Annotated in this window: 109 protein-coding genes, 1 tRNA gene and 1 riboswitch (1 of these 111 only partly in view); of the genes, 53 read left to right on the forward strand and 57 right to left on the reverse strand. The window is 66.8% G+C overall.

Going from position 1 to position 108,875, the window contains the following annotated elements; translation table 11 throughout:
• Positions 1–914 carry the 5' portion of an alpha/beta fold hydrolase gene (locus tag QH168_RS07815; RefSeq protein WP_280233841.1) on the reverse strand. The gene continues 100 nt to the left of window position 1, outside the view, so only the first 914 of its 1,014 coding nucleotides appear in the window; its start codon is at positions 912–914; its stop codon lies off the left edge, out of view.
• Positions 915–1,146: 232 nt separating this feature from the next.
• On the opposite strand from QH168_RS07815, the gene QH168_RS07820 reads away from it, so the two are divergent.
• Positions 1,147–1,746 carry a helix-turn-helix domain-containing protein gene (locus QH168_RS07820; RefSeq protein WP_280233842.1) on the forward strand — a complete coding sequence of 200 codons (600 nt, stop codon included), beginning with the start codon at positions 1,147–1,149 and terminating at the stop codon, positions 1,744–1,746.
• 115 nt (positions 1,747–1,861) lie between these two features.
• On the opposite strand, the gene QH168_RS07825 is transcribed toward QH168_RS07820, so the two are convergent.
• Together QH168_RS07825 and QH168_RS07830 are read right to left on the reverse strand one after the other, a co-directional pair.
• Positions 1,862–2,215, reverse strand: coding sequence for a hypothetical protein (locus QH168_RS07825; protein WP_280233843.1), 354 nt, complete (start codon positions 2,213–2,215; stop codon positions 1,862–1,864).
• A gap of 202 nt (positions 2,216–2,417) precedes the next feature.
• Entirely contained in the window at positions 2,418–2,783 is a 366-nt protein-coding gene (locus QH168_RS07830; protein ID WP_280233844.1) for a hypothetical protein, read from the reverse strand.
• Between the two features lie 303 nt (positions 2,784–3,086).
• Here QH168_RS07830 and QH168_RS07835 point away from each other — a divergent pair, with 303 nt between their 5' ends.
• The 3 genes from QH168_RS07835 (at position 3,087) to QH168_RS07845 (ending at position 5,006) form a co-directional block, all read left to right on the forward strand.
• The gene (locus tag QH168_RS07835) at positions 3,087–3,953 is read left to right on the forward strand and encodes a DUF5753 domain-containing protein (RefSeq protein WP_280233845.1); all 867 of its coding nucleotides are present in this window, start codon (positions 3,087–3,089) and stop codon (positions 3,951–3,953) included.
• 5 nt (positions 3,954–3,958) lie between these two features.
• On the forward strand, positions 3,959–4,300 hold the full coding sequence (locus QH168_RS07840; RefSeq protein ID WP_280233846.1) for a DUF397 domain-containing protein: 342 nt from the start codon (positions 3,959–3,961) through the stop codon (positions 4,298–4,300).
• Positions 4,301–4,520: 220 nt separating this feature from the next.
• On the forward strand, positions 4,521–5,006 hold the full coding sequence (locus QH168_RS07845) for a hypothetical protein (protein ID WP_280233847.1): 486 nt from the start codon (positions 4,521–4,523) through the stop codon (positions 5,004–5,006).
• A gap of 308 nt (positions 5,007–5,314) precedes the next feature.
• Here the strand turns inward: QH168_RS07845 and QH168_RS07850 are convergent, their stop codons facing one another.
• From QH168_RS07850 to gnd, 5 genes are all read right to left on the reverse strand, one after another.
• The gene (locus QH168_RS07850; RefSeq protein ID WP_280233848.1) at positions 5,315–5,806 is read right to left on the reverse strand and encodes a GbsR/MarR family transcriptional regulator; all 492 of its coding nucleotides are present in this window, start codon (positions 5,804–5,806) and stop codon (positions 5,315–5,317) included.
• A 74-nt stretch (positions 5,807–5,880) separates the two neighbouring features.
• The gene (locus QH168_RS07855; protein ID WP_280233849.1) at positions 5,881–6,645 is read right to left on the reverse strand and encodes an ABC transporter permease subunit; all 765 of its coding nucleotides are present in this window, start codon (positions 6,643–6,645) and stop codon (positions 5,881–5,883) included.
• A gap of 34 nt (positions 6,646–6,679) precedes the next feature.
• Positions 6,680–7,567 carry an ABC transporter ATP-binding protein gene (locus QH168_RS07860; protein WP_280233850.1) on the reverse strand — a complete coding sequence of 296 codons (888 nt, stop codon included), beginning with the start codon at positions 7,565–7,567 and terminating at the stop codon, positions 6,680–6,682.
• A gap of 196 nt (positions 7,568–7,763) precedes the next feature.
• Positions 7,764–8,417, reverse strand: coding sequence for a hypothetical protein (locus tag QH168_RS07865; RefSeq protein ID WP_280233851.1), 654 nt, complete (start codon positions 8,415–8,417; stop codon positions 7,764–7,766).
• A gap of 184 nt (positions 8,418–8,601) precedes the next feature.
• Entirely contained in the window at positions 8,602–9,627 is a 1,026-nt protein-coding gene (gene gnd, locus QH168_RS07870; protein ID WP_280233852.1) for a phosphogluconate dehydrogenase (NAD(+)-dependent, decarboxylating), read from the reverse strand.
• Positions 9,628–9,942: 315 nt separating this feature from the next.
• Between gnd and QH168_RS07875 the strand changes: the two genes are divergently transcribed.
• Positions 9,943–12,519: a VanW family protein gene (locus QH168_RS07875; RefSeq protein WP_280233853.1), complete on the forward strand. Its 2,577-nt coding sequence runs from the start codon at positions 9,943–9,945 to the stop codon at positions 12,517–12,519.
• A gap of 18 nt (positions 12,520–12,537) precedes the next feature.
• Here the strand turns inward: QH168_RS07875 and QH168_RS07880 are convergent, their stop codons facing one another.
• From QH168_RS07880 to QH168_RS07890, 3 genes are all read right to left on the reverse strand, one after another.
• On the reverse strand, positions 12,538–13,272 hold the full coding sequence (locus QH168_RS07880; protein WP_280233854.1) for a helix-turn-helix domain-containing protein: 735 nt from the start codon (positions 13,270–13,272) through the stop codon (positions 12,538–12,540).
• Between the two features lie 321 nt (positions 13,273–13,593).
• Positions 13,594–14,685 carry a DUF4185 domain-containing protein gene (locus QH168_RS07885; protein ID WP_280233855.1) on the reverse strand — a complete coding sequence of 364 codons (1,092 nt, stop codon included), beginning with the start codon at positions 14,683–14,685 and terminating at the stop codon, positions 13,594–13,596.
• A 159-nt stretch (positions 14,686–14,844) separates the two neighbouring features.
• Positions 14,845–16,680, reverse strand: coding sequence for an acyl-CoA dehydrogenase (locus QH168_RS07890; protein ID WP_280233856.1), 1,836 nt, complete (start codon positions 16,678–16,680; stop codon positions 14,845–14,847).
• Between the two features lie 231 nt (positions 16,681–16,911).
• Here QH168_RS07890 and QH168_RS07895 point away from each other — a divergent pair, with 231 nt between their 5' ends.
• On the forward strand, positions 16,912–17,511 hold the full coding sequence (locus QH168_RS07895) for an alpha/beta hydrolase family protein (RefSeq protein WP_280233857.1): 600 nt from the start codon (positions 16,912–16,914) through the stop codon (positions 17,509–17,511).
• A 58-nt stretch (positions 17,512–17,569) separates the two neighbouring features.
• Here the strand turns inward: QH168_RS07895 and QH168_RS07900 are convergent, their stop codons facing one another.
• The 4 genes from QH168_RS07900 to QH168_RS07915 form a co-directional block, all read right to left on the reverse strand.
• Positions 17,570–18,256 (reverse strand): class I SAM-dependent methyltransferase, encoded by a 687-nt coding sequence (locus tag QH168_RS07900; RefSeq protein ID WP_280233858.1) that lies wholly within the window; start codon positions 18,254–18,256, stop codon positions 17,570–17,572.
• Between the two features lie 267 nt (positions 18,257–18,523).
• The gene (locus tag QH168_RS07905; protein ID WP_280233859.1) at positions 18,524–19,750 is read right to left on the reverse strand and encodes an erythromycin esterase family protein; all 1,227 of its coding nucleotides are present in this window, start codon (positions 19,748–19,750) and stop codon (positions 18,524–18,526) included.
• Positions 19,751–19,902: 152 nt separating this feature from the next.
• On the reverse strand, positions 19,903–21,006 hold the full coding sequence (locus QH168_RS07910; protein ID WP_280233860.1) for a DUF4185 domain-containing protein: 1,104 nt from the start codon (positions 21,004–21,006) through the stop codon (positions 19,903–19,905).
• A gap of 160 nt (positions 21,007–21,166) precedes the next feature.
• Positions 21,167–21,928, reverse strand: a complete 762-nt coding sequence (locus tag QH168_RS07915; RefSeq protein ID WP_280233861.1) for a crotonase/enoyl-CoA hydratase family protein — start codon at positions 21,926–21,928, stop codon at positions 21,167–21,169.
• 189 nt (positions 21,929–22,117) lie between these two features.
• Here QH168_RS07915 and QH168_RS07920 point away from each other — a divergent pair, with 189 nt between their 5' ends.
• Complete coding sequence (locus tag QH168_RS07920; protein ID WP_280233862.1) at positions 22,118–22,882, forward strand: crotonase/enoyl-CoA hydratase family protein; 765 nt, start codon at positions 22,118–22,120, stop codon at positions 22,880–22,882.
• A gap of 195 nt (positions 22,883–23,077) precedes the next feature.
• Here QH168_RS07920 and QH168_RS07925 read toward each other — a convergent pair whose 3' ends face one another.
• The gene (locus tag QH168_RS07925; RefSeq protein WP_280233863.1) at positions 23,078–23,884 is read right to left on the reverse strand and encodes an alpha/beta fold hydrolase; all 807 of its coding nucleotides are present in this window, start codon (positions 23,882–23,884) and stop codon (positions 23,078–23,080) included.
• Positions 23,885–24,348: 464 nt separating this feature from the next.
• Here QH168_RS07925 and QH168_RS07930 point away from each other — a divergent pair, with 464 nt between their 5' ends.
• The 3 genes from QH168_RS07930 to QH168_RS07940 all read left to right on the forward strand — a co-directional run bounded on the left by QH168_RS07930 (position 24,349) and on the right by QH168_RS07940 (position 27,487).
• On the forward strand, positions 24,349–24,681 hold the full coding sequence (locus QH168_RS07930; protein WP_280233864.1) for a hypothetical protein: 333 nt from the start codon (positions 24,349–24,351) through the stop codon (positions 24,679–24,681).
• A 149-nt stretch (positions 24,682–24,830) separates the two neighbouring features.
• The gene (locus QH168_RS07935; protein WP_280233865.1) at positions 24,831–26,051 is read left to right on the forward strand and encodes an acyl-CoA dehydrogenase family protein; all 1,221 of its coding nucleotides are present in this window, start codon (positions 24,831–24,833) and stop codon (positions 26,049–26,051) included.
• Complete coding sequence (locus QH168_RS07940) at positions 26,048–27,487, forward strand: LLM class flavin-dependent oxidoreductase (protein WP_280233867.1); 1,440 nt, start codon at positions 26,048–26,050, stop codon at positions 27,485–27,487. The genes QH168_RS07935 and QH168_RS07940 overlap by 4 nt, the downstream gene beginning before the upstream one ends.
• 50 nt (positions 27,488–27,537) lie before the next feature.
• Here QH168_RS07940 and QH168_RS07945 read toward each other — a convergent pair whose 3' ends face one another.
• Entirely contained in the window at positions 27,538–28,020 is a 483-nt protein-coding gene (locus QH168_RS07945) for a GAF domain-containing protein (protein WP_280233868.1), read from the reverse strand.
• Positions 28,021–28,116: 96 nt separating this feature from the next.
• Between QH168_RS07945 and QH168_RS07950 the strand changes: the two genes are divergently transcribed.
• The 8 genes from QH168_RS07950 to QH168_RS07985 all read left to right on the forward strand — a co-directional run bounded on the left by QH168_RS07950 (position 28,117) and on the right by QH168_RS07985 (position 35,946).
• Entirely contained in the window at positions 28,117–29,502 is a 1,386-nt protein-coding gene (locus QH168_RS07950) for a styrene monooxygenase/indole monooxygenase family protein (protein ID WP_280233869.1), read from the forward strand.
• Positions 29,503–29,629: 127 nt separating this feature from the next.
• On the forward strand, positions 29,630–30,745 hold the full coding sequence (sfnG, locus tag QH168_RS07955) for a dimethylsulfone monooxygenase SfnG (protein ID WP_280233870.1): 1,116 nt from the start codon (positions 29,630–29,632) through the stop codon (positions 30,743–30,745).
• On the forward strand, positions 30,742–32,235 hold the full coding sequence (locus tag QH168_RS07960) for an acyl-CoA dehydrogenase family protein (protein ID WP_280233871.1): 1,494 nt from the start codon (positions 30,742–30,744) through the stop codon (positions 32,233–32,235). The genes sfnG and QH168_RS07960 overlap by 4 nt, the downstream gene beginning before the upstream one ends.
• 20 nt (positions 32,236–32,255) lie before the next feature.
• On the forward strand, positions 32,256–32,771 hold the full coding sequence (locus QH168_RS07965) for an NADPH-dependent FMN reductase (protein ID WP_280233872.1): 516 nt from the start codon (positions 32,256–32,258) through the stop codon (positions 32,769–32,771).
• Positions 32,764–33,261, forward strand: a complete 498-nt coding sequence (locus tag QH168_RS07970; protein WP_280233873.1) for a flavin reductase family protein — start codon at positions 32,764–32,766, stop codon at positions 33,259–33,261. The genes QH168_RS07965 and QH168_RS07970 overlap by 8 nt, the downstream gene beginning before the upstream one ends.
• A gap of 170 nt (positions 33,262–33,431) precedes the next feature.
• Positions 33,432–33,755 (forward strand): hypothetical protein, encoded by a 324-nt coding sequence (locus QH168_RS07975; protein WP_280233874.1) that lies wholly within the window; start codon positions 33,432–33,434, stop codon positions 33,753–33,755.
• Complete coding sequence (locus QH168_RS07980; protein WP_280233875.1) at positions 33,752–34,966, forward strand: hypothetical protein; 1,215 nt, start codon at positions 33,752–33,754, stop codon at positions 34,964–34,966. The genes QH168_RS07975 and QH168_RS07980 overlap by 4 nt, the downstream gene beginning before the upstream one ends.
• Positions 34,963–35,946, forward strand: a complete 984-nt coding sequence (locus QH168_RS07985; RefSeq protein ID WP_280233876.1) for a hypothetical protein — start codon at positions 34,963–34,965, stop codon at positions 35,944–35,946. Before QH168_RS07980 ends, QH168_RS07985 begins: the two co-directional genes overlap by 4 nt.
• 11 nt (positions 35,947–35,957) lie before the next feature.
• Here QH168_RS07985 and QH168_RS07990 read toward each other — a convergent pair whose 3' ends face one another.
• The 4 genes from QH168_RS07990 to QH168_RS08005 form a co-directional block, all read right to left on the reverse strand.
• Positions 35,958–36,662, reverse strand: coding sequence for an alpha/beta hydrolase (locus QH168_RS07990; protein ID WP_280233877.1), 705 nt, complete (start codon positions 36,660–36,662; stop codon positions 35,958–35,960).
• 189 nt (positions 36,663–36,851) lie between these two features.
• A complete protein-coding gene (locus QH168_RS07995) occupies positions 36,852–37,226 on the reverse strand; it encodes a type II toxin-antitoxin system RelE family toxin (RefSeq protein ID WP_280233878.1) in 375 nt (124 codons plus the stop codon).
• A 1-nt stretch (position 37,227) separates the two neighbouring features.
• Entirely contained in the window at positions 37,228–37,521 is a 294-nt protein-coding gene (locus QH168_RS08000; RefSeq protein WP_280233879.1) for a type II toxin-antitoxin system Phd/YefM family antitoxin, read from the reverse strand.
• A 582-nt stretch (positions 37,522–38,103) separates the two neighbouring features.
• Positions 38,104–38,177: transfer RNA gene (locus QH168_RS08005), tRNA-Gly, on the reverse strand.
• Between the two features lie 290 nt (positions 38,178–38,467).
• On the opposite strand from QH168_RS08005, the gene QH168_RS08010 reads away from it, so the two are divergent.
• From QH168_RS08010 to QH168_RS08020, 3 genes are all read left to right on the forward strand, one after another.
• Positions 38,468–39,037, forward strand: coding sequence for a TetR/AcrR family transcriptional regulator (locus QH168_RS08010; RefSeq protein ID WP_280233880.1), 570 nt, complete (start codon positions 38,468–38,470; stop codon positions 39,035–39,037).
• Positions 39,034–39,612 carry a hypothetical protein gene (locus QH168_RS08015; RefSeq protein WP_280233881.1) on the forward strand — a complete coding sequence of 193 codons (579 nt, stop codon included), beginning with the start codon at positions 39,034–39,036 and terminating at the stop codon, positions 39,610–39,612. The genes QH168_RS08010 and QH168_RS08015 overlap by 4 nt, the downstream gene beginning before the upstream one ends.
• 80 nt (positions 39,613–39,692) lie before the next feature.
• Positions 39,693–41,123, forward strand: a complete 1,431-nt coding sequence (locus tag QH168_RS08020) for an amidase (RefSeq protein ID WP_280233882.1) — start codon at positions 39,693–39,695, stop codon at positions 41,121–41,123.
• Positions 41,124–41,157: 34 nt separating this feature from the next.
• On the opposite strand, the gene QH168_RS08025 is transcribed toward QH168_RS08020, so the two are convergent.
• Complete coding sequence (locus QH168_RS08025; protein ID WP_280233883.1) at positions 41,158–41,538, reverse strand: VOC family protein; 381 nt, start codon at positions 41,536–41,538, stop codon at positions 41,158–41,160.
• A gap of 75 nt (positions 41,539–41,613) precedes the next feature.
• On the opposite strand from QH168_RS08025, the gene dcd reads away from it, so the two are divergent.
• Entirely contained in the window at positions 41,614–42,201 is a 588-nt protein-coding gene (dcd, locus tag QH168_RS08030) for a dCTP deaminase (protein ID WP_280233884.1), read from the forward strand.
• A 167-nt stretch (positions 42,202–42,368) separates the two neighbouring features.
• On the opposite strand, the gene QH168_RS08035 is transcribed toward dcd, so the two are convergent.
• Positions 42,369–42,812, reverse strand: a complete 444-nt coding sequence (locus QH168_RS08035) for a hypothetical protein (protein WP_280233885.1) — start codon at positions 42,810–42,812, stop codon at positions 42,369–42,371.
• A gap of 219 nt (positions 42,813–43,031) precedes the next feature.
• On the opposite strand from QH168_RS08035, the gene QH168_RS08040 reads away from it, so the two are divergent.
• On the forward strand, positions 43,032–44,402 hold the full coding sequence (locus QH168_RS08040; RefSeq protein WP_280233886.1) for a helix-turn-helix domain-containing protein: 1,371 nt from the start codon (positions 43,032–43,034) through the stop codon (positions 44,400–44,402).
• A 6-nt stretch (positions 44,403–44,408) separates the two neighbouring features.
• Here the strand turns inward: QH168_RS08040 and QH168_RS08045 are convergent, their stop codons facing one another.
• Positions 44,409–45,839: a serine/threonine-protein kinase gene (locus tag QH168_RS08045; RefSeq protein ID WP_280233887.1), complete on the reverse strand. Its 1,431-nt coding sequence runs from the start codon at positions 45,837–45,839 to the stop codon at positions 44,409–44,411.
• 97 nt (positions 45,840–45,936) lie between these two features.
• Here QH168_RS08045 and QH168_RS08050 point away from each other — a divergent pair, with 97 nt between their 5' ends.
• Both QH168_RS08050 and QH168_RS08055 read left to right on the forward strand, forming a co-directional pair.
• The gene (locus tag QH168_RS08050) at positions 45,937–47,181 is read left to right on the forward strand and encodes a pyridoxal phosphate-dependent aminotransferase (RefSeq protein ID WP_280233888.1); all 1,245 of its coding nucleotides are present in this window, start codon (positions 45,937–45,939) and stop codon (positions 47,179–47,181) included.
• A 559-nt stretch (positions 47,182–47,740) separates the two neighbouring features.
• Positions 47,741–49,015, forward strand: a complete 1,275-nt coding sequence (locus QH168_RS08055) for a YibE/F family protein (protein WP_280233889.1) — start codon at positions 47,741–47,743, stop codon at positions 49,013–49,015.
• A 159-nt stretch (positions 49,016–49,174) separates the two neighbouring features.
• On the opposite strand, the gene QH168_RS08060 is transcribed toward QH168_RS08055, so the two are convergent.
• The 3 genes from QH168_RS08060 to QH168_RS08070 form a co-directional block, all read right to left on the reverse strand.
• Entirely contained in the window at positions 49,175–50,500 is a 1,326-nt protein-coding gene (locus QH168_RS08060; protein ID WP_280233890.1) for an Hsp70 family protein, read from the reverse strand.
• 147 nt (positions 50,501–50,647) lie between these two features.
• A complete protein-coding gene (locus QH168_RS08065; RefSeq protein ID WP_280233891.1) occupies positions 50,648–51,970 on the reverse strand; it encodes a UDP-glucose dehydrogenase family protein in 1,323 nt (440 codons plus the stop codon).
• A gap of 265 nt (positions 51,971–52,235) precedes the next feature.
• A complete protein-coding gene (locus QH168_RS08070; RefSeq protein WP_280233892.1) occupies positions 52,236–53,051 on the reverse strand; it encodes an aminotransferase class IV family protein in 816 nt (271 codons plus the stop codon).
• Positions 53,052–53,112: 61 nt separating this feature from the next.
• Between QH168_RS08070 and QH168_RS08075 the strand changes: the two genes are divergently transcribed.
• A complete protein-coding gene (locus QH168_RS08075; protein WP_280233893.1) occupies positions 53,113–53,454 on the forward strand; it encodes a MerR family transcriptional regulator in 342 nt (113 codons plus the stop codon).
• Between the two features lie 43 nt (positions 53,455–53,497).
• Positions 53,498–54,028 carry a YdcF family protein gene (locus QH168_RS08080; RefSeq protein WP_280233894.1) on the forward strand — a complete coding sequence of 177 codons (531 nt, stop codon included), beginning with the start codon at positions 53,498–53,500 and terminating at the stop codon, positions 54,026–54,028.
• 51 nt (positions 54,029–54,079) lie between these two features.
• Here QH168_RS08080 and QH168_RS08085 read toward each other — a convergent pair whose 3' ends face one another.
• Both QH168_RS08085 and QH168_RS08090 read right to left on the reverse strand, forming a co-directional pair.
• Positions 54,080–55,228, reverse strand: a complete 1,149-nt coding sequence (locus QH168_RS08085) for an acyl-CoA dehydrogenase family protein (protein WP_280233895.1) — start codon at positions 55,226–55,228, stop codon at positions 54,080–54,082.
• On the reverse strand, positions 55,228–56,457 hold the full coding sequence (locus tag QH168_RS08090) for an acyl-CoA dehydrogenase family protein (protein ID WP_280233896.1): 1,230 nt from the start codon (positions 56,455–56,457) through the stop codon (positions 55,228–55,230). The genes QH168_RS08085 and QH168_RS08090 overlap by 1 nt, the downstream gene beginning before the upstream one ends.
• Before the next feature lie 123 nt (positions 56,458–56,580).
• Here QH168_RS08090 and QH168_RS08095 point away from each other — a divergent pair, with 123 nt between their 5' ends.
• Positions 56,581–56,868 (forward strand): hypothetical protein, encoded by a 288-nt coding sequence (locus QH168_RS08095; RefSeq protein ID WP_280233897.1) that lies wholly within the window; start codon positions 56,581–56,583, stop codon positions 56,866–56,868.
• Between the two features lie 93 nt (positions 56,869–56,961).
• On the opposite strand, the gene QH168_RS08100 is transcribed toward QH168_RS08095, so the two are convergent.
• Positions 56,962–60,246, reverse strand: coding sequence for a (Fe-S)-binding protein (locus tag QH168_RS08100; RefSeq protein ID WP_280233898.1), 3,285 nt, complete (start codon positions 60,244–60,246; stop codon positions 56,962–56,964).
• 460 nt (positions 60,247–60,706) lie between these two features.
• Between QH168_RS08100 and QH168_RS08105 the strand changes: the two genes are divergently transcribed.
• Positions 60,707–61,450 carry a hypothetical protein gene (locus QH168_RS08105; protein ID WP_280233899.1) on the forward strand — a complete coding sequence of 248 codons (744 nt, stop codon included), beginning with the start codon at positions 60,707–60,709 and terminating at the stop codon, positions 61,448–61,450.
• Positions 61,451–61,882: 432 nt separating this feature from the next.
• Here QH168_RS08105 and QH168_RS08110 read toward each other — a convergent pair whose 3' ends face one another.
• The 4 genes from QH168_RS08110 to QH168_RS08125 form a co-directional block, all read right to left on the reverse strand.
• Complete coding sequence (locus tag QH168_RS08110) at positions 61,883–63,157, reverse strand: S1 family peptidase (RefSeq protein ID WP_280233900.1); 1,275 nt, start codon at positions 63,155–63,157, stop codon at positions 61,883–61,885.
• A 357-nt stretch (positions 63,158–63,514) separates the two neighbouring features.
• Positions 63,515–64,687 (reverse strand): M20 family metallopeptidase, encoded by a 1,173-nt coding sequence (locus QH168_RS08115; RefSeq protein WP_348537575.1) that lies wholly within the window; start codon positions 64,685–64,687, stop codon positions 63,515–63,517.
• Positions 64,684–65,856 (reverse strand): M20 family metallopeptidase, encoded by a 1,173-nt coding sequence (locus QH168_RS08120; protein WP_280233952.1) that lies wholly within the window; start codon positions 65,854–65,856, stop codon positions 64,684–64,686. The genes QH168_RS08115 and QH168_RS08120 overlap by 4 nt, the downstream gene beginning before the upstream one ends.
• A gap of 204 nt (positions 65,857–66,060) precedes the next feature.
• Positions 66,061–66,765: an enoyl-CoA hydratase-related protein gene (locus tag QH168_RS08125; RefSeq protein ID WP_280233901.1), complete on the reverse strand. Its 705-nt coding sequence runs from the start codon at positions 66,763–66,765 to the stop codon at positions 66,061–66,063.
• 117 nt (positions 66,766–66,882) lie between these two features.
• On the opposite strand from QH168_RS08125, the gene QH168_RS08130 reads away from it, so the two are divergent.
• Genes QH168_RS08130 through QH168_RS08140 form a run of 3 tightly spaced genes read left to right on the forward strand, consistent with a single transcriptional unit; the run spans position 66,883 to position 69,380 of the window.
• On the forward strand, positions 66,883–67,662 hold the full coding sequence (locus QH168_RS08130) for a purine-nucleoside phosphorylase (RefSeq protein WP_280233902.1): 780 nt from the start codon (positions 66,883–66,885) through the stop codon (positions 67,660–67,662).
• Positions 67,663–69,171, forward strand: coding sequence for a phospho-sugar mutase (locus QH168_RS08135; RefSeq protein ID WP_280233903.1), 1,509 nt, complete (start codon positions 67,663–67,665; stop codon positions 69,169–69,171). It abuts the gene before it with no gap.
• Positions 69,168–69,380, forward strand: a complete 213-nt coding sequence (locus QH168_RS08140; protein ID WP_280233904.1) for a hypothetical protein — start codon at positions 69,168–69,170, stop codon at positions 69,378–69,380. The genes QH168_RS08135 and QH168_RS08140 overlap by 4 nt, the downstream gene beginning before the upstream one ends.
• Positions 69,381–69,395: 15 nt before the next feature.
• Here the strand turns inward: QH168_RS08140 and upp are convergent, their stop codons facing one another.
• A complete protein-coding gene (gene upp / locus QH168_RS08145) occupies positions 69,396–70,019 on the reverse strand; it encodes a uracil phosphoribosyltransferase (protein ID WP_280233905.1) in 624 nt (207 codons plus the stop codon).
• Between the two features lie 145 nt (positions 70,020–70,164).
• On the opposite strand from upp, the gene QH168_RS08150 reads away from it, so the two are divergent.
• The 5 genes from QH168_RS08150 (at position 70,165) to QH168_RS08170 (ending at position 73,662) form a co-directional block, all read left to right on the forward strand.
• Complete coding sequence (locus QH168_RS08150) at positions 70,165–70,482, forward strand: type VII secretion target (RefSeq protein WP_280233906.1); 318 nt, start codon at positions 70,165–70,167, stop codon at positions 70,480–70,482.
• A gap of 4 nt (positions 70,483–70,486) precedes the next feature.
• A complete protein-coding gene (locus QH168_RS08155) occupies positions 70,487–71,608 on the forward strand; it encodes an NlpC/P60 family protein (protein ID WP_280233907.1) in 1,122 nt (373 codons plus the stop codon).
• Positions 71,605–71,955 (forward strand): hypothetical protein, encoded by a 351-nt coding sequence (locus QH168_RS08160; protein WP_280233908.1) that lies wholly within the window; start codon positions 71,605–71,607, stop codon positions 71,953–71,955. The genes QH168_RS08155 and QH168_RS08160 overlap by 4 nt, the downstream gene beginning before the upstream one ends.
• Positions 71,956–72,025: 70 nt before the next feature.
• Positions 72,026–72,373 carry a YbaB/EbfC family nucleoid-associated protein gene (locus QH168_RS08165; protein WP_280233909.1) on the forward strand — a complete coding sequence of 116 codons (348 nt, stop codon included), beginning with the start codon at positions 72,026–72,028 and terminating at the stop codon, positions 72,371–72,373.
• Between the two features lie 26 nt (positions 72,374–72,399).
• Positions 72,400–73,662 (forward strand): primosomal protein, encoded by a 1,263-nt coding sequence (locus tag QH168_RS08170; RefSeq protein ID WP_280233910.1) that lies wholly within the window; start codon positions 72,400–72,402, stop codon positions 73,660–73,662.
• Between the two features lie 22 nt (positions 73,663–73,684).
• Here the strand turns inward: QH168_RS08170 and QH168_RS08175 are convergent, their stop codons facing one another.
• The 4 genes from QH168_RS08175 to QH168_RS08190 all read right to left on the reverse strand — a co-directional run bounded on the left by QH168_RS08175 (position 73,685) and on the right by QH168_RS08190 (position 77,575).
• Complete coding sequence (locus tag QH168_RS08175) at positions 73,685–74,413, reverse strand: hypothetical protein (protein ID WP_280233911.1); 729 nt, start codon at positions 74,411–74,413, stop codon at positions 73,685–73,687.
• Positions 74,414–74,525: 112 nt separating this feature from the next.
• Entirely contained in the window at positions 74,526–75,623 is a 1,098-nt protein-coding gene (locus QH168_RS08180; RefSeq protein WP_280233912.1) for an adenosine deaminase, read from the reverse strand.
• Between the two features lie 198 nt (positions 75,624–75,821).
• Complete coding sequence (locus QH168_RS08185) at positions 75,822–77,123, reverse strand: thymidine phosphorylase (RefSeq protein WP_280233913.1); 1,302 nt, start codon at positions 77,121–77,123, stop codon at positions 75,822–75,824.
• Between the two features lie 44 nt (positions 77,124–77,167).
• Positions 77,168–77,575, reverse strand: a complete 408-nt coding sequence (locus QH168_RS08190) for a cytidine deaminase (protein ID WP_280233914.1) — start codon at positions 77,573–77,575, stop codon at positions 77,168–77,170.
• Positions 77,576–77,887: 312 nt separating this feature from the next.
• Between QH168_RS08190 and sdhC the strand changes: the two genes are divergently transcribed.
• The 6 genes from sdhC (at position 77,888) to QH168_RS08220 (ending at position 82,298) form a co-directional block, all read left to right on the forward strand.
• On the forward strand, positions 77,888–78,286 hold the full coding sequence (gene sdhC, locus QH168_RS08195; protein ID WP_163827200.1) for a succinate dehydrogenase, cytochrome b556 subunit: 399 nt from the start codon (positions 77,888–77,890) through the stop codon (positions 78,284–78,286).
• 5 nt (positions 78,287–78,291) lie between these two features.
• Positions 78,292–78,723, forward strand: a complete 432-nt coding sequence (locus QH168_RS08200) for a succinate dehydrogenase hydrophobic membrane anchor subunit (RefSeq protein WP_280233915.1) — start codon at positions 78,292–78,294, stop codon at positions 78,721–78,723.
• 16 nt (positions 78,724–78,739) lie between these two features.
• Positions 78,740–80,506, forward strand: coding sequence for a succinate dehydrogenase flavoprotein subunit (gene sdhA, locus QH168_RS08205; RefSeq protein ID WP_280233916.1), 1,767 nt, complete (start codon positions 78,740–78,742; stop codon positions 80,504–80,506).
• Positions 80,506–81,279, forward strand: a complete 774-nt coding sequence (locus QH168_RS08210) for a succinate dehydrogenase iron-sulfur subunit (RefSeq protein WP_280233917.1) — start codon at positions 80,506–80,508, stop codon at positions 81,277–81,279. Before sdhA ends, QH168_RS08210 begins: the two co-directional genes overlap by 1 nt.
• Positions 81,280–81,459: 180 nt before the next feature.
• Positions 81,460–81,876 carry a prevent-host-death protein gene (locus QH168_RS08215; protein ID WP_280233918.1) on the forward strand — a complete coding sequence of 139 codons (417 nt, stop codon included), beginning with the start codon at positions 81,460–81,462 and terminating at the stop codon, positions 81,874–81,876.
• Positions 81,873–82,298: a cytotoxic translational repressor of toxin-antitoxin stability system gene (locus QH168_RS08220; protein WP_280233919.1), complete on the forward strand. Its 426-nt coding sequence runs from the start codon at positions 81,873–81,875 to the stop codon at positions 82,296–82,298. Before QH168_RS08215 ends, QH168_RS08220 begins: the two co-directional genes overlap by 4 nt.
• A gap of 237 nt (positions 82,299–82,535) precedes the next feature.
• On the opposite strand, the gene QH168_RS08225 is transcribed toward QH168_RS08220, so the two are convergent.
• Positions 82,536–83,678 (reverse strand): Fic family protein, encoded by a 1,143-nt coding sequence (locus QH168_RS08225; RefSeq protein ID WP_280233920.1) that lies wholly within the window; start codon positions 83,676–83,678, stop codon positions 82,536–82,538.
• 110 nt (positions 83,679–83,788) lie between these two features.
• On the opposite strand from QH168_RS08225, the gene QH168_RS08230 reads away from it, so the two are divergent.
• From QH168_RS08230 to QH168_RS08240, 3 genes are read left to right on the forward strand one after another with little or no spacing between them, the layout of a single operon-like run.
• Positions 83,789–84,733, forward strand: coding sequence for a metal ABC transporter substrate-binding protein (locus tag QH168_RS08230; protein ID WP_348537576.1), 945 nt, complete (start codon positions 83,789–83,791; stop codon positions 84,731–84,733).
• The gene (locus QH168_RS08235; protein ID WP_280233921.1) at positions 84,730–85,467 is read left to right on the forward strand and encodes a metal ABC transporter ATP-binding protein; all 738 of its coding nucleotides are present in this window, start codon (positions 84,730–84,732) and stop codon (positions 85,465–85,467) included. Before QH168_RS08230 ends, QH168_RS08235 begins: the two co-directional genes overlap by 4 nt.
• 5 nt (positions 85,468–85,472) lie before the next feature.
• Positions 85,473–86,351, forward strand: coding sequence for a metal ABC transporter permease (locus QH168_RS08240; RefSeq protein WP_280233922.1), 879 nt, complete (start codon positions 85,473–85,475; stop codon positions 86,349–86,351).
• Here QH168_RS08240 and QH168_RS08245 read toward each other — a convergent pair.
• Both QH168_RS08245 and QH168_RS08250 read right to left on the reverse strand, forming a co-directional pair.
• Positions 86,348–87,022 carry a JAB domain-containing protein gene (locus QH168_RS08245; RefSeq protein WP_280233923.1) on the reverse strand — a complete coding sequence of 225 codons (675 nt, stop codon included), beginning with the start codon at positions 87,020–87,022 and terminating at the stop codon, positions 86,348–86,350. The genes QH168_RS08240 and QH168_RS08245 overlap by 4 nt on opposite strands.
• Before the next feature lie 155 nt (positions 87,023–87,177).
• Entirely contained in the window at positions 87,178–87,372 is a 195-nt protein-coding gene (locus QH168_RS08250) for a type II toxin-antitoxin system VapB family antitoxin (RefSeq protein ID WP_280233924.1), read from the reverse strand.
• A gap of 191 nt (positions 87,373–87,563) precedes the next feature.
• On the opposite strand from QH168_RS08250, the gene QH168_RS08255 reads away from it, so the two are divergent.
• Together QH168_RS08255 and QH168_RS08260 are read left to right on the forward strand one after the other, a co-directional pair.
• Positions 87,564–88,448, forward strand: a complete 885-nt coding sequence (locus tag QH168_RS08255; RefSeq protein ID WP_280233925.1) for a phenylalanine 4-monooxygenase — start codon at positions 87,564–87,566, stop codon at positions 88,446–88,448.
• Positions 88,449–88,495: 47 nt separating this feature from the next.
• Positions 88,496–89,785, forward strand: a complete 1,290-nt coding sequence (locus tag QH168_RS08260; RefSeq protein WP_280233926.1) for a D-alanyl-D-alanine carboxypeptidase family protein — start codon at positions 88,496–88,498, stop codon at positions 89,783–89,785.
• Positions 89,786–89,818: 33 nt separating this feature from the next.
• Here the strand turns inward: QH168_RS08260 and yhjD are convergent, their stop codons facing one another.
• Positions 89,819–90,841, reverse strand: coding sequence for an inner membrane protein YhjD (gene yhjD / locus QH168_RS08265; protein ID WP_280233927.1), 1,023 nt, complete (start codon positions 90,839–90,841; stop codon positions 89,819–89,821).
• Positions 90,842–90,883: 42 nt separating this feature from the next.
• Entirely contained in the window at positions 90,884–91,921 is a 1,038-nt protein-coding gene (trpS, locus tag QH168_RS08270; protein ID WP_280233928.1) for a tryptophan--tRNA ligase, read from the reverse strand.
• Between the two features lie 132 nt (positions 91,922–92,053).
• Between trpS and QH168_RS08275 the strand changes: the two genes are divergently transcribed.
• Positions 92,054–92,737 carry a TetR/AcrR family transcriptional regulator gene (locus QH168_RS08275; protein WP_280233929.1) on the forward strand — a complete coding sequence of 228 codons (684 nt, stop codon included), beginning with the start codon at positions 92,054–92,056 and terminating at the stop codon, positions 92,735–92,737.
• Here QH168_RS08275 and QH168_RS08280 read toward each other — a convergent pair.
• From QH168_RS08280 to QH168_RS08290, 3 genes are read right to left on the reverse strand one after another with little or no spacing between them, the layout of a single operon-like run.
• The gene (locus tag QH168_RS08280) at positions 92,726–93,202 is read right to left on the reverse strand and encodes a barstar family protein (protein ID WP_280233930.1); all 477 of its coding nucleotides are present in this window, start codon (positions 93,200–93,202) and stop codon (positions 92,726–92,728) included. The genes QH168_RS08275 and QH168_RS08280 overlap by 12 nt on opposite strands.
• Positions 93,202–93,696, reverse strand: coding sequence for a ribonuclease domain-containing protein (locus QH168_RS08285; RefSeq protein ID WP_280233931.1), 495 nt, complete (start codon positions 93,694–93,696; stop codon positions 93,202–93,204). The genes QH168_RS08280 and QH168_RS08285 overlap by 1 nt, the downstream gene beginning before the upstream one ends.
• A gap of 54 nt (positions 93,697–93,750) precedes the next feature.
• Positions 93,751–94,533: an exodeoxyribonuclease III gene (locus QH168_RS08290; protein WP_280233932.1), complete on the reverse strand. Its 783-nt coding sequence runs from the start codon at positions 94,531–94,533 to the stop codon at positions 93,751–93,753.
• A gap of 61 nt (positions 94,534–94,594) precedes the next feature.
• Between QH168_RS08290 and QH168_RS08295 the strand changes: the two genes are divergently transcribed.
• Complete coding sequence (locus tag QH168_RS08295; protein WP_280233933.1) at positions 94,595–95,455, forward strand: alpha/beta fold hydrolase; 861 nt, start codon at positions 94,595–94,597, stop codon at positions 95,453–95,455.
• A gap of 68 nt (positions 95,456–95,523) precedes the next feature.
• On the opposite strand, the gene QH168_RS08300 is transcribed toward QH168_RS08295, so the two are convergent.
• The gene (locus QH168_RS08300) at positions 95,524–96,744 is read right to left on the reverse strand and encodes a serine hydrolase (RefSeq protein ID WP_280233934.1); all 1,221 of its coding nucleotides are present in this window, start codon (positions 96,742–96,744) and stop codon (positions 95,524–95,526) included.
• A gap of 230 nt (positions 96,745–96,974) precedes the next feature.
• Positions 96,975–97,445, reverse strand: a complete 471-nt coding sequence (locus tag QH168_RS08305; RefSeq protein WP_280233955.1) for a hypothetical protein — start codon at positions 97,443–97,445, stop codon at positions 96,975–96,977.
• A gap of 133 nt (positions 97,446–97,578) precedes the next feature.
• Here QH168_RS08305 and QH168_RS08310 point away from each other — a divergent pair, with 133 nt between their 5' ends.
• Complete coding sequence (locus QH168_RS08310; RefSeq protein WP_348537577.1) at positions 97,579–98,043, forward strand: HAD family acid phosphatase; 465 nt, start codon at positions 97,579–97,581, stop codon at positions 98,041–98,043.
• Positions 98,044–98,325: 282 nt separating this feature from the next.
• On the opposite strand, the gene QH168_RS08315 is transcribed toward QH168_RS08310, so the two are convergent.
• The 7 genes from QH168_RS08315 to QH168_RS08345 form a co-directional block, all read right to left on the reverse strand.
• Positions 98,326–99,582, reverse strand: coding sequence for an acyl-CoA dehydrogenase family protein (locus QH168_RS08315; protein WP_280233935.1), 1,257 nt, complete (start codon positions 99,580–99,582; stop codon positions 98,326–98,328).
• A 28-nt stretch (positions 99,583–99,610) separates the two neighbouring features.
• Positions 99,611–100,480: an SDR family oxidoreductase gene (locus QH168_RS08320; RefSeq protein ID WP_280233936.1), complete on the reverse strand. Its 870-nt coding sequence runs from the start codon at positions 100,478–100,480 to the stop codon at positions 99,611–99,613.
• A gap of 74 nt (positions 100,481–100,554) precedes the next feature.
• Positions 100,555–101,430 carry a MaoC/PaaZ C-terminal domain-containing protein gene (locus QH168_RS08325; protein ID WP_280233937.1) on the reverse strand — a complete coding sequence of 292 codons (876 nt, stop codon included), beginning with the start codon at positions 101,428–101,430 and terminating at the stop codon, positions 100,555–100,557.
• Positions 101,431–101,442: 12 nt separating this feature from the next.
• Positions 101,443–101,877 carry a type II toxin-antitoxin system Rv0910 family toxin gene (locus QH168_RS08330; protein WP_280233938.1) on the reverse strand — a complete coding sequence of 145 codons (435 nt, stop codon included), beginning with the start codon at positions 101,875–101,877 and terminating at the stop codon, positions 101,443–101,445.
• A 33-nt stretch (positions 101,878–101,910) separates the two neighbouring features.
• Positions 101,911–103,116, reverse strand: a complete 1,206-nt coding sequence (locus QH168_RS08335) for a lipid-transfer protein (RefSeq protein ID WP_280233939.1) — start codon at positions 103,114–103,116, stop codon at positions 101,911–101,913.
• Positions 103,117–103,544: 428 nt separating this feature from the next.
• On the reverse strand, positions 103,545–104,192 hold the full coding sequence (locus QH168_RS08340) for a TetR/AcrR family transcriptional regulator (protein ID WP_280233940.1): 648 nt from the start codon (positions 104,190–104,192) through the stop codon (positions 103,545–103,547).
• Positions 104,193–104,228: 36 nt separating this feature from the next.
• Entirely contained in the window at positions 104,229–105,236 is a 1,008-nt protein-coding gene (locus QH168_RS08345) for a helix-turn-helix domain-containing protein (RefSeq protein ID WP_280233941.1), read from the reverse strand.
• Positions 105,237–105,302: 66 nt separating this feature from the next.
• On the opposite strand from QH168_RS08345, the gene QH168_RS08350 reads away from it, so the two are divergent.
• On the forward strand, positions 105,303–106,259 hold the full coding sequence (locus QH168_RS08350; protein WP_280233942.1) for an NAD(P)-dependent oxidoreductase: 957 nt from the start codon (positions 105,303–105,305) through the stop codon (positions 106,257–106,259).
• Positions 106,260–106,403: 144 nt separating this feature from the next.
• On the opposite strand, the gene QH168_RS08355 is transcribed toward QH168_RS08350, so the two are convergent.
• A complete protein-coding gene (locus QH168_RS08355; RefSeq protein ID WP_280233943.1) occupies positions 106,404–107,621 on the reverse strand; it encodes an NADP-dependent isocitrate dehydrogenase in 1,218 nt (405 codons plus the stop codon).
• Positions 107,622–107,912: 291 nt separating this feature from the next.
• Positions 107,913–108,023, forward strand: a riboswitch (SAM riboswitch).
• A gap of 87 nt (positions 108,024–108,110) precedes the next feature.
• Here QH168_RS08355 and QH168_RS08360 point away from each other — a divergent pair.
• Positions 108,111–108,875 (forward strand): PLP-dependent transferase (locus tag QH168_RS08360; protein ID WP_280233944.1); only part of this gene is annotated, 765 nt, incomplete at its 3' end.

Raw genomic sequence — 108,875 nt, forward strand, 5'->3', positions numbered from 1 at the left:
TTGGTCATGCGCGGGCCCGCGGTGGCACGAACCGCTTCGATCTGTCCCTGCGCGGCCATGAGTAGGGCCGGGACCTGCGTCGGCGGGGCGGACACGGTGTCGCGCACATCCTGGTCCAAAGCGCGATACAGCCCGAAACCTCCGGTCAGTGCCTCGGGTCGGCTGTAGGTTCGTGCGTACTCGTCGATCTCGGCGTCGGTGAACGGTGAACGATCCGAGCTGCCGCCGAACGCTGTACCCCCATAGGAGACCCGGGGATAGAACAGCGCGAGATACTCGCGGACGTCGTCGCCGACGATCGCCTCCGGGACCTGCCGCTGGGAGTGGAAGGCGATGTGCCAGCTCATGGATCGGTAGGTGGACGCGTCGATGCCGGGGCCGGGCAGCGGCAGATCGAGGTAGGCGAGGCGGGCGGTATCGGCGGGGAATTGCGCGGCGTACTGGAACGCCACCGCCGCGCCGAAATCGTGCCCCACGACATTGGCGTCGCGTATCCCGAGCCGATCGGCGATCAGTGTGTGCACATACCGTGCCAGGGTCGCCTTGTCGTATCCGGTGGGGGAGCCGGTGCTGTCACCCAGTCCGGGCAGGTCGATGGCGTAGACGGTGTGGTGCTCGGCGAGCGCGGGCATGATCTCCCACCAGCCGTACCAGGTTTGCGGCCAGCCGTGGATCAGCACCACCGGTGTGCCGCTGCCGCCGGTCACATAGTGCATCCGCACGCCGTCGACGTCGGCGAATTCGTGCCGGAAGGTGCCGTCGAACCTCGGATCGCCCTGCGTGGCGGCGGCGTACGGTGGCGTGTTCTCGGCGGTCGGCGTCGAGCAGGCCGCGGAGCCGATCGTGAGCAGGAGGGTGAGGGCGACGGTCGCGGCCGTGCGGGCGGATCGGTGTGCTGACCGTTGGAGTGTCATGACCATGAATTCCTGTCCTGGAGAAGGGATCAGCGTCCGATGGATGCGGCGTCGGGTTGCGTTGCCGGTGTGGCATCCGGTCGCATCGCGCAGGTGGATGAGCGCAGCCGATGCGTAGTGCGACGCGTTCGCGGCCTGGACCACTGGCCGTGCCTGCTATCGGACGTGTTCCAGTCTTTCCGGGTACACCATGATCTGGCACGAAATCTTGCGGTTTCGGCAAGATGGAACCGTGGACGAAACAGACGATGTGCTCGACGCGGTCGGCCCGCGACTGCGCGCGTTGCGCCGCGAACGCGGCTTCACCCTCGCCGACCTGGCTGCGAAAACCGGGGTTTCGGAAAGCACCCTGTCCCGGCTCGAAAGCGGCCTGCGCCGCCCGAGTCTGGAACTGCTGCTACCCCTATCACGCACCTACGACGTCCCGCTCGACGACCTCGTCGGCGCCCCACGCACCGGCGACCCCCGCATCCACCTCAAGCCGATCCGCCGCTCCGGGATGGTGTTCATCCCGCTCACCCGGCGCCCCGGCGGCGTGCAAGCGTTCAAGATGATCATCCCCGCCCGCCCGCACCCACAGGAGCCCACACCGAAGACCCACGAAGGCTTCGAATGGCTCTACGTCCTCAACGGCCACCTCCGCCTCCTCCTCGGCGACCGCGACCTCACCCTGCCTCCCGGCGAAGCCGCCGAATTCGACACCTCCATCCCGCACTGGCTCGGCACCGCCGACGGCGAGGTAGTGGAATTGCTCATCCTGTTCGGCCTGCAAGGAGTACGCGCGCACGTACGGCCCGGAACCCAGCGGTCATCTCCCGACCAGGGCATATGACGAACTCGGGTCAGTTGATCCCGTCGTCCAGCTCATCCCACGACACCGATACGTCGAACGGGACCAGGGTTTCGATGGCCATCCCACCTCGGGTGCGGCCTACTGGTGTCCCGCCTCATATGAGCCGCCAGCTCGCCTGCGGCTGCACAGAGGTCCACCGGCGGGCGTAGGTCTCGTACGGCTGGGTGGTGATGATGTCGGCGGCTGGTAGGACGAGGTCGAAGGCGCCCGTGTCGAGGTGGGTGAGGGCGGGGAGGATGACCGCTTCGGCGCGGTGGGTGTAGATCAGCGCGAGGAGATGTTCGGTGCGGTGGGTGGTGGCGGCGGTGTGGTCGAGCACGTCGGCGATCAGGGTGTAGCCGAGTCTGGTTGCGCGGGAGGCGATCTGGGCGCGGTCGAAGGCGGCGGACGCGCCGGACAGATCGCTGCGCAGATAGCCGACCGCTGGGGCCGGGTCGTCGTCGTTCATATCGTCAGTGCTCCAGGTAGAGGCGTTCGCACGGCAGTCGCGTCAAACCAGTTGTGTCGCCGGGGATGATCTCGGCCGGTTCGTTGTGACGGGCGCGCCACTCGCGCAAGAAGGCGGACGCGGCGCAGGCGCGGGCCGCGAAGTCGAATCGCGCCGTGCAGGACGATGCTCAGGTGGACGTCGGGTTCATCGGGCCGTGGAGTCATGGAACGGGCCGATCGGCATCGCGTTCGAGCATTCGCAGATCGATCGTCCGCGCGGGCAGACAATTGCTGAGAACGCTGATGACCACCGCCCCCGATGGCCGGAACGGGTCACGCGGAGGCTCGACCCAATAACGCAGCGCCAGTGGCGGATCCGCGGGCGACGGCAACCCGATCCGACAACCGGTGCGATGCACCGAGATGTGCGCCCGGAACAACTGCCCGAACAGCGCGGGCGAATCCGGGATATCGGCCTTCACCAGGAAGGTCCAGGTCCGCGACCGGGGATGCGAGACGATCGGGCCGAGTGAGAGCTGCCGCCTCTGCAACTCGTCCCGGACCGCCTGCCCCAGCGTGGCGCCCATGCTGATACCCCACACGGACCCCGCCGTCACCGTGATCCGCCCACTCGGCGGATGCACAACGGCCGGTAGGCCACACGTGCGGCGATAGAAATTGCACCTGGTGAGGGGTATGTCGTCGAACGCTGGTTGCTCCATGGGCCTGCTTCCCCTGTCGTATCGGCCGAGCTGAGAACCACTGGTGACACTGACAGAAGGATATACAACTTAAGTTAAGGCATCAAGCAAATGGGAGATGTTGGACTTTGGTCGTTCGCTTTGTCGGGTACTGTGATCGTGACTCAACCGAATGGGCAAAGGATCGGGATGGCACCCAACTCACCGACTGTGGCCAGCTGGGAACTGATGCTCCGAATTCGTGAGCAGGCCAAGGCATCCGGCGTGAAGGCCGGTGTGATTCACAAGGCGCTCGACATCAGTGCTGCCTACTGGTCGCAGGTGTCCAATGCGCGCGGAGTGCTCACCGATGACAAGCTGAGGCATCTGGTCGAGCTACTCGAGTTCGAATCCGACGAGCGGGACGAACTCTTCACGCTGAGGACGCTTGCGAAGGGGCGGGGGTGGTGGGCTGAGTATTCGGCACTCTTCGACGCCGACCTGATGCGGTTCTACGGCCTGGAGGCCGGTGCCCAGAGCATCAGAAGCTTTGAAAGCGGAGTGATTCCCGGTCTTCTCCAGTCGGAGGACTACATTCGGGCGTTGATGTCGGCGATCGTCGCGACAGGGCGTCCCACCGAAGCCGAGCAGCGTGTGCGGGCGCGACTGCATCGTCAGCGCCGACTCGACGACGATGATCCGCTTCGGTTGTCGGTAGTCGTCGGCGAGGCAGCGCTGATGCAGCAGGTCGGCGGCCCGGATGTATTGCGAGAGCAGCTACGGCATTTGCTGGCGCTGGTCGACAAATATCCAGACACGCTCGACTTACGTGTGATCCCCTTCGATGCGAAGGGCTCGACCGCGGGGCTCAACGCGGCGACGTTCCACCTCCTGGATTTCGCCAGCGTCCGATTGCCGACAATCGGCTGGATCGAAACCGCGATCTATGGCGAGATCGCCGACGACCCCAAGCGAGTGGATGCGCTCGAGTACCTATACAACCAGGTCAAAGCCGCTGCGCTGGACCAGAGCGAATCATCGCGGCTGATCGACAGGACGGCCAGTCGGATAAAGTAGCGACCGTGTCGAGCACAGGTTGGTACAAGTCCACGTTCAGCGGCAGCGACAAAACATGCGTCGAGGTCGCCCACCGGACCACCACCGTGCTCATCCGCGACAGCAAATACACCGGCCCCACCTCCACCCAGCCGATTATCGAGGTCCCCACCACCCACTGGCGCCAACTCCTGGACCTCGCCCTGGCCCACACCCCGGGCACCCTCCCCGGCATCCTCACCCTCACCGTCGACCCCGACTGCCACGCCACCCTCACCACCCCCTCGGGCACCGAACTCACCTACACCCCCGCCGAATGGGACGCCTTCACCAAAGGCATCGCCGACGGCCAATTCGACTTCTCCTGAATTTGTCTGCTCGGCCGAATTGCGTTCGGACGGCCGCGTTCGTAGTCCCGCAGTCGACCATCGGGTCCGAACCAGATCGGCAGCTTCACGGAGCGGCGGGAGGGGATCGAGGCCGAAGCTCGGCGGCATGGTGTTGCTGGATGCTGGATCGGTGCACCGCCGCGTCCAGCTGCGTGCGCAGCGTGGTCGGCCGTTCGGTGAGCGGGTCGCGTGGGCGGCGTTGGCGCTGCTTTCCGGGCGTCGGGCCGATTGGATCTCGGCTTCGGAGCTGACCCGGCTCACCCACCGGCTCCGACGATCGGACGCCACCGACGTCGCGCTCCTGACCCGGCGTCGTGCGGTGGTCCACCGTATGAGCGGCTGGACGAATCGAGGCGACATCGGCGGATACTTGGTGGCGAGCGGGGTGAGTGCGCTGCGCCGGGGCGAAACCGCCGCAAGATTCGAGCTGGGATCGGCTGGCGCCATCGTCGCCGACGGTTATGTCCTCACTGCCGACTTCGCTTCACTGACTGCTGAATTCGGGCTGGTAGACAATGCGGACGAAGGGGACATTATCGTGCGAACGGTGACGATCCCGGACGCTTTCGCCGCGGGTGATACACCAATCGCCGCCGTGGCCGCCGACCTGATGGATTCCCTCGACACCCGCGAGCGCAGTGCGGGTACGCGAGTGCTGCAACAGCTGCTCGATGAGTTCCGGTAGCGAGGGCCGCCCGTCAGGATTTCGACCGAGGGCGCGGCGAGTCGACCCGCTTTGTACACATCCGCCTGCGTGATCCGGCGCAGTCCTTCCAGGGACCTCATTCGTTGGCGCCCAGCGAAAGTCCCAGGACGTCGGCAACCGTGGCTACGGTCGAGATGCTGGTGGATCCGGTGCCGCATGAATGGGCAATATTCTGCCGGTCAGCCCCCGGTTTGGCTCGGTAGGGGCCAGCTTGGCGCTCGATCGGCAGGATTCTGCCGCTTCCTGAATTCTGGGCGGGCCGAATGACAAGTGCATTCCCGCATCCCTCACCCCTCCCGATGCTCCGCGTACCACCGATCGATCAACGCCGGAAGCTCTTTCCCCATCCACACGAAGAACTCGTGCATATCTCGCACCCGCGTCGCCTCCGCACTGTCGGGGTCGGTGAAGAGGGCGAGGCCGCGGGCTGTCATGGCGGTGAGGTCTTCGTATTGGGTGGACTGCTGGCGGGTGAGTTCGGGGAGGACGCCTGAGCGTAGGACGTAGTAATCCTTGCGGTCGCCCGGTTTGGAGACCTTGTCGACCCAGCGCATGGTGGTGAGGTTCTTGAGGGCATTGGAGATGGAGCCCTTGGATGCCTGCAATGCTTCGGCGATCTGGGCGAAGGTCTGTTCGGGGGGTGTGCAGACCATCAGCCAGCCCATGGCGCGGCCGGTCATGCGGACCAGGCCCATGCGTTCGAGTACGAGCGCGAAATCCTCGACGAAGGCCAATTGCTCCGGGGTCGGGGCCGCCGGGTCGTGTTCGGAGCTGGTCATCGGTCGAGTATCCCTTTCGGCTGGAGGAACAGAAAAACGGGGCGAGCCGCCACGGCCCGCCCCGTGCGCGGAGTTCACACCGCGAGGTCCCGACGGTCGAAGCTCACCACCGCGAGCACCAGCGCCGCCGCCGCGGCCGCGGCGAGCACCGCCAGATGCATCCCATTCCAGCCGTTGACCAGCGGAGAATCACCGTTGGCGTAGTAGAACGGCGAGAGCTTGCGCAACCAGTCGCCGCCGAGATTGTTGGCCAGGTATCCACCCACCGCGAGCAGCGCCGCCACACCGAGGGCCAGCGATCGCTTCCCGGTCGCCGCGCCCACCAGCAGTGCCACCGTCCCGGTGAGCAGTGCGAGCAGGCCGAGTCCGGCGCTGGCAGCGATGATATTTCCGGTCTCCACGTCGAGTTTGCCCGCGTTCGCGCCCGCGATCACGCTCACCGTGAGCACCGCGGTCACGATCGCGATCTGCGTGGCGAGTGCGGCGAACCGCTGAAGCAGCAGACTGTTTCGGCTGATCGGCTGCGCGAGAAGCAGGTCAAGTGTCCCGTTCTCCTCCTGCGTCGCCGATCTGGTGGCGATGGTGACCGCGAAGATCAACATCAGCAGCAGACCCATCAGCGAATACACCGTGGAATTGAGAAAGCCGGTGCCGCTGGCGAAATCGCTCAATCCCATCGCGTCGTACATGCTGTTCTGCTGGATATCGAGCGAGCCCTGCTCTTTGAGCGATTCATAGGAGGGCAGGTAGAGCGTCGGGACGACGGCCAAACCGGCCGACCAGCCGATCAGTCCGCGCCGCTGGTCTTTGAGCGTCTGGGTGAAAACCGTGCGCTTCATGGCGAATTCTCCTGTGTGGAAAGCGAAGTGATGGTCAGCGGCCGTAGAGGGCGAAGAAGATCTGTTCCAGGTCGGGCTCATTGGACAGCACACTGACCAGCTGATACTTGGCGGCGACCTTGAACAGCGCGTCCACTTCACCCTCGGTGGTGCAGCGCACGGTCGCGCCGTCGATGGTCAGATCGTGCACACCGGGCAGGCGGGCGAAATCGTCGGCGAAGATCTCCTCACCGAATGTCAGTTCGACCGAACGCGGTGAGCGCCTGCGCAGATCCTCCACGTTCTCGGTGCCGAGCAGTTTCCCGGCGCGCATGATCACGGCGCGGTCGGCGGTCTGCTGCACCTCGGTGAGGATGTGCGAGGACATGAACACCGTCTGCCCGTTGTTCTTGGCTTCGGTCACCAGATCGAGGAAACGCTGCTGGAGCAGCGGGTCGAGGCCGGAGGTGGGTTCGTCCAGGATCAGCAGGTCGGGCTTGTGCATGAACGCGGCGATGATGCCGACCTTCTGCTTGTTGCCCTTCGACATCGAGCCGACCTTCTTGGACAGATCGAGGTCGAGCAGTTCGGCCAGTTCCGCGATTCGCCGCTGCGGTACGTCGCCGCGCTGGTCGGCGAGAAAGGTCAGCAGATCGCGCGCCGAGTCGCGCCCTTCGATCGCCAGCTCACCGGGCAGATAGCCGATCCGCTGACGCAGTTCGGCGCCACCGGATCGTGGGTCCGTCCCGAGCACCTCGACGTAGCCCGAGGTGGGTCGGATCAGGTCGAGCAGGATTCGGATGGTGGTGGACTTGCCGGCTCCGTTGGGGCCGAGAAAGCCGAACACCTCGCCCGCATAAACCTCCAGCTCGAGATCGGTGAGCGCGATGTGCTTGCCGTAGTGCTTGGTGAGGCCCTCGGTGCGGATGGCGGCGGTGGTCATGGTGCTCCTTGCAGAGGATTCCGATAGCCGTTCAGCCCTGCGCGTTTCGCAAGGATTGATATGTTCAGTAAAGACTGAACACAAAGAACATGTCAACACTTCGTGCGAGCTTTCGCTCACCGACTACCGTGATCTGCCGTCTACCTGCGGCTGTGTGCTGACGCCACCGGATCGCCGAGCTGGCGGCGGTCGGGAATCAGGCGTGCACGGGGGTCGACGGCGCGGGGCCGAGCGTGCCGTGCAGATTCGCGATCACCGTCCGGCCGAGGGCGTTGTTGCCCACACCGCCGATCACCGCGCCGATACCGGCCGGAATCACCTTGCCGAACATGAGCACACCGCGTTTCACCAGGTACTGCACCAGGAAACGCTTCATGGGCGAGTCGTCCATGCGGTTGAGGCCGGGAATCCAGTTGCCGAGCGCGTCCGCCCACTTACCGGCCGCATGACCGGCGGTCTGCCCGAGCGCTTTGGTCCCGGCCTGACCGAGTACCACCGCCGACACCAGGCGACCGTCCAGCACTTCGTCGGGCGTCATCTCGTAGACCGCCGCCGCCCCGGTGGTCAATACGCTCGACGCTTCCAGGAACACCAGCGTGTCGGCGCCCGTCGCGAACAGCGCCACCACCGTCCCTACGCCGGGAACCGCCGCACTCAACCCGACGCTCACCCCGCTCACGGTCACCGCGATCAGATAGTGCCGCTCCAGCCGCCCCACGATCTGCTCGGCCGACTCCTCCGGATGACGCCCCCGCACCCACTCCGCATACTTCGCCACCACCGGCGCCTGCGCATACGCGGCCCGATCCAACGCCGACACCACACCCTTGTCGAGGAATTCCCGCAGCATAGAACCAGCCTCCTAGCCTTCCGCCGCAGCACAGCGGACGTCGGTACCCAGAGTCGACACGTGCCCCGCGCCGATCGTCACGCCCCCGAGCCGATGACCTCCATCACCCACCCCACCGGTCGCGCCGAATATAGCCGACCACACCGGTGCCGATAGGTAGACGCGCAGTTCAGAAAGGGGATCCCTACGGCAGCTCGTTGTGGCCGCCGAAGGCTTTGCGCATGGCGGAGAGCATCTTGTCGGCGTAGTGCGATTCGCCGCGTGAGGAGAAGCGCTGGAACAGGGCGGCGGCGAGGACGGGGACGGGGACGCCGATGTCGATGGCGGCGTCGACGGTCCAGCGACCTTCGCCGGAATCGGAGACGCGGCCGTCGAAGGAGTCGAGGTTCGGGTCGGCGTACAGGGCGCTCGCGGTGAGGTCGAGCAACCAGGAGGCGACCACCGAACCGCGCCGCCACACCTCGGTCACTTCGGGGATGTCGATGTCGTATCGGTAGTACTCGGGGTGCTCGAGCGGAGTCTGTTCGGCCGAATGCTCGGCGTCGTGGCGTTCGGCGCCGTAATCGGCCTTGTGCAGGATGTTGAGGCCCTCGGCGTAGGCGGCCATGGCGCCGTATTCGATGCCGTTGTGCACCATCTTCACGAAATGCCCCGCACCCGCCGGACCGCAGTGCAGGTAGCCCTGTTCGGCGGGGGATGGCTCGCCGGTGCGGCCGGGGGTGCGCGGTGCGGCATCCACACCGGGGGCGATGGAACGCAGCAGCGGCTCCAGGTACGCCACCTGGTCGGCTTCGCCGCCGATCATCAGGCAGAAGCCGCGGTCCAGGCCGAATACGCCGCCCGAGGTGCCGATATCGAGGTAGTGGATGCCTTTGGGGGTCAGCCGCGCGGCGCGCTGGATGTCCTCGTGATAGCGGCTGTTGCCGCCGTCGATGATGATGTCACCGGCTTCGAGCAGTTCGGCGACCTCATCGATCACCGCGCCCGTCGCACCGGCCGGGATCATCACCCACACCACGCGCGGGGTTTCCAGCTTGGCGATGAACTCGGGCAGCTCGGTGGTGCCGGAGAACGAGTCGCCCAGTTCGGCGCCGAGTTCATCGATCAGCGCGGCGTGACGTTCGTACCCGACGGCGGTGTGCCCATCTCTGACGATCCGGCGCACGAGATTGGCGCCCATCCTGCCGAGGCCGATCATTCCCAGCTGCATGCCATCCATCTCCTCGTTCGTCGTCAGCCCTGGTCGAGCACGATTGTCCCGCGCCGGGAGAAAAAGATGTCGTAAGGCGGTGTAACGCGATGAGTGCGGCGCCGATAGACAGATCGGCTCCGTGTAGTTGCCAGACCCCCGACCCGGCAACTGCACGGAGCCTTTTGGTGTGCGAACCGCAACTTTGCCCGTTGTTTGCCGGGTTACCGTCCGGTGTGATCTGCGCGGCACTGACGCGGGTGACGCCGACCGTTATCGTTGGGCGGAGCGCGCACCGCGCGAGAACCATGCAACCCGATGTGGGGAGGACGATTCGTGACCGGCGAGTCGAACACCGGACGCGGCGACAGACCCGAGCCCGCCCGCCGCGCACAGCCCACCAACAGCGGGCTGCGCCAGTTCCTCGAATCGGCCCGAGCCCAGCAGCAGCAACAGCGCCGCGAGGCAGCGCAGGCTCAGCAGCCGCACGAGACTCAGCAGTCACTCGGGGACCATCGGCCTCCGCAGCACCAGGATTCACCGGATGCCACCGGACTAAACCATGCGACGCCTCCTCCCCCCGACAACCCGCGGGCAGGCAATGACAACCCCCGAATAGGCAGTGCGCCGTCGCCCCAGGATTACGCGACGCAGCGCCTACCCGTTCCACCGAATCATGCCGCTCCGTCGACCGAACCGCTGCGCGAAACGGCCCGCGCCGCGACCCCGAACGAGCCGCACGGCCACGACATCGGTGATCTGGACGATCCACAGCCGACCACCCGGTTCGCGCCGATCACCGGCGACCGTCCGCCCCACTCCGCCCCGCCGCCCGAATCGGACGCACAGGCCCCGCTGCGCGGTCTCGCATCGGCCGGTCCCGATCCCGTACGCACACAACACATCCGCGTCCCGAACGGATCAGCGGACGCCGATGGGCAGCAGCACGATCTGTTCACCGCGGCGGCGCCTTCATCCACGAACAACCCACAGTCCACGCTGCGGTTCGCGCCGGACGCCGCCCAGAACACCCAACGGATGGCCCTGACTCCGGCAGAACAGGATTCGTTGCGACATCAGGGTGCCGAGCCCACGCGTCCGACGCAGAGCGCGCCCGATTCGTTCGGTTCCGAGCCCACCGGTGCGCCCCGACCACCTGCTCCGCGCGGGCCGGGTGAGCGTCGCCCGATCTCGCGCTCATCGGAGGAGCCGAAGAAGGGCCACGAGTTCCGCCAGGTCCTCCGATCGCCGAAGGCGCGCAAGATCGGTATTGCCGCCGGTGCGGTGCTCGGGCTCGGACTGCTGGGGTATGTGGCCGATCTGGCGATGTCGTCGGGTGAGGTGCCGCGTGGTGTGGTGGTCGCCGGTGTCGATATCGGTGGCATGGACAAAGCGGCTGCCGATGCGCGGCTGCGCGCGGAACTGGACGGTCGCGCCGACCGGGAGATTCCGGTCACGATCGGCGATGTGCAGACCACCCTTGTGCCGGGCGATGCCGGGCTCGGCGTCGACTGGGACGGCACCTGGGATCGGATCGGCGGCCAGCCGCTCAACCCGATCACCCGTCTGACCTCGCTGTTCGGCACCGAAACCGTCGAGGTGGACAGTGCCGTGGACGAACAGGCGCTCGGCGCCACCCTCGACGAACTCCGGGTGCACGACCGCCCGACCGTCGAGGGCGCCATCGTCTTCGAGAACGCGCAGCCGGTCGCGGTGGCCCCGGTGCCCGGCCGCGTGCTCGATGTGGCGGCGGCGCGCGGCGTGCTGGTCGACGACTGGGTCGCGGGTACGTCGATGAACCTGCCGGTGGTGCCCGCGCCGGTCGCAGTGCGTCAGGACGCCATCGATCAGGCGCTGCACCAGATCGCCCAGCCCGCGGTGTCGGGCCCGGTGGTGTTCGACGGTAAGGGCGGCAAGGCCGTCCTCGCGCCGGAGCAGATCGCCGCGATCGTGTCCTTCGCGCCGGACGGCAACGGCGGCCTCACCCCGCGTATTGATCAGAAGGTCGCCACCGACCTGCTGGCGCCGCAGCTGAAGGAGTCGGAGGTCGAACCGAAGGACGCGACCTTCACGCTGACCGGCAGCAAGCCCACCGTGGTGCCGTCGGTGGTCGGCGACAAGATCAACTGGCCCAAGACGCTCGAACCGCTGTCGACGCTGCTGGCTGCCTCGGGACCGCAGCGCACCGCCGCCGCGGTGTACGAGCGGGTCGAGCCGAAGCTGACGACCGCGGCCGCCGACGCCCTCGGAATCGTCGAGCCCATGGGCGAATTCACCACCGGCGGATTCAGCGGCCCATCCGGCGTGAATATCCGCACCGTGGCCAGGAAGGTCGACGGCGCCGTGGTGAAACCCGGAGACACCTTCTCGCTCAACGAGTTCACCGGCCCGCGTGGTACCGCGGAGGGGTATGTCGAATCCGGCATCATCGATCACGGCCGCCCGAGCACCGCGGTCGGCGGTGGTATCAGCCAGTTCGCGACCACCCTCTACAACGCCGCGTATTTCGCCGGACTCGAGGACGCCGGCCATACCGAGCACAGCTATTACATCTCGCGATATCCGGCCGCGCGGGAGGCCACCGTATTCGACGGTGCGATCGACCTCAGCTTCCGCAACAACACGCCGAACGGCATCTACATCGAGGCCAGCGCCAACGGTTCCCAAGTGACAGTGCGTATCTGGGGCACCAAGACCGTCGAGGTGGAATCCATCACCGGCGAGCGCACGAAGCCGACGGAACCGAAAACCATCACCCTGCCCAAGGGCGACGAGTGCATCGCCACCGAGGGCGCCGACGGATTCACCGTCAGCGACACCAGGGTGATCACCGATATCGCTACCGGTAGAGAGGTTTCGCGCACGACGCGGACCGTGAAATACGATCCGATCCCCATCGTCAAATGTGAGTAGCGGGCCCGGTGCGAGACCTCAGCGTCTCGCACCGGGAACCAGCCGGTACAGCAACCACGGCCGCAACGGGAATTCCGGTGCGTAGATGCGCGCGATCAGCCCGCGTGGACGTCGGTTGACCGGGTCGAGCACCAACACACGATCGCGATGCAGTTCCTCCGGGCGCAGTGTGGCGGCCCACATCTGCTCCCATTCAGGTGCGTTGCCGCAGCTGTCGATGATTTCGGCTATCCGTTTGTCGTCGGCGAGCCCCGGCGCCAGCACCCGGAATGCGTTGACCAGTAGCCGTGCCTCACCGGCCCATTCGGGCAGTACGGTTTTCGCGACCGGATTCAGGAACATCCATTCCAGGATGTTGGTTCCGGCGTCGACGCCGGGAAACCAGCGTTGATACGCGGAATTGGCGGCGACGATATCGAAGGTCGGCAGCAATTGGAAACAGGCCGGATGGGTCAGGCTGTGCAGATCGGCCAGGTCGTCGGGCGTCGGACTGTCCGGTACCGCGCCGAGCCCGGCGGGCAGGAAATCGGGGCGGGTCAGGCTGCTGATATGCCCGCGCAACCACACCGGAACCTGCAAGGCGTCGAAAAGCTGCGACAGGGTGTCCGAACCGGGTTGGCGGGCGCCGCTTTCCACCTCCTCGGCCACTACCCGTGAAATCCGGGCCCGGGCGGCCAGTTCGGCGCAGGTCATCCCCAGTGAATTCCGGCGTTCCCGAACGTATTCACCGATTGTGTAGCGCCTTTCGCCCATGTTCCCTCACCGATTCGCCTGAAACCACGAAAATCCGGCCCGGCCGACCATGCTGGAATACGGTCGACCGCGCCGGATGTCTACATTGCGCATACCCCGGTACCGAGAAGGCAAACGATAGGCGCCGATCCCCACCCCGGCGATTGCCTACAGCGAGTCGTCGCTCATTCGTTACCCTCGCCTTCGAATTCATTGGTGCGGAAGGCAATCGGTATCGCGGCCGAGTATCGCATATGCGGCCGGGCGCGGAAGAAGCGGCCGACGCCGAGCCGACCGCCGTCGTGATGGATCAGCGGCGGGCGTATGCCGCGGGCACGCGCACTACAGCGGCGTGCGCATCAGGATGACGTTGTACTGGTTGTGCACGGTGAGCAGGAAGTACAGGTCACTGCCGGTTTGGTACGGGTAGATCATCGGGGCGTAGGCGGTGGGCAGCGCCGCGGCTTCGATGAGGGTGCGTGGCGGGCTCCACGGGCCCTCGGGCGCGGGTGCGGTGCGCAGCACCACGGAATTGGCCGGGTCGGTGGTGAGCATGACGAATTGGCCGAGATGGTCGCTCCACCGCACCGACAGTTCGGCGACACCGCCCACGATCGGGGCGGCGGCCTTGGCGTCGTTCGGTTTCCAGCCTTTGCCGTCCCAGTATTCGTAGGCGTCGAGGTTGGCGATATCGGGTTCTCGGACGCGTGAGATGTATCCGGCGTGGTCGCGTCCGGCCGGAGTTCCGTATTTGTAGACGTAGCCGCCGCTGTTGACGAAGGCGTTCTGCTGGAAGCGTTCGAAACCGTCCACATTCGCCCGGCGGGTGGTGGGCAGCTGGGCCCAGGTCTGGCCGCCGTCACCGGAGACGGCGAGGGTGGAGAAGTTCGTCTCCCACTTACCGTGATCGCCCCAGTGCCGCACCGACATCATGCTCATGTACTGCACACCGCCGACGGAGGTGCCCGCGGTGGGGATGAGGCTGATCTCGATACCGGGGATCTTCGGGCTCGGCAGCGGATTCGGGACCACGCTGTCGAAGATGATGCCCTTCGACGGGTCGGTGGAGTGGCTGCGGAACAGCACATTGCTGGTCCAGGCCCACACACTGCCCGCGAGCAGATTCGGCACGCCGAGCCCGGCGCTGTCGCCGAAGGCGGTGATCATGCCGCCGCGACCGTCGTCCCACATGATGCCCAGATCGGTACCGAGCACATTGGCGTTCTGTGTCTGATTCGGGCTGTCCATTCCGGTGACCTGGAAGACCGCCTGTGTTGGCCCCGCCAGCGCGGGCAGCCCACGCGGTTGACCGTTGAGGCCCGGAATCGGATTGACGTTGTTCGGATCGGCAATGGCCGGTCCGGCGAGAACCATCGAACACACCGCACCCACCGCCCCGGCGCGAGCAAGCGCAGCCAACGATCGGTTCAGCATCACGTTTCCTCCTGGCGGTTCTACCGGTTCCGAGCGCTAGCAGAACCCTATCCGGGACGGCGGACACCTGCCACGCGGAGCCTCCTGCCCGACACGTAAAAGAGCGGCCCGGAAATCCCGGACCGCTCTCTTACTTTGCTTTGTGCCTGACTTGCCGGCTCAGAAGGCGGCTTCGTCCAGTTCCATGATGTCGTTGTCCAGGTTGGCCAGCACCGCGCGGGTGGAGGTCAGCTCCGGCAGGACGTTGCGGGCGAAGAACTGCGCGACCGCGACCTTGCCGGTGTAGAAGGACTGGTCGGCGCCGGTGACGCCTTCGTCCAGCTTGGCGCCCGCGACCTCGGCGTGGCGCAGCAGCTGCCAGCCGATGAGCAGATCGCCGACGGCGAGCAGGAAGCGCACCGAACCGAGGCCGACCTTGTACAGCTCCGACGGCTGCTCCTGGGCGCCCATCAGGTGTCCGGTCAGCGTGGCGGCCATGGCCTGCACATCCTCGAGCGCGGTGGCCAGCAGCTTGCGCTCGGCCTTCAGGCGGCCGTTGCCCGCCTCCGAGTCGATGAACTTCTGGATCTGACCGGCCACGTGCGCCAGGGCGACGCCGCGGTCGCGGGCGATCTTGCGGAAGAAGAAGTCCTGCGCCTGGATGGCGGTGGTGCCCTCGTAGAGCGAGTCGATCTTGGCGTCGCGGATGTACTGCTCGATCGGGTAGTCCTGGAGGAAGCCGGAGCCGCCGAAGGTCTGCAACGATTCGGTCAGGTACTGGTAGGCACGCTCGGAACCGACACCCTTGACGATCGGCAGCAGCAGATCGTTGACGCGGAAGGCGGTGTCCTTGTCGGCGCCCGACACCAGGTTGGCGATGTCGTCGTTCTGGTGCGCCGCGGTGTAGAGGTAGATGGCGCGCAGACCCTCGGCGTAGGCCTTCTGGAGGGCCAGTGAGCGACGCACGTCCGGGTGATGGGTGATGGTGACGCGCGGTGCGGTCTTATCGGTCATCTGGGTCAGGTCGGCGCCCTGCACCCGCTGCTTGGCGTAGTCGAGCGCGTTCAGGTAACCGGTGGACAGGGTGGCGATGGCCTTGGTGCCCACCATCATGCGCGCGTTCTCGATAACGTCGAACATCTGCGCGATGCCGTTGTGCACCTCGCCGACCAGCCAGCCCTTGGCGGGCACACCGTGGCCGCCGAAGGTGACCTCACAGGTGGCCGAGACCTTGATGCCCATCTTGTGCTCGACGTTGGTGACGAAGACACCGTTGCGGTCGCCGAGGGTTTCGGTCTCGAAGTCGAAGTGCCACTTCGGCACGTAGAACAGCGACAGGCCCTTGGTGCCAGGTCCTGCGCCCTCGGGGCGGGCCAGCACCAGGTGCATGATGTTCTCGAACAGGTCGTCGGAGTCACCGGAGGTGATGAAGCGCTTGACGCCCTCGATGTGCCAGGAGCCGTCCTCCTGCTTGACGGCCTTGGTGCGGCCCGCGCCGACGTCGGAGCCCGCGTCGGGCTCGGTCAGCACCATGGTGGCGCCCCAGTTGCGCTCGGCGATGATCTGAGCCCACTTCTTCTGCTCATCGGTGCCGTTGTTGTAGAAGACCTGCGCGAAGCCAGCGCCCGCCGCGTACATCTGCGCGGGCGGGTTGGCGCCGAGGATCATCTCGCCGAGGGCCCAGCCGACGACGCTCGGGGCGCCGAGGCCGCCCAGCTCCTCGCGGACGGGAACCTTGGACCAACCGGCGTCCTCGAGGGCGCGGTAGGACTTCTTGAACGATTCGGGGAGGGTGACGGTGTGGGTCTCCGGGTCGAAGACGGGCGGGTTGCGGTCGCCGTCGACGAAGGAGTCGGCCAGCGGGCCTTCGGCAAGGCGCCGGACCTCGTTGAGCATTTCCTTCACGGTGTCGGTGTCCAGATCACCGTAGGCGCCGTTGTCCAGCAGCGAACCGATGCCGAGGACCTCGAAGAGGTTGAACTCCAGGTCCCGGACGTTGCTCTTGTAGTGGCCCATGTCTGCTACTCACTCTCCATCGAGTTGGTGCGGTCGGTTGTTTGCCGTTCCCGCCCGTTGTCGCCTCCGGGTAGCCATACCGGTTTTCCGCATGCTACTCGCGGGTAACTTATGCGCCATATTACCGGCCGGTAAGGCGGTCGCAAAGACGAACCCCGCCAATGTGACGCGATGAACACGCCACCGACCTCGGGCCGGATGCTGGCAGCTGACCTGGGGTTACTGTGAGGTGTGCGGATCGAGACGAGTGCCGGGCCCGCCGAGGTGCAGCTGCGACGCCCGCGCGGGGCCGAGTTCCTCCTCCTGCTCACTCACGGTGCCGGTGGTGGCGTGGATACCAAAGACATTATCGCTGTTGGTGATTCGGCTATCGCCAATGGTGGAGCGGTGGGGCTGGTGGTGCAGCCGTATCGGGTAGCCGGTGGGCGGGCGCCCGGCTCGGCGACCAAACAGGACGCTGCCTGGCTCGAGATCGTCGACGCGGTGCGTCGGCGCGTTGGTCGGAAACTGCCGCTGATCCAGGGTGGACGCAGCAACGGGGCGCGGGTGGCGTGCCGCACCGCCGTCGAGGTCGGTGCGCGCGGGGTGATCGCGCTGTCGTTTCCGCTGCATCCGCCGGGTAAACCGGAGAAATCCCGCCGGGACGAGCTGCTGGCCCCCGGTGATATCGAGGTGGTCGTGATCAATGGCGGCAGCGATCCGTTCGGTATCCCCGACCCCGCCGACGCCGCCGAGGTATGCGTCATCCCAGGTCAGCCCCATTCGTTCCGGACCGGCTTCGAGACGATCGCGGAGACGGTGACGCCGTGGTTCGCGCGCTGGAGTAGTTAGCGCCGACACCGGGGGCGCGAACGCTGGTCGCGCCGACGGTCGGTTGCGGCCGCGCTGATCAGGCCGGTTGTTCGGCGCCGGGTGCCAGATCGGCGCGGGTGGCGATGACGAGGGCGTCGATGGCATCGCGGCCCTCGGTCGGCCGATGGATCCGGTCGGCGCCGCGGATCCTGATCTCGGACAGGCCCGCCAGATCGGCGACGATGTCGTCGGGTGTGAACAGGATCCGCGGGTCCTGTGGGCCGCCGTAACCATCGGTGAGATTGGTGCTGTCGTGGCCGAGGACCAGCAGGGTGGCGCCGGGGCTCAGTAGCTCGGCCGCCTGCCGCACCAGCGGACCGCGCTGGGCGGCAGGCAGATGTAGGAACACCATCAGGACCAGTTCGAACGGCCCGGTGATCTCGGCGCTGCCGAAATCGGTGAGATCGGTGCACTGCCAGGTCAGCCGGTCCCGCACCGAACGCGACAGACGGGTCGCGACCGTCCGGCCCTTATCGATGCCGACCTGCGAGAAATCGACCGCGTGCACCCGCCAGCCATGGGTCGCCAGCCACAGCGCGTTGCGCCCCTCACCGCAGGCCAGATCCAGCGCGCGCGGCAGGTCGGGGACCGTGCCGTCCGCGTCCGGATATCGCGGCGTCACCCGATCCAGGCCGAACACATGCTCCACGACGGTGCTGTTCGGCGGTGCGCCCCACACCAATTCACCCTGCGCGTACCGCGCATCCCAATCGGCCGCGTCCATACGACCACCTTATTGGTCGGACGCGACTCCAGGTGTTCGCTTCGCAGCCGGTCGCGCAGCCCGGCTTGCGGGGACCTGTCCGCTCACAGGACCCGGCCACGCTCGACCGACCTTGCCCGCTCATCCGCTCTGTCCATAGGGACATCCGGTTGGCGGCGGCTCTCCATGGTCGCAGCAACCTCGCCCGGTTCGCGGCGAGTCGAGGCGTCCGACCCGCCCGGCATCAGTGCAGCGTCATCGCTCGACCGCGGTCGGGCTCCTCGCCGGTCAGGCGTCGAACTCCGGGAGCCAATCGACCGGCGTCGTTTCCCGGATATGGATCAGGACGTCGAAGGCGGCGGCCAAGGATTCGACCGAGGTGAACGCTTCGGCGTCCTCGGCCGGGTCGTAGATGCCGCTGATGGTGCGGAGCTTCGCCGGTGCGCGCCGCCAGCGGTCGACGGCTTCGGGCACGTCGTCGCGGAGGTCGACGATGAAGGCGGGCAGGTCGACCGCGCCCAAGGCCGCGTCCACCAGGTCGGGGGCCGGGGCGGGCGCGATCGCGGCGCCGAGATCGCCGTGGTGGAAACCGATGGCGACCGAGACGTACCGTGCGCCGAACTCGTTCCTGAGATGGAAGCCCGCGCCGCGGAACCGCACCGGATCGGTCACCCCGAGGTTCGCGTCGGCAGCGGCGGTGTGGCCGATGCCGTCCCAGTAGACGATCTTCGCGCCCGTGCGCCGATGCCGCTCGACGATGGTCGTGGCCGAGCTGCGCTCATCCCTGCCGAAACCGCCCTGTCCGGCGACGCTGTTCTCATGGAACGCGACGATCATCCGCATCCGTTCGGTCACGTCGTCCGGCGTGTCGGACAGCTGATTCAGCACGACCATGGCGTCGCGGGCATGGTCGGCGAACGGCCGTCCGGGGTGAATGCCCTGATGACGCTGCACATGCTCATCGACCCGGTGCGCCGTGCGGATCGGCGTGAGATGGGATTCCAGCTGCTCCAACGCCTCCGGGGCATGACGGCGGACATGCTCGATGACCACGTCGTAGTCGGAGTCCTCGGCGGCGGGCGGGTTCACGCCGAACACCGCGACCGGATCCTCGGGGTGCTCTGCGTTGAAGTCGCGGATCCACTCGAGCGTGGCCACCATTTCGGCGGTCCGCCACGGCCGCCAGGCGTCGGTCAGCGCCGTCGCCGGATCGCCGGTGCCGGTGCGGACGTAATCGTCGAGCCGCGCACCGGAGCGCGCACCGTCCTGGATGGCGAGGGCGCGGAAGCCGTGCTCGCGCACCAGGGCGCGGAACAGGCGTTCGCGCACGCCGTAGGTCTGCCGGGAAAAGCGGGTGGATTCGCCGAGCCCGACCACGGTCGCCTCGGCGAGGTGCTCGGTCAATCGCGCGATATCGGCGGCATCGGCGTCGGATTCGGTCCGTACCGGCTGTGCGCGCGCCCGCAGCCACTCGTGCACGTCGGTGGTGCGGCTGGTCTGGATGTTCGCAGTCATGAGGTCCTCCCGTGTCGATCCCGTGTACTGAACCGACCCTCTTACATCAACCATTGTTGAGGTCAAGTCCAGGTGTGGATTCGGGTGGAGGCCCCGAAAACGCCGATGCCCGCGCACAATCGCGCGGGCATCGGTTGGGCGATCGAACGGATCTACAACTGCGTCCGCATCAACACCACGTTGTACTGGCTGTGCACGGTGGTAAGGAAGTACAGATCGCGTCCGGTCTGGTACGGGAAGATCGCCGGAGCGTAGGCGGTGGGCAGTTCGCGGGTGTCGATCAGCACTTCCGGTGCGCTCCACGGGCCGACCGGCGAGGACGCGCGGCGCATGACCACCGAGTTCCACGGATCGGTGGTGAGCGAGATGAACTGGCCGAGATAGGCGTTGTACATCACCGACAGTTCGCCGACACCGTGCATGATCGGGGCCGCCTTGTTGACATCGCGGTTCCAGCCGCCGCCGTCCCAGTACTCATAGGCGCCGAGATTCTGGATATCGGGTTCGCGCACCCGCGAGATGTAGGCGGCATTGTCGCGTCCGGACGGTGTGCCGTACACGTAGACGAATCCGCCGTCCTTCAGGAAGGCATTCATCTGGAAGTTGGCATTGCCACCTTCGTTCGGGCGCCGGGTGGCGGTGAGATCGGCCCAGGTCTCGCCATTGTCGGCGGAGGCGGCCAGGCCGGAGAAATTGGTCGTCCACTCGCCGGGGGCGTCCCAGGTCTTCACCGACATCGTGCTCATGTACTGCACGCCGCCGACCGAGATGCCCGCCGTCGGGATGCGGCTGATCTCCAGGAACGGGATCTTCGGGCTCGGAATCAGATCGCGCGCCTGGCCGAAGACGTCGCGGACCACACTGTCGAAGAAGATGCCATTGGCCGGATCGGTGGTGTGGCTGCGCACCAGAATATTGCTGCGCCAAGCCCACATACTGCCCGCTAGCAGGTTCGGGAAGCCGAGACCTGCCGTATCGCCGAACGCGGTGAGCATCTCGCCGTGCCCGTTGTCCCACATGATGCCGAGGTCGGTGCCGAGCACGTTGTAGTTCTGGGTGACATTCGGGCTGGCCATGCCGGTCACCTGGAAGACGGCCTTGGTGCGTCCGGGCAGATTGGGCAGGCCGTTGGTGCCGTTGAGCACCGGGATCGGGTTGATGGCGTTTGGGTTTGCCGTGGCCGGGGTAGTCGCGGTGAGAAGCAGGGCCGAGGCGCCCGCGATCGCGGTCATCAGAATGGACGCGGTTCTGCTCACGTGTCGAGCCTCCGGGGTCGCGCCGAAACGGGCCTCGATCCACGGCATGCACGTGTGTGTCGTGCGCCACATTTCGGCTGGCTGGCAAATCGTCGGAAATGCTAGCAGTGAAATCCCGGAAATTGGGGGGTTGCGTCCGCGACCGGCCGATCCTCCAAATCTATTCCGGTGTTTTTCCACCCGATCCCAATGCGCGCCGCACGATCAGCGGCAACTGTGCGGCACGTTCGAGCGCGAACGCGCGGCGCGGCGGGGCGTGCCAGGCGCGGTCGACGAGTCGCTTCGCGGTGGCGACGGCCCGTGGCGGCCGGGCCGCGATGCGATCGGCGAGCTTCCCAGCGTCGGCCATCGGATCGGCGCTCACCTCGGTGATCAGACCGATGCGATCGGCGTAGGCGGCGTCGACGGTATCGGCGGTCATGGCGAGCAGCAGCGCCTGGTCGGCGCCGACGAGCTTGGCAAGCGTCGCCGTACCGGTCATATCCGGGATCAGGCCGTGTTCGACCTCCATCACCGAATATTCGGACTCGGGCGTGCCGAAACGGACGTCGGCGGCGAGGGCGAGTTGCAGTCCGCCGCCGTAGCAGCGGCCGTGCACGACCGCGATCACCGGGACCGGCAGCCTGCGCCACACCCAGCATGCTTCTTGAAAGGTGTTGGTGCCGCGCCACGGCCGTGGAATGAAGTTGCGCACGATGGCGAGCGGATCGCCGGTGGCTCCGGCGATATCGAGACCGCTGCTGAAGCTGGGGCCGTTGCCGGACAGGATGACCGCCCGCACATCGCGATGGTCGGCCACGGTGTGCGCGGCCTCGATCAGCCCGTGCAGCATCTCGACGGTCAGCCCGTTGTGTTTGTCCGGCCGGTCCAGCGTGACGTAGGCGCGGTCGCCGTCGAATCGCACCGCGATATATGAACCCATGACCCACATCTTACTCATCGGTAAGATTGGCGGCGGCGGTGTGAACCGCGCGACGGGTGGGCGGTCCGCTGAGTGGAAGTGCTGCCCGAAGTCGGGTCGCGCGGCGCCGGGCTCACCTAGTGTCGATGCCGGTGGTCGTCACCGGACCCGATCGCGACGGCCACGTGCTGCTCATCGAGAGGACATCCCATGACCGATCTGGTGCTGATCGAACGGCGTGACGCGATCACCGTGCTGACCGTGAACCGCCCCGAGGCCCGCAATGCCATCGACCTGGCGACCGCGCAGGCGATCGAAGCGGCCGTCGACGCGTTCGAAGCCGATGTGGCAGCCAGGGTGCTCGTACTCACCGGTGCGGGCGGCACATTCAGCGCCGGCATGGATCTGGTCGCCGCCTCGCGCGGCGAGATGCCGATGACCCCGCATCGCGGCCCACTGGGGATCGCGGCGAAACCTCCGGCGAAGCCGATGATCGCGGCCGTCGAGGGATTCGCGCTGGCGGGCGGATTCGAGTTGGCGCTCTCGGGTGATCTGATCGTCGCCGCCCGCGACGCCCAGTTCGGAATTCCCGAGGTCAAGCGCGGTCTGGTGGCCGCGGGCGGCGGTGTGCTCCGGCTGACCCAGCGCCTGCCGCGCAGTACCGCCGCCGAACTGGCGCTCACCGGCGGCCGGATCAGCGCCGAACGGCTCTATCAACTCGGCCTGGTCAACCGGGTCACCGAACCCGGCGGCGCACTCGATACCGCCCTCGAACTCGCCGCCGAGATCGCGGCCGCGGCACCGCTGGCGGTCGCCGCGAGCAAACGCATCATCGACGAATCGCCCGACTGGAGCGCCGCCGAAGCCTTCGCCAAACAGGGTGAGGTCGCACTGCCAGCGCTGTTCTCCAAGGACGCCGCCGAGGGCGCGCTGGCCTTCGCACAGAAACGCGAGCCGCAGTGGCAGGGGCGCTGACCCACTAACCTCGGGACCGGCCGTCGCCTCGCAGGGGGAGGCGGCGGCCGCTACTCGTCGGGCTGGGCCGCCGTTGGGCCGGTCGTCGGCATCGGTCGGGCTGTGGTTGTCGGGCAGGCCGTGATCGTGGGCGTATGAGAGGCGGTCGGGAGCACCGGATCTGCCACCTGCGTGCCGTGGTCGACAAAACCCCGACTACCGGAGCTGATCCAGCAGCACCTGGGCGCAACTCACGGGGTCGTCGTAGAACGGCGTGTGGCCGCTGCCGGACAAAGTGACGTGCTGTGCGCCGGGGAGGACGGCTCTGGCGCGGCGGGCCTGGGTGGCGTAGGTCAGCAGGATGTCGCGGTTGCCCCAGGCGATGGTGACCGGGATGTCGGTCAAGGCGGTGGGGTCGGGGAGGCGGAAGTCGGTGAAGGAGGCGAGGGCGTCGTCGAAGCCGGGAGCGTCGATGGCGCCGAGTGCGGTGGCGATGGCGATATCGGTGTCCAGCGCCCATGGCTTGCCGACCACCAGGCTCAGGAAAGCGGTGCGGCCCGCGGTGGTGTCGAGCACCTTCGGCAGGGTCGAGCGCAGCAGTCCGCCGATGGCCTTCGACTTGCCCAGCGACTGCTGACACCAGATCCGGCCCGCGGTATCCCAGAAGCCGATCGGCGAGTACGCGGTGACCGAGCGGGCGAGCCCACGTGCGCCGAGTTCGAGTGAGATCCCGCCGCCCATCGAATTGCCCGCGAGATGGGGGCGTTCGATGCCCTCGGCGGCAAGGAAATCGGCGAGCGCATCGGCGAGCGTGGCGACGGTGGTGCGCGGTAGCGGCTCCGATTCGCCGAAACCGGGCAGATCCACCGCGATGACCTCGAAAGATTCGGCGAGCGTCGGGACGATCGGCTCCCAGACCTGCCTGCGGCTGCCGACCCCGTGCACGAGGACCAAGGGTTCGCCCGCGCCGTATCGGTCATGGCGCAGTGCGGTCGACGATCGGTCGTTGCCCGGCGTCGTCATGGTCGAACTCCGATCGTGTCGTCGTGCCTGTTCACGCGGGTACTCGGCAGGCATCGCCGCGGCGTCGGGTGCTGCCGGTGGCCCTCGCAGTGCGAAAGCGCAGGTGCTCAGGCCGATCACATTAACAGCAGGCGACTGCTGTCAGTTGCGGATCAGGGCTGGCGCTGCATGCGGGCAATATCGGCCGGATCTATCGCGGCTGGCTGGCCGAACGAGTGGACGAGGCCGATCCGGAGACTATGGATCGCCTCGACACCGCCTTGCGCGCCGCCATGGATCTCTGAGATCCGCCGCGCGACGGTCGGTGGCCGAACGCTGTGCGATGCACGGAATCCGGCCTTCGGGTTGCGGACCTCACCCCGCTGCGACTACACACGGTGCGTGGATTCGGCCGCGTCGGCGGTGCGGGCCATCGAACCGGCGCCCGCCGCCGATTCGGCAATACCACCTGAGAGAGGAATTCGGTGCGGATCAAGCTCATTGCCACGGCGCTCATCGCCCTGCCGCTGCTGACGGCGTGCGGCGGCAGCGATGCCGAGGCCGCCTCCGTCACGGAGGCAGATCTGTCCAAGTCCATGCAGGACAAGGGCATGCAGGACAAGGCGCTCGCCGATTGCGTGGCGAAGGTCTTTGTCGCCGAGGGCATCTCCCAGGACGGGCTGCGCACGCTGCTCAGCGGCGAACACGATCCGCAGTCCCCGGACGCGGAGAACTTCGGGATGAGCCAGGAAGACGCCGACAAGACCCGCGCGGCGCAGGCGAAGATCGTCACCGAATGCACGAATCTGCCGAGCTGACCGGCTGATCGGGGCGGATCAGATCGCGATGACGATCTCGATCCGCCACGTGGTGACCATAGTCCTCGGCACCGGCAACGCTCGCACGCGTTTCGATCGCGCTGCGTATAACCGGTGCTCAGGGCGGCGGGCTCGGCGATCGTTGGCGGATGACATCCACCGCCGCGACTTCTATTTCCGATGCTGAGCTGGACGCTACCTTCGGGCCTGTATTCGACCGGATCGCCGCGGGCGCGGTCGAGCGGGAGATCGACCGCAGACTGCCGCACGAGGAGATCGGCTGGTTGAAGGCGGCCGGTTTCGGCGCGCTGCGGGCCCCGGTCGAGGCCGGTGGTTTCGGCGTGACGGTCCGGCAGCTGTTCCGGCTGCTCATCGACCTGGCCGCCGCCGAATCCAATCTGCCGCAGGCGCTGCGGGTGCATTTCTCGTTCGTCGAGGATCAGTTGCTCGCCGAACCCGGTCCGACCCGTGACGCCTGGTTGCGTGCAGTCGGTGCGGGCACGCTGGTCGGCAATGCCATCACCGAACCCGGTGTGGGTGCGGTGGACCACTACCGCACCGCGCTGACCCGTGACGGCGACCGCTGGCTGCTCAACGGCGTGAAGTACTACAGCACCGGTTCGCTCTACGCCGATCACATCCTGGTGGCCGCCGATCGTGACGGTGAGCGGGTCGGCGTGCTCGTCGACGCCGAGGCCGAAGGGGTGCGCCAGCACGACGATTGGGACGGTTTCGGGCAGCGGTTGACCGCGAGCGGCACCACGGAGTTCACCGATGTCGTGGTGACCGATGAACGCATCCTCGGGCCGGGCTACGGGGTGGCAGGTCCCACCTACTCGACCTCCTATCTGCAACTCGTCCAGCTGGCGGTGCTCGCGGGTATCGCGCAGCGAGCTGAGCTCGACGCCCGCGCCTGGGTCACCGAACGCACCCGCACCTACACCCATGCCGCCGCCGATCTGCCGCGTGAGGATCCACTGGTACAGCAGGTGATCGGTAAGCTCTCGGCGGCCGCGTTCGGGGCGCGGGCGAGTGTGCTCGCGGTGGCGGATGTGCTCGACGACGTGCTGGCGGCGGGTGCCACCGATGAAAAGGCATTGGCGGCAGCGGAATTGGCGGCCGCGCAGGCGCAGCTCGGCATCATCGACACGGTGCTCACCGCGACCACCCAACTGTTCGAGGTGGGTGGCGCGTCGGTGGTGTCGGAGCGGCTGCGACTGGATCGGCACTGGCGCAATGCCCGCACCATCTCGGTGCACAATCCCGCGATCTTCAAGGCCCGCGCGATCGGTGATCATCTGCTCAACGGCACCGACCTGCCGTTCGCGTGGAGTGCTGGCGCCCGCAGCGGCGGGGCGGTGGCGCGATGAGCAGACGGATCAGGTTCAACGCTTTCGATATGAATTGCGTCGCCCATCAGTCCCCCGGGCTGTGGCGGCATCCCGAGGATCAATCGCACCGCTACAAGGATCTGTCCTACTGGATCGAGCTGGCGAAACTGTTGGAGCGTGGACGTTTCGACGGCATCTTCATCGCCGATGTGCTCGGCACCTACGACGTCTACGGCGGTGACGACACCGCCGCCCTGCGCCAGGGCGCGCAGATCCCGGTGGCCGATCCGCTCCTGCTGGTGTCGGCGATGGCCGCGGCCACCGAACATCTCGGTTTCGGTATCACCACGGGCACCGGTTTCGAGCATCCATATCCCTTCGCGCGCCGGTTGTCCACCCTCGACCACCTCACCCGAGGCAGGCTCGGTTGGAATGTGGTCACCGGCTATCTGCCCTCGGCCGCAAGGAATTTCGGCGCGACCGATCAGCTCGACCACGATGAGCGCTACAACCAGGCCGACGAATACCTCGAGGTGCTGTACAAGCTGTGGGAGGGCTCCTGGGAAGACGATGCGGTGGTCCGCGATCGTGAGCGCGGCATCTACGTCGACCCGGCCAAGGTGCACCACATCGGTCACCGGGGCGAGCATTACACGGTTCCCGGTGTGCATCTGTCGGAGCCGTCACCGCAGCGCACACCTGTCATCTATCAAGCGGGCGCCTCACCGCGGGGAGTGCGGTTCGCGGCGGAGAACGCCGAAGCGATCTTCATCGCTGGTCCGTCGAAAAAGGTGCTCGCGCAGACGGTATCGCGTATCCGAGATGCTCTCGAAGCCGCTGGTCGGGATCGATACGCGGCGCGCGTGTACGCCTTGGCCACCATCATCACCGATGCGACCGACGCTGCCGCACAGCGCAAGCACGAGGAGTACCTGTCCTACGCGAGCGTCGAAGGCGGGCTGGTGTTCATGTCGGGCTGGATGGGGATCGACCTGTCCGGCTACGACCTGGACGACCCGATCGGCGAAGTCCAGAGCAATGCCATCCAATCCGCCGTTGCCGCATTCCAGGAATTCGATGACGACGGCCGCGAATGGACCGTCCGCGATATCGGCCGATGGGCCGGAATCGGGGGTATGGGGCCGGTCTTCGTTGGTTCCGGAGAAACCGTCGCCGACCGTCTACAGGAATGGGTCGTCGATACCGACCTGGACGGATTCAACCTCGCTTACGCGATTACTCCCGGAACATTCGAAGATATTGTGCAGCACGTGGTTCCGGTGCTGACCGAACGTGGCGTCTACGCGACCGAGTATCAGCAGGGAACCTTGCGCAACGCCCTCTTCGGCGCGGGCGACCGCCTCCCCGACGAGCACCGTGGGGCCAGGTACCGCCTCGGCGGTTCGGGGTCGACCGCGCTGCCGGACGAGGTTGTTCGGCGGGTCGCCGACTTCTCCGGCGTGCAGGCGGGATAGTCGGGCTGCCGGTGCCGATGGCGACTCGGCGTCTGTCCGGCGAGACACGCTCAGAGGGTCGCGAGGAAGATCCCGGCGATGGCCTCCAGCCCGAGGCGGTCGATGGTGTCGAACCGTTCGGGCCGGGGGCTGTCGAGATCGAGGACCCCGATCAGCTCCGCGCCGCGGACCAGCGGGACGACGATCTCCGAGCGGGTGTCGGCATCGCAGGCGATATGGCCGGGGAAGGCGTGGACGTCGGGGACGAGCTGGGTTTCACCCGTGGAAGCCGCTGTCCCGCAGACGCCCTTGCCGAGCGCGATTCGGACACAGGCGGGTCTGCCCTGGAATGATCCGACGACCAATTCGTGTCCGTCGAAGAAGTAGAAACCGGCCCAGTTGAGGTCGGACAGGGTGTGGAACAGCAGTGCCGACAGGTTCGCGGCATTGGCGATCCGATCGGATTCGCCCGCGACCAGCGCCTTCGCCTGTTCGGCGAGCTGGCGGTACTGCTCGGTGCGGTCTCCGCTCAGTTCGGTGACGGTGAACGACATGCCGCCATGATATTCGCCCGCGTCATACCGTCTCCCTATTGATTCTGCGTGATCGCAATACTGCCGGGTTGCTCTCGGCAGCAGCAGGATTCACTCATGACAACGCAGAATTCCGTTCCCCGTTCCACCCGTTCGGCCGCGGTGATCGGCGCCGGCCAAACCGGCGTCACTGCGGCATTGGGCCTGCTCGACGCGGGCTTCGACGTCACTATCTACAGCGACCGCGATCAGCGCGCGCTACGCGACGACGTGCCTGCCACCGGTACCGCACTCGAGTTCGGCGAGACCCAGCAGGCCGAGGCCGCACTCGGCCTGGACAGCTACACCGGGCGTGCGCCACGGCACACCGGCCTCAGCGCGCGCATCGTCGGCCCCGAGCGGGCCGAACTCATCGCCTTCGACGGACAGTTCGACGGCTATGTCGGCGTCGCCGTCGACACCAGGCTCAAGGCCGATGAGCGGCTCACCACCTTCCGGGAGCGTGGCGGCGCGTTCCTCGTCGAGCAGGTCACGCCCGAAAGCCTCGACAGCATCGCCGCAGCCAACGACCTCACCCTCGTCGCGACCGGTAAGGGCGGACTGTCGGAGCTGTTCGCCGTCGACGCCGTGCGCAGTGTCTACGACAAGCCGCAGCGGTCGCTGCTCACCGTCACCGTCACCGGGCTCGGCCACGACCAGGGCGTCTTCGCGCATCGTGGCTCGGGCGGCGGCGCGCACAGCGGTTTCTCCATCATCGCCGAGCAGGGTGAGGGCTGGTGGGGCCCGTACCTGCACAAGGACGCCGGGCCGAGCTGGGCGTTCCTCGGTTGGGCGCGTCCGGGCAGCGAATGGGAAACGCGTTTCGCGGCAGCCGATTCCGCCGACTCCGCGCTCGCCATCGTCAAGGACCTGTACCGGGATTTCGCCGACTGGGATCTGCCGGAGGTGCTCGCCACCGAGGTTATTGCCGAGGACCCGCATTCCTGGTTGAAGGGCGCGGTGCGTCCGGTGGTCCGGGCCGGTGTCGGACATACCGCCAACGGACATGTGGTGGCCGCGCTCGGTGATACCGCGGTGGCCTACGACCCGATCGCCGGGCAGGGCGCGCAGAGCGGGTTGATCCAGGCGCAGCGGTTGGTCGCCGCGGCCACCGTGCACGACGGTCCGTTCGACGCGGCGTGGTTGCAGGCGCAGTACGACACCTTCCTCGCCGCACGCAGCGATGCCGCGAACAAGGTGACCAGGCTGTTCCTCGGCGATCCCGCCCTCGGCGAGGTGGCGGATCCGTTCTTCGCCGCCGCGGCGGTGGATCCGCGCTTCGCCTCGGCGCTGGTCGGGCTGCTGCATCGGCCGCAGCCGTTCCTCGGTATCGATTCCGCGGCCGACGCCGCCGCCTACATCACCCAGGTCACCGGGGTAGACGCCGGTGAGCTGCTCGGGCGTTTCGCACCGGCGGGCCGGTTCGAGCGGTCGACGTTCGCGCCAGCGCTCGCGGTGAGCTGAGCGCGATCCGATCGGACAGATTCAAACCCTCGTCTCGTCGTAGGCGCGGTGCTGGAGTGGATGGTGCGCCGGGCGTCCACTCCAGCACCGGTCCCGGCGACCCGACGCACTCGACCCTGGAGCAGCTATGACCACCGAGAAGATCGCCGACCAGATCCGGTTCGCCTACTGGGTGCCCAATGTGAGCGGCGGCCTGGTGACCAGCGATATCGAACAGCGCACCGGCTGGGATTTCGACTACAACAAGAAACTCGCGCAGACCGCCGAGAACAACGGTTTCGATTACGCGTTGTCGCAGGTGCGCTACACCGCTTCCTATGGCGCCGAATTCCAGCACGAGTCGACCTCGTTCAGCTTGGCCCTGCTCGGCGCCACTGAACGGCTCAAGGTGATCGCGGCAGTGCATCCAGGGCTCTGGCATCCCGCGGTGCTGGCGAAGTTCGGGGCGACCGCCGACCACTTGTCCAATGGGCGGTTCGCCATCAATGTCGTCTCGGGATGGTTCGCCGGTGAGTTCACCGCGCTCGGTGAGCCGTGGCTCGAACACGATGAAAGGTACCGGCGCAGCGGCGAATTCCTCGAGGTCATCCGCAAGATCTGGACCGAGGACAATGTCGACTACGGCGGTGACTTCTACCGCATCCGTGATTTCACCCTGAAGCCGAAACCGCTCAACACTCCAGAACGTCCGAATCCCGAACTGTTCCAAGGCGGTAACTCCACCGCCGCGCGCCGCAATGGCGGTCGCTACGCCGACTGGTACTTCTCCAACGGTAAGGATTTCGACGGCGTCACCGAACAACTCGACGATCTGCGCGCGGTCGCCAGACAGCACGAGCGTGAAGTGAAGTTCGGGCTCAACGGATTCATCATCGCCCGCGATACCGAGAAGGAAGCCCGCGATACCCTGCGCGAAATCATCGATAAGGCGAATAAGCCAGCGGTCGAGGGATTCCGGGACGCCGTCCAGCAGGCGGGGCCATCCACCCGCGACGGCAAGGGCATGTGGGCCGACTCCACCTTCGATGATCTCGTGCAATACAACGACGGGTTCCGCACCAAGCTGATCGGTACACCGGAGCAGGTGGCAGAACGGATCGTCGCCTACCGTGATCTCGGCGTGGACCTGATCCTCGGTGGATTCCTGCACTTCCAGGAGGAGATCGAATACTTCGGGGCGAAGGTGCTGCCATTGGTGCGGGAGCTGGAGGCGGCCCGGCAGCCCGTCGCCGCCGGGCAATGACCGCCGTCGCCGCCGACCGCATCACCACCGCCGCGCACGCCCGCACGGTGGCGACGCGGTTGGCGGCAGAATTCGCGACCGGCGCCGCCGCCCGCGACCGGGATCGTGAATTGCCTTATGCGCAGGTGGATCAGCTGGCGGCGTCAGGACTGCTTACCATCACCGTGCCCGCAGAATTCGGCGGTGCGGAGCTGGCGCCGAGTGCGGTGGCCGAGGTGGTGCGCATTCTTGCGACCGCCGATCCGAATATCGCGCAGATCCCGCACAGCCATTTCGTATACCTGAATCTGCTGCGCCTGGCCGGATCACCGCAGCAGCGTGGCCGGTATTTCGGATCGGTGCTCGGGGGCGCCCGCATCGCCAACGCGCAATCGGAACGAACCGGCGCGACCGTGGCCGAGATTTCGACCACCCTGCGCCCCTCGGGCTCCGGCTTCCGTATCGACGGCACCAAGTTCTATTGCACCGGATCGCTTTTCGCCGACATCTTCGCGGTACTCACCAGGCTCGACGACCCCGACGGCCTGACCGGTCTGCCGCCGGGGGAGTACGTGGCGTTTCTGCCCGCGGGCACCGAGGGCGTGCGCGTCATCGACGACTGGCAGGGCATCGGCCAACGCACCACCGGCAGCGGCACCGTCGAATTCGATGGTGTGCTGGTCACGGGTGATCAGCTGGTCGCGCGCGCGGCGGCGGTCGGTGCGCCGAGGGGATACGGAGCGTTCGCGCAATTGCTGCACGCTGCGATCGATACCGGTATCGCACGCGGAGCGCTCGACGCGGCAACGGAATTCGTGCGCACCACATCCCGTCCATGGTTCGAAGCGAACGTGGATCGTGCGGTGGACGATCCATTGCTGATCCAGCGTTTCGGGGAACTGGCGGTCGCGGTGCGCACGGCAGAGGCAACGCTGGTGGCTGCCGGTGCGGCCGTGGACGCCGCAACCAGCGGGGTTCGGCATGATGCCGAAGCGATCTATCGGCCATATGACGCAGCCAGAGCGGTATCGCCGAACGATGCCGGGCCGAACGGCCCCAGGAGCCCCGAGCGGCATGGTGCCGGGTTCGCGGGGCCGCGTGATACATGGCCTGCCGGAGTACGGCGCGATGTCGAGGCCGCCGCCGCTCTGCCGCATGACGCCGCGACCCGGCTGGTGCGCGATGTCGAGGGTGCGAGGCTCCAGCGCAGTGCGGGACCGGCCGACTCGCCGCATGACGCCACGGCGTCGCACGATCGGCAGCCGCTCGCTGCCGAGGCGTCCATCGCGGTCGCCACGGCCAAGGTCGTCGCTGATCGCGCCGCGAACGAGGTCTCCGCTGCCCTGTTCGAGGTCGGCGGAACTCGTAGCGCCGCAGCCGAAGCCAATCTGCATCACTTCTGGCGCAATGCCCGCACGCATACCCTGCACGACCCGATCCGCTGGAAGTTCCAGCACATCGGGCGTTCGGTACTGCACGACACCGCGCCGCCGCTGCACGGCGTGATCTGAGAACGAGTGAGGAGACGAAAGTGACAGTGACGGTTGTCGTCGGCAATCCGAAACCGGCCTCACGCACCCTGACCGCGGCCACCCGGCTCGCCGAAGCGTTGCGCCCGGACGCGGCGCCCACGGTGGTGGATCTGGTGTCGTTCGGGCCGGGCCTGCTGTCCTGGGGCGACGCACAGGTCGCCGAAGCGGTGCGCACGGTCGCCGGATCCGAACTGGTGGTGTTCGCCAGCCCCACCTTCAAGGCCACTTACACCGGGCTGCTGAAGCTGTTCCTCGAACAGTTCGACGGCGGCACCGGACTATCGGGGGTGCTCGCGGTGCCGCTGATGCTCGGCGCGGGCCCGGCGCACGCGCTGGCCCCGGATCTGTTGCTCAAACCGGTCCTGGTGGAACTCGGTGCCACGACAGCACTGCCGGGGCTGTACCTGTCGGATCGAACCTTCCTCGAAGACGGCGTCATCGAGGAGTACAGCCTGCGCTGGCGGCCGGTGGTCCGGGCGTTGGCCGCCGAGGCCGGAGTGTCGAATCATGGATGAACTGTTCTCCTCACCCGCCGACGGCGCGGGTCTGCGTCGCGCGTTCGCGAACTTCCCCAGCGGTGTGGTCGCGGTCTGCGCCAAGGTCGACGGTGTGCCGCACGGTTTGGCGGTGGCGACGTTCGTGCCCGTGTCGCTGGACCCGCCGCTCGTATCGTTCTGCGTGCAGAACACCTCCTCCACTTGGCCACGCCTGACCTCCGCCGACCGGCTGGGGCTGAGCCTGCTCGGCACCGAACAGCAGGATGCCGCCCGCGCCCTCGGCAGCCGGTCCGCCGACCGCTTCCAAGGACTGGACCTGCATCACGGCTCCGGCGACGCGGTCTTCATCGACGGTGCGTCGGCGTGGATCGAAGGCACCGTGCAGGCGCAGGTTCCGGCCGGTGATCATCAGGTCGTCATCCTCGGTATCGACCGCCTCGCCACCCATCCCCACCGCGAACCGCTCATCTTCCACGGGTCCCGTTTCCGGCTGCTCCGCGCGGGCTGAACGGTATCGGGCCGGGACTGGACGGCATCCAGCCGCGACACGCGCGGGCGTCCGGTTTCGGGTGTCGGGGTTGCGGTGTCCCGCCGGGTAACCCATCGTGGAGGGGGTTGGGTCAGGGCTTTTGTTCTACAGTCCAGTCGTACCTCGAACGACGAGCGAAGGGGGCCGAAGTGGCGCGAACTGTGCGGATCGATCCGGATGCGGTGGGCACATACAAGGTGGTCGCGGATCAGGTGGCCGCTGAGCTCGCGGGTGCCGCGGCGCAGCTGGTACCCGGTACCGACACTGCCCGCATCGCCGCCGGAGTGGGGTTGCTCGGCGCCGATTTCGCGGCCGAGTTCGTTGCGGCCGTTGGCGACGATCACACCGCGTTGACCACCGCGGCGACGCTGGTCACCGCCTATGGGCAGACGGTGCAGGGGCAGGCCGCCGCGGCCGGTGACCTCGACGCCGACGGCGCCGCCGCGCTCGGCCGGGCGGGTGAGCAGGTATGAAACCGATCTCCGATCCGCCGATGGTGACGGTGCTGGCCGAACCGCTGCGGCGTCTACGTTCCGGGCTCGGATCGGGTGCGGCCGCGCCCGATCAGCAGGTGCTCGGCGCATTGACCACGGCCTCGGCCACCGCCGACGCCACCGAATCCACACACACCCGTGGTCTGCACGCGCTGGAGTCGACGTGGTCGGGGCAGGCCGCCGACACCGCGGTGCCCGTCATCCGCACCACCCGCAGTGAGATCGGCGCCGTCGCCGACCGCGGTCCGCAGTACGCCGCGCTGCTGTCGGACGCCCAGTTCACCAGCAGTCGCGCCGCTCGCGAGGTGGACGTGATCATCGCCGATTTCCGACGCGATGCCCGCAGCATCCTGGACTCGGCCACCTCCGCGCCGGAGACCGACGCCGTGATCGACCGTGCCGCCCAGGCCATCCGGGAGGCGCTCGGTGTGGTGAACACCGCGCAGGGTGAGATGGACGGCCATCGGCAGCGGTTGCGCGATATGGGCCCGATGACGATGACCACCCCGCAGGGTGTGCTCACCACACCCGGAGCCACGCCGGGCACGACCACAACGGTGCCGGGTGCGGTGCCCGGCCAGCCGGTGGATCCCGCCCTGGCGATGCAGTTGCAGTTGCAGCAGCAGCTCGTGGCCGCGGGCGTGCAACTCGGCACCACGGCCATCGATGCCGGGGTGGAACTCGGTTCGAAGATCATCGACCGGATCGCCGACGTCGGTCTCAAAGTCGTCGATACCGTCGGCGCGCAAGCCGGTACCGCCATCGAGCAGGCGCTCAACCCGAACAAGGCCGAACAGGACAAGACCGGTCCGGCCTCGACGGCACCGGCCGGTGCCGGGAATCCGGTGCCGCCGAAGATGTTCGATTTCGGTGGTGGGCCCGCACCGAAGCCGGAGGCGGCCCCGTCCACCCCCGGTGCCGCCATGGTGGCACCGCCGCCCCCGGCGCGTTCGCAGCCGGTCGAGCCCAAGCCTTCCGATAACAACGGTGGCGGTGGTGGCAGCGGTCCGTTCGCGGCGCCGCCCGCGCCCTCCGGTGGACAGCACGGCGGCATGGTCATCCCGCCCGGAACCGCTCAGGGCGGCGGCGACCAGGACCGTAAACCGAGGCCCGGTCAGCTCGGCGTGACCGTCCCCGCCACGCTCACCATGGCCACCGCACCCGCGATCGGCGCCGACGACGACCGATGAGCGACAACCCGTTCGACCCCGGGCTGCCGATGGTGCGTGTTCCGCCCCGCAAACGCGGACGGCGGCGTAAACCGCCGCCCGAAGGCGGTCCCGGCGACCGCGAGGGCAACTGGGACGATTGGCTCGAAACCCCTACGGGCCCGCTGGAACCACCCGCGACCGCCGCGGAGGCCACCGAGGACGAGGCCGAACAGTGGCAGCAGGAACCGGAATACGACGCACCGGAGGAGACGGTCGCCGCCTACCGCGATCACGAACCGTCCCTGCTGCCGCCGCTGATCGACCGCAGCGGCAAGATCGGCGGCGGCTGGCGCAAACCACGGTCGAAACGTTCGACCCGTGACGACGGCAGCAGCGGCGGCCGGGCGCTGAGCATCCTGATGGGCGTCGGCCTCGCGGTCGGGATCGCGGCCGTCGCCGTCGTCATCTCCACCTCCACCGGCGATGACGAGAACCGCGCGGTATCCGCCGACGTCCGCGGCCACACCCCGAACGGCGTCGACCAACTCCCCTCCGGCTCCACCTCGACCCCCGCCGCGCCCACCTCGTCGCCCACGGAGTCACCGGTGGAGAACCCGCCGTACGCCGCCGACGGCTGCGTACAACAACTCGACGGCACCGGCGGCGCCGTGGTCTCCGGAACCCCCACCGGCGGAACAGGTTCCGGCGCCGACGCGATCTTCGGCTTCGAACACGCCTATTACGTAGCCCGCGACGGCCACCGCGCCCGCACCTTCGTCACCGCCGACGCCGGCGTCTCCGACGCCGCAGGCATAGACCGAGGCATCTCCCAAGTCCCCCTCGGCACCCGCTACTGCGTAACCATCACCCCCCTCCCCAACTCCGCCCCCGAGCGCTACCTCGTAGACCTCGTCCAGCAGTACCCTGGCGAAGCCCCCGACACCTTCAACCAGATCGTCACCGTGGCGACTCTCGACGGCCACACCCGCATCACCCGCATCGAAAAGGCCCCGGCTTGAACGGTGCCGGGCTACGCCTGGCCTGTGGTGAGGTCGGCTACCGCCGTATCGATGAGGTCAGCGATGTCGGTGGGGTGTGAGGCGAGGGAGGCGTGTCCGGCGTCGAGTTCGACGATCGTGCGTGGATTCATCCGCTGGGCCATCCGACGTTCGTTGTCGGGGTTGATCATCCGATCTTGAGTCGATACCTGGTACCAGGTGGGATTGACCTTCCATGCGGGCGCGGTGACCGTATCGGCGAAGGTCGAGCCGACCGGAGCCTTCTGGGTGACCGCCATGACCAGCGCCTCGTCCTCTGATAGGTCCTGTGCGAAGCTCTCACGGAACTTGTCCTGCGCTATCCACAGGTAGCCGTCCGAGTCGGGCGCGATGTTCTCGAACGCCGCGGGCGGGAGTTGCTCACTGATCTGGCCTGCGCTCTCGCCGGCGTCTGGTGCGAAGGCCGCGACATACACCAGTCCCACCACGTTGGGCCGGTCACCGGCTTCGGTGATCACGGCGCCACCGTAGGAGTGGCCGACCAAGAGCACCGGTCCGTCGACCTGATCGATCATCTGGCGGGTGCGTGCGGCATCGTCGGCGAGCGATGTGAGTGGATTCTCCACCGCGCGTAGTCCGTCGTAGCCGCGTTTGTGCAGTTCGACGATCACTTTGGCCCAGTGGGCCGCTCCGCCCCAGAATCCGTGCACAAGAACGACCGGGGGTTTCGATGTCATCGTTGCCACCTTCTCGATCCGTCGGAATGTATCGTCGGCCGGACCGACCATCGCCCGGCCTGTGGAGCGGTGATCGACTACTGCGGGCTACCACCAACCGTATGTGGGGCAATGCGTGCGGTGTATCTCCTGATACGACTGGATCGCCTGCGGGGCGCGTTGAGACCGGGGGCGTTTCCTTGCCAGTCGCTACTCGGATGGACGATCCCATGCTGAGCTGAGCATCCGCTGGAGGTTCTGCGCCAACTCGTCGTCGTTGGCGTACATCTTCACCCGCGCCAGGGCGAGCTCGTAGCAGCGGTCATCAGCTCGTTCGCCGATTACCCATACGACGACTACCGTGCCGTCCTGTTCGAGCTGGAAAACGATCCGAAACTGCCGGTCGCCCACGACGAGCTTGCGCAACCCGGTCAAGTTTCCGCCGGATTTCGATCCGAGTGGCTGCCCGCGTTTGCTCGGCTCGACCTCGAGCTCTTTCATCTTCCGAAGGACCTTGATCTGCGACGATCGATCAAGGTCTCGGATGTCTTCCTTTGCTTCGTCTGTCAGGACGACCTTCGCCATATCAGTCGTCTGTCAGCGCGATCCCCAGTTCTGCGGCTACGTCGTCTAGATCGTGACGGTTTCCGCTGTCGGTCACGATGCGTGACAGCGCCATCATCAGTAGCCGCATATCTTGCTCTCTTTCGTCTAGTTCCCGCAGTCGGTCGATGATCTCCGGGCTGACGATCGCGGCCATTGGCCGGTTGTTCTTCATCACCAGGAAGCTCTCGCCTTCGGACGCTGCCGAGATGTACCGCGAGGTGTCTCGGCTCACGTCGGTGACGCCTACGAAGTTGCTGGTCGGAATACTCACCATCTGCCCTCTCCCACCATCTCTATGTACTCACTATATGGGGGATCATTATCACGATTCTACCCACAATTCTGCACACTATCGCACCTATCGGTGAAAACGTGGGTTGACCCAGGTGGGAAGCTGCGTGTGGCGGTGCCGGTGTGGCGGGACTCTCGGGCATCTAGGCCCGGTCGGGCACCTCGGGCGCCAGCTCACCACGCGCCGCCCGTGGTGAGCAGTGCGACGGCCGCGAGTACCGCGGCGAGGGGCGGGCGATCGCCTGTGGGCCCCGGGGGTGGTTGTTCGGGCATCGCCCGTGTTCGCGCTCGTCGCTGCCGCGGAACATATACGGGCCGGATGGGCCGCCATTGGATACGCCGCACCAGCCGGTGTCGCCGAATGGGCTGCCAGTGATGACGATTCGCGCTTGTCAGCCGCAGTGCACGGCTCGTCCGGTCGCGTGCCGTTGTCATCAGCAAACGTCGAAAACGCTGTGAGTTGGACGTTTTTCAGCGCTTTCGACGAAAGTGCATTGGGTACAGTGCCCGATCTGAAGCTCTGATTCGCTTGGTTGTTTTCGCTGGTCAGAGGCCGTTTTCTATATGGAGCCGATGACGGGAATCGAACCCGCGCTGTCTGCTTGGGAAGCAGAAGTTCTACCATTGAACTACATCGGCAGTGCCCCTGAACGGGGTATCAACAGGAGACTGTAGCAGAGTCCGTGCGGTCGGGGGAAAGCTCCAGGTAAGCGCGTCTGACCTGCGGATCGTTGTGGTCGTGCGGGGTTCGGTGGGGTGGGGCGGCGCGTGTGGAATTGATCGGTGAGCACTAGTGGTGGGTGGTGCGGTTTTCTTCCACTCCGGGCGCGGTTGTGGGTGCCGCGATCCAATTGGTGCTGCTTCCAGGAAGTTTCACGCCACTCGAGCATGGGGTTGTTTATGACTGACCGGTCATTCATAATAAGTTCATGCCGAAGGTAGTCGATCGGGCCGCTCGTCAGCAGGAGATTCTGGATGCTGCGGCCAAGGTGTTTGCGCGGAAGGGGTTTGCGGCCTCGCGGATTGATGATGTGGCGGCTGAGGCGGGGGTTGCCAAGGGGACGATCTATCTGTATTTCGACAGTCGCGATGCGCTGTTGAGTGGGGTGTTCTCCAGTTATGTCGCGGAGTCGGCGCGGGTGCTGGGGGACCTCGGGGATGGGTCGGCGTTGGAGCGGTTGGGGCGGCTGGTGCGGGGGGCGATGGAGATGCTCGAGGCCCATCCCGATCATGTGCGGGTGCTACTGGATGTGTGGGCCGCCAATCCGCCGATCGACCTGGTTGGCGTCTATCGGGACTATCGGGCGGCGCTCGCGGAACTGCTGGACGAGGCCGCCGAGGCGGGTGAACTGCGGCCGGGGATTGGGGCGCGGCATGCGGCGGTGATCGTCGCGGCGATCGAAGGGTGTCTGGTGCAGGCGCTGGTGGATCCCGAACTGTCGCTGGGGGAGCTGGTGGAACCGGTGGTGCAGATCTGTGTGGAAGGGATACGGCGATGACGCTCACCGATCGGTTGATCGCGCCGCAGGCGACGCGTGCGGAGGTCTGCCTCGGCTTTTCGGCCGCAATCGGCGGTGCCGCAACGGCATTCGCGCTGTCGATAGCGGCCGGATGGTCGTGGATCACGGTGGCGGTGGTGGTCGTGATCGCGTTCGACATCTTCGGTGGGGCCGTCGTGAATGCCATGTCCTCGGCCAAGCGCTGGTATCACCGGCCCGGTCGGACATCGGTTCATCATCTGGGTTTCGTCGCCGTGCATGTGCAGCCGTTCATCTTGGCGGCGGTCGTTCCTGGTTTCGACTGGCTCGCGGCGGCCGTCATCTACGCGGTGGCGTTGGCGGGCGCCGTGATCGTGACGGTATCGCCGGAAGCATTGCGCCGTCCGATCGCCTTCGCCGCCACGGCATTCGGCCTGGTCGCGGTGACCAGCCTGATCACCATGCCGCATGAACTCATGTGGTTCTCGCCGCTGCTGCTGATCAAACTGCTGCTGGCACATCTGCTTCCCGAGAACACGGCGGATCAGGACCGCCCCGACCTGCCTGGTCTGGCGACCGGAACCGCCACCGCATGAGCATCGTTATCCTGCGAACAGCGGCAGGAGCCGGATACCAGCCTGCCCCGGCCGCACGAACGTAAGGAAGCACCCAGCCCATGAGCACTCCCACACACGCCTTCACCCACGACGCGCTGGGCGAACTGGACGCGGTGGCACTGGCCGCGGCGATCCGCGATGGACAGGTGAGCCGTGCCGAGGTGATCGAGGCTGCGATCGAACGGGCCCGGCGAGTGAACCCGCAGCTCAACGCCATCGAGACGGACTGTTTCGCGCAGGCGCGCGCTGCGCGGGCCACCTCCGGCGTGTTCTCCGGGGTGCCGGTGTTCGTCAAGGACAACACCGACGTCGCCGGGCTGCCCACCTGCCACGGCTCGGCCGCATTCGACCCGCATCCGGCCAAACGCACCAGCGGTCCGGGCGCGCAGTTCCTGCATCCGGGGTTCGTGGTGCTCGGTAAGTCGACGCTGCCGGAGTTCGGGCTCACCGCGAGCACCGAGTACGCCGAGCGGCCGCCCACCCGCAATCCGTGGAATGTCGATCATTCGGCAGGGGCATCATCGGGTGGGTCGGCGGCGCTGGTCGCAGCCGGTGTGGTGCCGATCGCGCACGCCAACGATGGTGGCGGTTCGACCCGCATCCCGGCGGCCGCGAATGGTTTGGTCGGGTTGAAGCCGACCCGTAACCGGCTGCTCGATCAGCCGGGTGCGCGGCAACTGCCGGTCCATCTGGTGGCCGAAGGCGTCCTCACCCGGTCGGTGCGCGATACCGCGCACTATCTGGCGGCGGCCGAGCGATTCCACCCCAACACCGCGCTCCCGCCGATCGGCTTGGTGGAGGGCCCGAGCGACCGGCGGCTGCGGATCGGCCTGATCAGGTACGACGTCCGCGGTCGCGCGGTGCACGAGGAAACCGGTGCGGTGCTCGACTCCGCGGCGGCGGTGCTGGCCGGGCTCGGCCATGATGTGGTGGAAACCCGGCTCGATATCGACGAGCAGTTCATCGAGGACTTCAAGCTGTACTGGGCGGCGGTCGCAGCGCTGCTGTCGACCTCGTTCCGGATCGCGCAGCGCAAGCAGTTCGACCCGCGCTTGCGCGATCCGTTCACCAAGGGGCTGTCGGCGCTGGCGACGAGCCGCCCGCTCGGTGTGGTGGGCGCGGTGCGCAGGCTGCGCGCCGCACCCGCGATCTACGACGGCCATTTCACCGAAGTGGATGTGCTGCTGAGCCCGGTGCTCTCCCATCCGGCGCCACTGATCGGCGAACATTCACCGAATCTGCCGTTCGAGGAGCTGTTCGCGAAGCTGGTCGACTACGTCGGGTTCACCCCGCTCAACAATGTCGGTGGCGGGCCCGCCGTATCGCTGCCGCACGGGCGGATGTCGGCGAACCTGCCCGGCTCGATCCAGCTGTCGGCCCGGCGTGGCGCCGAACGGACGCTGCTGGACCTGGCCTACCAGTTCGAGTCGGCAAGCCCGTTCCCGCGCATCACCGACCTGGCGCCCGCGACCGAGCGGAACGCGAGCTAGCTGTACTGACCACGGACGAGCGATCGGCCCTGGCTCACTTCTCCGCCCAGACCCCCAGCTCATTCCCACTCGGGTCGGTGAAATGGAACCGCCGCCCGCCGGGGAACTCGTACGGCCCGTTGACCACGGTCCCGCCCGCTGCCTCGACAGCGCCGACGGAGGCGTCCAGGTCGTCGGAGTACAGCAGTACCAGCGGCCCGCCCTGGCGGGGCTGTTCGGCCAGTGCCAGCCCGCCGACCTCGGAGGTTTCGGGTGCGGCCGGGTTGCGGATGCCCGCGTAGGCGGGGCCGTAATCGTTGAACTGCCAGCCGAACGCCTCGGTGTAGAAACGTTTGGCCGCGTCCAGATCGGTGACGGCGATTTCTATGTAATCGATGGCGTGGTGGCGGTGGCTGCTGACGTCGGTATCGGACATGGGCCGATCATGCGCCAGGGGTACGACAACTTCCCGGTGACGCGCGGCGCCGAGCCTGCCACTACGCTCTTGCGCGTGCTGCTATCCGATCGTGACATCCGGGCGGAGATCGCCGGTGGGCGTCTCGGGCTCGAGCCGTTCGAAGAGACCCTGATCCAGCCGTCGAGTATCGACGTGCGTCTGGACGGGATGTTCCGGGTGTTCAACAACACCCGATACACCCATATCGATCCGGCGCAGCGGCAGGACGAGCTGACCAGTCTGGTCGAGCCCGCGCCGGGCGAGCCGTTCGTGCTGCATCCCGGTGAATTCGTACTCGGCTCCACCCTCGAGGTCTGCACCCTGCCCGACGATCTGGCGGGGCGCCTGGAGGGCAAATCGAGTCTCGGGCGTCTCGGCCTGCTCACCCATTCGACCGCTGGCTTCATCGATCCGGGTTTCAGCGGCCACATCACGCTGGAGCTGTCGAATGTGGCGAATCTGCCGATCACGCTGTGGCCCGGGATGAAGATCGGCCAGCTGTGCCTGTTCCGGCTGACCAGTCCCGCCGAGAATCCCTACGGCAGCGCCGCCACGGGCTCCAAATACCAGGGCCAGCGCGGACCGACGCCATCGAAGGCGTACCTGAACTTCCCGCTGCCGAGCCTGGACCACCGGCCCTGAGCGCGACCGCCTGATCAACCGCCGCGGCCACGCAGTCGAGGGCCTGGATCTCGTATCGACCTCCGGTCGTGCGTGCTCGTGCCGGACATCGTTGTGTCCGAGTCCACGCTCGGCCCCCGACGCACAGCTTCCTCGTCTATGCGCGGGGGCCGAGCGCGGCCGACCGCTCAGTCGGGCCGATCGGATCCCACCGCCAGCGCGGTGGTGACGATCATCGACAGCGGCGGCAGCGGTTCATCACGTTCGGGCGGTTCGACCCAGTAGCAACCTTCGCGGGTCCAGCGGCCGAGGCCGGTGGGCAGCATGAGGGCACTGCCGACGGCGGGAATGCCGATATCGAGGCGGTTGAGCACCTCCATGACCTGCGCGCCGGGTCTGCTGTCGGGCGCGGCGAGGAAGCTCCACCGGATCTGTCTGGCCAGCATCGGCGCTCGCACACCTTGCTGATCCAGTGCCGCGCGGACCTTTTCGGCGCGCTCGGTGGGTAGATGGACCACGCAGACCCGTGCGGTGATCGGTAGCATCACGAACCCGCCGCGTTCGGTCACCACCAGGCCGAATTCGTGCCGGTAGTACGCCGCCCAATCGTCGATCGTCCTCAGTTTTTGCACGTTCACTGCGCAGCCCCCTGGTCCGTTGATATCGGGCCGGTCGGAGTCGGTTTCGCTACCGATCCAGGCTCGCCGAAATCCCCGGCGCGCCACAAGCGCCCACATGCCGGCGTTCCACTGCCCTTGCGCCGCCAGTTATTCGGCCCGAAATGTCATGTGGCAGGGCTCACAAATTGCTCGTAATCTGTGGAGGACGTTTCGTTCGGAAGGGAAGACAACGTGGTCCGGCAGTGGTCAGGTAAGGAGACCCGGGCGCTGCGCGACGCCATGCGGATGAGTATCCGGGAGTTCGCCGCCCATTTGGGGGTGCATCAGCGCCTGGTATCCAAATGGGAGGCGGGCGGCAGCCGGGTCCATCCACGGCCGGTCAACCAGGCCGCGCTGGATACTTCTCTGGCCAGGTCCGACGATGTGGTGCGGGCACGGTTCGCGGAGCTGATCAGTCAGTCCGCCATACCGCGATTCGACGCGCGAGCCGGCGACTCGGCGCACAGCAGTTATTCGAGCGACGCGGAACTCTTGGACCTCATAGACGCCGGAGCGGTGAGAGGCGATGCGTTAGCAGCGATTTCGGAGAGGGACCTGATAATGGCGGCTGCCCACGAGGCCAGTGAACACGCGAGCCGTGCCGAGAGCACCAATGTCGGCGCGATGACATTGGAACAGCTCGACGCCGATGTCACCCGAATCGCCAACGACTACGTACATATTCCGCCGGTACCGATGATGGTGGAGATGCTGCGGGTGCGGCGGCGGGTGTATCGGTTGCTGGAAGGGCAGCAGCGCCCCGCCGATACCAGCCATCTGTATCTGCTCGCGGGCAGCCTGTCCGGTCTGCTCGCCAACGCGAGTACCGATCTCGGCCATTACGATGCGGCCGCCGAACAGATCCGCGCGGCCAGGTCCTACGCCGAACTGTGCGGTCACAACGGATTACGTGCGTGGACGCGCGGTATGCACGCGCTCATCGAATACTGGTCCGAGCGTCCACGGCGGGCCGTCGAACTGGCCCAGAGCGGACTGGAATTCGCCGATTCGGCCACCGCGCGGGTGCGGCTGAGCAATATCGAGGCCAGGATCTGGTCGAAGATCGGCAGTGTCGCCGATACCGAACGCTGCCTGCGTGCGGCCACCGACGCCCGCGGCGGTTCGGGCTCCGACACGCTGCACGACGGAATCGGTGGCGTCTTCGGTTTCCCCGACGCCAAGGCCGAGTACTACGCGGGCGCCACCTATATCCATCTGGGTCTGGCCGAGCCCGCCCTCACCGCCACTCAGCAGGCGATCGAACTGTATTCGTCGGGCCCGTCCTGGCAGCGCTCGTACGGCGCGGAAGCATTGGCACGCGTCGATTCCGCGGCCGCGCACCTGATCAACGGCAGCCTCGACGGTGCTGCCGCGGCACTGCATCCGGTGCTCGGACTCGCCGAGGACAAACGCATCGCCCAGTTGGAGGAGCGGTTGACCGGAGTCCGGCGCAGGCTCGTCGCCTTCGACGGCGCCACCGAGGCGGTCACGCTCGATGAGAGCATCGAGGAGTTCTGCGGGACCACCGCGGCCACCGGGATCGCTGCGGGCGGCCCGGGATGAGTTCGGCTATTTCGGCTGGTTGATCTCCACTTTGCTGCACAGCCAGCGGCCGTCGACCTGCTCCATCGTCATGGCGAACGAGTACTGGCGGGCCTGGGGCGCCGGATCGCCCGTCTTCGAGACGGTCTGATTGGCGAGGACGGTGATCTCGGCCCGGTTCTCGTCGCCGGTTTTGTGGAAGCACTGGAAGTCGGAGCCCCGCGATGTCGCTCCGGACTGAACCATGAGCTCTTCGAGGTTCGGGTACGTGCTGTCGAACTCGGCCTTGAACGCACCGGTCGAGCCGGTGTCGACGGCCTTTTTGTAGGAGTCGAGGTCGCGGTAGTCGTAGGTCGTGAGGGCGGCGGCGAAATCGCAGCCCGCCTGCTGCGCCGCCGCCCGCGCGTCCTCGGCGCGCTGCCGGTCCGACTCCTGTTTCTGCGCCTGCTGCTCGGCGGCGGCCGAGTTGCGCATCGCCACCGCGACCGCGACACCGGCTCCACCGAGTACCAATACCAGCGCGATCACCGCTGCGCTGATCAGCGCGATCCGCCGCCCCTTGGACTCGGCGGCGGGACCCGGTGCCGGAGGTGCGACGTGGCCGGGGAATTGCATCGGCGCACCGGACAACGCCTCGTTCGCCGCCGCCGCGAGTTCACCGCAGCTATCGAACCGGTGCGCGGGATTCTTGGCCATGGCGCGTCCGATGACGGCATCGAATCCGGGCGGCAGCGCGGGATTGCGGCTGCTCGGCGTTGGTATCGGCAGGTTGAGATGGGCATGGATCAGTTGGGCCGAGTTGGTGCCCGGATACGGGGGCGTGCCCGTGAGCATGTGGAACAGGGTGGCACCGAGCGCGTACACGTCGACGCGATGATCGATCTCGGCGTCGGCGTCGAACTGTTCGGGCGCCGCGTAGCGCAGGCTGGCGAACACCTCACCGGTGCGGGTGAGCCCGACCGATTCGTCGAGCGCTTTCGCGATACCGAAGTCGGCGAGCAGTACCCGTTCCTGCGAGCCACGTGCGAGCAGGATGTTGGCCGGTTTGACGTCGCGATGCAGGACTCCGGCCCGATGCGCGTGATCGAGCGCGCGGGCTGTCGTGTCGACGACGCGCACCGCGTGCGCCGGATGCAACGGTCCCTGGCCGAGCACGGCGCCCACGTCGGTCCCGTCGACGTACTCCATCGCGATCCACAGCTGCCCGTCCTGTTCACCGCGGGCGTGCACCGCGACGATATCGGGATGTGACAGCCTGGCCGCGGTATCGGCCTCGCGCCGGAATCGCTCGCGGACCTCGGCATCGTTGGTCAACGCCCGGCTCAGCAGCTTCAATGCGACCGGTCGTGGCAGGTCACGGTCACGCGCGAGGTAGACCTCACCCATGCCGCCGATGCCGAGCAGCCTGTCGATCCGATATCCCGCGAACTCCTGGCCATCCGCCAGTGACTGCCCCAAAGCCGGTACTCCTCCACCCGCAGTTACGGCGGTCACCTTACTGGACCGAAGTGCGGGGAGTCGGATATCGGATTGCCGAGGATGGCACCATGGAGCGGTGAGTACCGGTCATCCGCATCGCCCGCCGCGCGTTCTGGAGCAATCCACCAAGCTTCAGGACGTCGTCTACGAAATCCGTGGACCGGTACTGGCGCATGCGGCACGGCTAGAGGGCGAGGGGCATCGCATCCTCAAGCTCAATATCGGTAATCCGGCACCGTTCGGGTTCGAGGCCCCCGATGTGATCATGCGCGACATCATCGCGGCGCTGCCGTATGCGCAGGGCTACTCCGAGTCGAAGGGCATCCTGTCGGCCCGGCGCGCGATCGTGACCCGCTACGAGCTGGTGCCCGGCTTTCCCGAACTGGATGTGGACAGCGTCTACCTGGGCAATGGCGTCTCCGAGCTGATCACCATCACCATGCAGGCGCTGCTGAACAACGGTGACGAGGTACTCATCCCGGCTCCGGACTATCCGCTGTGGACCGCGATGACCAGCCTGGCGGGCGGCACGCCGGTGCACTATCTGTGCGATGAGTCCAACGGCTGGCAGCCTGATATCGCCGATATCGAGTCGAAGATCACCGATAAGACCAAGGCGCTGCTGGTCATCAACCCTAACAACCCCACCGGCGCCGTGTACTCGGCCGAGGTGTTGCAGCAGCTGGTGGACCTGGCGCGCAAACATCAGCTGTTGCTGCTCGCCGACGAGATCTACGACAAGATCCTCTACGACGACGCCAAGCACATCTCGCTGGCGACCCTCGCTCCCGATCTGCTGTGCCTGACCTTCAACGGCCTGTCCAAGGCCTACCGGGTGGCGGGATACCGCTCCGGCTGGCTGGCGATCACCGGTCCGAAGGAACATGCGGCCGGATTCATCGAGGGCATCGACCTGCTCGCCTCGTCCAGGTTGTGCCCGAACGTGCCTGCTCAGCACGCCATCCAGGTGGCGCTCGGCGGACATCAGAGCATCGAGGACCTGATCCTGCCCGGCGGCAGGCTGCTGGAACAGCGTGACGTGGCCTGGGAGCGGCTGAACATGATCCCCGGCGTCTCCTGTGTCAAGCCCAAGGGCGCGCTGTACGCGTTCCCGCGGCTCGACCCGAATGTGCACGAGATCCACGACGATGCCAAACTCATCCTCGACCTGCTGCTCCAGGAGAAGATCCTGATGGTGCAGGGCACCGGCTTCAACTGGCCCGCACACGACCACCTGCGGATCGTGACCCTGCCGTGGGCGCGCGACCTGGCGGTGGCGATCGAACGGTTCGGCAACTTCCTCTCCAGCTACCGCCAGTAGAGACCGACCCGACAGAACCCAGCCCCCGATTCTGCCGGGCAAAACAGACCTGGTGTTGGAGTTCTGGAGGTTTTTAGAGACTTACTAGCGCAAAACTGGGACTTTTGTGTACAGTAGGCATCGGCGCTTTCGAGCGCCCGGTTGGATTGTCTACCCCCCCTGGACAATCCAGCTTTCGGGTTAGGCTGCCTACCCCCCTGGGCGCCGACCTGTGGACGGCGGAGACATCCCCCTGCTCTCCGCCGTCCCTCCCGCCTCTCCGCGATTTTTGGCCAGACTCAGGCGCGGGGTTCGTTGCGTTGGCGGCCGGCGGTTGTGCTTTGGGGTGAGTTGGCTGGTACCCGGTGAGTTACCCGGATCCTGCGAGATCAGTTGGTGCGTTCGGTAGTGATAGCGGGTAGTCGCGTGGTGGGGTGAGCTGGTTTGAATTGCTGCTGTGGCGGGCGTCTCCTTCCGCGTTTGCGGGGAATTGGGGCGGTGTGTGGCTCGTGGCCGTCGTTTGTGGTGGCTCGGCCACGTTGCTGCTGCTCTTGAAAATGAGGTCCATTAAGCTCGGCGCGTGAGCGACCACCATCACCATCACGATCACTCCGGGCCGATTGCGATCGGGGCCACGGCTGCTCGGGTCGTTGTCGGGTTACTTGCGGTCATCGGGGTCATCGTGGTGATCGCGACCATCGCGTTGTGGCCGAGTGAGCAGAGCGTCGATATTCCGCTGCCCATGCAGAACGCCGGTGGTGGGGCGGTGGAGACCGAAGCGGGGAAGGTGGTCCTGCAAGATGTGGGGGCCTGTGGCAGTCCGTCGCTCGGCAAGGTGTTCGCGGAGCGACCCGAACCGCCGAGCACCAACGCCTACAGCTGCCAGCGCAGCCTGATCGCCATCGAGTCGGGGCCGCACGCGGGCAATCACACACTGCTCGAAATCGCGCCGGGGCCGGGGCAACCCGATCTGCGGGCGGGCGACGATATCCGGATCGTCCGGCAGACCGCACCCGACGGCACACCCCTGTACTCGTTCGACGACTACGCGCGCGGGCTCCCGCTGACGCTGATCACCCTGGCCTTCGTCGTGGTGATCATCGTGGTCGCGCGCTGGCGCGGCCTGCGCGCACTGCTCGGCCTCGGATTCGCGTTCGGTGTGCTCGTGGTGTTCATGCTGCCCGCACTGCTGGACGGAAAACCGGCCATCCCGGTAGCCCTGGTCGCGGGATCGCTGATCCTGTACGCGGTGCTGTATCTCGCACACGGCGTGAACCTACGCACCAGCTCCGCGCTGCTCGGCACGCTGACCTCGATGCTCCTCGCCGCCGTACTGTCCTGGCTCACCATCGGCGTCACCGATCTGACCGGACTGTCCGAGGAACAGAACACCAACGTCGCCACCTACCTCGAACACGTCAGCATCACCGGACTGCTGCTGGCCGGGTTCATCATCGGATCGCTCGGCGTGCTCAACGATGTCACCATCACCCAGGCCTCGGCCGCGTTCGAACTGGCGGCACTCGACGAAGGCGCATCCCGGCGGGAGATCTTCGCCGCCGCCATGCGCGTCGGGCGCGACCACATCGCCAGCACCGTCTACACCCTGGTACTCGCCTACGCCGGTGGCGCGCTACCGCTACTGCTGCTGTTCAGCGTCGCGGGCCGGTCGATCCAGGACGTCCTGGTCGGCGACGCCGTCGCGATCGAGATCGCGCGCTCCGCGGTCGGCGGTATCGCACTGGCACTGTCGGTTCCGCTCACCACGGGTATCGCGGTCATGCTCGCGCGTCCGTTCGGATCGGCGAAGCCCGCCACACAAGTGAACAGCAGGCCCCGGCACGCGAAGGCCTGATCTCAGGGTGCGGCAGCAGCGGGATGGTCGGTACGCAGGGTGAACAGCAGACCGCGGCATGCGAAAGCCTGACGTCAGGGTGCGGCGGCGCCGGGGGAGCAGCGGCGGGATGGTCGGCACACAGGAACAGCAGGCCCTGGCACGGCGGAAAGCCTGATCTCAGGGTGGTGGCGGCGCCGGGGGGAACAGCGGCGGGATGGTCGGCACGATGATGGGCGGCAGGCCGGGGACCACCACGATCGTGTTCGGCCCGACCGTCGTCGGCGCCGGTTCCTCCGGCCGCTGACGCTGCGGGGGCGGAACCGCGATGGCCTCCTCGGCCTCGGTGGGGGTCGGCGCTGTCGGCGGTGGTTCGGCGGCGGTGCCCTGGTCCTGGGTGGTCGGCAGGGGCGAGGTGTTGCCCTCGCTGGTATGCGAATCCCGTTCCAGCACCTGCGGTCCGTACCCGAGCCCCAGACCGATCGCGGCGACCACGGCCAGCGCGCTCACCGTCAGCGCGGCACCGCTGACCTCGCGCCGCCCGCGTCTGCGCTCGGTGGGGGCCGACAGCCAGGACGGCGCGAGATCGTCGTCATCGAAGGCGGTGGCCGCGACGGGATGCGGGGCCGCCGCGACCGGACGCGGAGCGCGCACAGTGCGGGCCAGCAGGGCGGCGCCGCGCGCCGCGACCGTCTCCGGGTCGGCGAGCACGGTCACCGGCAGACCCATCCAATGCTCGAGCACCTTGGCCACCAGCGGAATCCGCGAACCGCCGCCCACGACGAGCACCCCGTCGACGGATACACCGGAACGCATCGCCACGTCCCGCGTCATCCGCGCCGACGACTCCACGGCGAGCATGATCAGCGATTCGAAATTCTCCTGCGCCAGCAGCACCAGGCCCTGCTCGCTCGGCAACGCCACCGCGGTATTGCTCGACAGCTGTTCCTTCGCCTGCCGGCACAGCGCGTCGAGCTGCGCCAACCCGGAATGATCATGCGGATGCGCGATCCGGCCGGACGCGATCTGTTGTTCGCGGATCAGCGAATCGATGTAGTCGCCACTGATATCGCTGGTGCGTTCGGTAGCGCGGACCTGCCTGGTCTCGACATCGACGATGCTCACCGAGAGCCCGGAACCGCCGAGGTCGTAGACCACGAGTGCCCCGGCGCCGCGGATATCACCGCTGGTCTCGGCGAATTCGATGATCGCGTTGAGTTCGGGAACCAGCTCGTAGTTGGTGATCTGCTGTTTGGCCATGGCCGCGCGGATGGCGCGGGCCTGCTGGTCGGTGCGGTAGGCGATAGCGGTGGCGGTGGTATCGGCGGACGCCTCCAACGTCACCCCGACGACCTCGGCGGTGAGTTCGGCCGGGTCCTGCTCGTCGACGGAGACTGCTTGTGTGTCGAAGGAGTGTGCGGAGAGGTGTTCGTGCTGGAACCCGGCATGGGGCCGCGCCAGCCGAACGGCGCAGGCCCCCACCGCAACTCCCAGTACCGAACCCATCAGCTGCTCATCTCGTTCCCGCTCCACGACATGTGAGCTCGCGCCATCTCCTCGGCGGCAGCTCGACCCGAACCCTACCGATCGTGATCCGCGGAGTTCGTGGCAGTGCCGACCGTTATCCGATGGCCCCCGCCTCGCCAGGCAACTCTACGGTGTGCCGAGCCCCGCGTACACCCATCCCGCGTCCCGCCAGGTGGCCGGTTGGAGACAGTTGCGGCCGTCGATGATGGACCGCGCCCGCACCACCGGAGCCAGATCGTGCGGCAGCAGCGCGGTGAATTCGGACCATTCGGTGAGCACGAGCACCACATCCGCGCGGTCGCAGGCCTCGGCCACCGAGGTCGCGTAGTTCAGCGTCGGGAACACCCGCCGCGAATTCTCCAGCGCCTTGGGGTCGTACACCGTGACCACGGCGCCGTGCAGCTGCATCATGCCCGCGACGTTCAACGCGGGCGAATCGCGCACATCATCGGATTCGGGTTTGAACGCGGCGCCGAGCACCGCGACATTGGCGCCGAGCAGCGATCCGCCGCAGGCTCTTGTCGCCATATCGACCATCTTGGTGCGGCGGCGCATATTGATGTTGTCGACCTCACGCAGGAAGGTCAGCGCATGGTCGGCGCCGAGTTCACCCGCCCGCGCCATGAACGCCCTGATGTCCTTAGGCAGACAGCCACCACCGAACCCGAGACCGGCATTGAGGAAGCGGCGGCCGATGCGTGCGTCGTAACCGAGCGCATCGGCCAGGACGGTGACGTCGGCCCCGGTCGCCTCGCACACCTCCGACACCGCGTTGATGAACGAGATCTTCGTGGCGAGAAACGCGTTCGCCGAGACCTTGACCAGCTCAGCGGTCGCCAGATCGGTCAGCAGGAACGGAATGTCGGCGGCGATCAGATCCGCGTAGATCTCACGCAGTAATTCCTGCACCCAGGCCGATTCGGCGCGATCCCGATCGACGCCGAGCACCAGCCGGTCCGGGCGCAGCGTGTCCTGGACCGCGAACCCTTCGCGCAGGAATTCCGGGTTCCACGCCACCTCGACATCGGCGTCGGTCAGCGCCCTGGCGCGGGCGCCGAGTTCGGCGGCCGTGCCCACCGGCACCGTCGACTTGCCGACGATCACCGAGGGCCGCTCCAGCATCGGCGCCAGCGAGTCGATCACGGCATGCACGTATTTCAGATCGGCGGCGTATTCGCCCTTCTTCTGCGGTGTGCCCACCCCGAGGAAATGGACCTCGGCGTGCGCGGCCGCCTCGGCGTAGGAGGTGGTGAAGCGCAGGCGTCCAGCGTCCAGATTCCGGCGCAGCACGGCCTCGAGCCCCGGCTCGTAGAACGGCACCACCCCATCGGACAGTTTCGCGACCTTACCCGGATCGACATCCACCCCGATCACGTCATGTCCGAGTTCGGCCATGCACGCGGCGTGCGTGGCCCCCAGGTACCCGGTTCCGAAGACTGTGCATCGCATGATCGATTGGTAAGCCGCGCCGGTGGCCGCACCACCACACCGAGGCAAGAGTCCGGGCAACAGTAGGTGTACAGGGGGTGGGACACGAGCTGACCTGCGGATTTATCGGTCTCGATCGGCCCGCCGAGTAGGACCGAGCCGGTATCGGACCGAGCGCTTCATGGGGCGATGCCGGGCCCAGCGCTTCGCGGGGCGTGTCGGACCGAGGGCTTCATGAAGGCGATGCCGGACCGGGGGCTTCGCGAGGCGTGCCGAACCGAGGGCCTCACGAGGCAATAGCCACCGGCGGCTCCGAGCGGTAGGCGGTGTGCAGCAATTCGACCAGCGCCGCCGAATCATCCAGCCGGATGTCACCGATTCGGTCCACCGCGATGGCGGGCGTCCACGAGTTGAGGACCACGGCGCCGCGGAAGCCGCGGACGTCGTCGGGCCGCACCACCAGTGTCCGCTGTGGGACATCGGCCGCCGCGAGCCCACGGCGGACGGTGCCCATCATGGTGCCGGTGAGCACGGCCGCCTCCGGCCAGACGACGGCGTCACCATCCCAGAACGCGAGATTCCAGATCGATGCCTCCGACAGGCGCCCCTCCCGGTCGACGAAGGCGGCGTCATCGAAGCCCGCCGCACGGGCGCGGCGCATGTAGAAGGTCTTGGCGCCCTCACCCACATGTTTGATCTCGGGCATGAACCGCTCGTGTTCGAAGATCGCCAGCGAGAGCGGGCCTTGCGGGCCGTCGGCCGGTGGGAAGGTGCGGATGAGAGTATGCAGCGACGGCTCGACGGAGTCGTTGGTGAATTCCCCGTTGGAGTCGAACACCGTGAGGACCAGTGATAGATCGGGTGGCGACCCGGCGATCGCGGTGCGCAGATCGCGGCGGATCCGCTCGGGGGAGAGTTCGGCGCCGAAGAGCACTCGGGAGGCGTTCACCAATCGGTCGAAGTGCAGATCGAGCCCGCGCACGGCGCCGTCGCGCACCTGCATCGCGGTGAAATGCGCGAACCCCGCGAAGGCGTTGGTACCGAGTGCACCGGGTTCTGCGGGCTGTCCGTCGATCAAGGTCACTGAGGGAAATGTGCTCATGGGGGCGAATTTAGGCCCTGACATGGGTGTCAAGGTCAAGCCTTCACTGGAAAGGAGCGGCATGCTCATCGGAGAACTCGCCGAACAGACCGGCATTTCGCCACGTCTGCTGCGCTATTACGAACAGCAGGGTCTGCTCGATGTCGCCCGCCACCCGAACGGCTACCGGGACTACGACCCGGACGCGGTGACCGTCGTGCGCAGGATCCGCGGCCTGCTCGACGCGGGGTTGAACACCGAAACCATCCGCACCCTGCTCCCGTGCGTGCACGGCGAGGAACCGAGCGTCGAACTCTGCACCGAGGTCGACGCGATACTGCGTCGCGAGCTGAACGAACTCCAAGCCGAGATCGACCGCCTGACCTCGAAGCGCGACGCCATGTCCGGCCTGCTCCTGGACTGAGCGAGCCGACCGCGGCCGGGCCGGGCGTGGATAGGATCGGCCGATGCGACGGATCGGCGGGACTGTGCTGGTCGTGTGCGTGGTGCTCGCGATCGTCACGGCCGCGCTGTGGCCGGTCTATGTGCGCCCGCAGACCGAACCGCCCGCGCCCGCCGACGCGATTCTGATTCTCGGCGGCGCCCACGACGGGCGGGAGGAACTCGGGCTGCGGCTGGCCAGGGACGGTTACGCGCCGCGCGTACTGGTGTCGAATCCGTACGAACGCAGTGCGCTGGTCAACCGGATCTGTCACGGCGGGTACAGCTTCGAGGTGGAGTGCTTCGACCCCGATCCGCGTACGACCCGCGGCGAGGGCCGCTATCTGGCCCGACATGCGCGCGCGGAGGGCTGGACGCGCGTCATCGTGGTGACGTTCACCCCGCATATCTCCCGCGCCCGCTACATCATCGGCACATGCTGGCCGGGCGAGCTGCTGTTCGTCGACCCGAAGCCGCGGCTGTCGGTGGTGCGCTGGGCCTACGACTACGTCTACCAGTCCGCGGGCTATCTCAAAGCGGCGTTCGAGGACTGTTGACGTGCGAGATCGCGCACTGCCCGGTGGCGGAACCGGGCAGTGCGCCAGTGTTCACGGCCTGGTCAGCCGCGCGTAGCGGTTCAGATGATAGGCGCTGGAACCGAATTCGTTCTCGATGGCGGTGAGACGTTTGAAGTAGTGGCCGATGGCCAGCTCCTCGGTCATGCCCATGGCGCCGTGCAGCTGCACCGCCTGCTGTCCGATGAACCGAGCCGCACGCGCCACCGTGACCTTGGCGGCCGAGATGGCTCGGGCCCGCTCGTCCGCGGACGCCGACAGCGCGAAAGCGGCGAGATATGCTGCGGCAGTGGCCTGTTCGAGTTCCATGTACATATCGACCATGCGGTGCTGTAGCACCTGGAACCCGCCGATCGGCTGCCCGAACTGCTGACGTTGTTTGGTGTATTCGACGGTGTCGCCGACCACCTTGCGCATCAGCCCGACCGCCTCGGCGGCGACGGCGGCGATCGCTTCCTCGACGGTCGCTTCGATGATCTCTGTCGCCTCGCCTTCGGCGCCGAGCAGCGCGGCACCCGGAAGCCGGAATCCGGTGAAGATCAGGTCGGCGGCGTGGCGGTCATCGATCGTGCGGTAGTTGTGCACCTCGACACCCGAAGGGGGTTGCTGCGCATCGAATTCGGTGAGAAACAACGACACGCCCTCGCGGTCGCGTCGATCGCCCGCGATGCGGGCGCTGATGATCAGGTGGGTGGCCAGCGGTGCGGCGGTGACCACGATCTTCGTGCCGTCGAGCACCCATTCGTCACCATCTCTGCGGGCGGTGAGCGAAATATCATGCGGTGATTCCCCCGCCGCGGGTTCCAAGCTCGCGAATGCAGTGCGCGCACTACCGGCGACGATCTCGCGCAGTACGGCATCGGCGGCCACACCACCGGACCGGGACAGCAAGCCACCGCCGACCACCACCGTGTCCACGAAGGGCTCGACGACCAGCGCGCGCCCCAATTCCTCGGCGATGACCATCAATTCGGTCGGGCCGCCGCCCATACCGTCGACCCGTTCCGACAGCGTCGCGCCGAGAATGCCGAGTTCCTCGGCGAATCCGCGCCAGATCTCCGGCTGCCATCCGGCGACGGATTTCGCCGCGCTACGGCTTTTCTCCAGCTCGTACCGCGCGGTCAGGAATCCCGCGACGGAATCGCGCAGCAACTGCTGTTCATCGGTCAGTGAGAAGTCCATCAGAGCCCCAATGCTGCCTTGGCGAGAATATTGCGCTGAATTTCATTGCTACCGGCGTAGATCGAACCGGCGCGGTCGTTGAAATAACGCAGCGGCGCAACGGCCTGCCACTGCGCGCCGGTGTGATAGCCATCGGCCGGTGGTGTGAACTCTGCGATCGGACCACCGGGTTCGGTGGCATGCGGCTGGTAAGCGCGACCACGCGGTCCAGCTGCCAACAATGCCAGTTCGGTCAACTGCTGGCTCAGTTCGGTGGCCAGAATCTTCAGCATGGACGAGGCCGGTCCGGGGTCTCGGCCCTGCGCCAGCGCCGAGATCGTCCGATATTCGAGGATCTCCAGCACATCGGCGCGGATACGGGCGTCGGCCAGCCGCGCCGCGAAACCGGGATCATCGATGAGCGGTCCACCGTCCGGACCAGGCAGATCAGCCGCCGCCTCGGCCAGATCCTGCGCCATGACCTGCAATGCCGGCGCCGCCGCACCGCCGCGTTCGTGCACGAGCACGTATTTGGCGACCGACCACCCCTCATCGACGCGGCCGAGCACATTGCGCTTCGGCACCCGGACATTGTCGAAGAACACCTGGTTCTGCACCTGCTCGCCCGAGGTCATCACCAGCGGCCGGACCTCGATGCCCGGTGCGGTCATATCGATGAGCAGGAAGGTGATGCCCTGCTGTTTCTTACCGGTGCGCGAGGTGCGGACCAGGCAGAAGATCCAGTTCGCCTCGGTGGCGTGGGTGGTCCAGATCTTGCTGCCGTTGCAGATGAAATCCTCACCGTCCTCGACCGCGCTCATGGTCAGCGATGCGAGATCGGAACCGGCCTCGGGTTCGGAGTAGCCCTGGCAGAAGAACACCTCGCCGGTCAGGATGCCGGACAGGAAGAAGTCCTTCTGCTCCGGCGTGCCGAAGGCGATGATGCCCGGCGCCACCATCCTGATACCCATCGGCGACAGCGGCGGCGCACCGGCGAGGGCCAGCTCCCGCTGGAAGATGTAGTGCTGGGTCAGGCTCCACGCGCACCCGCCGTGCTCTACCGGCCAGCTCGGCGCGGCCCAACCACGCTCATGCAGAATCCGCTGCCACCGCATGCTGGCCGCATGGTCGGGATAAACGCTCGTTGCCAACCGCCCGGCCGCCCGCAACTCCGGCGTCAGATTGTCTCGCAGGAACTCCCGCACCTCGTCCCGAAAGGCCGAATCGGCCTCCGACCAGTCGAAATCCATCCATACTCCCGAGAGCTGTGCCTATCCACCGCAGCACCCGCACACCGGGCACCCACCACAGAAGTTATCCACAATTCTCCCACGGCGTCAAACTGATGGCGTACGCCATCAAACTGCCGTGCGGTGTGGGTCGACGATGAGCTGCTCGACAAGTTGGTCGACCGGCTGACCATCACATTCCCGTGGATCGAGTTACTACCCGAAGATCAGCGCCCGGTCTTCGTCGCCGACTTCCTCAACAACGCGCGCGGCGGACTCGCTGTCGGCAGGCTGTCCGGTCTGACCGCCGTTCTCGCCGCGTGGCGCGATACGGCCGAGGCGTATGCGGATCCCCGGATCAAGGTCGATGGCTCGGATCTCCACTATCTCGACGAAGCCGCACCTGTGCCGAATCCCGGAGCCGACGAGTGAGCAAGCAGCGGGGGTTCGGTGGCCGCTCAGACGATTCGACCCGGGCCACTGTGCGGGGCCCGGGTCGAATCATGGTTGTTCAGATGTGGATATTCAGTTCTTGCGGCCCGGTGCCTTCGCGCCGGACTTGAATCCGAGACCGCCCGGCTTCGCGGCGGGCAGCGGGGCATCGGGGGCGCCGTTGCCGCTGTCGTTGGCGGGAGTCGCGGGGGTTTCCGGCTCGGTGGATTCCGTCGAGGCCGAAGCCGATTCCGCTGTGGCCGAATCCGTTTCAGCCGGAGCTGATTCCGCTGCGGCCGGAGTCGATCCGGCCGGAGCCGGGTCAGCGGGTGCCTTGGCGCCGGGTGCCTTCGGTCCGGGGCGCTTGAACCCGGACTTCATGGCGAGACCCTTGGCGGCCACGGTCGGCATGGATTCGGAAGGCGCGGAAGCCGATTCCGTCGCAGCCTGTGCCTGTTCGGCAGGTGCTGAATCCGTTTCGGTTGCGGCAGGTGTCGACGACTCGTCCGCCGTGGTGTCGGCGGATGCCGGGTTCGCGGCGGGTGCCTTGGCGCCGGGCGCCTTCGGTCCGGGACGCTTGAAGCCCGACTTCATGGCCAAGCCCTTGGCGGCGACCGTCGGCTTGGTTTCGGTCGGGGCCGATGCCGTTTCGGCGCTCGCCTCGGCGGGCTCGGTCGCGGCCTCCGCAGCGGGGGCAGCCGGCGCTTTCGCACCCGGTGCCTTCGCGGCGCCCTTCATGGCCAGGCCCTTACCGCCGGGCGCCTTCGCGGCACCCTTCATCCCGAGACCCTTGACCGGCGGTGCGGCGGGAGCCTCCGCGGCGGTCTCGGCGGGAGCGTCCGCCTTGGCGCCGGGTGCCTTGGCGGCGCCCTTCATGGCGAGGCCCTTACCGCCGGGTGCCTTCGCGGCGCCCTTCATGCCGAGCCCCTTGGCCGGAGCCGGAGCCGCTGCCTCGGCGGCCGGAGCGGCGTCGGCCTTGGCGCCGGGTGCCTTGGCCGCACCCTTCATGCCGAGACCCTTACCGGGTGCCTTCGCCGGGCCCTTCATGGCCAGACCGCCACCGGTCGGCGCGGCCTTCGGCGCCGCCGTCGCGGCTTCGGCCACCGGTGCTGGCTCGGGTTCGGGTTCCGGCTCGGGTTCGGCCTTGGGCTCCTGGATGACGGTCAGCTTCTCGGTCAGAGTGGCCGGTTCGACCCGCTCGATGGCATCGAGCATCAGCTGAGCGACGTCGACGACCTCGACGCCTTCACCTTTACCGTCTTCCTGACGCGCGGTCACACCGTCGGTGAGCATGACGCGGCAGAACGGGCAGCCGGTCGCGATCTTGGCGGGGTTGGTGGTGAGCGCCTCGTCCACGCGGTCGATATTGATGCGTTTGCCGAGCTGCTCTTCCATCCACATGCGGGCACCACCGGCACCACAGCACATGGACCGTTCACCGTGGCGCGGCATCTCGACCAGGTTCGAGCCGGAGGCCTCCATCAGCTCACGCGGAGCGTTGTAGACCTTGTTGTGGCGACCCAGGTAGCAGGGGTCGTGATAGGTGACGTTCTGCGAGACCGACGCCACCGGCACCAGCTGCTTCTGCCGCACCAGCCGGTTCAGCAACTGGGTGTGGTGCACGACCTCATAGGTGCCACCGACCTGCGGGTACTCATTGTTGAGCGCGTTGAAGCAGTGCGCACAGGTGACGACGATCTTCTTGCGTTTCTGCTCGACACCCTCGAACACCGAATCCAGCAATTCGATGTTCTGCTGCGCCAACTGCTGGAACAGGAACTCGTTACCCGCACGCCGCGCCGAGTCACCGGTGCAGGTCTCTTCCTGACCGAGCACCATGAACTTCACGCCCGCCGTCGCCAGCAGCTCGGCCACGGCCTTGGTGGTCTTCTTCGCACGGTCCTCATAGGCACCCGCGCAACCGACCCAGAACAGGTAGTCGTAGCCGTCGAAGCTGTCGGCGTCCTTACCGAAAACCGGAATGTCGAAGTCCAGCTCGTTGATCCAGTTGAGCCGATCCTTGGCGTTCTGGCCCCACGGGTTGCCCTTGTTCTCCAGGTTCTTGAACAGACCCGCGAGCTCGGACGGGAACTCCGACTCGATCAGCACCTGGTAGCGGCGCATATCGATGATGTGGTCGACATGCTCGATATCCACCGGGCACTGCTCCACGCACGCACCACAGGTGGTGCAGGACCACAGCACCTCGGGGTCGATGATGCCGCTGACATCCTCGCCGCCGACCAGCGGACGCTCGGCCTCGGCGCGGGCGGCCTCGGAGATCTTGGCCAGCTTGACCTCATCGGCGTTGCCTTCGGCGTCGACCAGGCCGACCTCGTCGCCGCCCATATCCTTGCGCCCACCGGCCAGCAGATACGGCGCCTTGGCGTAACCGTGGTCGCGCAGCGACATGATCAGCAGCTTCGGCGACAGCGGCTTACCGGTGTTCCACGCCGGGCACTGCGACTGGCAGCGACCACACTCGGTGCAGGTGGTGAAGTCCAGCCAGCCCTTCCAGGAGAAGTCCTCGATCCGACCCGCACCCAGGGTGTCGGTATCAGGATCGACGTTTTCCATGTCCAGGGCGCGGCCCTTCGACATCATCGGCTTGGCCGCACCGAGGGCGACATCGCCATCGTCTTCACGCTTGAAGTAGATATTCGGGAAGGCCGAGAAACGGTGCCAGGCCACACCCCAGGTGATGTTGCGGCCCACCACGAACAGCCACACCATGCCGGACATCAGCTTGATGAAGGCGAAAATCGAGATCAGCGTGACATTGGCGGGGATCACCTTGGCGATCTGACCGGTGATCGGGTCGGTCCAGCTGGAGTGACCGTGCAGCGACAGCACGCCCGCCTTCACCAGCACCATGCCGATGCCCTCGGTGAGCACGACCCATTCGACGAAGTACGCGGGACCGAATTTCGAACCGCTGAAACGGGAGAGTCGCTCGGGAAGCCGCGGGTGGTTCAGCTGGCGCAGGATCATCAGAGTCGTGATGCCGACGACGGTGCCGACTCCGAGGATCTCGTCGCCGAGGTGGAACCACCAGGTCTCACCGATCAGCGGCCAGGACCACGTGGGCTTGAAGGTCTGTCCATAGGCCATGAACCAGAACTGCGCACCCGCCATGAAGCCGATCATGACCAGCCAGTGCGCCCAGCCGACGGTGCGGAACTTGTTCATGCGCGTATGCGCGATGAACTCCACCAGCATCTGCTTGAAGCGCGGAAAGAACGGCCGCCACCGATCCGGTGCGGACTGGCCGACCATGATGGTCCGCACGATGTTTCCGGCGCCGCCTAAGAACGACACCCAACACAGGAGGCTGAGCGCCGCTCCAATCGTGCCCAGCGTCACTGTCAGGGCATTCATGTCGCGACCTTTCTTTCGAGGCAACACGAGCTGTCGAGGCTGTGCGCCTCGGGTTGGCTCGTATCCTAACTGCCAGTAAGTTACCCGCCAGTAACAACTGGTGTCCAGCGTACGATCTGCGATTGGGTAGTGCCCCCTCTTCCTGGGGGTTGACCGCCGATTCTGCTGTGATCAAGCTCACATAAGACGATAGGGCTCTTATGCGGCTCGAGCTGTTCAACACCGTAAAGGGCATGCGGAATCGCGTATGAGATAAGGACAGGCTTACCCGTTCCGGGTCCTGACTACACGTAATCAATCTCGCATCTGGACTTTTGTTCGACTAGGCTCACGGCGTTCTGTTCTGTGTGCGTGTCTTCACAATGCTCGGAGGGGATTTCGGACTTGCCGACCGAAATGAATGAGCTCGCGCGTGAGGTTCCATAGCGCACGGACAACCTGATGATGGATTGGAAACTGAATGAAACTCCGCAAGACCACCGCGATTGCCGCGATGGTGACCGGCGCGATGGCCATGGGGTTCGGCACGGCCCACGCTGAACCCGCGGCCGACGCGGCACAGCCCATCAGCTACTCCGTCAAGCTGGTCGACAAAACCGTCGTCACGACCCTCAAGAACGGCACCTTCGAGCTGACCAAGTCGTCGAAGGATGTCAAAGAGGACGACGTCTACCTGATCAAGGACGGTAAGGGCGCAACGGTGGTCTCGCTGCCGATCGCCTTCAACGTGGCCGATGTCCAGGTCCCGGTGAAGCCGGTGGTGAAGGAAGAGGGCAAGGTCCTCGAGCTGACCCCGGACAAGGCCGCGGTTCCGGCCGACAAGCTGGCCGACAAGAAGGTCGACGCGGTGAACCTCGGCCTCAAATCGGTCGCGTCACCGATCGAGAACCAGCGTGCCCAGAACGAGTTCGCCAGCCAGTTCGGTATCGCCACGGCGGTCGGCGGCTTTCTCGGTACCGCCATCGGCGTGGTCGCCGGTGGTCTGATCGGGACCGCGGTCGGACTCGTCGAGTGCCTCACGATCGTCGGATGCATCGCTGCCATCCCGACCATCGTCGCGTTCGCCGGTATCGGTGGCATCCTCGGCACCATCGCGGTGGGCGGTCCTGCCCTCGCGATCGCCGGTATGGACCTCATCAACACCATGAATGCGGCTCCCGGCACCACCAAGTGGTCCGACGAGAACATGAAGGGCGGGAATTAACTACCACCAGGTAGTCGACGCCCGCAGCAACCGGCCCGTCCCGAAAGGGGCGGGCCGGTTCGCGTTTCCGGGTGCGAAGTTGATCGGGCGGTGGAGGCAGATGCCCGGTGTGCAGGACTGCGGGCTGTTCGAATGGATCGGTGCGGGCTCACGCCCCCGCTGGCCGCCGATCCGACTCTGCCGCAAGCGAGTCCCGCGTCCGTGCCGCACGCGGAGATCACGCGTCCGGCCGCTCAGCAACGCTGCGACGGCTCCGGGTGCCCTGGGGTTCACCCGCCGATCAGCCGTGCCTCACAGGGCGATTCAGACGGGTGTGATGGCGTAAGGAGACCAGATCCGTACCCGCGTCGGTGGCGGCTTCTCCTGCAACGCCAAAGGCCAGCAGCGCAATGCTGCTGGCCTTTGGCGTGTGCGGGCGGAAACGCCCTCGGCTCAGTTGGTGCGAACCCGCAGACCCGCGTTGTCCGAGAGGACCACGCTGACGGGCTGGGCGAACAACTGCGGGGTGTTACCGGTGAGGGCGCCGATCAGGTTCGGGATCTCGCAGATCGGGAAATCGGCTACCGAGGACGCGCTCGAAATACCGAGTGCCAGACGGCCGGTCACGATCGGGCCGCCGCTGTCGCCGGGCAGGGCGCAGATATTGGCCGAGAAGCTCTGGGTGAGCTGACGGTCACCGACCTGCACGGTCTGATCCACGGCATTGACCACGCCGCAGCTGAAGCCGGTGCGGGAACCGGACTTGCAGACCGGCGCGCCGACCACAGGAGTGGCGACACCGTCGACGAGGACCGGACCCGCGCCGGGCACGCGAACCGCGTTGTTGGCGAAACGGTCCCTCGCCTGGTCGGCGATGCGGACGATGGAGTAGTCCTGATTGCCGAGCACCGACTTGCTGAAGGTGCCGAGCCTGCCGCCCAGCTTGTCGCCGGGGAGCAGTTCGTGCACCGACGCCGCGTTGCCGCTGCCCGCGCTGTCGATATCCGGGTTGCAGTGGCCCGCGGTGATATTGACGGTGGCGCCGTCACGGTCGATACCGTTGAAACCGAACGAGCAGCGCAGCGAGGTGCGCCCGGCGACCGAGGCATAACCGTCGCCACCGGCCAGCGAAGCGCCGGTGACATCGGCGATCGGCTCGGCCGAGGGCAGCGCCTCACCGGCGATCGGCGGGGCCATCACGATGACGCGGGCGGGGTCGATGAAACTCGGCATCGGCAGGCCGGGCTTGTCCACCCGCACCGCGATGCTGTTGTTGACGGTGTCGATGACGACACCGCGCACCAGCGAGGCCACCGGTTCGGGCTGCTCGTCCAGCCAGCGTTCGAACGCGCTCTTCTCACCACGCAGCGCGGACTGGCTCTTGGCAACCGTGCGGACCTCGAAACCGGCAGATTCGGCGGCGACCTTGGCCTCGTCGAGACCGGAGCCCGGCGCGAGCGCGACGACGGCCTTGCCCGCGTCGTCCAGCCACGCACCGCCGAACACCTGCGGGAACTGCCGCTGCGCCGTGGTCGCGAACGCGGCCACCTGCTGCGCCAGATCGGCGCGGCGCAGGTACTCGTCGGCAGAGATCTTCAGATCGCGGGAAACCGCGGTGATCAGCTCGGCGGGCAGGCTCGGCTCGGCGTCGGGCTGTGCTGACGCCACCGCCGCAGTGGGTCCGAACAGCAGGATCGCGGCCGAAGCGGCGATCGCGGCTTTTCGCATCCCAGTCCGTTGCGGAGCTGTCCGGGGTGACCGGAATTTACCTATGCGTGGCAGGAGCATGACCAGACTATATGGGGTCCAGCTCACGATGCCTACTTGTTGTGTGTTTAATTTGCGCCGCTGTGTTTGTTTGGCGTCGCCTTCGGCGCCGCGTGTTCGCGGCCCCTTTGGGTCTCGCGTCTCCGCTGCCGCTGCTTGCCTTCGGCTTGCGCAGCGGCAGGGGAGCCGCGAGACGGGCCGCGAACTTTGGGGCTCGGTCTCGCTTCGCTCGAAATGTGAGGTTCTACCTGCTGGGGTATTGCTGCGACGGCAGGTCATGTCTCCGGCCACAGCCTGTTCCGCAGCTCGCCTCAGGTGTCAGCCGGCCTGTAGGACGATATTGCTCAGCACTCGCACGCCGACCGCGAGCGCACGCTCGTCGATGTCGAAGGTGGGCTGGTGCAGGTCGAGCTGGTCGCCCTCGCCCGACCACACACCAAGGCGTGCCATCGCGCCGGGAACCTCCTCCAGGTACCAGGAGAAGTCCTCGCCGCCGCCGGACTGTGGGGTGTCGGCCAGGGCATCGGGGCCGGCGGCGCGGATCGCCTGCTCGAACATCCGGGTGGACTGCTCGTCGTTGACGACCGGCGGGACACCGCGGCGATAGTTGAGCTGATACCGCACACCGGTCGGGGCCAGCAGGCCGTCGACGATCTCGTGCACCATCGGCTCGAGCAGCGACCAGGTGGCGTGATCGCCGGTGCGCACGGTGCCGGTGAGCATGCCGGTCTGCGGAATCGCATTGGGCGCCTTACCCGCGCTGACCGCGCCCCACACCATCACGGTGCTGGTGCGCGGATCGATGCGGCGGCTGAGCAGACCGGGCAGCCCGGTGATGACGGTGCCGATGGCGTAGACCAGATCGCTGGTCAGATGCGGACGTGACGTGTGACCGCCCGGCGAATCGAGGACCAGTTCCACGGTGTCGGCCGCCGAGGTGATCGCACCCACCCGCACCCCGACCCGGCCGACCTCGAGCCGCGGATCGCAATGCAACGCGAAGATGCGATCCACACCCTCCATCGCGCCGGTGGCGACCACATCGAGCGCACCGCCGGGCATCACCTCTTCGGCGGGCTGGAAGACGAATCGCACGCCGACCGGCAGATCCGCCTCGGCCAACGCGAGCGCGGTGCCGAGCAGGATGGTGGTGTGCGCGTCGTGCCCGCAGGCGTGTGAAACGCCGGGGACGGTGGAGGCGAAGCTCAACCCGGTGAACTCCTGCATCGGCAGCGCGTCCATATCGGCGCGCAATGCGATACGCGGGGTGTCGGGCCCGATGTCACAGATCAGTCCGGTGCCGCCGGGCAGCACCCGCGGGCTCAGTCCGGCCTTGGTGAGCCAGGTGGCGACGAATTCGGTGGTCCCGAACTCGGTGCGCGATAGTTCCGGGTTGGCGTGGATGTGGCGTCGCCAGTGCACGAGGTCGACCGTGTGCTCGGCCAGCCACGCATCGACCACTTCCTGTCCGGTACGCACCGAACTACTCACCGAAACTCCTCCTGTCGCTGAACGAGCCGCCGCAACAATCTGTCTCTGTGTAATGCATCGCTCGCAACCGCGATCGCGGTACGTGCGAGCGCCGTCGCTCCGTCGATCACCGCTCGGTCGGCCGAGGCGTTGACGCTGGCCGCGGCGAAACCGGGCTGATGCGTCACCGCGCCACCGGCATCGATGCCGATGACCGGGTGGATCCCCGGGATGACGTTGGTGACGTTGCCCATGTCCGTGCTCCCGAGCGGTCGCTGCGCCTCGAGCTCGGACGCGATCGGCGTCCGTCCCAGGCCGACGATCTGCGCTCGATAGGCAGACAGTAATGCCGGGTCCGGGGTGAGCTCGGTATAGGTGGGCGCGAGCGTCCGTATGTCATGGGTGCAGCCGGTCGCGAGGGCGCCCGCCTCGAAGCAATCGGATGCTCGTCGCATCAGTTCGCCGAGGGATGCGGAGTCGGCTGCTCGCAGGTAATACAGCAGTTCCGCACGTCCGGGCACGATGTTGGGGGCTACGCCACCGTCGCCGACTATACCGTGCAGCTGCTGGCCCGGACGCAGATGCTGACGCAGCAAGCCGATGGCGACCTGTGCGACGGTGACCGCGTCACCGGCGTTGCGCCCCTGTTCCGGCGCGGCGCTGGCGTGGGCTTCGCGGCCGTGATAGACCACCGACAGATCGGCCAGCGCCAGCGAATGCGCCCCGGCGATGTCGTACGGTCCGGGATGCACCATCATCGCCATCGCGACATCGTCGAAGACGCCGCGCTCGACCATCAGCACCTTGCCGCCGCCGCTCTCCTCGGCGGGCGTGCCGAGCACGACGACGGTGATGCCGAGCGCATCGGCCACCGCCGCGAGGCCGAGCGCCGCGCCCGTCGAACTCGCGGCGATGATGTTGTGCCCGCAGGCATGTCCGAGTTCGGGCAGGGCGTCGTATTCGGCGCACAACCCGACGGTGAGTTCACCGCTGCCGTAGCTGGCCCGGAATGCGGTGGGCAGCCCGGCCACACCGGTCTCGATCTCGAATCCGCGCTCGGCCAGCGGCGCGATCACCTTGGCGACGCTGCGGGTCTCCTCGAACGCCAACTCGGGTTCGGCGTGGATCGCATGGGACAGGCCGATCAGTTCCGCCGTCGCGGCGGCGATGGCCGCATCGGCTGCCGCCATGAGCGCCGGGTGCGGATCGGCGGCGTGGACGTCACCGTCATCGTCGCGTGCGGCACCGTCGCCGCGCCGTGCGGTGTCGTCGGCGCTGCGCTGCTCGGACGGGCCGCTGCGCGGGAGTGGCATGACATTCAGTGTGGCACTGTGCGCCGCACGTCTCGCACCGCACCGTGTCGGCGGCGCGGTGTGATTGAAATCAGCGGTGAGTTAACCCGCGGCGAACGCCAGGTTCTCCGGGGTGGTCGGCACGGCGAGGCCGGCGAGCGCGTTCGCGTGCAGGGCGCGCTTGATCACCGGCAGGTTCGGCTTGCGGTTGGCCGCGAGGGCCTGCGCCTGGGCGACGGCGGCGGCGACCAGCGCCTCGGCCTCCGCCTTACCGTCGACGATCCCTGCGGCGATGGCTTCGTCGGCCGGGAAGCGATGTCCGGTCGTCATGGCCTTGACCGCGACCTGGTTGGTCAGCCGCTCGGTCAGCAGCGCGTTCATCCCGATGGTGAACGGCATCCCGAGGTGCACCTCGGGCAGGCTGTAGAAGCCGCGATCGGCGCGCATCAGCCGGAAGTCGTGTGAGGTGGCCAGCATGGCGCCCGCGCCGAAGGCGTGCCCGTTGACGGCGGCGACGGTCGGCATCGGGAAGGTCAGCAGCCGGGTGTAGATCGAATGCACGCGGTCGAGGTAGCCGTGCATCTGGTCCAGGTTGCCGAACAACCAGTCGGTGTCGAGGCCGTTGCTGTAGAACTTGCCGGACGCGGTGGTGACCAGCGCCGCCGGACCCTCCGACGCTTCGACGGTGTCGAGGGCGGTGTGGATCTCGGCGATCCAGTCCGGGTGGAAGCGGTTCTCGCTGTCGGTCTGTCCCTCGTTGCCGAGGTAGAGCACGAACACATCCCCATCACGTTCCAGATACGGCATGCGTGCAGCGTATCGGTATCGGCGAGCAAGTCCTACTCGCGGGTAGCAAGTGCTTCGGTGTGCTCGGTCACCTCCGAGTTCCGCCCGCCACGCGACCGGGCCGATACAGTTGCCGTCATGCTTGCCGAAGAGGCCGCCGCGGCGATCGCCGAGCGGACAGGAGTGCCGCGCCATCCGGTCGCGGTGGTGCTCGGATCGGGTTGGCAGGACGCCGTCACCGAGATCGGGACGCCCACCGCGTCGGTGTCGATGTCGGAGCTACCCGGCATCGCCGTACCGACCGCGCTCGGGCACTCCGGCATGGTCCACTCGATCCCGGTCGGCCGGACACCGGTTCTGGTGCTCATGGGTCGCCAGCATCTCTACGAGGGCCACGCACCCGATGATGTGGTGCGCCCGGTGCGCGCCGCCGTCGCCGCGGGCGCGCACACCGTGCTGCTCACCAATGCCGCCGGCGGTATCCGGCCCGGTCTGCGCGTCGGCGAGCCGGTGCTGATCAGCGATCACCTCAATCTCACCGGCCGCACCCCGCTGTCCGGTGCGACATTCGTGAACATGGTCGACGCATGGGATCCCGATCTGCGCGCGGTGGCCCGCGGGGTCGATCCGACCCTCACCGAGGGCGTCTACGCGGGCCTGCTCGGTCCCCAATACGAAACACCCGCCGAGATCAGGATGCTCGGCACTCTCGGCGCCGATCTGGTCGGCATGTCGACCGTGCTCGAGGCCATCGCGTGCCGGGCGCTCGACGCACGAGTACTCGGCATCTCCCTGGTCACCAACCTGGCCGCGGGCGTCACCGGGGAGGCGCTCACCCATGCCGAGGTCCTCGCCGAGGGCCGGGCGGCCGCGCCACGGCTCGGCAAGCTGCTGCGCGGCGTACTGGAGTCGCTGTAGATGTTGCGTTTCGGAACGGCGGGACTGCGCGGGCCGCTGCGGGACGGCCCGGACGGCATGAACGTGACGACCGTCGGCCGCGCGACGGCCGGGATCGCGGACTGGCTGCGCGACCGCTGTCTGGGCGGCGGCCGGGTGATCGTCGGCCGCGACGCCCGCCACGGTTCGGCCGAATTCGCCACCGCGACAGCGGAGATCTTCGCCGCGGCCGGCTTCCCGGTGACGTTGCTGCCCGAACCGCTGCCGACCCCGGTGACCGCCTTCGCCGTGCGCGAACTCGGCGCGGTGGCGGGGGTGCAGATCACCGCCTCACACAATCCGGCCACCGATAACGGCTACAAGGTCTACCTCGACGGCGGCGCCCAGCTGCTGGCACCGGCCGATACCGAGATCGAAGACCGAATCGAGGCGGTGACCGAACCGATCGACCGTACGCCGGTGGCGTCCTCCGGCGGCGATCTCGTGCAGCGGTATCTCGACCGGGTCGGCGCACTGCCGAAGCTCATCGGCGGTTCGGGCGAGCGCACGGATATCCGCATCGCGCTCACCCCGCTGCACGGGGTGGGTGGTGCGACCGCCCGCGCGGCGCTCAACGCGGCCGGTTTCACCGATGTCCATGTGGTGGACGAACAATTCGACCCCGATCCCGACTTTCCGACCGTCGCGTTCCCGAACCCGGAGGAGCCGGGGGCCACGGATCTGCTCATCGCGCTGGCCGAACGGGTCGGCGCCGATCTGGCGATAGCGCTGGACCCCGATGCCGATCGGTGCGCGGTCGGCGTGCCCGGCGCCGACGGCAAGGTACGGATGCTGCGCGGCGACGACACCGGAGTGCTGCTGGCCGATGACGTGCTGCGCACCGCCCCGCCGGATGCCCTCGTCGCGACCACGATCGTCTCCTCGCGACTGCTGTCGCGGCTCGCGCCCGCTCGCGGTGCGCGCTACGCCGAAACGCTGACCGGCTTCAAATGGCTCGCCCGCGCCGGCGACGGCCTGGTCTACGCGTACGAGGAGGCGATCGGGCACTGCGTCGACCCAGCCGCGGTCCGCGATAAGGACGGCATCTCGGCGGCCGTGCTCGCGGCCGATCTGGTCGCGCGGTTGAAGACCGCCGGACGCACCCTGCTCGACGAACTCGACGGCTACGCGGTGGAATTCGGCCTGCACGCCGGCGATCAGGTCTCGCTGCGGCTACCCGATCAGGCCACCGCGGCGGCCGTGCTGGACCGGCTGCGCTCGGATCCCCCCACCGAGATCGCCGGTATGCCCGTGCGCATCACCGACCTCGCCGCGGTGCGCGGACGGATGCGTACCGATGCGTTGATCTTCGAAGGCGAGTCGGCGCGCGTAGTGATCCGGCCGTCCGGAACGGAACCGAAGCTCAAGTGTTATCTCGAAGTGGTGCGGCCGGTGGCCGGGCCGACCGGGCTCGCAGCGGCGAGAACGGCTGCCGCGCAACAGCTCGCTGCCCTACGGGCCTTCTGCACCGCACTGGGCGGGGCGCGGTGACCGCGCGTCACTGCACCCATTGCGGCGGCACCGATCTGCGCCGCGGTGCCCTGGAAACCGGACGCGCCGGGGCCGATTGGGCCGACGCGGACGCCGAGCCCGGATGGCGCGGCGCACTCCTGAATCAGCGCTCCCGATTGCGCGTCACCGCGTACCGATGCGAGTCCTGCGCACATATCGAACTGTTCGCCGACGTCCCGATGCAGTGATCGGAGATCAGCGGCTCACCGTGGGCCGAATTGCCGGTCCCCCGCGTCACCGAGACCCGGCACGATATAGGCGTCGGCGTTGAGACCGGTATCGATGGCCGCGGTGATCAACTGCACCGGAAGCCCGGAATCCTCCAGCGCCGCAACCCCTTCCGGGGCCGAGACGACGCACAGCGCGGTGATGTCGGTGGCGCCGCGGTCGGCAAGCAGTTCCAGGGTGTACCGCATGGAACCGCCGGTGGCGAGCATCGGATCCAGCACGAACACCGGCATACCGGACAGGTCGGCGGGCAGCGATTCCAAATAGGGCACCGGCTGATGGGACGATTCGTCGCGCGCGATGCCGACGAAGCCGACCCGCGCGTCGGGAATGAGTGCGGCAGCGGCATCGACCATTCCGAGTCCGGCCCGCAGCACCGGCACCAGCAGCGGCGGTTGCGCCAACCGCGCCCCTTCGGTGCGGGTGATCGGCGTGTCGATGTCGAATCGGGTCAACGGCGCGTCGCGCAGCGCCTCATAGATCAGCAGACCCGTCAGATCGCGCAACGCCGAACGAAACGCCGAGTTCGTGGTTCGCGCGTCCCGCAGGACGGTGAGCAGGACCGCGGCCAGCGGATGATCCACAGTGTGCGTACGCATGAAGGAACGATAAAGTCGGATCCGGGTTCGCCGCCGAAGTCGCCGAAACTTTTTCCGATGTTGTGGAACCGATCGGCGGATCGCTGCGTCGAATCAGGTAGATGACATACTCTGCCCGGAAACGAAGACGATGGGGGAAGCTCTGATGAAGAGGATCTCAGCGGATACCGAGGGCATCGCCGCGTACGGTGCCACCGCCGGGGTGATGGCGGGCGAACTCGCCGCCGCGGGTGCGGGGGCCGCCGGTGCGGGCCCGGCGCTGCTCGGCCCGATCTTCGGTCTGATCGGTGGTGATTTCATGACCGCCTACGCCGCCACGCACGCGGGACATGTCGCCGCGATCGGCCAGCTGTCGGCCGTGGTGTCGAGTATGAGCACCGCCGCGGTGGGCGCCGCGACCAACTACGCCAGCACCGACACCGATATCGCCGACTCGCTGCGGACCACGTCCGCCGAAGGGTGAGCCGGTGATCGACATCAACGTGCTGGCGAAGCCGCTCTTCGATCTGCTCGCCAGTTTCGGTACCGGTGTGCTTCCCGTCGGCGGTCCCGGTGACGCGCTGCGGACCACCTCCACCGCGATCGACCAGGTGCACGAACTCGGCCGATCGAGCATCAACCAGATGAACAGCGTGTGGGACGGCAAGGGCGCCGACGCCGCCACCTCGAAGGCACTGCGGGTGCAGACCAGCGCCGCCACCATCTCCGACCGCGGCACCGAGATGTCCACGGTCGTCGGGCAGGCCGCGGCCGAGGTCGAGACCGGGCAGAAGGACCTCACCTCCATCGCGCAATCCTTCGTCGACAGCGCGGTGGCCGCAGGCCCGACGCTCGGCACCCCGGTCGGGCTGAGCATGCTCGTCGGCTCCGCCATCGACCATCTCGGCCAGGCGCTCGGCGTCGTCGGCCGGGTGCAGAACGAGCTGACCACGCACACCGCGTCGATGCAGCAGCTCGCACCACCGCCGTCCACCTCCACCGCGAGCGTCGCGGCGCCGATCAGCGCCGCCACCTCGGGCCTCGGTTCGATGGCATCCGGTGTCATGGGCACCGCCGGCTCGATGATCAGCTCGGTGATGAGTTCACCGTCCAGCTCGGGTTCGAGCAGCAGCTCCTCCGGCGGGCGCACCTCCACCAGCGCGGCCGCCAAATCCGGTTCCGGCACCACCACCAGCGGTAAGGCCACCGGCGAGGGCGTCATGATCACGCTGCCCGACGGCAGCCAGGTCGAAGCGCCCAACGAGAAGGCGGCGACCGCGGTGAAGTCCGCGATCGGTGCGGTCGGCACGCCCTACGTCTGGGGCGGCAACACCCCCGGCTCCGGGATCGATTGCAGCGGCCTGACCAAATACGCCTACGGCGAAGCGGGCGTGGAGCTGCCACGTCTGGCGCAGGAACAACACATCGGCCATCCCCAGGTGTCCCCCGGCGATCTCATGCCCGGTGACCTGGCGGTATGGGACGGCCATGTCGCCATGGTCGTCGGCAATGGTCAACTCGTCGAGGCCGGTGACCCGGTCTCCATCAGCTCGATCCGAACGGAGAACTTGGACATGGAGTTCTACGGCTTCTACAGGCCGACCGAATGAGCGAACAGCAGGGCGCCGCCGTCCCCAACGTCACCGTGGCGGCCAGCAGCAACCGATCCGGCACCATCTCGGTCCGGGCCACCGACCAGGGGATGCCGGTGGAGATCAAGTTCGAGCGCAGCGAATACCGTTACGGCGCACAGGCTCTCGCCACCGAGATCCTGCGCCTCACCCAGCGCTCCACCGTCGCCGCCAAGGCGCGCCGCCGCGAGGTCCTCGCCGAGTCGGGCATGCCCGACGACATCCTGGACCGGCTCGGCCTGCCCACGCGTCAGCAGGCCGTGGACGAGCTGGATCGCATCGATGACGCCGATACCGGGCAGACGAGCTGGATGAGGCCGGTATGAGAGATCAGCGCCCGGACGGGGCAGCCCGCGTAACCACGCCGGGCGCCCGATCATGCCGAGAGGAAACAGCATGAGTGCGGAAATGGACGCCCTGGTCGCCGGGGCCACGCAGAAACTCGAGGCGCTCGAGGCCGCACTGTACGGCCTCAAGCAGGTGCGCGGGCAGTTCACCACCGAAGACGGCATGGTCAGCGCCGAGGTGAACAGCGACGGTGCGCTGGTCGGGTTGACGCTGGCGGAAACCGCCACATCGCTGCCGCCCGCCGAGGTCGCCCAGCTCATCATCTGGGCCTGCCGACAGGCCGCCGAGGACGCTGGCGGGCAGCGCTCGAACGTCGTTGCCGCACTGAACGAGTCGTTCGCACCCGAGCCGCAGGCGGCCACCGGCACCGTTGGGGGCAACCCGGATAGTGCCTGAGCCAGAAGCTCGATAGGCTTCGGCACATGGCTTCTGGAGACATCGTCCCGATCGAACTCGGCCTGACCGACGGCGATCTCGTCACCCTGTGGGCACCGCGCTGGCGTGACGGTGACGACGAGTGGGAGGCGTTCCTCGGCCACGAGGACGCCCTCTATGGTTTCGAGTCCGTCGCGGAGCTGGCCGCGTTCATCCGGACCGATTCCGATAACGATCTGGTCGACCATCCGGCATGGAAGATCGTGGCCGGACTATCGGCGGTGGAACTCGAGCCGGAGGAGAACTTCACCTTCGACCTGATCGGGGTTCCCGAGCTGGTCGCGGGCGATCCGGATGCCGAAATCGTGGCCGAACTCGAGGACACCCTCGCGATGGTCCGCAATATCGGTGAGGTGTGCGAGCTGGAGGTGGTGACCAAGTTCTTCGGCTCACATCCGGTGCTCGGCGCGCTGCCCGGCGGCATCAACGCCTTCATCGGACGCGATGGTGAAGAACTCTGGGATCAGATCGGCGCCGCCGTCGCCAAGGACTGGGACGCCGTCGTCGACGCCATCGACTCCGTGGTGCAGTCACCGGAGGTCGACGCGGCGGCGGTGTCGGTGGCCGAGGCCGAGCTGCTCGCCGCCGAGGAGAACGTCGTCGACGCCGACGACGCGGCCGATACCGACAGCGACAGCGACTACGAGCCGGTCGACCTCACCGACGACAGCGACGACGACGAGGAAGACGAGGACGGGGACGATTCGCTGTGGCATGAGGTCGGTATCGACCCGATCAAGATCGTCACCGGCGAGGGCACCTACTTCACGCTGCGCTGCTACCTCGATGACGAGCCGATCTTCCTCGGCGCCAAGGGCGCGATCTCGGTCTTCGGCTCCGAGCGAGCGCTGGCCCGCTATCTGGCCGACGATCACGAACACGATCTCGCGCGGGTCAGCACCTTCGCCGATGTGCAGACCGCGGCCGTGGACGGCTCACTCGAGGTCGAGGTCACCGATGAGAACGTCTACGTGCTGCCCGGTCTGGCCGATGATCTCGGCGACGGCCCCGAGTCCGTCGATATCGAACAGCTCGATCTCGCGGTCGAGCTGTTCACCGATGCCGCCGACTACGCCGATGACGACGCGGTGGAGCAGGGCCTCGCCCAGTCGACGCCGCTCGGTTGGTATGTCTCCTACCTGCTGAACCCCGACCCGTCCCGGATGGCCCCGAACCCGCCGTTCACCGCCGAGGCGAAGGCCTGGCGGGACCTGGAACGCAATTTCGAGGCCCGGCTCGACCAGAAGTGATCGGGACCGGCTGAACCGGGTATCAGTCCGATACCCGGTTCAGCCGGATCCAGATCTGCTCGGCCCGTCCGAGCAGCCGACCGTCGGCGCCGTAGACGGCCGTGGACGCGAACGCCTTGCGTCCCTGTTCGCCCTGATCGGCTCCGACCACGACGCATTCCTCTCCCACTGCCGGTAGATCGAACACCTTCGCGGTCATCGAGCCGAGCAAGGCTGGGCGCTCCAGCATCTGCGGTAGCGCCCAGCCACCCGGGCAGTCCATCGCGGCCCACAGCACGGTTTCGTCGAGCGGTATCGAGTCCGCCGGCACCCACGGCGCCGCCACCACGCCTTCCCGGACCGTGCCGGGCGCGAGCCGCAGCCCATCCGGTCGGGCGGTTCCGCAGACGAAGCAGTACCGGAACATCTCACTGTCGTTCGTGTACGCGGCGGAGGCCTGTCGGGCGTCATCGAAAGTGACGGCCGCGGGCACATCACGTTCGAAGGTTCCCTCCGAGGACACCGCGATGACCGTGTGATCGTCGTAGAGCAGGCCCTCACGCAGGACCAGCGGAACATCCAGCGGTGCGGGGGCGCGCAACATGACCCGCGTCGGCGGTGCGCTGGAACCGCTCGATGTCCCATTGCCCGTATCCGCTCGCCCGGCCTCGGCCGAATCATGCCGCTGAGCCGCGATCAACCCGGCCACATAACCACCATTGCCCGAGTCGGCGGGGCCATTGAACCGGCGAGCAATCCGCAAATCCGTCACCGATCCAACCTAAACCGGTGCCGTCCACCCCGGACATCGCCCCGGCCGGACGGTGTCGGCGAGCAGTACGCCGAGACTCAGCCGGGTCGCGTGAACACCGACCGACGCACACCTAGCCGAGCAGCACCGCGTAGCCGGGCTTGATGATGTCGTCGATGATGCGCAGCCGGTCCGGGAACGGGATGAACGCCGACTTCATCGCATTGATGGTGAAGCGCTCCAGATCGCTCCACCCGTAGCCGAAGGTGTCGACCAGTTTGAGCATCTCCGCGCTCATCGTGGTGTCGCTCATCAGGCGATTGTCGGTATTGACGGTGACGCGGAAGCGCAGCCGGGCCAGCAGATCGAACGGATGCTTGTCGAGCGAGGGCACCGCGCCGGTCTGCACATTCGACGATGGACACAGCTCGAGCGGGATTCGCATATCGCGTACATAGTTGGCGACCAGCCCGAGCTTCGCCTCCTCGACCGCGCCGGGCACATGGATGTCGTCGGTGATGCGCACGCCGTGGCCGAGGCGATCGCAACCGCAGAACGCCAGCGCCTCGTGGATGGACGGCAGACCGAACGCCTCACCCGCGTGAATCGTGAAGTGGGCGTGATTGACCCGCAGGTATTCGAAGGCGTCCAGATGCCTGGTGGGCGGGTAACCGGCTTCGGCGCCGGCGATATCGAATCCGCCGACGCCGAGGTGCCGGAATCGCACCGCGAGTTCGGCGATCTCACGGGAGCGGGCCGCATGCCGCATGGCCGTCAGCAGGCAGATCACCACGATGGGTGTGCCCGCCTCGGCGGCGGCCGCCTCGCCTTCGCGGAATCCGGCCAGCGTGTGCTCGACCACCTCGTCGAGGGTCAGGCCGCGTTCCAGATGCTGTTCGGGCGCGAACCGCACCTCGGCGTAGACCACGCCGTCGGCGGCCAGATCCGCCACGCATTCGCGGGCCACCCGCCGCAGCCCCTCCGGGGTCTGCATGACGGCGACGGTATGGGTGAAGGTTTCCAGATAGCGTTCCAGCGAACCGCTGTCGGCGGCCTCGCGGAACCAGACGGCCAAGGTGTCGGCGTCGGCGGCGGGTAGCTGGTCGTAGCCGCAGTCGGCGGCGAGTTCGAGCACCGTGGCGGGGCGCAGACCACCATCGAGGTGATCGTGCAACAACGCCTTCGGCGCCTGGCGGATCGAGGCGAGAGTCAAGGGCATCGGTCCAGTCATGTCCTGACGGTAGCCGCACCGCGCCGAATCGGCAGCGGAGTCGATACGTGGTGACGATCTCGTTGCGGACCGACGCGGAGTTCGCTGCGCGGCGGGCCACCGAATCCGCGTCCCGTGTCGATGACGGCACCGAGCCGCCCGCCCGGCGCAAGTCAGACCGGCCCCGGCTCACGATCGGTCGGCGCCCAGGCCCGCCTATCAGCTGGGCGCCCGCACCCCGATCCGGTCGAGGATCAGTGGGGCGGGGCCGGTCGAAGGCGCCTCCCCGATCGTCATCGCCTCGGCCGCCGCCGCGAGCGCGCCGGGGAAGGCGTCGGGCGTGTCGGTGTGCAAGGTCAGCAAGGGACTCCCGGCGTACACCGTATCGCCCGGCCGGGCATGGATCTCCACACCCGCGCCCGCCTGCACCGGCGCGCCCTGTGTGGCCCGGCCCGCGCCCAGACGCCAGGCCGCCAGACCGACGCCCATCGCATCGAGCCGGGTGAGCACGCCGTCGTGATCGGCGCACACGGTCTCGGTGTGCATCGCCCGCGGCAGCGGCGCGTCCGGGTCGCCGCCCTGGGCGCGGATCATCGCCTTCCAGTGGTCCATGGCCCGGCCATCGATGAGCGCGGCGGCGGGATCGGCGTGGACACCGGCCAGCTCGAGCATCTCTCCGGCCAGCGTCAATGTCAGCTCGACGACATCGGCGGGTCCGCCGCCCGCCAGCACCTCGATCGACTCCGCGACTTCGAGGGCATTGCCCGCGGTGCGGCCGAGCGGGGTATCCATGCCGGTCAGCAGGGCCACCGTGCGCACACCGGCGTCCTGCCCCAACTCGACCATCGCGGTGGCCAGCGCACGAGCGTCGTCGATGTTCTTCATGAAGGCGCCCGCGCCCACCTTCACGTCCAGCACCAGCCCGCCGGTGCCCTCGGCGATCTTCTTGCTCATGATCGAGCTGGCGATCAGCGGAATGGATTCGACCGTCCCGGTGACATCGCGCAGTGCGTAGAGCCGTTTATCGGCGGGCGCGAGGTCGGCGCCGGCCGCGCACACCACCGCACCGATGGCCGGATCGGCGAGGATCTCCCGCATCCGCGATACCGGGATATCGGCCTGCCAGCCCGGTATGGATTCGAGTTTGTCCAGGGTCCCGCCGGTGTGGCCGAGCCCGCGCCCGGACAACTGCGGCACCGCAACCCCGCAGGCCGCGACCAACGGCGCCAACGGCAGGGTGATCTTGTCGCCGACGCCGCCGGTGGAGTGCTTGTCCACGGCCGGGCGGGGCAGATCGGTGAAGTCGAGGCGGCGGCCCGAATCGATCATGGCCGCGGTCCAGCGCGCCGTCTCGCGCCGCGTCATCCCCCGCCACAGCACCGCCATGGCCAACGCCGACATCTGCTCATCGGCCACCTCCCCACGGGTGAATGCGTCGATCACCCAATCGATCTGCTGATCGGAGAGCTGGCCGCCGTCACGTTTGGTGGTGATGATGGATACCGCGTCCAATGCCGTCACGACGCCAGTCTGGCACTCGATCGTCGATACCGAGCGGCGGCGCCTCAGCCGCTCGCCTGCCCGGCCTCCAGATCGTCGGGACCGAACGCGTCCGGCAGCAGCTCCCCCAACCGCACCGGCCCCCGCGGATGATCCACCAGTAGCCCCGCTCCACCGAACTCGTAGAGCACCTGACGGCACCGTCCGCACGGCATCAGGATTTCGCCGCGAGAATCGGTCACGGATAGGGCCAGCAAGCGGCCCCCACCACCACTTTGAAAGTTACCGACGAGTACACATTCGGCACATAGGCCCAGTCCGTATGAGACATTTTCCACATTGCAACCGCTCACAATTCTGCCGTCCGCACAGAGAGCCGCCGCGCCGACCGGAAACCGCGAGTATGGCGCATACGCATGGCGCATAACTCCAATTGCATTGCCACGCAGGACTTTCCAGTCGATTTCGGCCATCCCGAACCCTCCTCGAACCGGCCGCACCAGGGCATGGGCGGACCACCGCACAACCCCTCCCCCACCGAGAAAGGTAACCCTAACCTAGCGGAAATGCACGCAACGCGCGGCACGCCGAATTAGTTCCGCGATTCGGAGAGGATTAGAGTCCACAACAGATCGGTTCAGGTTCCCGGCGGCGGGCCGGAGCGCAGCCACTGGCAAGAAAACGCCTGGCGGCCGCGGGCTGGTTTTCCACCGGATTTCCGGCTCGAAGCGCTGGCGTCGGATCTGCGACCGGGTCCATCAACGACGTTGGAGGCACCGCACTCTATGACCACGATAGAAGCTCCGGCACAGCCGAAGCGGAAGACGCTGTACCGAGGCGACCCCGGAATGTGGTCCTGGGCGCTGCACCGGATCACCGGCGTCACCGTTTTCTTCTTCCTCTTCGTCCATGTTCTGGACACCGCCCTGGTGCGCGTCAGCCCCGCCGTCTACGACGACGCGATCGAGACCTACAAGACTCCGATCGTCGCGCTCATGGAGATGGGCCTGGTCTTCTGCGTACTGTTCCACGCGCTCAACGGTGTGCGAGTGATCCTGGTGGACTTCTGGTCCAAGGGACCGCGCTACCAGCGCCAGATGCTCTGGGGCATCATCGGCCTGGTTGTCGTGCTACTCGTGCCCGCCGTCGGTCGGATGTTCTACCTACTGTTCACGGAGCACTGATAAATATGAGCGCACCTGTACTCGGCAAGTCGTACGACCGCCCGGCGAGCCTGGATCTGCCCCGCTCCCCGCGCGCCCGCGCCAACAGCAATTTCGAGAAGTACGCGTGGCTGTTCATGCGCTTCTCCGGCCTGGCGCTGATCGTGCTCGTCCTCGGCCATATGTCGATCATGCTGCTGCTCGACGGCGGTGTGAAGCGGCTGAACTTCGCGTTCGTCGCGGGTCGCTGGGCCAGCCCGTTCTGGCAGATCTGGGACCTGACCATGCTCTGGTTGGCCCAGCTGCACGGTGGCAACGGACTGCGCACCGTGATCGCGGACTACTCCCGCAAGGACTCGACCCGCTTCTGGCTGAACACGCTGCTGGTGCTGTCGATGATCCTGGTCATGGGCGTCGGCACCTACGTCATCTTCACCTTCGACCCCAACATCAGTTAGGAACAGGCCACCTCCGATGAGTGAATCCCGGATTCAGGAGCACCGCTACGACGTCGTCATCGTCGGCGCCGGTGGCGCGGGTATGCGTGCGGCGATCGAGGCCGGGCCCCGGGCGCGCACCGCGGTGCTGACCAAGCTGTACCCCACCCGCAGCCATACCGGCGCGGCGCAGGGCGGCATGTGCGCGGCGCTGGCCAACGTCGAAGAGGACAACTGGGAGTGGCACACCTTCGACACCGTCAAGGGTGGTGACTACATCGTCGACCAGGACGCCGCCGAGATCATGGCCAAGGAGGCCATCGATGCGGTGCTCGACCTGGAGAAGATGGGTCTGCCGTTCAACCGCACCCCCGAGGGCAAGATCGACCAGCGCCGTTTCGGTGGTCACACCCGCGATCACGGTAAGGCCCCGGTCCGCCGGGCCTGCTACGCCGCCGACCGCACCGGCCACATGATCCTGCAAACGCTGTACCAGAACTGCGTCAAGCACGACGTCGAGTTCTACAACGAGTTCTACGCCCTCGACCTGGTGCTCACCGAGACCGATCGCGGTCCCGTCGCCACCGGCATCGTGGCCTACGAGCTGGCCACCGGACAGCTGCACGTCTTCCACGCCAAGTCGATCGTGTTCGCCACCGGCGGTTCGGGCCGGATGTACAAGACCACCTCGAACGCGCACACGCTGACCGGCGACGGTATGGCCATCGTGTTCCGCAAGGGCCTGCCGCTCGAGGACATGGAGTTCCACCAGTTCCACCCGACAGGCCTGGCTGGTCTCGGCATCCTCATCTCCGAGGCGGTCCGCGGTGAGGGTGGCATCCTGCGCAACGCCGACGGCGAGCGCTTCATGGAACGCTATGCCCCCACCATCAAGGACCTCGCGCCGCGCGATATCGTCGCCCGCTCGATGGTGCTCGAGGTGCTCGAGGGCCGTGGCGCCGGACCGAACAAGGATTACGTCTACATCGACGTGACCCACCTCGGCGAGGACGTGCTCGAGGAGAAGCTGCCCGATATCACCGAGTTCTCCCGCACCTACCTCGGTGTGGACCCGGTAAAGGAACTGGTGCCGGTGTTCCCGACCTGTCACTACGTGATGGGCGGTATCCCGACCAGGATCCGCGGTGAGGTGCTGCGCAACAACACCGATATCGTCCCCGGCCTGTACGCCGCGGGCGAATGCGCCTGCGTGTCGGTACACGGCGCCAACCGCCTCGGCACCAACTCGCTGCTCGACATCAACGTCTTCGGCCGCCGCGCCGGCATCGCCGCCGCCGAGTACGCCGAGCGCACCGAGTTCGTCGATATGCCGGAGAACCCGGCGCAGATGGTGCAGGACTGGCTGGCGCTGATCCTGTCCGATCACGGCAACGAGCGCGTCGCCGATATCCGCACCGAACTTCAGCGGTCGATGGACAACAACGCCTCGGTGTTCCGCACCGAGGACACGCTCAAGCAGGCCCTCACCGATATCCACGCGCTCAAGGAGCGTTATGCGCGGATCACGGTGCAGGACAAGGGCAAGCGCTACAACAGCGATCTGCTCGAGGCCGTGGAACTCGGCTTCCTGCTCGAGCTGGCCGAGGTCACCGTGGTCGGCGCGCTCAACCGCAAGGAATCGCGCGGCGGCCACGCCCGCGAGGACTACCCGGATCGCGACGACGTGAACTTCATGCGCCACACCATGGCCTACAAGGAGGGTGCGGACCTCATCTCCGATATCCGCCTCGACTTCAAACCGGTGGTGCAGACCCGTTACGAGCCGATGGAGCGTAAGTACTGATGACTGCTGTTGCCGAAGCACCCTCTTCGCAGAAGCCCGCTCCGGTCCCCGAGGGCTCGGTGATGATCACCGTCAAGGTGGCCCGGTTCAACCCGGAGGACGACAAGGGCGCGCACTGGGAATCGTTCCAGGTGCCGGTCCTGCCGACCGATCGCTTCCTGAACGTGCTCATCTACATCAAGTCCTATCTGGACGGCACCCTCACCTTCCGGCGTTCCTGCGCCCACGGTGTGTGCGGTTCCGACGCCATGCGGATCAACGGTGTGAACCGGCTGGCCTGCAAGGTGCTGATGAAGGACATGCTGCCCAAGAACGGCAAGTCCATCACCGTCTCCGTCGAGCCGATCCGCGGCCTGCCCGTGGAGAAGGACCTCGTCGTCGACATGGAGCCGTTCTTCGACGCGTTCCGCGCGGTGAAGCCGTACCTGATCACCACCGGTAACGAGCCGACCAACGAGCGCATCCAGAGCCAGGCCGACCGCGCCAGGTTCGACGACACCACCAAGTGCATCCTGTGCGCCTGCTGCACCACGTCCTGCCCCGTGTACTGGACCGACGGCAGCTACTTCGGCCCGGCCGCGATCGTGAACGCCCACCGCTTCATCTTCGACAGCCGCGACGAAGGCGCCCGCGAACGCCTCGACATCCTCAACGACGTCGAAGGCGTCTGGCGCTGCCGCACCACCTTCAACTGCACCGACGCCTGCCCCCGAGGAATCGAGGTCACCAAGGCGATCCAGGAAGTGAAGCGGGCACTGCTGTTCGCCCGCTGAGGTTTCCGGTGGATCCCATCCGATCCACCAGCTGACAACGAAGGCCGCCCTCCCGCCAGGAGGGCGGCCTTCGCCGTTGTCGCGGCCCTCCCGATTCGGTCCTACCGTCTGAGTACGTGAGGTACTTGACGTACTCCATGGTCACAGGGAGGATCGAACCATCGGACCGAGAGGTGACCCATGTCAGCCGTGCACTACGACAACTACACAGCTGCTCGCAGCCACCTGAAGGACCTACTGGACGCAGCCAGCGAAGGCCGTGTCGCGACGGTTCGGCGTGATGCCGACTACGCCGCCGTGGTCGACGCGGAGCGTCTGCGCTACGCCCTGGCCATGCTGTGCCCGTCATCCGCCGAGGTAGTAGCCGAGAACAACGGATGGTCGGTATTCCTGCCGGGGTTACCGGTAGCGGCCGATGGCGCCACGCTGGACGAAGCCATCGAGGAGACCGTCCTCGCGCTTCGCGAGTACGCCGAAGACTGGCAGGACCGCCTCCGTAACGCACCCAACCACCGCGAGAACTGGGGTTTGGTCCAACTGATCAGCCTAAGCACCGACACTCAGCTTCGCGGGTGGCTGGTCGGAGACGACGGATGACCTGGCCGGAGCCGACCCGCACACGGCACGAGCAGTTCTGCGAACTCGAAGGCTGGACACGAGTAGGGGATGCTCGCGGCCGACAAGGCACCCACCACGTCACCTATGAATTCACCCTCACCGACGGGCGCGTTCTGCGCACCAGAATCTCACATCCGGTGGACCGCACCGGGTATGGCGCATCGATGTGGGCGCACATTCTCCGCGACCAACTCTGCGTAACCGAAGCCGAGTTCTGGCGGTGCGTCCTGGATGGCACACCACCGAACCGCGGTCTGCCGGAGATACCACGAGAATCGCTACCCATCGACCTCGTACATCTGCTGATCCATCGAGTCGGCCTGCCCGAAATCGAAGTTGCCGCCATGAACAAAGCCACGGCAATTGCCCGGCTGCAAGAATTCTGGACGCAGGGCACATAGTGAATTCCGCGCCGATGCTTGCCGTTCAGCGACGTTCTGAGACCCACCGACGCTCGATGACCTCGAAAATGTCCGAGTCGGTGTCTTGCTGCCACTGCGGAAGCTGATCCCAGTCGGCCACGTAGCCGGGCTTCGGGTCGGGGATGTGCTTGTAGATCTGGTCGATCCAGCGGCCTGCTGATCGAGACCCGTGCCTGGTGAAGGTCCCGAATATCCACAACAGACGAACCGAACAAGTCAGTCCCCCGGATAAGGCTCCCGCAGAAATTGCGCCGACACCTTCGACTGGACGGTTTCGTTGATGGCACGCAGGTCTGGCCCGGCGTCGTAGCGGCGGGTTCGAGCATGACCGATCGGCTCGATGAGTCCGAGGCGTTGGAGTAGTTGCAGATCGCGTACCGAGATGTCCCGGGTGAGACCTTCGTCGGCGGCATACGTGGCCCGGCGTAGATGTCCGTTGGCTGCCGCGTAGAGGGCGGTGACAGCTCGGTCCGGGAGACGATGAGTAGCGGCGAGATCTTCCAGTTCGGCCCAGATCTGGGCTGCCGACTCGAATCTCCGCTGTACACCTTGGGCTTGTAGATGGTGCGCGCGCAGGCAAAAGCGCATCCAGCCGTGGGTGTCGTTGCCGACGTGGTAGCCGCCCTGTTGGGTGCGGCGCAGTGCGGCGTAGTACTCGAGGGTGTTGAGTTCGGACATGCCGAGCCACTCTTCGATGCTGGAGAACTCGGGGGCCAGCACTTGATCGCGCGCGAGCACCATCGTGTGCACGCAGCGCGACATGCGTCCGTTGCCATCGCGCCATGGATGGATGGAGACCAGATTGAGGTGGGCCATCGCGGCACGTACATACGGTGACGCATCGCGGTCGCCGTCGTTGAGCCAGTCGATCAGTTCGCGCATCAGTCCGGGCACCCGTTCGGCGTCCGGGCCCTCGTATACCGGTGGGCGACCGGCACCACCGCTGACCCGGATACCGCCGGGACGGTAGCGCCCCGGCCACTGCGGAAGATCATGCTTGACCAGCATGAAATGGAGCGCGGACAGCAACATCTCCTCGTACCGGAAAATCTCGAAATGAGCTGCCTGCTGCACGAAGGTCAGCGCGTCCTTGTAGCCCTCGACCGCGACGCGGGTGTCCTCGTCGGGAGCGGCCGACATCTGTTCGCCCGACGCCAAGGCCATGGCGTCATCGAAACTGATCGTGTAGCCCTCGATGGTGTTCGAGCCCCGGATCGCCCCGGCGGACAGACTGCGTCGCAATTGGCCCTGCCATTGTCTCGGCTCGGCAAGGCGATACCGGAATTGATCTCGGAAGGCCTCGATCTCGGCGAGGACCTGTCGATCGTCGGCATCGAGAACAGGCACTTCGAACAGCACGGCCTGATGCTAGCATGCTAGCAGCCTGGTAGCATTGCCTGATTGGCGCACCAGTCTCACGTATGGATCCGAACTTGAAGTTTCGGGGACCCGAACATTACTATTTGGTAGTGGGTAGCTTGTTGCGTTCCGGGCGTGGATTTCGTGGTGTGACGGGGATCGGGGCGCTTCTTGCCGCGTGTGCGGTTGCGGTCGGGTCGACCGGGTGTGGCGCGATCGAGGGTGACGACGGGAAGCCGACGGTGCTCACGACGTTCACCGTGCTCGCCGATATCGCGGAGAATGTGGCGGGCGAGCATCTGGCGGTCGAGTCGATCACCAAGCCGGGGGCCGAGATTCACGGGTACGAACCGACACCGGGCGATATCAAGAAGGCCGCGAAGGCCGATCTGATCCTGGACAACGGGATGAATCTGGAAGCCTGGTTCGGGCAGTTCGTCGAGGACTCCGAGGCCGCGCACGTGACCGTCAGCGACGGTGTCGTCCCGATGAGCATCACCGAGGACGCCTACCAGGGCAAACCCAATCCGCATGCCTGGATGTCGCCGCTGAACGTGCGCACCTATGTCGACAATATGGTCACCGCGTTCAGCGAACTCGACCCGGAGCACGCCGCTGATTTCCGCGCCAACGCCGACAGCTACAAGGCCGAGTTGCAGCGGGTGAACGATGAACTCGTCGCCGAACTGAGTGTGCTGCCGCCGCAGCAGCGCGCCCTGGTCACCTGCGAGGGCGCGTTTTCCTATCTGGCCCGCGACGCCGGGCTGACCGAGAAATACATCTGGCCGGTCAACGCCGAACAGCAGGCCACCCCGCAGCAGATCACCTCCGCGATCGAATTCGTGCGCGCCAATCAGGTGCCCGCCGTGTTCTGCGAATCCACCGTCTCCGACGCGCCCATGCGCCGCGTCGTCGAAGCGTCCGGTGCGACGTTCGGTGGGGTGCTGTACGTGGACTCGCTGTCCGAACCGGACGGCCCGGTCCCGACCTATCTGGAGCTCATCCGCCACGATGCCGATCTGATCGGCGCGGCACTCACCGGGAGCAAGCCATGAGCGACGCATCAGCCATCGAGGTTCGCGACGTCACCGTCCACTACGGTGCGGTACTCGCCCTCGACGCCGTCGACCTGACCGTCGAATCCGGCCGGGTATGCGGGCTCATCGGCATGAACGGCTCGGGTAAGTCGACGCTGTTCAAGACCATCATGGGCCTGGTAACCCCCGATCGCGGCACCGTCCGCATCGGCGGCGGAACACCGGCGGCCGCGAGGAAGGCGGGCGCTGTCGGATACGTTCCGCAGAGCGAAGACGTCGACTGGTCGTTTCCGCTGTCGGTGCGCGAGGTGGTGACCACCGGCCGCTACGGTCGAATGGGATTCACCCGGCGGGCCCGCCGCAGCGATCGTGAGGCGGTCGACTATGCGCTCGAGCGCGTGGAACTCACGGATCTGGCCGACCGGCAGATCGGACAACTCTCCGGCGGCCAACGCAAACGCGCTTTCGTGGCGCGCGGAATCGCCCAGGGCGCCACTGTTCTGCTGTTGGACGAGCCGTTCGCCGGTGTCGACAAGCGCTCGGAAGCCACCATCACCGGTCTGCTGCGGGAACTGGCCGCCGACGGTGTGACGGTGCTGGTGTCGACCCATGATCTGCACGCCCTGCCGGGACTCGCCGACGAAGCGGTCCTGCTCATGCGGAAAGTGCTGATGCACGGTGATCCCGACGAGGCGTTGCGCCCCGAAAGCCTCGCTCTCGCTTTCGGTCTCGACGTCATGGGACAACGGTGAGCACGATGAACGTGATCGACTTCTTCGTCGACCCGCTGCGCTACGAATTCATGGTGCGCGCGCTCGCGACCAGTGTGATCGCGGCCGTGGTGTGCGCGGTGCTCTCGTGCTGGCTGGTGCTGATCGGTTGGTCGCTGATGGGTGATGCGGTCTCGCACGCGGTACTGCCCGGCGTGGTGCTGGCCTATATCGTCGGTGCGCCGTTCGCTGTAGGCGCGGTGATCTTCGGGTTCCTCGCGGTGGCGTTGATCGGGGTGGTCCGCGATACCAGCCGGGTGAAGGAGGACGCGGCTATCGGCATAGTGTTCACCACCTTGTTCGCCTTCGGTCTGGTGCTGGTGTCGGTCACCCCGAGCCACACCGACCTCAACCACATCATCTTCGGCAATCTGCTGGGTGTGAGCCGCTCGGATCTGGTGCAGATCGCCATCCTGGCCGCGATCGTCTTCGCCGCGCTGATCCTCAAACGGCGTGATTTCACCCTCTACGCCTTCGATCCCACCCACGCCCATGCGATCGGGATGAGCCCGCGACTGCTCGGCGCCGCACTGCTCGGGCTGCTGGCCTTGACGTCGGTGGTGGCGTTGCAGGCCGTCGGGGTGATTCTGGTGGTGGCGATGCTGATCATTCCGGGCGCCACCGCGTATCTGCTGACGGACCGGTTCGGGCGCATGCTCGTCATCGCGCCGACCGTTTCGGCGGCCTGTGCGGTGATCGGGCTGTATCTGAGCTACCACCTCGACACCGCGTCCGGCGGCATGATCGTGGTCGCCCAGGGTGTCGCGTTCACGCTGGTGTATCTGTTCGCGCCGCGCCACGGCGTGATCGGCGCCCGGCTCGCCGCCGCACGCCGACGGTCGGCGAACGCGCTCGCGAATACCTAGCCCGCCAGCGGCGGCGCGCTGCGCCATTGTTCCCCCGCGATCACCACATGGTCGAGAAACCGCAGACCGACGGTGCGGGCAGCCTCGATGAGCATGGTGCTTGCGCGCCGATCGTCGATGCTGGGGCTCGGATCCCCGGATGGATGATTGTGCGCGATGGCGAAGGCGCGGCCGTCGTGGCGCAGCACCGTGTTCAAGATTTCGCGGACCGGGACCGCCACCTGGTCGATCGCGCCTTCGGCCACGAACACCGGCTGCCGCAATCGGTTGCGCGCATCGCACACCAGCACGAGTAACCGTTCCACCCGTGCCCCCGCGAACAGCGGCTGCGCGACCCGCACGACATCCGCGGCGCCGCGTAGACAGGTGAGGGTCGGGGTATCGCGGCGGGCTCGGGTGGCCAGGTGGAACGCGGCGATGATGGAAGCCGCTTTGGCCGCACCGACACCGGAGCGCATGGCGAGCTCTTCTGGACGCGCCACCGCGAGCCCGGCGAGGCCACCGTGTTCGGCCAGCAATTCCGCCGCCATCTCCAGCGCGCTCTCGCCACGTCTGCCATGACGTAACAGCAGGGCGAGCAGTTCGCCATCGGTGAGGGCGGCGGGCCCCAGCATGGCCAGGCGCTCCCGTGGGCGCTGACTTCCGGGCAGATCGGCGATGGGTACCGACATCGTTCCCCCCTCGGTGCGGCCGGGCCGCGAATGTTGGACATCGCCGATGATGCCAGCACCCACCGACAGATCAGCGGATCGAATTCGGCTGCCGAGGCGGCGGGTGTTTCGGCGCCCGACCTACCGAACGGACGCCGTGAGCGGTGTCTGCGGGACTATCCGTCGACCACGGCCAACTCACCGCGCGCCCGACCACCGGACGCGAGCCGCTCCAGGTGCCGGAGCTGCCGTTCGTGCACGACTATGCGGCGCAGCGCCTCGTTGATGGTCGCGGCACTGGTCGAGGTGCCCATGATGGTCCCCGCCGCGGCAAGTAGTTTCTGGTCGAGATCGATTCGCACGGTCCGCATGCGTCCTCCTTCGTACTTTCGCCATCTTGCGCCATCAGCCGCGCCGATGTGCGGTGAATGAAGCCGCCACGACGGCCGACACGCCGACCGGCACGTCCGCGCAGGCGCCGAACGGGCACGGAAAGTAGACAGTTTGCGCAGTTGAGCGTGTGTTCGTTGTCAGTTTGCCGTGGTGGTGCTTGCATCGACGTATGTTCACCGAAGCACAGCTCTATTCGCCGGTGACGCGCACCGGTGACGGTGACGTGACGGTGCATCTCAGCGATGAGCACCCCGGCGTACACGACCCCGAATACCGGGCCCGGCGCAACGCCATCGCCGCGCTCGCACTCGACTACCGGCCCGGCGCTCCCATGCCGCGCATCGAGTACACCGACGACGAGCAGCAGGTATGGCGGATCGTATCCGCCGAACTCGCCCGCAAGCACCGGACCCATGCCTGCGCCGAAATCCTGGAGGCGTCGGCGCGACTCGCGCTGCCCACCGACCGCATCCCACAGCTGGACGAGGTGTCCGCGGCTCTCGAACCACTGACCGGATTCCGCTATGTACCCGCCGCGGGACTGGTGCCGCTCCGCGAGTTCTTCGGCTCCTTCGCCGAGCGGACCTTCCACGCCACCCAGTACATCCGGCATCATTCGGCGCCGCTCTACACTCCCGAACCGGACGCCGTCCACGAGGTGATCGGGCACGCGAATCAGGTGGCCAGCCCCCGCTTCGCCGCCGTCTACGAGACCGTCGGCGCGGCGGTCGCCCGCCTGGAGACCGAACCGGCCTTGAAGTTCCTCGCCGATGTGTTCTGGTTCTCGATGGAATTCGGCGTGGTCCGCGAGCACGGCGAAATCCGTTGCTACGGAGCCGGTCTGCTGTCCTCCTACGGTGAGATCGACGAATTCCGGCACGCCGAACTACGCCCCCTCGACGTCGCCGCCATGGGCACCGACACCTACGACATCACCCACTACCAGCCGATCCTGTACTGCGCCGAGTCGATCGGCGAGATCGAGGATGTGATCGGCGGGTTCTTCGCGGAGATGGATGACGAGACGCCGATGCGTCTTGCCACCGCTCGCTGACCCGCCAACCGCGGTGAGCCTCGCCAGGCCCGCTAGGCTCACGCGCGATGAACATCCGGGATCTTCGCCGCCGGGCTACGGTGGCTCTGGCCGTAGTGCTGAGTGTCGGAGCGGTGGCCGGAGCGCCTGCGATCGCCGAACCCGCGAGCAGCACGGGCCCGACGACGACGCCTTTCACCACGCCCAATACCGATAGTTGCCCGCAACAGACGTTGCCGCCCGCGCCGATCGATCTGTCGGAGGTGCCGGAGCCGGGGCAGCCGACGCCCGAGCCGCTGCCGGTACCGGATCCGCCGATCGGTGGGGAACGGTTGGGTGAGTGCGGGGTGGTGGTGCCCGATGGTGCGCCGCCGGTGCCTGCGGAGATCTCGGCGACGGCGTGGATGGTGTCGGATATGGAGACCGGCCAGGTGCTGGCCGCCAAGGATCCGCACGGGCGTTATCGACCGGCCAGCACGATCAAGGTGTTGCTGGCCACGGTGGCCTTGCGCACGCTGAACCTGGACACCGTGGTGACCGGCACCCAGGCCGATGCCGATGTGGACGGCACTCGGGTCGGGATCGGGCCGGGCGGACGCTACACCAACCGTCAGCTGTTGCAGGCGCTCATCATGGCCTCGGGCAACGATGCCGCGCATGCGATCGCCGCCCAGCTCGGCGGCAACGCGGGCACGGTGGCCTTGATGAACGCCCAAGCGCATTCGCTGCGCGCCCTGGACACCCGCGCGGCGACTCCCTCCGGCCTCGACGGCCCGGGGATGAGCACTTCGGCCTACGACCTGTCGCTGCTGTTCCGCGAGGCGATGACGATCCCGTTGTTCGCCGAGCTGATCCGCACCGAGCAGATCGATTTCCCCGGCTATCCCGCCGATCCACGAATCCCGGACGACAAGGACCATCCGGGTTTCCCGGTGGGCAACGACAACCATCTGCTCTACAACTACGAAGGCGCGCTCGGTGGGAAGACCGGGTTCACCGATGACGCCAGGCAGACCTTCGTCGCGGCCGCCGAGCGCAACGGGCGCACGCTCATCGTCACCCTGCTCAAGGCCGATGTGCTGCCGATCCGGCCGTGGGAACAGGCGGCGCGGCTACTCGACTACGGCTTCGCCCTCGACACCGATGCCTCGGTCGGCCACCTGCCCGGCGCGGAACCCGAAACCACGCCAACCGCTGTCGCGCTCGCCGCGCCACCGCAGGGTTCGGAGGTCGGGCATCTGGCGCAATCGCAGGGCGGGCCCGACCGCGACGATCTGCGGTGGGTGCTCGTCGTCGGCGGCGGCATCATGGTGCTGGTGCTGCTGGCCGGTGCCCGGCGAATCGTCAAGCGGCGCTGACGGTCTGCGGGTCGACCACCGCAAGGCACGGCGTCATCGCTTGCGACGCCGCAGCAGCGAAAGACTCAACGCGGCAACGGCACCCGCCCCGAAGTAGGTGGCACCGCCGCCGAACCGGCCGCCGTCCTGCATCCGCGGCCGGATCACCGCGGGCCCGGGCACCGGCACCTCGGCCTCCCGCTCGTTGTCCGCGGCGGTGGCCGCCCAGGCGGTCGCGAACAGCACGATCCGATAGGTGACATAGCTGAACACCATCAGACCGATCACCGAACCGAAGGCCGCACCGGCCGGACTGCTCATCACCGATTGCAGATAGACCGATGCGATCATCTTGAACACTTCGAAGGCCAGCGCGGCCAGGGCCGCTGCTTTGGCCGCACTGGCAAGGGTCACCGGTTCCCTCGGCAACCGCGCGATCATCCACGCGAACACCGCCCACGAGGCCAGCAGCGCGAGCAGGGTCGACAACGCCCACAGCACGAACCGCGCGCCGGGCACCTCACGCAGCCCAACGGCATCGAGCAGCTGCGCACCGAGCCCACTGGAGGCCAGACCCGACAGGCCGAGCGACACCACGAAGGCGAGAGCGAGACCGATCAGCGCACCGAGATCATTGATCTTGGTGACGATCCAGTTGCCGTCCTCGGTCTTCTGCTCCCACTGTTCGGTCAGCGCCGCACGGAGATTCGCCATCCACCCGAGTCCGGTGTACAGACCGGTCAGCAGGCCGAGGACACCGACCGCGGTGCGCGATCTGATGGCCTGATCGATCAGGTCGTTGAGCTGTGTGCCCAGCTCACCGGGGATGTTCTCCACCACCCGCTGCTCGATCTCCTCGAGCAGTTCCGGATTGCCCGCCAGCACGAAACCGGCCGCGGCGAAGGCCACCATCAGCAACGGAAACAACGACAGCACCGTGAAATAGGTGATGCCGGCGGCGAAGTAATCACCGCGCTGGCTCTGATAGCGCCCACCGGCGCGCACCAGATGGTCGAGCCACGGACGCGTCTCGACCTGCCGTGAGACCGCCGCTTTGATGTTGTCGATCAACTGCACTGTCAGCCCCTCAGACGGACCTCACAGCCGGTGCGAACGGGTCTAGCGGGTCAGGAAACCCACCCGGTCGTAAACCTGTGCGAGGGTGTTGCCGGCGATCTCTCGTGCCCGCTCCGCGCCTGCGGCGAGGATGCGGTCGAGTTCGCCCTGATCCGCGCGATACTCTTCCACCTTCGCCTGCAAGGGCGTGACAAATTCGACCAGCGCGTCGGCGACGTCGGATTTCAGATCGCCGTAGCCCTTGCCCTCGTAATCCTTTTCGAGGGTGACGATCGGGGTGTCGGTGAGCGACCCGAGGATCACCAGCAGATTGCTGACACCGGGCTTGGCGTCGGGGTCGTAGCGGATCTCGCGTTCGGTGTCGGTGACCGCGGAACGAATCTTCTTGGCGGTCACCTTCGGATCGTCGAGCAGGTTGATCAGGCCCGCGTCGCTGCTGGCCGACTTGCTCATCTTCGCGGTCGGATCTTGCAGGTCGAAGATCTTGGCGGTGCCCTTGACGATATGCGCCTCCGGCACCACGAACGTCTTCTTGAACCGAGTGTTGAACCGCTGGGCCAGATTCCGGGTCAGTTCCAGATGCTGGCGCTGATCCTCACCGACCGGCACCTGATGCGGACGGTAGAGCAGGATATCGGCGGCCATCAGCACCGGATAGGTGAACAGCCCGACGGTCGCGTTCTCCGCGCCCTGTTTGACCGACTTGTCCTTGAACTGGGTCATCCGGCTCGCCTCACCGAATCCGGTGATACAGCTCAGCACCCAGGTCAGCTCGGCGTGCTCGGGCACCTGACTCTGCACGAACAGCGTCGACCGCTTCGGATCGATACCGAGAGCAAGCAGCTGCGCGACCGCGCTGCGCGTGCGAAGGCGCAGCTCCTTGGGGTCTTGCGGCACGGTGATGGCGTGCATGTTCGGGATGAAGTACAGCGCGTCGTAATCGTCCTGCATGGTCACCCAGTACTGGAGCGCACCGAGATAGTTGCCGAGATGGAACGAGGAGCTGGTGGGCTGGATCCCGGACAGGACCCGCTGTTTGCGTTCACCGGCGGCGACCGGGCTGGAAGCAGGACTCGACATGCCCCCGATCTTCGCATGCCTCCCACTGCCGGACCGACGTCGTCCCCCGGCCACCGGTGACCGAGCCCGACGCGGCCACACCACCCGCCGAACCCGGCCGCAACCGCGACCGGCCACCCTATGATCGAACCCGTGACTGCGCAGCGGACCTACGGCGGGATCTCCGCGGACGAGCGTCGCGCGCAGCGACGCGCGGCGCTGCTCGACGCGGCGCTCGACATCATCGGCACGCAGGGCCTGGCCAAGCTCACCGTCTCCGGTCTGTGCACCCGTGCCGGACTCAACGAGCGGTACTACTACGAAAGCTTCGACAGCCGCGATGCGGTGCTGACGGCCCTGATCGACGGGATCGCCGAAGAACTCGCGGTCGTGATCCTCGCCGCCTTGCACACCGCCCCCGCCGACACCAGGTCCAAGGCGCATGCGGCGATCACCGCGGGCATTCATCTGCTCACCGATGATCCGCGCAAGGCGGAGGTGGCGCTGGTCGCGGGTATGGCGACGCCGGAGCTGCGGGCGCGCACCACCGAGACGATCCGGGTGTTCGCGCGGCTGGTCGCCACCGAGGGGGTCGAGTTCTACGGCATCACCGACCCGGAGCCGGATCCGGTGATCGACTTCCGGGCGACGTATCTGGTCGGCGGCCTGGTCCAGACGTTGACCGGGTGGTTGCGCGGCGATCTGCCGATCAGCCGCGACGACCTGATCGAGCACACCACCGATGTGTTCGTGCTGCTCGGCGAGGATCTGGCGCACCGGCTCGGCGAATCGACCGCCGAGCGGGACCAGCCGGGCGGGACCGCTTCACAGGTGTAGGCCGACGGCGGGCAACCCCGCCGATTCCCCCTGCACGACCACCCGGAACACGATCTCCCGGCGCGCCCAATACTCGGCGCTCTCGGTCAGCGCCGACGCGAGCCACGCACGGTCGGCCGGGGCATCGGCCAGGAGCTGACCACCGTCACGCACCACGACGACATATCCCTCGGCCGATCCGAGCCAGTCGTCGAGATCGCGCAGACAGTCGTCGAACGCGTCCTTGTTGTTGCCGAAGTAGTAGGGGAACTGGAAGGCGGCCGCGAATTCGTCGAGCACCCCCGCCACCGAGCGCATCTTCTTCCCGCGCACCTCGCGCACCCGGTAGCCCGACGGCGCCTGATGCCGGACGCCACTGAACTCGGGCGCCCCCACATCGAGCACCCCGAAGACCGGCGCAGGCTTACGTGCGACCGGAGCCGACGACAGATCGGGGGCCAGGAACTGCGATAACGCGATGGTCATCAGCGCATCCTCGTGAAGGTTTCGTAGTGGTCACCGGTGTACCACGCCGAACCATCACTTCCGGTGACGATGCGTTCGGCGTCGCGTGAGCGTCCGGGTTGCTTCGGGTTGACGTCCCACTCCTGATACGTGATCGCCTTACCGTCGGCGTCCTTGGCGGGCAGGTCACCACCACGGTTGTAGAACCGATCGCCGCCCTTGGTACCAGGGGAGTTCGCCGAGCCGGGCCAGCGACCCGCATCGATCTCCCGCAATGTGGTGTACGCGCGATCGGGGACGCCGGGCGCCTTGGACGCCACGGGCGCGGTGGCGCCCCTTCCGGTGTCGCGCGGCATATCGGCCGGTGACGCGGCGCTGGTGACGGCCGGCCGGGTCGACGTGGTCGACGCATCGGTGCTCGTATCGTCACCGCCCTTGGTCGCCAGCAGTGCGACGAGCACGGCGAGCACCACCGTGCCCACCGCCGACAGGACACGGATGACCTTGGCTTTCACAGCTCCTGCTTTCTTCGGTACTGCACGTTCAGCGGTGTAGCTCGAGACAGCGGTTCAGCGGTACTGCACGGTGACCGGCGCATGATCGGACCAGCGCAGATGGTAATCGTCGGCGCGTTCGACGATCGCCTGCTTGGCCCGCTCGGCCAGCCCTCGAGTGGCCAGGTGGTAGTCGATGCGCCACCCAGCGTCATTGTCGAAGGCGCGGCCGCGGTAGGACCACCAGCTGTACGGGCCGTCACCCTCGGGATGCAGTGCCCGCACCACGTCGACATAGCCCGCCGCCAGCTGCGCGTCGAGCCAGGCGCGCTCCTCGGGGAGGAAGCCCGACTTCTTCAGGTTGCCCTTCCAGTTCTTGATGTCACGCTCGGTATGGGCGATGTTCCAGTCGCCCGCGATGACATAGTCGCCGGTCACGGTGCGCAGATGGGCGCCGATCTCGGCCAGGAACCGGTACTTCGCCTCCTGCCGCTCGGTGCCCGCCTCGCCGGTGTGCACATACACACTCGCCACCGTCACCTCATCGAACTCGACCTCGATGAAACGGCCGGTCGCCGCGAATTCGCTGTCCGGGGAGATGGCGGTGCGCACCGCCAGCGGCGCCCGCCGCGACAGCACCCCGACCCCGGCCCTGCCCTTGGCGTCCGGTTCCGCATGCGAGAGCTGCCAGCCCTGCTCGAGCGCAGGCGCCAGCGCGGCGGCGACCTGGTCGTCGGTCGCGCGGGTCTCCTGGAGACAGATGATGTCGGCCTCGGTGGCGGCGAGCCAGGCGAGCATGCCTTTGCCCGCCGCCGCGCGCACGCCGTTGACGTTCACTGTCGAGATGATGTGGGGCACCCGACGACCGTACAATGCAATGCACCGACACTCCCCGAGGACATCGCGCCAGGAAGGGGTGATGACGATGACGTCAGGCACCTCCACGCCCACTTCCCCACTCATGCCGATCAAGGCGCTGCACGTCGGGTCAGGTGACCCGGTGCTGCTGTTGCACGGCTTCATGCTCTCTCCGCATTGCTGGGAGCAGGTCGCGGCCCGATTGTCCTCGCATTGCGAAGTATTCGCGCCCGCGTTCACCGGACACTGGGGTGGCCCCGAGTTCAACGGCCGGACGCTGGAGTTCCGTGATTTCGCCGATCAGATCGAAGCTCAGCTGGACGAACTCGGTTGGCGCACCTGCCATATCGCCGGTAATTCGCTGGGTGCCTGGGTCGGTTTCGAATTGGCGCGGCGCGGCCGGGCCCGCACCTTGACCGCGATCGCGCCGGCGGGTGGTTGGAATTCGCCCTCGTTCACCCAGGTCCGGGTGGGCCTGAAGTTCTCCTCGTTGATTCCGCTGGTGCAGCTCGGCAAGCGGCTCGGCGGATTCCCGGCGCACAACCGGCTCATCCAGCTGGCCGTCGGCTTGCTGCTGAGCAAGAATGTGAGCGCGGTACCGCGCCGCGACCTCGCCGCCATGATCACCGCGGCCCTGCACTGTCCGGCGATGGTTCCGATGATCCTCGGCAGCCTGCGCGCATCGGCCATGGACAATGTCTCCGACCTGACGACCCCGGTGCGCCTACTGCTCGCCGAAACCGACCGCATCATCCCCAACCGCGTCTACGCCCGCCGCTACCTGCGTGAACTCCCCGAATCCGCCGACCGCATCCTGGTCAACGGTGTCGGCCACGTCCCCATGCTCGAGGCCCCCGACCGCATCGCCACCCTCATCGCCGAACACATCTACGCCAGCCGCAGCCACCTACGCGCCGTATGAGCCCGCGAGTGGCGCCTGGCTGCGAGGTCTACTCGCGACAACCGCAGCCAGGTGCCACTCGGCGGCTGTCAACTGGTGAGGTGGGAGATTTGGGCTACGAGGTGCCAGGGGCGGGTGGTGTCGGTGGTGGCTTTGCCGCTGGTGAGGATGGCGCCGGAGAGGTCGCGGGCCGGGTCGGCCCAGCCGTATTGGGTGGTCAGGCCGCTGCGGCCGAAGTGGGATTGCGTATCGCGGCCGAATTTCGAGCGACGGGCGCCGAGTTCGAATCCGGCGCGTGAGACTCGACCTGCGGCGCCCGGCATGCGGTGGGCGGGCTGGACGGCCGCGCGCAGGGTGGCGGGTTCGATGATGCGGACGCCGTCGAGTTCGCCGCCGCGGGCGAGGATCTCGTAGAAGCGCGACAGTTCGTAGGCGGTGGTCACCAGGTTGCCCGAGGGCAGTTCGGCGGTGAGGAAGGCCGCGTTGGCCTCTTTGGACACCGCGCCACCCATTCCGCCACCGAGCGCTTTGCGCGCAAGGAACTTCGCGATCCTGGACGGTCCCGGCCCGGTTTTCACGCTGGGCACGACCTTGTCGACATCCTCGGGGCGAACTCCGAAGTTGGTCCACCGGAAGCCGAGTGGATCGAGCACCTGTTCGGCGAGATGTGCGCGCATCGGTTTTCCGGTGGCCCGGCGCACGAGCAGTCGTTGGATCAAACCGGCGGTCAACGCGTGGTACACCCGGAAACGTCCCGGTCGCCAGCTCGGTACGAGATCGGCGAGCGCCTGCACCGCGAAGTCCTCGTCGACCACCACATCGACGGCCCGATAGGGCGGGGTCATGAATGGCACGCCCGCCGAATGCGACAGCACATCCCCGATGGTGATCGACTCTTTCCCGTTGGCCGCGAACTCCGGAATGTATTCGCACACCCGGTCGTTCACGCCGAACGCGCCCTGTTCGATGAGCATGAACATCAGGGTCGCCGAAACACCCTTGGCCGTGGAGAATCCACAGAACGGCGAATCCGGCGTGACGAGAACCTTCTCGACCTCAGGGCCGTCCTCGGGCCCGTTTCCCCAGCCATGCCCGATGCTCCGGTTCAACACCACCGCACCGCGGCGGCGCACACACACCTGAATCGCGGGCGTGGTCCCCATCCGATACCAGTCCTGGACCGACGCCCACATCGCCTCGACATCCCCGCGCGCCAGCCCCGCCGCAGCGGGTTCGTCCTCGGGTCCGCGTGTGGTCACCGCGTCCAGATCATCGATGACCGTGATCAACGTGCCAGGTAGTGCCGTCATCCGCCCGAGCATAACGACCGACCCTGATAGCCGGCTGAGCTGCGCGGAAACACCCGCGGGCAGCATCCGTTCGGCGGTCGGCTCGGCGAGCGTGCTTCGCTCCGATGCGAACAGCCCGCCGGGCGGGGCAGCGGTGCGGGATGCCTTGTTGTCGTGGCGCGGGGCAGGTCGATGAGGTCACGGGCTCATCTCAGGAATTTGAAACGACAGCGCTCCACAATATTCGGGCGTTAACGTCCGGTCATGAAGCGCTCCATCGCAGGCGTTGCTCTCGGCGTCGCCGTCACTCTTATCGCGGCGCTGCCCGCACTGGCCGATACCGGTTCCTCCATTCTGCCCGGCGGCACCGGGTCATCGTCGGGGTCGGCGACATCCGGGTCGGCTTCGGGGTCTGCGGGCTCGGGTTCCGCGTCGGGGTCGGGGAAGTCGGGATCGGCTTCGGGATCGGGTGGATCCGGTTCTTCATCGGGCTCGAGGGATTCCGGGTCGTCCGCACGCCCCGGCGACACCGGATCATCTTCCGGCTCCGGCGAATCCGGCTCATCATCGGACTCTAGAGATTCCGGGTCGTCCTCGCGTTCCGACGACACCGGCTCCTCCTCGAGGTCCGATGACACCGGTTCCTCCTCGGGGTCGGGTGAATCCGGGTCCTCGTCGGATTCCGATGACACCGGCTCGTCATCACGCTCCGACGACGACACCGAGGCTCCGTCGCGCACTCCCGATTCCCGCGCGCACTCCGGCGGATCCGAATCTCCAGGGGAATCAGGCGATTCCGATCCAGGTCCCGGTTCCGACGGGGCACTGCCGTCCTATACGCAATGGATCGCCGAGGTGCAGGCTGTCGCCGATCGGGCACGGGACGAACTTGCCGGGAGCCTGTCCGGTGCGGCCCGCCCGGCCATCGTCTTCGATATCGACAACACCTCGCTGGCGACCCAGTACAACCCGGGCGTCATCATTCCCGCGATCGATCCGATCCTGCGGCTGGCCGCCTGGGCGCGGGGGCAGGGTGCGGCGATCATCTTCGTGACCGGGCGGCCCGAGCTGGTGAACGGCTACACCCGGCACAATCTCACCTCTGTCGGATTCCCGGTCGACGGCCTCTACGGCAGCCCGCTCACCACCTTCTCCGCCGGTTCGTCCGGGCTCGAGCAGTACAAGACCGGCGCGCGTATCGATATCGAATTCGCCGGGTACACGATCGTCGCCAACATCGGCAACAGCCCGTCGGATCTCACGGGCGGTCACGCCGAAAAGACCTACAAGCTACCCGATTACGACGGCGCGCTGAGCTGAGCGGGTCGGGTTCGCCCTCGAACCGGATCAGCCCGGTGGCCCGGGTAGCCTGCGACATCGTCACCGGCCAACGCCACCGTGTTCATCCAGGTCATCAGCAGGCTCGCCCCGAATCGCCATCGAGGCCCCAACAAGGTGTTGGACCCCAGCCGAGCTTGCGCCTGAACTCGGGCACGCTCTGCGCCTGATCTGATCCTGCAACTGTTCCGAACACCGCGACCCACACGACAAGCGCGAACGACGCCCGTGGTCCACACGGGCGTCGTTCTCAGCGGCTGACGATTACGCCAACAGCCCCTTGGCGACATGGGTCACCTGGATCTCGTTGCTGCCCGCATAGATCATCAGCGATTTGGCATCGCGCGCCAGCTGCTCGACTCGGTATTCGGTCATATAACCGTTGCCGCCGAACAACTGCACGGCTTCCATGGCCACCTCGGTGGCGGCCTCGGACGCGTACAGCTTCATCGCCGACGCTTCCGCCAGTGTCGGCGGCTTACCGGCGCGACCACGTTCGAGGACGTTGAACACCATGTTCTGCACGTTGATCCGCGCGACTTCCATCTTGGCCAGTTTGAGCTGGACCAACTGGAAGCGGCCGATTTCCTGACCCCACAGCTTGCGGTTCTTCGCGTAGTCGATGCACAGCCGATGGCATTCGTTGATGATGCCGAGCGCCATGAACGCCACGCCGACGCGCTCGGCGGTGAAGCTGGAGCGCGCGCTGTCGCGGCCGTCGCCGCCCTTGTGTTCCTCGGTCTCGCCCAGCAGCCGGTCGCGGCCCACCCGGACATTGTCGAAGAACAGCTCACCGGTCGGTGAGGAGTGCAAGCCCATCTTCTTGAACGGTTTGCCCTGGGTGAGGCCCTCCATGCCCTTGTCGAGCACGAAGGTGAGCACCTTGCGGTCGCGTTTGTCGGTGCCGGGTCCTTCGTCGAGTTTGGCGTAGACGATCATCACGTCGGCGAAGGGGCCATTGGTGATGAAGGTCTTCTGACCGTTGAGGATGTAGTCCGCACCGTCGCGTTTGACGTAGGTCTTCATGCCGCCGAACGCATCGGAGCCGGAATCCGGCTCGGTGATCGCCCAGGACGCCACCTTCTTCAAGGTGACGATATCGGCGAGCCAGCGCTCCTTCTGCGCGAGCGTGCCCCTGGACATGATCGTGGTGGCGCCGAGCCCGATGCTGACGCCGAGCGCCGTCACCAAACCCATACACACCCCGGACAGCTCCCCGATCAGCACCGCCATCAGCGATTCCTGACCGGCGAACGGGCTCGAACCGCCCGACGACTTCTTCTCCGGCAGTTGCTCCCCCGCCGCCCGCGCTTCCTCGCGCTTGCGCTGTTCGGCCAGCAGCTTGGCGACGGCCTCAGCACCCATCGCCTCGATCCCGAAGTCCGCGAACAACTTCCGCAGGATCGGATACGGCGACATCTCACCGCTGTCGAGGGCGTCGAGGTTCGGGCGGACCTCCTTGTCGATGAAGGTCCGCACCGCCTCGCGGATCATCTCGTCGGTCTCGGACCATTCGAACATCGTTGTTCTCCTGTGCTCGGTGGTGATATCAGGGCAGCCGGGCGGCGATATCGTCGATCAGCCACGGCCCGTCGGCCTCGATGGTCTTCACGTCATGCCAGCCTGCCAGCTCGGAGATGGCGCCGCCCTGGACCGCGAACACCTTGCCGGTGAGCGGGCACTTCTCCGAGGCCAGGTACGCCACGAGCGGGGAGATGTTGGCGGGGCTGAACGCGTCGAACTCACCCTCCTCGACCTCGGCGGCGAAGATCGCGCCCATACCGGGTGTGGCGAGGGTGAGCCGGGTGCGTGCCATGGGCGCGATGGCATTGACGCGCACGCCGTAGCGTTCCAGTTCGTCGGCGGCGACCAGCGTCAAGGCCGCGATACCCGCCTTGGCCGCGCCATAGTTGGCCTGACCCGGATTGGGGATGGTGACACCGGAGGCGGACGCGGTATTGATCACGGCGGCGTTGAGCTGATTGCCCGCCTTGCTCTGGTCCTTCCAGTACGCGGCGGCATGATGCAGTACCGCGGCGTGGCCCTTGAGGTGGACCGCGATCACCGCGTCCCACTGGGATTCTTCGAGCCCGGCGACGAAACCGTCGCGCAGAATGCCCGCATTGTTGACGACGATATCGAGCTTGCCGAATTCGGCGACGGCCTGATCGACCAGTTTCTTCGCCCCGTCCCAGGTGGCGATGTTCTCGGTATTGGCCACCGCGCGCCCGCCCGCGGCCACGATCTCATCGGCCACTTCCTGCGCTGGGCCCACATCGGCGCCCTCGCCCGCATTGCTGCCACCGAGATCGTTGACGACCACCGCGGCCCCTTCGGCGGCGAACAGCAGCGCGTGTTCACGACCGATCCCCCGGCCAGCGCCGGTGATGACGGCGACCCGTCCTTCGAGTGCACCCATGATTCGAAACTCCTTCACAGCTATGAGGAAAAGCCGCGGCGCCGCGAACCGGTCACGGCACCGCGACGACGTGATCAGTCGGCGACGACGGCGAGCCCGTCGGTGAGTACCAGGTCCGCTCCGCGCGCGGTACGGAAGGCGTAGGTGGTGGCGCCGTCCTCGGCGCCGACCCGCCAGATCTGGGTCTCCAGATCGTCGTCGGGGAACACCATCTTCGAGAACCGCACCGCGAAGCGCTTCAGCCGATGCACATCGGATTCGGCGACCGAGGTGAGCACACCCCACGACGACATCGCCATGGTGCACAGGCCATGCGCGATGATGCCGGGCAGACCCGCGTCCTTGGCCACCTGTTCGTCGAGGTGCAGCGGAACCGGATCACCCGAGGCGGGCGCGTACCGATAGGTCTGGTCATGATCGACGTGATGGGCGACCGTCGCCAGCGGCGGTTGTTCGGCCAGCGCCGGATCGAACTTGTGCGCGGGCGCCGATTCGCCGACCTTCGTACCGACATCGATATTGCGGAAGAAGGCGGTCAGGTACTGCTCATTGACCAGTTCGCCGTCCTCGGTACGGCATTCGATCAAGATCGTGATCGTGGTGCCGTTCTCGCGGCCCTCGTAGCCGATGGCCTTGGCCCGCGAGACGAGCTTGTCACCGGGGCGGATGGGGCGATGGAAATGGAAATCCTGCTCGCCGTGCACGACCCGCCCGAAGATGTCCATCGGCACCACATCGATGACCGGCATCATCATGGCCTCGAAGACCGGGACGATGCCGAACACCGGTGCGGCGACCGTACCGGCCAGATGTTCGGGGATCGGGTCGTTGGTGGCGGCCGCGTATTCGGCGATCCGTTCCGCGGTGACCTCGAAACGTTCCTCATCGGACCATACGTTCAGGCCGGAGTCGTCGAATTCGATGCTCTTGCCTGCTGTTTCGGTCGTCATGCGAGCGCCCGATCAGGCCGACGCCAGCGCGTCGAGCTGCTCGAGGGTCTTGTCCAACTGCTTGGCCCCGTCCTTCTCGACAGCCTTGCCGAGCGCGCCCTTGATCAGCGCACCCTCGAAATCGCCGTCGACGGAGAATTTGCTGCCCGGACCCTCCGGCTGGATCTCGAAGGTGAACCGCACCTTGACACCGGCCATGCCGGTTCCGCTGAGCACCAGCTTGTTCGGCGCCTCGACGCTCTCGACCACCCATTCGATCTTGTTGGCCATGCCGAGCATGAAGATCTTGGCGACCAGTTTGGAGCCGGCAGTGAGGGTGGCGGGCGGCTCCTCCATCCAGCGCTCATGGATGGTGAACCATTTGTCCCAGGTGGCGGTGTCGGAGACGACGGCCCAGACGGCCTCCGGGGTGGCGTTCAGGTTCTTGGTGGCGTCGATATGGCCCATGGTCTTACTCCTCGTCGAGTACGGATATCGGTGTCAGCGCAGGGCGCGCTGGTAGGCGGTGACGACGGCGGCGCCGCCGAGGCCGATGTTGTGTTGCAGGGCGGCGGTGACGTTGTCGACCTGACGCTTGTCGGCGGTGCCGCGCAACTGCCAGGTGAGTTCCGAGCACTGCGCAAGGCCGGTCGCACCGAGCGGATGCCCCTTGGAGATGAGGCCGCCGGACGGGTTGACGACCCATTTGCCGCCGTAGGTGGTCTGGTCGGCGTCGAGCAGTTTCGCCGCCTCACCCTCGCCGCACAGCCCCAGCGCTTCGTAGAGCAGCAGCTCATTGGCGGAGAAACAGTCGTGCAGCTCGATGACCTGGAAATCCTCCGGCCCGAGCCCGGCCTGGTCGTAGACCTTGCGCGCGGCCTGCACGTTCATGTCGTAGCCGATGATGTTCTTGGCGGTGCCGTCGAAGGTGGAGGCGTAGTCGGTGGTCATCGTCTGACCGACGATCTCCACCGCCTGCCCGGCCAGATCGTGCGAGTCCACGAAATCCTCACTGGCCAGGATCACCGCACCGGAACCGTCCGAAGTCGGCGAGCACTGCAATTTGGTGAGCGGGTCGTAGATCATCCGCGCACCCAGGATGTCGTCCATCGTGTACTCGTCCTGGAACTGCGAGTACGGATTGTTCACCGAATGCTTGTGGTTCTTGTAGCCGATCTTCGCGAAATGCTCCGGCGTGCTGCCGTACTGCTTCATATGCTCGCGACCGGCGGCGCCGAACATCCACGGCGCTACCGGGAACAGCACCTCGGAGATCTCGGCCAGCGCCAGAATGTGCTTGCCCATGGGCTGCTCGCGGTCGTCCCAGGTGGATTCCAAGGAACCGGGCTTCATCCGCTCGAAGCCGAGCGCGAGGGTGCACTCGGCCAGCCCACCCCGAATCGCCTGCGCCGCAAGGTAGAGCGCGGTGGAACCGGTGGAGCAGTTGTTGTTGACATTGACCACCGGGATGCCGGTCATGCCGAGTTCGTAGACCGCCCGCTGCCCGGAGGTCGACTCGCCGTAGACATAGCCCACATAGGCCTGTTCCACTTCGCGGTAGTCGATTCCGGCATCGGCCAGCGCCTTGGTCCCCGACTCCCGTGCCATATCCGGGTAATCCCACTCGGTGCCGTCGTCGTTCTTGCGTCGGCCGGGCTTCTCGAACTTCGTCATCCCGACACCGACGACATAGACCTTGTTCGCCATCGAACTCCTCACCTTGTGCCACCCCGATGACCTCGGAGCCGCTCGCAGGTAACCGCGCCAGCCGCGGCTCGACCGGTTACAAACATACAAGTGTGTATGTAACCACGCAAGGGCATGGCGGATTCTGCCCCGGGGAGGACACTCGACCTCGGATAGAACGAAGCATCGGGACATACATGTCGAGCTGCTACGACAAGCCATCCCTCGATGACCGTCCCGGGAACGTACGCACACGGAGGCCGCACAGTATGCCCCCGGAGCAGAAGGAGTGCCGCCCAGCCCATCCACACCATCGAGCGAGTGGGGCAGGAAAGGACCCCGCGCTGTCAGGAGTTCGAGATCAGCCGGAGCGCCGACACCGATGCCCCGGACCGATCATCCCCACCGCGGATGTCGCGCTGCTCCGGCGCATCCGCGGTGGCGGCGGCTCACGAAGCCGAAGACACCTTCGGAGTGAGCGCGGCCTCGGCGATCGTGCGCAGATGCGCGCACGCGCGACCCCAGCGCCGACGCGCCCGATCGGGATCGGGATCGATGAAATTCGAGATCAGGATGCCACGCAGGGCGTCCATGGCGGTGTAGACGAAATCGCGGGCGTCCTTGCGGCGCACCTCGTCCGGGACGAACCGCGCGACCGCGAGCAGTACCGCGTTGTTGACGAACGGCTCGACCTTTTCCATCGCGGCGGCCAGCACCGGGTCCGTGCGTCCGGCCACCCACAGTTCGACGGTGGCGATGAACAGCGGACCCTGGTGCAGTTCCCAGAGGAATTCCAGGGCCGCGTCGACCGGATCGTCGACATTGCCCACTCGGCCCATATCGCGCATGGCGGTTTCGGCCCGGCGCTGCGCCAGATGGCTGATGGCGGCGACCACCAGGTCGTTCTTGGACCCGAAATGGTGCACCTGCGCGCCGCGGGTGACGCCGGCGCGTTCGGCGACACGGGGCGTCGTCGTACCCGCGTAACCGTATTCGACCAGGCAGTCGATGGTGGCGTCGAGCAGCCGGACCCGCATCTCACTACTGCGCTGCTCCTGGGTGCGGCGCGCGGGCTTGGAGAGTGCGGTTCTGGCCATTCGGACGATTCTACCTTTACATTCAGCCCGGTATGTTCACGAGGCGGCGACGATATGCGGTTCGCGGCGACGGAAGGTGCGGCGATATTCGCCAGGGGTCACCCCCACCACCGTCACGAAGTGGCGGCGCAGGTTCGTCGCCGTGCCGAGCCCGGTCATCCGACCGATCCGCTCCATCCCGAAATCCGTTGCTTCCAGCAGTGATTGCGCGTGCGCCAAGCGTTGGTTGAGCAACCACCGCATCGGCGTGACCCCTTTCGACTGGTGCAGCCGCCGATGGAAGGTCCGCGGGCTCATATTCGCGCGGGCGGCCAGCGTGTCCACGGTCAGCGGTTGATCGAGATTGGCCACCGCCCATTCCAGTACCGGACCGAGATCGTCGGACTCCGAGGAAGGCACCGACAGCTCGACGAACTGCGCTTGGCCGCCGGAGCGATGTGGCGGGATCACCATCCGCCGGGCGAGCCGATTGGCGACGAGGGCCCCGAAGTCGCGGCGCACCAGATGCAGGCACAGGTCGAGCGCCGCCGACATACCCGCACTGGTGAGCACGTCACCGTCGTCGACATACAGCACCGAATCGTCGACCTCGATCCGCGGATATCGCGCGGCCAGCGCCGCCGCATGCTCCCAGTGCGCGGTGACCCGCCGTCCGGTGAGGATCCCGGCCTCGGCCAGCGCGAAGATCCCGTCGCACAGGGCGACGATGCGCGCTCCCCTGGCATGGGCGGCGGTGATCGCGTCCACCAGCTCGGCCGGGACCGTGCCGCCCTCGCGCAGGTAATCGTGCGCGACCGACGGCACGATGACGGTATCGGCGGTGAGCAGATCCGCCCGTCCGTATTCGGCGCGCAGATAGGTGCCGAATCCGAGTGGCTGGGTCCGCGGCTGCGATTCCACCGTGCAGACGCGCAGCTCGTACCAGGGATCGGCGAGATCGGGCTGCGGTGTGCCGAAGATCGAGGCGACCACGCCGAGTTCGTACAGGTCCCAGGGATGCAGTTCACCGGGCGAGACGGCCAATGCCACGACGTGTGCGCTCATGACCACCAGACTATGGCAGTAATCGTTCGTTTGCCGTCAGTCCTGCCACTCACGCTGCGCCGCTGAATGCGGAAAACTCGAAGCCGGGCCCACACCACAGACATCACCAGCAACAGGAGTCACATCATGACCATCAACCGCACTTCGGTGACCGTCCTCGGGCTCGGCCGGATCGGCGCCGCACTCGCCGAACTGTTCCTGCGCAACGGCCATCCGACCACGGTGTGGAACCGCACCCCCGGCAAAGCACCCCAGCTCGATGAACTCGGGGCGCGGCGCACGGATTCTGCGGCGGACGCGATCGCCGCGAGCGAATTGATCGTGATCGCGGGTGTCGATACCGCGACAGCGACCGCACTGATCGGCGAGGCGGGCGTGCTGGTGGCGGGCCACGATGTCCTCAACGTCGCCACCGGACGCCCCGACCAGGCCCGCGAGCTGGCGACCCTGGTCGGCGAACTCGGCGGACAGTTCTTGGACGGCGCGATCCTCGGCGTCCCGCAGACCCTCGGCACCGCCGACACACTGTTCCTCTACAGCGGCTCCGCCGAGGCCGAACAGCGGCATGCGGATACTCTCGCCGAACTCGGCATGGTGAACTACCTCGGCGCCGACGCCGGCCTGGCCGGACTGCACGATATGGCCGTACTGGCCGGGATGTACGGCCTGTTCGGCGGCTTCTTCCAGGCGGTGGCCATGGTGGACAGCGAGGGCGTCGGCGCCACCACCTTCACCGCCGACCATCTGCTCCCGTGGCTGCGCTCACTGCTGGATCTGCTGCCGACCCTGGCCGCCGAGATCGAATCACGGGAGTTCCCGGTGAACTTCTCCGACCTCGCCGCCAACCGTGTCGGACTCGACAACATCCGCACCGCCGCACACAACCAGGGCGTCTCCAGTGAACTCATCGACCCGCTGCAACGCCTGTTCGACCGGCAGGACGAACTCGGTCACGGTGCGGACAGTTTCACCGCCGCCATCTCGGGGCTGCTCACCTCCGGCCGTCCGGTCGGTGTCCGCTGAAGGACCACCACGAAAACACTTCGGGCACCCCGCATGATGTGCGGGGTGCCCGGGTATCCAGCCGGACCGTTGCCTGTTGGCCGCGACGCCTCGGTAGAGACGTCCGACGGCCGACAGCGGTCGCGCCGAGACGATCGGCTCGGCTCAGCGGATGGCGCGCGCCAGATTGGCGTCGAGCGCGGCCAGGAACTCCTCGGTGCTCAGGTAGCCCTGGTCACCGCCGACGAGCAGCGCGAGGTCCTTGGTCATCTGACCACCCTCGACGGTCTTGATGACCACGTCCTCGAGGGTCTGCGCGAAGCCGATCACCTCGGGGGTGTTGTCCAGCTTGCCGCGGTGCTCGAGGCCGCGGGTCCAGGCGAAGATCGATGCGATCGGGTTGGTCGAGGTCGGCTTGCCCTGCTGATGCTGGCGGTAATGCCGGGTGACGGTGCCGTGCGCGGCCTCGGCCTCGCAGGTCTGGCCGTCCGGGGTCAGCAGCACCGAGGTCATCAGACCAAGCGAACCGAAGCCCTGGGCCACGGTGTCGGACTGCACATCGCCGTCGTAGTTCTTGCAGGCCCAGACATAACCGCCCTCCCACTTCATGGAGGAGGCGACCATATCGTCGATCAGGCGGTGCTCGTAGGTGAGGCCCGCCGCGTCGAACTGGCTCTTGAACTCGGCGTCGAAGACCTCCTGGAAGGTGTCCTTGAACATGCCGTCGTAGGCCTTCAGGATGGTGTTCTTCGTCGACATGTACACCGGGTAGTTCTGCTGCAAGCCGTAGTTGAACGAGGCCCGCGCGAAGTCTTCGATCGACTTCTTGAAGTTGTACATGCCCATGACGACGCCGCCGTCCTCTGGCATCTTCACGACCTCGTGCACGATCGGCTCACTGCCGTCTTCCGGGGTGAACGTCAGGGTGACGGTGCCGCCCTGGAACACCTTGAAGTCGGTGGCGCGGTACTGGTCACCGAAGGCATGACGGCCGATGATGATCGGCTTGGTCCAGCCGGGAACCAGACGCGGAACGTTGGAGATGATGATCGGCGCGCGGAAGATCGTGCCGCCGAGAATGTTGCGGATGGTGCCGTTGGGCGAGCGCCACATCTTCTTGAGACCGAACTCTTCGACCCGGGCCTCATCGGGGGTGATGGTGGCACATTTCACGCCGACGCCGTGCTTTTTGATGGCGTTCGCGGCGTCGACAGTGACCTGGTCGTCGGTCTTGTCACGGTACTCGATGCCGAGGTCGTAGTACTCGAGGTTCACATCGAGGTACGGGTGGATCAGCTTGTCCTTGATGAACTGCCAGATGATCCGGGTCATCTCGTCGCCGTCGAGTTCTACGACGGTGCCTTCAACCTTGATCTTGGACATGGATCTTCGTGTCCTCCTAGGATGGTGCCCTCATTGCACGGCCAGGCGAACACGCTTGTGAGCGGACCCCAGCTGTTCAACAGACAACGTATACGCCTCGTGTTGTCCGCGAGACGTCTGGTGTAAACAAGACAAGCGTACTGCTGGTAGTCATCTCACCGCGCGGGTAGGGCCGGGTGTGAGCCGGATTACGGTTCGCCGTCGATTCCACCGCAGGTCACCTGTCACTGATCCCGAGCATAGGAAGCCGGGGTTCGAGCCGGAAGGGCTCGCCGGTTACGATGTCGGTCAGGTCATGAGAGCCAGTGCCAAGCCCCGGCTAGCTGGACGGCAACCCTCCTGCGGCGGTGGGGTGCTCCGGGTGAGGACCGGGCTCCCGAGAGCCGGGAGCAAGCGCGCATGTAGGAGGTCACCGAGATGTGTTGTTGTTGTTTGTCGCTCGCGCACAGATAACCCAGTAGTCCCGGCGAACACCCTTTGGAGCCTTCCTTGACCGACCACACCGTGCCCGATCCGACCGCCTCCTGGTCGTTCGAGACCAAGCAGATCCATGCCGGTCAGACCCCCGATGGCAGTACCGGCGCGCGTGCGTTGCCGATCTACCAGACCACGTCCTACGCGTTCCGTGATACCGATCATGCGGCGGCGTTGTTCGGGTTGGCCGAGCCCGGCAATATCTACACCCGCATCATGAACCCCACCCAGGACGTGGTGGAGCAGCGGATCGCGGCCCTGGAAGGCGGGGTCGCGGCGCTGCTGCTGTCCTCCGGGCAGGCCGCCGAAACCTTCGCGATCCTGAATATCGCGGGCGCCGGCGATCACATCGTGTCCAGCCCGCACCTGTACGGCGGCACCTACAACCTCTTCCACTACACGCTGCCCAAGCTCGGTATCGAGGTCTCCTTCGTCGACGATCCCGACAACCTCGAGCAGTGGAAAGCGGCCGTGCGGCCCAACACCAAGGCCTTCTACGGCGAGACCATCGCCAACCCGAGCAGCGCGGTATTCGACATTCCCGGTATCTCCGCGGTGGCGCATGCGGCGGGTGTGCCGTTGATCGTGGACAACACCGTCGCGACGCCGTATCTGATTCAGCCGTTGGCGCACGGCGCTGACATCGTGGTGCATTCGGCCACGAAATACCTCGGTGGGCACGGTGCCGCGGTCGCGGGGGTGATCGTCGATGGCGGCAGCTTCGACTGGCGTGTCACCGACACCGACGGGCAGTCGCGGTTCCCGGGGTTCACCACCCCC

Source organism: Nocardia cyriacigeorgica (assembly GCF_029868385.1).
GTDB lineage: Bacteria > Actinomycetota > Actinomycetes > Mycobacteriales > Mycobacteriaceae > Nocardia > Nocardia cyriacigeorgica_F.

Excerpts from the sequence above, each read along its gene's own strand:
- QH168_RS07825 (WP_280233843.1), bottom strand. The coding sequence starts at position 2,215 with ATGAACGACGACGACCCGGCCCCAGCGGTCGGCTATCTGCGCAGCGAT.
- QH168_RS07830 (WP_280233844.1), bottom strand. The coding sequence starts at position 2,783 with ATGGGCGCCACGCTGGGGCAGGCGGTCCGGGACGAGTTGCAGAGGCGG.
- QH168_RS07835 (WP_280233845.1), top strand. The coding sequence starts at position 3,087 with ATGGCACCCAACTCACCGACTGTGGCCAGCTGGGAACTGATGCTCCGA.
- QH168_RS07850 (WP_280233848.1), bottom strand. The coding sequence starts at position 5,806 with ATGACCAGCTCCGAACACGACCCGGCGGCCCCGACCCCGGAGCAATTG.
- QH168_RS07855 (WP_280233849.1), bottom strand. The coding sequence starts at position 6,645 with ATGAAGCGCACGGTTTTCACCCAGACGCTCAAAGACCAGCGGCGCGGA.
- QH168_RS07860 (WP_280233850.1), bottom strand. The coding sequence starts at position 7,567 with ATGACCACCGCCGCCATCCGCACCGAGGGCCTCACCAAGCACTACGGC.
- QH168_RS07865 (WP_280233851.1), bottom strand. The coding sequence starts at position 8,417 with ATGCTGCGGGAATTCCTCGACAAGGGTGTGGTGTCGGCGTTGGATCGG.
- gnd (WP_280233852.1), bottom strand. The coding sequence starts at position 9,627 with ATGCAGCTGGGAATGATCGGCCTCGGCAGGATGGGCGCCAATCTCGTG.
- QH168_RS07880 (WP_280233854.1), bottom strand. The coding sequence starts at position 13,272 with ATGGGCGAAAGGCGCTACACAATCGGTGAATACGTTCGGGAACGCCGG.
- QH168_RS07885 (WP_280233855.1), bottom strand. The coding sequence starts at position 14,685 with ATGCTGAACCGATCGTTGGCTGCGCTTGCTCGCGCCGGGGCGGTGGGT.
- QH168_RS07890 (WP_280233856.1), bottom strand. The coding sequence starts at position 16,680 with ATGGGCCACTACAAGAGCAACGTCCGGGACCTGGAGTTCAACCTCTTC.
- QH168_RS07900 (WP_280233858.1), bottom strand. The coding sequence starts at position 18,256 with ATGGACGCGGCCGATTGGGATGCGCGGTACGCGCAGGGTGAATTGGTG.
- QH168_RS07905 (WP_280233859.1), bottom strand. The coding sequence starts at position 19,750 with ATGACTGCGAACATCCAGACCAGCCGCACCACCGACGTGCACGAGTGG.
- QH168_RS07915 (WP_280233861.1), bottom strand. The coding sequence starts at position 21,928 with ATGGGTTCATATATCGCGGTGCGATTCGACGGCGACCGCGCCTACGTC.
- QH168_RS07920 (WP_280233862.1), top strand. The coding sequence starts at position 22,118 with ATGACCGATCTGGTGCTGATCGAACGGCGTGACGCGATCACCGTGCTG.
- QH168_RS07925 (WP_280233863.1), bottom strand. The coding sequence starts at position 23,884 with ATGACGACGCCGGGCAACGACCGATCGTCGACCGCACTGCGCCATGAC.
- QH168_RS07935 (WP_280233865.1), top strand. The coding sequence starts at position 24,831 with ATGACATCCACCGCCGCGACTTCTATTTCCGATGCTGAGCTGGACGCT.
- QH168_RS07940 (WP_280233867.1), top strand. The coding sequence starts at position 26,048 with ATGAGCAGACGGATCAGGTTCAACGCTTTCGATATGAATTGCGTCGCC.
- QH168_RS07945 (WP_280233868.1), bottom strand. The coding sequence starts at position 28,020 with ATGTCGTTCACCGTCACCGAACTGAGCGGAGACCGCACCGAGCAGTAC.
- QH168_RS07950 (WP_280233869.1), top strand. The coding sequence starts at position 28,117 with ATGACAACGCAGAATTCCGTTCCCCGTTCCACCCGTTCGGCCGCGGTG.
- sfnG (WP_280233870.1), top strand. The coding sequence starts at position 29,630 with ATGACCACCGAGAAGATCGCCGACCAGATCCGGTTCGCCTACTGGGTG.
- QH168_RS07960 (WP_280233871.1), top strand. The coding sequence starts at position 30,742 with ATGACCGCCGTCGCCGCCGACCGCATCACCACCGCCGCGCACGCCCGC.
- QH168_RS07970 (WP_280233873.1), top strand. The coding sequence starts at position 32,764 with ATGGATGAACTGTTCTCCTCACCCGCCGACGGCGCGGGTCTGCGTCGC.
- QH168_RS07980 (WP_280233875.1), top strand. The coding sequence starts at position 33,752 with ATGAAACCGATCTCCGATCCGCCGATGGTGACGGTGCTGGCCGAACCG.
- QH168_RS07985 (WP_280233876.1), top strand. The coding sequence starts at position 34,963 with ATGAGCGACAACCCGTTCGACCCCGGGCTGCCGATGGTGCGTGTTCCG.
- QH168_RS07990 (WP_280233877.1), bottom strand. The coding sequence starts at position 36,662 with ATGACATCGAAACCCCCGGTCGTTCTTGTGCACGGATTCTGGGGCGGA.
- QH168_RS07995 (WP_280233878.1), bottom strand. The coding sequence starts at position 37,226 with ATGGCGAAGGTCGTCCTGACAGACGAAGCAAAGGAAGACATCCGAGAC.
- QH168_RS08000 (WP_280233879.1), bottom strand. The coding sequence starts at position 37,521 with ATGGTGAGTATTCCGACCAGCAACTTCGTAGGCGTCACCGACGTGAGC.
- QH168_RS08010 (WP_280233880.1), top strand. The coding sequence starts at position 38,468 with ATGCCGAAGGTAGTCGATCGGGCCGCTCGTCAGCAGGAGATTCTGGAT.
- QH168_RS08015 (WP_280233881.1), top strand. The coding sequence starts at position 39,034 with ATGACGCTCACCGATCGGTTGATCGCGCCGCAGGCGACGCGTGCGGAG.
- QH168_RS08020 (WP_280233882.1), top strand. The coding sequence starts at position 39,693 with ATGAGCACTCCCACACACGCCTTCACCCACGACGCGCTGGGCGAACTG.
- QH168_RS08025 (WP_280233883.1), bottom strand. The coding sequence starts at position 41,538 with ATGTCCGATACCGACGTCAGCAGCCACCGCCACCACGCCATCGATTAC.
- QH168_RS08060 (WP_280233890.1), bottom strand. The coding sequence starts at position 50,500 with ATGGGTTCGGTACTGGGAGTTGCGGTGGGGGCCTGCGCCGTTCGGCTG.
- QH168_RS08065 (WP_280233891.1), bottom strand. The coding sequence starts at position 51,970 with ATGCGATGCACAGTCTTCGGAACCGGGTACCTGGGGGCCACGCACGCC.
- QH168_RS08070 (WP_280233892.1), bottom strand. The coding sequence starts at position 53,051 with ATGAGCACATTTCCCTCAGTGACCTTGATCGACGGACAGCCCGCAGAA.
- QH168_RS08075 (WP_280233893.1), top strand. The coding sequence starts at position 53,113 with ATGCTCATCGGAGAACTCGCCGAACAGACCGGCATTTCGCCACGTCTG.
- QH168_RS08080 (WP_280233894.1), top strand. The coding sequence starts at position 53,498 with ATGCGACGGATCGGCGGGACTGTGCTGGTCGTGTGCGTGGTGCTCGCG.
- QH168_RS08085 (WP_280233895.1), bottom strand. The coding sequence starts at position 55,228 with ATGGACTTCTCACTGACCGATGAACAGCAGTTGCTGCGCGATTCCGTC.
- QH168_RS08090 (WP_280233896.1), bottom strand. The coding sequence starts at position 56,457 with ATGGATTTCGACTGGTCGGAGGCCGATTCGGCCTTTCGGGACGAGGTG.
- QH168_RS08100 (WP_280233898.1), bottom strand. The coding sequence starts at position 60,246 with ATGAATGCCCTGACAGTGACGCTGGGCACGATTGGAGCGGCGCTCAGC.
- QH168_RS08105 (WP_280233899.1), top strand. The coding sequence starts at position 60,707 with ATGAAACTCCGCAAGACCACCGCGATTGCCGCGATGGTGACCGGCGCG.
- QH168_RS08110 (WP_280233900.1), bottom strand. The coding sequence starts at position 63,157 with ATGCGAAAAGCCGCGATCGCCGCTTCGGCCGCGATCCTGCTGTTCGGA.
- QH168_RS08120 (WP_280233952.1), bottom strand. The coding sequence starts at position 65,856 with ATGGCGGCAGCCGATGCGGCCATCGCCGCCGCGACGGCGGAACTGATC.
- QH168_RS08125 (WP_280233901.1), bottom strand. The coding sequence starts at position 66,765 with ATGCCGTATCTGGAACGTGATGGGGATGTGTTCGTGCTCTACCTCGGC.
- QH168_RS08130 (WP_280233902.1), top strand. The coding sequence starts at position 66,883 with ATGCTTGCCGAAGAGGCCGCCGCGGCGATCGCCGAGCGGACAGGAGTG.
- QH168_RS08135 (WP_280233903.1), top strand. The coding sequence starts at position 67,663 with ATGTTGCGTTTCGGAACGGCGGGACTGCGCGGGCCGCTGCGGGACGGC.
- upp (WP_280233905.1), bottom strand. The coding sequence starts at position 70,019 with ATGCGTACGCACACTGTGGATCATCCGCTGGCCGCGGTCCTGCTCACC.
- QH168_RS08150 (WP_280233906.1), top strand. The coding sequence starts at position 70,165 with ATGAAGAGGATCTCAGCGGATACCGAGGGCATCGCCGCGTACGGTGCC.
- QH168_RS08160 (WP_280233908.1), top strand. The coding sequence starts at position 71,605 with ATGAGCGAACAGCAGGGCGCCGCCGTCCCCAACGTCACCGTGGCGGCC.
- QH168_RS08165 (WP_280233909.1), top strand. The coding sequence starts at position 72,026 with ATGAGTGCGGAAATGGACGCCCTGGTCGCCGGGGCCACGCAGAAACTC.
- QH168_RS08170 (WP_280233910.1), top strand. The coding sequence starts at position 72,400 with ATGGCTTCTGGAGACATCGTCCCGATCGAACTCGGCCTGACCGACGGC.
- QH168_RS08180 (WP_280233912.1), bottom strand. The coding sequence starts at position 75,623 with ATGACTGGACCGATGCCCTTGACTCTCGCCTCGATCCGCCAGGCGCCG.
- QH168_RS08190 (WP_280233914.1), bottom strand. The coding sequence starts at position 77,575 with ATGGCCGAAATCGACTGGAAAGTCCTGCGTGGCAATGCAATTGGAGTT.
- sdhC (WP_163827200.1), top strand. The coding sequence starts at position 77,888 with ATGACCACGATAGAAGCTCCGGCACAGCCGAAGCGGAAGACGCTGTAC.
- QH168_RS08200 (WP_280233915.1), top strand. The coding sequence starts at position 78,292 with ATGAGCGCACCTGTACTCGGCAAGTCGTACGACCGCCCGGCGAGCCTG.
- sdhA (WP_280233916.1), top strand. The coding sequence starts at position 78,740 with ATGAGTGAATCCCGGATTCAGGAGCACCGCTACGACGTCGTCATCGTC.
- QH168_RS08210 (WP_280233917.1), top strand. The coding sequence starts at position 80,506 with ATGACTGCTGTTGCCGAAGCACCCTCTTCGCAGAAGCCCGCTCCGGTC.
- QH168_RS08215 (WP_280233918.1), top strand. The coding sequence starts at position 81,460 with ATGTCAGCCGTGCACTACGACAACTACACAGCTGCTCGCAGCCACCTG.
- QH168_RS08220 (WP_280233919.1), top strand. The coding sequence starts at position 81,873 with ATGACCTGGCCGGAGCCGACCCGCACACGGCACGAGCAGTTCTGCGAA.
- QH168_RS08235 (WP_280233921.1), top strand. The coding sequence starts at position 84,730 with ATGAGCGACGCATCAGCCATCGAGGTTCGCGACGTCACCGTCCACTAC.
- QH168_RS08240 (WP_280233922.1), top strand. The coding sequence starts at position 85,473 with ATGAACGTGATCGACTTCTTCGTCGACCCGCTGCGCTACGAATTCATG.
- QH168_RS08245 (WP_280233923.1), bottom strand. The coding sequence starts at position 87,022 with ATGTCGGTACCCATCGCCGATCTGCCCGGAAGTCAGCGCCCACGGGAG.
- QH168_RS08250 (WP_280233924.1), bottom strand. The coding sequence starts at position 87,372 with ATGCGGACCGTGCGAATCGATCTCGACCAGAAACTACTTGCCGCGGCG.
- QH168_RS08255 (WP_280233925.1), top strand. The coding sequence starts at position 87,564 with ATGTTCACCGAAGCACAGCTCTATTCGCCGGTGACGCGCACCGGTGAC.
- QH168_RS08260 (WP_280233926.1), top strand. The coding sequence starts at position 88,496 with ATGAACATCCGGGATCTTCGCCGCCGGGCTACGGTGGCTCTGGCCGTA.
- trpS (WP_280233928.1), bottom strand. The coding sequence starts at position 91,921 with ATGTCGAGTCCTGCTTCCAGCCCGGTCGCCGCCGGTGAACGCAAACAG.
- QH168_RS08280 (WP_280233930.1), bottom strand. The coding sequence starts at position 93,202 with ATGACCATCGCGTTATCGCAGTTCCTGGCCCCCGATCTGTCGTCGGCT.
- QH168_RS08295 (WP_280233933.1), top strand. The coding sequence starts at position 94,595 with ATGACGATGACGTCAGGCACCTCCACGCCCACTTCCCCACTCATGCCG.
- QH168_RS08300 (WP_280233934.1), bottom strand. The coding sequence starts at position 96,744 with ATGACGGCACTACCTGGCACGTTGATCACGGTCATCGATGATCTGGAC.
- QH168_RS08315 (WP_280233935.1), bottom strand. The coding sequence starts at position 99,582 with ATGTTCGAATGGTCCGAGACCGACGAGATGATCCGCGAGGCGGTGCGG.
- QH168_RS08320 (WP_280233936.1), bottom strand. The coding sequence starts at position 100,480 with ATGGGTGCACTCGAAGGACGGGTCGCCGTCATCACCGGCGCTGGCCGG.
- QH168_RS08325 (WP_280233937.1), bottom strand. The coding sequence starts at position 101,430 with ATGACGACCGAAACAGCAGGCAAGAGCATCGAATTCGACGACTCCGGC.
- QH168_RS08330 (WP_280233938.1), bottom strand. The coding sequence starts at position 101,877 with ATGGGCCATATCGACGCCACCAAGAACCTGAACGCCACCCCGGAGGCC.
- QH168_RS08335 (WP_280233939.1), bottom strand. The coding sequence starts at position 103,116 with ATGGCGAACAAGGTCTATGTCGTCGGTGTCGGGATGACGAAGTTCGAG.
- QH168_RS08340 (WP_280233940.1), bottom strand. The coding sequence starts at position 104,192 with ATGGCCAGAACCGCACTCTCCAAGCCCGCGCGCCGCACCCAGGAGCAG.
- QH168_RS08345 (WP_280233941.1), bottom strand. The coding sequence starts at position 105,236 with ATGAGCGCACACGTCGTGGCATTGGCCGTCTCGCCCGGTGAACTGCAT.
- QH168_RS08350 (WP_280233942.1), top strand. The coding sequence starts at position 105,303 with ATGCGGAAAACTCGAAGCCGGGCCCACACCACAGACATCACCAGCAAC.
- QH168_RS08355 (WP_280233943.1), bottom strand. The coding sequence starts at position 107,621 with ATGTCCAAGATCAAGGTTGAAGGCACCGTCGTAGAACTCGACGGCGAC.